Annotated in this window: 93 protein-coding genes and 2 tRNA genes (2 of these 95 running past the window's edge); 40 read left to right on the forward strand and 55 right to left on the reverse strand. The window is 63.5% G+C overall.

Features of this window, described 5'->3' with window-relative positions; genetic code table 11:
• Positions 1-1119, forward strand: the 3' portion of a protein-coding gene (locus BLS51_RS16030; RefSeq protein ID WP_090183772.1) for an MFS transporter. The gene continues 120 nt to the left of window position 1, outside the view; only the last 1119 of its 1239 coding nucleotides appear in the window; the start codon falls outside the window, past its left edge; the stop codon is at positions 1117-1119.
• A gap of 120 nt (positions 1120-1239) precedes the next feature.
• Positions 1240-1449: a hypothetical protein gene (locus BLS51_RS16035; protein ID WP_229207580.1), complete on the forward strand. Its 210-nt coding sequence runs from the start codon at positions 1240-1242 to the stop codon at positions 1447-1449.
• A gap of 68 nt (positions 1450-1517) precedes the next feature.
• On the opposite strand, the gene BLS51_RS16040 is transcribed toward BLS51_RS16035, so the two are convergent.
• Both BLS51_RS16040 and BLS51_RS16045 read right to left on the reverse strand, forming a co-directional pair.
• Positions 1518-1766 carry a DUF3297 family protein gene (locus BLS51_RS16040; RefSeq protein ID WP_090183769.1) on the reverse strand — a complete coding sequence of 83 codons (249 nt, stop codon included), beginning with the start codon at positions 1764-1766 and terminating at the stop codon, positions 1518-1520.
• 12 nt (positions 1767-1778) lie between these two features.
• Positions 1779-2984, reverse strand: a complete 1206-nt coding sequence (locus tag BLS51_RS16045; protein ID WP_090183767.1) for a cation:proton antiporter — start codon at positions 2982-2984, stop codon at positions 1779-1781.
• A gap of 217 nt (positions 2985-3201) precedes the next feature.
• Here BLS51_RS16045 and BLS51_RS16050 point away from each other — a divergent pair, with 217 nt between their 5' ends.
• The 5 genes from BLS51_RS16050 to BLS51_RS16070 all read left to right on the forward strand — a co-directional run bounded on the left by BLS51_RS16050 (position 3202) and on the right by BLS51_RS16070 (position 8888).
• A complete protein-coding gene (locus BLS51_RS16050; protein ID WP_090183765.1) occupies positions 3202-3663 on the forward strand; it encodes a MarR family winged helix-turn-helix transcriptional regulator in 462 nt (153 codons plus the stop codon).
• Positions 3660-5132, forward strand: a complete 1473-nt coding sequence (locus BLS51_RS16055) for an MFS transporter (protein ID WP_090183762.1) — start codon at positions 3660-3662, stop codon at positions 5130-5132. The genes BLS51_RS16050 and BLS51_RS16055 overlap by 4 nt, the downstream gene beginning before the upstream one ends.
• Positions 5133-5142: 10 nt before the next feature.
• Positions 5143-6105 (forward strand): LysR family transcriptional regulator, encoded by a 963-nt coding sequence (locus tag BLS51_RS16060; protein WP_090183759.1) that lies wholly within the window; start codon positions 5143-5145, stop codon positions 6103-6105.
• Between the two features lie 170 nt (positions 6106-6275).
• On the forward strand, positions 6276-7571 hold the full coding sequence (locus tag BLS51_RS16065) for a Glu/Leu/Phe/Val family dehydrogenase (RefSeq protein WP_090183757.1): 1296 nt from the start codon (positions 6276-6278) through the stop codon (positions 7569-7571).
• A gap of 84 nt (positions 7572-7655) precedes the next feature.
• On the forward strand, positions 7656-8888 hold the full coding sequence (locus BLS51_RS16070; RefSeq protein WP_090183755.1) for a malic enzyme-like NAD(P)-binding protein: 1233 nt from the start codon (positions 7656-7658) through the stop codon (positions 8886-8888).
• 3 nt (positions 8889-8891) lie between these two features.
• Here BLS51_RS16070 and BLS51_RS16075 read toward each other — a convergent pair whose 3' ends face one another.
• The 6 genes from BLS51_RS16075 to senA form a co-directional block, all read right to left on the reverse strand.
• Complete coding sequence (locus BLS51_RS16075) at positions 8892-9215, reverse strand: YnfA family protein (RefSeq protein WP_090183753.1); 324 nt, start codon at positions 9213-9215, stop codon at positions 8892-8894.
• A complete protein-coding gene (locus tag BLS51_RS16080; protein ID WP_139168711.1) occupies positions 9208-10473 on the reverse strand; it encodes a glycosyltransferase in 1266 nt (421 codons plus the stop codon). The genes BLS51_RS16075 and BLS51_RS16080 overlap by 8 nt, the downstream gene beginning before the upstream one ends.
• Positions 10470-12284, reverse strand: a complete 1815-nt coding sequence (locus BLS51_RS16085) for a DUF885 domain-containing protein (protein ID WP_090183749.1) — start codon at positions 12282-12284, stop codon at positions 10470-10472. Before BLS51_RS16085 ends, BLS51_RS16080 begins: the two co-directional genes overlap by 4 nt.
• Before the next feature lie 72 nt (positions 12285-12356).
• Positions 12357-13994 (reverse strand): methyl-accepting chemotaxis protein, encoded by a 1638-nt coding sequence (locus tag BLS51_RS16090; protein ID WP_090183747.1) that lies wholly within the window; start codon positions 13992-13994, stop codon positions 12357-12359.
• A gap of 142 nt (positions 13995-14136) precedes the next feature.
• Positions 14137-15429 carry a Xaa-Pro dipeptidase gene (locus BLS51_RS16095; RefSeq protein ID WP_090183745.1) on the reverse strand — a complete coding sequence of 431 codons (1293 nt, stop codon included), beginning with the start codon at positions 15427-15429 and terminating at the stop codon, positions 14137-14139.
• Between the two features lie 59 nt (positions 15430-15488).
• Positions 15489-16682 carry a selenoneine synthase SenA gene (gene senA / locus BLS51_RS16100; RefSeq protein WP_175472593.1) on the reverse strand — a complete coding sequence of 398 codons (1194 nt, stop codon included), beginning with the start codon at positions 16680-16682 and terminating at the stop codon, positions 15489-15491.
• A gap of 47 nt (positions 16683-16729) precedes the next feature.
• Here senA and selD point away from each other — a divergent pair, with 47 nt between their 5' ends.
• The 4 genes from selD (at position 16730) to BLS51_RS16115 (ending at position 21561) form a co-directional block, all read left to right on the forward strand.
• Positions 16730-17776: a selenide, water dikinase SelD gene (selD, locus tag BLS51_RS16105; protein ID WP_090183743.1), complete on the forward strand. Its 1047-nt coding sequence runs from the start codon at positions 16730-16732 to the stop codon at positions 17774-17776.
• Positions 17777-18026: 250 nt separating this feature from the next.
• Positions 18027-18149, forward strand: a complete 123-nt coding sequence (locus BLS51_RS30445) for a hypothetical protein (protein WP_255369065.1) — start codon at positions 18027-18029, stop codon at positions 18147-18149.
• A gap of 96 nt (positions 18150-18245) precedes the next feature.
• Positions 18246-19940, forward strand: a complete 1695-nt coding sequence (gene leuA / locus BLS51_RS16110) for a 2-isopropylmalate synthase (protein WP_090183741.1) — start codon at positions 18246-18248, stop codon at positions 19938-19940.
• A gap of 73 nt (positions 19941-20013) precedes the next feature.
• A complete protein-coding gene (locus BLS51_RS16115) occupies positions 20014-21561 on the forward strand; it encodes a methyl-accepting chemotaxis protein (RefSeq protein ID WP_090183737.1) in 1548 nt (515 codons plus the stop codon).
• A 75-nt stretch (positions 21562-21636) separates the two neighbouring features.
• Here the strand turns inward: BLS51_RS16115 and egtB are convergent, their stop codons facing one another.
• Positions 21637-22848 carry an ergothioneine biosynthesis protein EgtB gene (gene egtB, locus BLS51_RS16120; RefSeq protein ID WP_090183735.1) on the reverse strand — a complete coding sequence of 404 codons (1212 nt, stop codon included), beginning with the start codon at positions 22846-22848 and terminating at the stop codon, positions 21637-21639.
• A gap of 1 nt (position 22849) precedes the next feature.
• Positions 22850-23848, reverse strand: coding sequence for an L-histidine N(alpha)-methyltransferase (gene egtD / locus BLS51_RS16125; protein WP_090184643.1), 999 nt, complete (start codon positions 23846-23848; stop codon positions 22850-22852).
• Positions 23849-23973: 125 nt separating this feature from the next.
• Here egtD and BLS51_RS16130 point away from each other — a divergent pair, with 125 nt between their 5' ends.
• The 8 genes from BLS51_RS16130 (at position 23974) to BLS51_RS16165 (ending at position 31513) form a co-directional block, all read left to right on the forward strand.
• A complete protein-coding gene (locus BLS51_RS16130) occupies positions 23974-24834 on the forward strand; it encodes a putative selenate ABC transporter substrate-binding protein (RefSeq protein WP_090183732.1) in 861 nt (286 codons plus the stop codon).
• Entirely contained in the window at positions 24835-25656 is an 822-nt protein-coding gene (locus tag BLS51_RS16135) for a phosphonate ABC transporter ATP-binding protein (RefSeq protein WP_090183730.1), read from the forward strand. It begins immediately after the preceding gene.
• Complete coding sequence (locus tag BLS51_RS16140) at positions 25656-26537, forward strand: PhnE/PtxC family ABC transporter permease (protein WP_090183728.1); 882 nt, start codon at positions 25656-25658, stop codon at positions 26535-26537. The genes BLS51_RS16135 and BLS51_RS16140 overlap by 1 nt, the downstream gene beginning before the upstream one ends.
• The gene (gene phnE, locus BLS51_RS16145; RefSeq protein ID WP_090183726.1) at positions 26534-27325 is read left to right on the forward strand and encodes a phosphonate ABC transporter, permease protein PhnE; all 792 of its coding nucleotides are present in this window, start codon (positions 26534-26536) and stop codon (positions 27323-27325) included. The genes BLS51_RS16140 and phnE overlap by 4 nt, the downstream gene beginning before the upstream one ends.
• 2 nt (positions 27326-27327) lie before the next feature.
• Positions 27328-28005, forward strand: coding sequence for an ABC transporter ATP-binding protein (locus tag BLS51_RS16150; RefSeq protein WP_090183723.1), 678 nt, complete (start codon positions 27328-27330; stop codon positions 28003-28005).
• A 179-nt stretch (positions 28006-28184) separates the two neighbouring features.
• Positions 28185-28472: a hypothetical protein gene (locus BLS51_RS16155; RefSeq protein ID WP_008447145.1), complete on the forward strand. Its 288-nt coding sequence runs from the start codon at positions 28185-28187 to the stop codon at positions 28470-28472.
• Positions 28473-28806: 334 nt separating this feature from the next.
• Entirely contained in the window at positions 28807-30330 is a 1524-nt protein-coding gene (locus BLS51_RS16160; RefSeq protein ID WP_090183720.1) for a DUF1800 domain-containing protein, read from the forward strand.
• A 10-nt stretch (positions 30331-30340) separates the two neighbouring features.
• Positions 30341-31513, forward strand: coding sequence for a DUF1501 domain-containing protein (locus tag BLS51_RS16165; RefSeq protein ID WP_090183716.1), 1173 nt, complete (start codon positions 30341-30343; stop codon positions 31511-31513).
• 3 nt (positions 31514-31516) lie between these two features.
• Here the strand turns inward: BLS51_RS16165 and BLS51_RS16170 are convergent, their stop codons facing one another.
• The 6 genes from BLS51_RS16170 to BLS51_RS16190 form a co-directional block, all read right to left on the reverse strand.
• Positions 31517-32290, reverse strand: a complete 774-nt coding sequence (locus BLS51_RS16170) for an EAL domain-containing protein (protein WP_090183713.1) — start codon at positions 32288-32290, stop codon at positions 31517-31519.
• Positions 32291-32308: 18 nt separating this feature from the next.
• Positions 32309-33097: a sensor domain-containing diguanylate cyclase gene (locus BLS51_RS16175; protein ID WP_229208066.1), complete on the reverse strand. Its 789-nt coding sequence runs from the start codon at positions 33095-33097 to the stop codon at positions 32309-32311.
• Positions 33076-33222 (reverse strand): hypothetical protein, encoded by a 147-nt coding sequence (locus BLS51_RS30260; protein ID WP_229207611.1) that lies wholly within the window; start codon positions 33220-33222, stop codon positions 33076-33078. The genes BLS51_RS16175 and BLS51_RS30260 overlap by 22 nt, the downstream gene beginning before the upstream one ends.
• 63 nt (positions 33223-33285) lie before the next feature.
• Positions 33286-33840 carry a TetR/AcrR family transcriptional regulator gene (locus BLS51_RS16180; protein WP_090183707.1) on the reverse strand — a complete coding sequence of 185 codons (555 nt, stop codon included), beginning with the start codon at positions 33838-33840 and terminating at the stop codon, positions 33286-33288.
• 3 nt (positions 33841-33843) lie between these two features.
• Positions 33844-34311, reverse strand: coding sequence for a nuclear transport factor 2 family protein (locus BLS51_RS16185; protein ID WP_090183704.1), 468 nt, complete (start codon positions 34309-34311; stop codon positions 33844-33846).
• 79 nt (positions 34312-34390) lie between these two features.
• A complete protein-coding gene (locus BLS51_RS16190) occupies positions 34391-34648 on the reverse strand; it encodes a helix-turn-helix domain-containing protein (RefSeq protein WP_090183702.1) in 258 nt (85 codons plus the stop codon).
• A 39-nt stretch (positions 34649-34687) separates the two neighbouring features.
• Between BLS51_RS16190 and BLS51_RS16195 the strand changes: the two genes are divergently transcribed.
• Together BLS51_RS16195 and chrA are read left to right on the forward strand one after the other, a co-directional pair.
• Positions 34688-37000, forward strand: coding sequence for an FdhF/YdeP family oxidoreductase (locus BLS51_RS16195; RefSeq protein WP_090183700.1), 2313 nt, complete (start codon positions 34688-34690; stop codon positions 36998-37000).
• Complete coding sequence (chrA, locus tag BLS51_RS16200; RefSeq protein WP_090183697.1) at positions 36984-38150, forward strand: chromate efflux transporter; 1167 nt, start codon at positions 36984-36986, stop codon at positions 38148-38150. The genes BLS51_RS16195 and chrA overlap by 17 nt, the downstream gene beginning before the upstream one ends.
• Before the next feature lie 10 nt (positions 38151-38160).
• Here chrA and fdhD read toward each other — a convergent pair whose 3' ends face one another.
• The 9 genes from fdhD to BLS51_RS16245 form a co-directional block, all read right to left on the reverse strand.
• Positions 38161-38970 carry a formate dehydrogenase accessory sulfurtransferase FdhD gene (fdhD, locus tag BLS51_RS16205; RefSeq protein WP_090183694.1) on the reverse strand — a complete coding sequence of 270 codons (810 nt, stop codon included), beginning with the start codon at positions 38968-38970 and terminating at the stop codon, positions 38161-38163.
• Positions 38971-39028: 58 nt separating this feature from the next.
• Positions 39029-39805 carry a GNAT family N-acetyltransferase gene (locus BLS51_RS16210; RefSeq protein WP_090183692.1) on the reverse strand — a complete coding sequence of 259 codons (777 nt, stop codon included), beginning with the start codon at positions 39803-39805 and terminating at the stop codon, positions 39029-39031.
• A gap of 99 nt (positions 39806-39904) precedes the next feature.
• Positions 39905-40465 (reverse strand): hypothetical protein, encoded by a 561-nt coding sequence (locus BLS51_RS16215; RefSeq protein ID WP_175472594.1) that lies wholly within the window; start codon positions 40463-40465, stop codon positions 39905-39907.
• Positions 40466-40504: 39 nt separating this feature from the next.
• Positions 40505-40882, reverse strand: coding sequence for a response regulator (locus tag BLS51_RS16220; protein WP_090183690.1), 378 nt, complete (start codon positions 40880-40882; stop codon positions 40505-40507).
• On the reverse strand, positions 40879-43509 hold the full coding sequence (locus BLS51_RS16225; protein ID WP_229207578.1) for an ATP-binding protein: 2631 nt from the start codon (positions 43507-43509) through the stop codon (positions 40879-40881). Before BLS51_RS16225 ends, BLS51_RS16220 begins: the two co-directional genes overlap by 4 nt.
• Before the next feature lie 13 nt (positions 43510-43522).
• Positions 43523-44290 (reverse strand): substrate-binding periplasmic protein, encoded by a 768-nt coding sequence (locus BLS51_RS16230; RefSeq protein ID WP_090183688.1) that lies wholly within the window; start codon positions 44288-44290, stop codon positions 43523-43525.
• A gap of 13 nt (positions 44291-44303) precedes the next feature.
• A complete protein-coding gene (locus tag BLS51_RS16235; RefSeq protein WP_090183685.1) occupies positions 44304-45755 on the reverse strand; it encodes a Ppx/GppA phosphatase family protein in 1452 nt (483 codons plus the stop codon).
• Between the two features lie 57 nt (positions 45756-45812).
• Positions 45813-46964 (reverse strand): GGDEF domain-containing protein, encoded by a 1152-nt coding sequence (locus tag BLS51_RS16240; RefSeq protein ID WP_090183683.1) that lies wholly within the window; start codon positions 46962-46964, stop codon positions 45813-45815.
• Positions 46965-46986: 22 nt separating this feature from the next.
• Positions 46987-47262, reverse strand: a complete 276-nt coding sequence (locus BLS51_RS16245) for a hypothetical protein (protein ID WP_090183681.1) — start codon at positions 47260-47262, stop codon at positions 46987-46989.
• A 170-nt stretch (positions 47263-47432) separates the two neighbouring features.
• On the opposite strand from BLS51_RS16245, the gene BLS51_RS16250 reads away from it, so the two are divergent.
• Positions 47433-48095 (forward strand): fused MFS/spermidine synthase, encoded by a 663-nt coding sequence (locus BLS51_RS16250; protein ID WP_090184634.1) that lies wholly within the window; start codon positions 47433-47435, stop codon positions 48093-48095.
• A gap of 119 nt (positions 48096-48214) precedes the next feature.
• The gene (locus BLS51_RS16255; protein ID WP_090183678.1) at positions 48215-51064 is read left to right on the forward strand and encodes a bifunctional diguanylate cyclase/phosphodiesterase; all 2850 of its coding nucleotides are present in this window, start codon (positions 48215-48217) and stop codon (positions 51062-51064) included.
• On the opposite strand, the gene BLS51_RS16260 is transcribed toward BLS51_RS16255, so the two are convergent.
• Together BLS51_RS16260 and ptsJ are read right to left on the reverse strand one after the other, a co-directional pair.
• Positions 50982-51557: an SET domain-containing protein gene (locus BLS51_RS16260; protein ID WP_090184630.1), complete on the reverse strand. Its 576-nt coding sequence runs from the start codon at positions 51555-51557 to the stop codon at positions 50982-50984. The genes BLS51_RS16255 and BLS51_RS16260 overlap by 83 nt on opposite strands.
• Before the next feature lie 82 nt (positions 51558-51639).
• A complete protein-coding gene (ptsJ, locus tag BLS51_RS16265; protein WP_090183676.1) occupies positions 51640-52929 on the reverse strand; it encodes a MocR-like B6 salvage transcription factor PtsJ in 1290 nt (429 codons plus the stop codon).
• Between the two features lie 65 nt (positions 52930-52994).
• On the opposite strand from ptsJ, the gene BLS51_RS16270 reads away from it, so the two are divergent.
• Both BLS51_RS16270 and BLS51_RS16275 read left to right on the forward strand, forming a co-directional pair.
• Positions 52995-53888 (forward strand): dihydrodipicolinate synthase family protein, encoded by an 894-nt coding sequence (locus tag BLS51_RS16270; RefSeq protein WP_090183674.1) that lies wholly within the window; start codon positions 52995-52997, stop codon positions 53886-53888.
• Entirely contained in the window at positions 53885-55099 is a 1215-nt protein-coding gene (locus tag BLS51_RS16275; protein WP_090183671.1) for an MFS transporter, read from the forward strand. Before BLS51_RS16270 ends, BLS51_RS16275 begins: the two co-directional genes overlap by 4 nt.
• Here BLS51_RS16275 and BLS51_RS16280 read toward each other — a convergent pair.
• Positions 55080-55349 carry a KTSC domain-containing protein gene (locus BLS51_RS16280; protein ID WP_090183668.1) on the reverse strand — a complete coding sequence of 90 codons (270 nt, stop codon included), beginning with the start codon at positions 55347-55349 and terminating at the stop codon, positions 55080-55082. The two genes, BLS51_RS16275 and BLS51_RS16280, sit on opposite strands and share 20 nt — an antisense overlap.
• A gap of 11 nt (positions 55350-55360) precedes the next feature.
• Positions 55361-56398, reverse strand: coding sequence for a LacI family DNA-binding transcriptional regulator (locus tag BLS51_RS16285; protein ID WP_090183666.1), 1038 nt, complete (start codon positions 56396-56398; stop codon positions 55361-55363).
• A 140-nt stretch (positions 56399-56538) separates the two neighbouring features.
• Between BLS51_RS16285 and gudD the strand changes: the two genes are divergently transcribed.
• Together gudD and BLS51_RS16295 are read left to right on the forward strand one after the other, a co-directional pair.
• Complete coding sequence (gene gudD, locus BLS51_RS16290; protein WP_090183664.1) at positions 56539-57882, forward strand: glucarate dehydratase; 1344 nt, start codon at positions 56539-56541, stop codon at positions 57880-57882.
• A gap of 28 nt (positions 57883-57910) precedes the next feature.
• Positions 57911-59221 carry an MFS transporter gene (locus BLS51_RS16295; protein ID WP_090183661.1) on the forward strand — a complete coding sequence of 437 codons (1311 nt, stop codon included), beginning with the start codon at positions 57911-57913 and terminating at the stop codon, positions 59219-59221.
• On the opposite strand, the gene BLS51_RS16300 is transcribed toward BLS51_RS16295, so the two are convergent.
• Together BLS51_RS16300 and BLS51_RS16305 are read right to left on the reverse strand one after the other, a co-directional pair.
• Complete coding sequence (locus BLS51_RS16300; RefSeq protein WP_090183659.1) at positions 59202-60305, reverse strand: alpha/beta hydrolase; 1104 nt, start codon at positions 60303-60305, stop codon at positions 59202-59204. The two genes, BLS51_RS16295 and BLS51_RS16300, sit on opposite strands and share 20 nt — an antisense overlap.
• Entirely contained in the window at positions 60302-60769 is a 468-nt protein-coding gene (locus BLS51_RS16305) for an acyl-CoA thioesterase (protein WP_090183657.1), read from the reverse strand. Before BLS51_RS16305 ends, BLS51_RS16300 begins: the two co-directional genes overlap by 4 nt.
• 120 nt (positions 60770-60889) lie before the next feature.
• Between BLS51_RS16305 and BLS51_RS16310 the strand changes: the two genes are divergently transcribed.
• Together BLS51_RS16310 and BLS51_RS16315 are read left to right on the forward strand one after the other, a co-directional pair.
• Complete coding sequence (locus tag BLS51_RS16310) at positions 60890-62209, forward strand: M16 family metallopeptidase (protein ID WP_090183654.1); 1320 nt, start codon at positions 60890-60892, stop codon at positions 62207-62209.
• 4 nt (positions 62210-62213) lie between these two features.
• Positions 62214-63632, forward strand: a complete 1419-nt coding sequence (locus BLS51_RS16315; RefSeq protein WP_090183650.1) for a M16 family metallopeptidase — start codon at positions 62214-62216, stop codon at positions 63630-63632.
• Between the two features lie 50 nt (positions 63633-63682).
• On the opposite strand, the gene BLS51_RS16320 is transcribed toward BLS51_RS16315, so the two are convergent.
• The 6 genes from BLS51_RS16320 to BLS51_RS16340 form a co-directional block, all read right to left on the reverse strand.
• Positions 63683-67129, reverse strand: coding sequence for a response regulator (locus BLS51_RS16320; RefSeq protein ID WP_090183647.1), 3447 nt, complete (start codon positions 67127-67129; stop codon positions 63683-63685).
• 78 nt (positions 67130-67207) lie between these two features.
• On the reverse strand, positions 67208-67573 hold the full coding sequence (locus tag BLS51_RS16325; RefSeq protein WP_090183645.1) for a hypothetical protein: 366 nt from the start codon (positions 67571-67573) through the stop codon (positions 67208-67210).
• A 105-nt stretch (positions 67574-67678) separates the two neighbouring features.
• On the reverse strand, positions 67679-67819 hold the full coding sequence (locus tag BLS51_RS29725; RefSeq protein WP_175472595.1) for a hypothetical protein: 141 nt from the start codon (positions 67817-67819) through the stop codon (positions 67679-67681).
• A 200-nt stretch (positions 67820-68019) separates the two neighbouring features.
• Positions 68020-68184 (reverse strand): hypothetical protein, encoded by a 165-nt coding sequence (locus tag BLS51_RS29730; RefSeq protein WP_175472584.1) that lies wholly within the window; start codon positions 68182-68184, stop codon positions 68020-68022.
• A 115-nt stretch (positions 68185-68299) separates the two neighbouring features.
• Positions 68300-81298 (reverse strand): hypothetical protein, encoded by a 12999-nt coding sequence (locus BLS51_RS30525; protein WP_175472596.1) that lies wholly within the window; start codon positions 81296-81298, stop codon positions 68300-68302.
• 122 nt (positions 81299-81420) lie between these two features.
• Positions 81421-82125 (reverse strand): SIMPL domain-containing protein, encoded by a 705-nt coding sequence (locus BLS51_RS16340; protein ID WP_090183639.1) that lies wholly within the window; start codon positions 82123-82125, stop codon positions 81421-81423.
• Between the two features lie 105 nt (positions 82126-82230).
• Between BLS51_RS16340 and BLS51_RS16345 the strand changes: the two genes are divergently transcribed.
• From BLS51_RS16345 to BLS51_RS16370, 6 genes are all read left to right on the forward strand, one after another.
• The gene (locus BLS51_RS16345) at positions 82231-82764 is read left to right on the forward strand and encodes a UPF0149 family protein (protein WP_090183636.1); all 534 of its coding nucleotides are present in this window, start codon (positions 82231-82233) and stop codon (positions 82762-82764) included.
• Positions 82765-82826: 62 nt separating this feature from the next.
• The gene (locus BLS51_RS16350; protein ID WP_090183634.1) at positions 82827-83351 is read left to right on the forward strand and encodes an RNA polymerase sigma factor; all 525 of its coding nucleotides are present in this window, start codon (positions 82827-82829) and stop codon (positions 83349-83351) included.
• A 46-nt stretch (positions 83352-83397) separates the two neighbouring features.
• Positions 83398-84693: a FecR family protein gene (locus BLS51_RS16355; RefSeq protein WP_090183631.1), complete on the forward strand. Its 1296-nt coding sequence runs from the start codon at positions 83398-83400 to the stop codon at positions 84691-84693.
• Positions 84694-84777: 84 nt separating this feature from the next.
• Positions 84778-87240, forward strand: coding sequence for a TonB-dependent siderophore receptor (locus BLS51_RS16360; protein WP_090183629.1), 2463 nt, complete (start codon positions 84778-84780; stop codon positions 87238-87240).
• A 5-nt stretch (positions 87241-87245) separates the two neighbouring features.
• The gene (locus BLS51_RS16365) at positions 87246-88874 is read left to right on the forward strand and encodes a PepSY-associated TM helix domain-containing protein (protein ID WP_090183626.1); all 1629 of its coding nucleotides are present in this window, start codon (positions 87246-87248) and stop codon (positions 88872-88874) included.
• Positions 88871-89164 (forward strand): DUF3649 domain-containing protein, encoded by a 294-nt coding sequence (locus BLS51_RS16370; protein WP_090183623.1) that lies wholly within the window; start codon positions 88871-88873, stop codon positions 89162-89164. The genes BLS51_RS16365 and BLS51_RS16370 overlap by 4 nt, the downstream gene beginning before the upstream one ends.
• On the opposite strand, the gene BLS51_RS16375 is transcribed toward BLS51_RS16370, so the two are convergent.
• The 5 genes from BLS51_RS16375 to BLS51_RS16395 all read right to left on the reverse strand — a co-directional run bounded on the left by BLS51_RS16375 (position 89151) and on the right by BLS51_RS16395 (position 91650).
• Complete coding sequence (locus BLS51_RS16375; RefSeq protein WP_090183621.1) at positions 89151-89654, reverse strand: DUF2059 domain-containing protein; 504 nt, start codon at positions 89652-89654, stop codon at positions 89151-89153. The genes BLS51_RS16370 and BLS51_RS16375 overlap by 14 nt on opposite strands.
• Before the next feature lie 119 nt (positions 89655-89773).
• Positions 89774-89863: transfer RNA gene (locus BLS51_RS16380), tRNA-Ser, on the reverse strand.
• 40 nt (positions 89864-89903) lie between these two features.
• Positions 89904-89993 (reverse strand) — tRNA-Ser (locus BLS51_RS16385).
• Positions 89994-90061: 68 nt separating this feature from the next.
• Entirely contained in the window at positions 90062-91351 is a 1290-nt protein-coding gene (gene serS, locus BLS51_RS16390; protein WP_090183619.1) for a serine--tRNA ligase, read from the reverse strand.
• A 92-nt stretch (positions 91352-91443) separates the two neighbouring features.
• Positions 91444-91650 carry a hypothetical protein gene (locus tag BLS51_RS16395; RefSeq protein WP_090183617.1) on the reverse strand — a complete coding sequence of 69 codons (207 nt, stop codon included), beginning with the start codon at positions 91648-91650 and terminating at the stop codon, positions 91444-91446.
• Between the two features lie 244 nt (positions 91651-91894).
• On the opposite strand from BLS51_RS16395, the gene BLS51_RS16400 reads away from it, so the two are divergent.
• Complete coding sequence (locus BLS51_RS16400) at positions 91895-92311, forward strand: hypothetical protein (RefSeq protein WP_090183614.1); 417 nt, start codon at positions 91895-91897, stop codon at positions 92309-92311.
• On the opposite strand, the gene BLS51_RS16405 is transcribed toward BLS51_RS16400, so the two are convergent.
• The 4 genes from BLS51_RS16405 to BLS51_RS16420 form a co-directional block, all read right to left on the reverse strand.
• Positions 92308-93138, reverse strand: coding sequence for an alpha/beta fold hydrolase (locus BLS51_RS16405; protein ID WP_090183612.1), 831 nt, complete (start codon positions 93136-93138; stop codon positions 92308-92310). The two genes, BLS51_RS16400 and BLS51_RS16405, sit on opposite strands and share 4 nt — an antisense overlap.
• 90 nt (positions 93139-93228) lie before the next feature.
• Positions 93229-94533: a replication-associated recombination protein A gene (locus BLS51_RS16410; protein WP_090183609.1), complete on the reverse strand. Its 1305-nt coding sequence runs from the start codon at positions 94531-94533 to the stop codon at positions 93229-93231.
• Between the two features lie 62 nt (positions 94534-94595).
• Positions 94596-95228 carry an outer membrane lipoprotein chaperone LolA gene (gene lolA / locus BLS51_RS16415; protein WP_090183607.1) on the reverse strand — a complete coding sequence of 211 codons (633 nt, stop codon included), beginning with the start codon at positions 95226-95228 and terminating at the stop codon, positions 94596-94598.
• A gap of 9 nt (positions 95229-95237) precedes the next feature.
• Complete coding sequence (locus BLS51_RS16420) at positions 95238-97646, reverse strand: DNA translocase FtsK (protein ID WP_090183604.1); 2409 nt, start codon at positions 97644-97646, stop codon at positions 95238-95240.
• 217 nt (positions 97647-97863) lie between these two features.
• Here BLS51_RS16420 and trxB point away from each other — a divergent pair, with 217 nt between their 5' ends.
• Positions 97864-98817, forward strand: coding sequence for a thioredoxin-disulfide reductase (gene trxB, locus BLS51_RS16425; RefSeq protein ID WP_090183601.1), 954 nt, complete (start codon positions 97864-97866; stop codon positions 98815-98817).
• A 5-nt stretch (positions 98818-98822) separates the two neighbouring features.
• The gene (locus tag BLS51_RS16430; RefSeq protein ID WP_090183598.1) at positions 98823-99485 is read left to right on the forward strand and encodes a Smr/MutS family protein; all 663 of its coding nucleotides are present in this window, start codon (positions 98823-98825) and stop codon (positions 99483-99485) included.
• Between the two features lie 58 nt (positions 99486-99543).
• Here BLS51_RS16430 and BLS51_RS16435 read toward each other — a convergent pair whose 3' ends face one another.
• Together BLS51_RS16435 and BLS51_RS16440 are read right to left on the reverse strand one after the other, a co-directional pair.
• Entirely contained in the window at positions 99544-100638 is a 1095-nt protein-coding gene (locus BLS51_RS16435; protein ID WP_090183596.1) for an NADH:flavin oxidoreductase/NADH oxidase, read from the reverse strand.
• Between the two features lie 9 nt (positions 100639-100647).
• Positions 100648-101160, reverse strand: coding sequence for an SRPBCC domain-containing protein (locus BLS51_RS16440; RefSeq protein WP_090183593.1), 513 nt, complete (start codon positions 101158-101160; stop codon positions 100648-100650).
• A gap of 80 nt (positions 101161-101240) precedes the next feature.
• Here BLS51_RS16440 and BLS51_RS16445 point away from each other — a divergent pair, with 80 nt between their 5' ends.
• The gene (locus tag BLS51_RS16445; protein ID WP_090183590.1) at positions 101241-102143 is read left to right on the forward strand and encodes a LysR family transcriptional regulator; all 903 of its coding nucleotides are present in this window, start codon (positions 101241-101243) and stop codon (positions 102141-102143) included.
• A 71-nt stretch (positions 102144-102214) separates the two neighbouring features.
• Entirely contained in the window at positions 102215-102850 is a 636-nt protein-coding gene (locus tag BLS51_RS16450) for a trimeric intracellular cation channel family protein (RefSeq protein WP_090183588.1), read from the forward strand.
• 2 nt (positions 102851-102852) lie between these two features.
• Here BLS51_RS16450 and BLS51_RS16455 read toward each other — a convergent pair whose 3' ends face one another.
• The 7 genes from BLS51_RS16455 to BLS51_RS16490 all read right to left on the reverse strand — a co-directional run.
• Entirely contained in the window at positions 102853-105900 is a 3048-nt protein-coding gene (locus BLS51_RS16455; RefSeq protein ID WP_090183585.1) for a TonB-dependent receptor, read from the reverse strand.
• A 60-nt stretch (positions 105901-105960) separates the two neighbouring features.
• Positions 105961-107538 carry a tryptophan halogenase family protein gene (locus BLS51_RS16460; protein WP_229207577.1) on the reverse strand — a complete coding sequence of 526 codons (1578 nt, stop codon included), beginning with the start codon at positions 107536-107538 and terminating at the stop codon, positions 105961-105963.
• 424 nt (positions 107539-107962) lie between these two features.
• A complete protein-coding gene (locus tag BLS51_RS16470) occupies positions 107963-109378 on the reverse strand; it encodes a sulfatase family protein (RefSeq protein WP_090183583.1) in 1416 nt (471 codons plus the stop codon).
• 15 nt (positions 109379-109393) lie between these two features.
• On the reverse strand, positions 109394-111805 hold the full coding sequence (locus BLS51_RS16475) for a TonB-dependent receptor (RefSeq protein WP_090183581.1): 2412 nt from the start codon (positions 111803-111805) through the stop codon (positions 109394-109396).
• 87 nt (positions 111806-111892) lie between these two features.
• Positions 111893-113299: an aryl-sulfate sulfotransferase gene (locus BLS51_RS16480; RefSeq protein ID WP_090183577.1), complete on the reverse strand. Its 1407-nt coding sequence runs from the start codon at positions 113297-113299 to the stop codon at positions 111893-111895.
• A gap of 161 nt (positions 113300-113460) precedes the next feature.
• Entirely contained in the window at positions 113461-113799 is a 339-nt protein-coding gene (locus tag BLS51_RS16485; protein WP_019922031.1) for a P-II family nitrogen regulator, read from the reverse strand.
• Positions 113800-113914: 115 nt separating this feature from the next.
• A protein-coding gene (locus BLS51_RS16490) for an NAD(+) synthase (RefSeq protein ID WP_090183575.1) crosses the window boundary here: on the reverse strand, positions 113915-115343 show its 3' portion. Its footprint extends 626 nt past the window's final position; 1429 of the gene's 2055 nt are visible here — the last part of the coding sequence; its start codon lies beyond the right edge, outside the window; it ends in the stop codon at positions 113915-113917.

A 115343-nucleotide genomic window follows, 5' to 3' on the forward strand; every position in this document is an offset into this window, starting at 1 on the left:
ATCATGCCGGACCTGAAAATCGGCCCGGCCCAGTTCGGCCTGGTGGTATCGGCCTACGCCTTCAGCGCCGGCCTGTCCGGCCTGCTGACCGCCGGCTTTGCCGACCGTTACGACCGCAAGAAACTGCTGCTGTTCTTCTACACCGGCTTCATTCTCGGCACAGTCTGGTGCGGCCTGGCGCAGACGTTTGAATCGCTGCTGGCCGCACGCGTTTTCACCGGCCTGTTCGGCGGCGTGATCGGCTCCATTGTGCTGGCGATTTCCACCGACCTGTTCGCGCCGGCGATGCGCGGCCGCGTCATGGGCCTGATCCAGACCGCATTTGCCGCCAGCCAGGTGCTGGGCATCCCGGTCGGCATCTACCTGTCCAACCAGTGGAACTGGCATGTGCCGTTCATGGCGATGGCGGCCTTCGGCCTGCTTGGCGGCGTATTTGTGGCGTGGAAAATGCAGCCGGTGAATGCACACCTGGGCCAGCCGCAGGAACACAGCCCGTTCATGCACCTGTACCACACGGTGACGGAGAAGCGCTATCTACTGGCCTTCTGCATCACCGCCCTGCTGACCACCGGCGGCTTCATGCTGATGCCGTTCAGCAGCGCCTACATTGTCAACAACATGGGTATCGATCTGCATCACCTGCCGACCGTCTACTTGGTCACCGGCGTCTGCACCATCTTTATCGGCCCGCTGATCGGCCGCGCGGCTGACGCCATCGGCAAGTTCCGCGTGTTCCTGTTTGGCACGGCGCTATCGATCGCCATGGTGCTGATCTACACCCACCTCGGCCGTATTCCGCTGTGGATGCTGGTGGTGATCAATTCGGTGATGTTTGTCGGCATCTTCTCGCGCATGATTCCGTTCCAGGCGATTTCGTCGACGGTGCCGGTGGCGACGCAGCGCGGTTCCTATAACGCCATCAGCGCGTCGATCCAGCAACTGGCAGGTGGCTTAGCGTCGGTGGCCTCCGGCCATATCGTGACGCAGGCTGCCGATGGCCGTCTGCAGCACTTCGACACGGTGGGCTATGTGGTGGTGGCGACGTCCATCGCGGCCACCTTGTTGCTATGGCGCTTGCAGCGCGGTCTGCCGGGCGAGCAGAGGCCGCAAGCCGCCTGATAGAGGTAGCAAATTGTTTTCTAAAGTTAAGAAAAAATAATTAATTGCCATACGGCATTAATGCGAATTATAATGTTAACAGCAGGAAATAACTTACCAACCAATATCTAGGAGAAGTGCATGAATTCGAGAAACATGGATGCCGCCTGTCTGCGCGCGCTGCGCCGGCGCGGTCATTCCGACGCCAGTATCGCTGCCATGACGCCGGAAGAAGCGTTTTGTGAATACTGCGCCTATCACGGGATCATGAACCTCTCCCCGACCACGCTGCAGATGCTGGACAAACTGCGCGGCGACGCCGCCGCCAGTGCGCCGCGCCAGGCTGCCTGATCTTTGCCGCACCATGAAAAAAGCCACGTGAGCATCAGCGCGCGTGGCTTTTTTATTCGCTACCGCGATTAACGGTAGAACGGCTCGACCGTGCCTTTCAGCTTGATCAGCATTGGATTGCCGAAGCGATCCAGCGATTTGCCGGCCGGAACCTTGATCCAGCCTTCGCTGATGCAGTATTCATCCACATCATTGCGTTCTTTGCCGTTGAAATTGATGCCGATGTCGTGCTCAAACACGGCGGCAACGTGGAATTTGCTGCGCGGATCGATCGACAGATGATCCGGCAGTGGTGGGCGTTGAGTAGTATCGTTCATGCCGGCATTATATCAGCTGGTTTTAAAGATCAGTTGCGCCACACGTTGTAATTTGGGCGCGACGATCGGCACCGTCAGCATGGTACTGCCAATGGCCATCAGCAACAGCGCGGTGAAGGTCTCGCTGGTGATGATCTGCTTATCCAGCAGGATGTTGACGAAAATAATCATGATCAGCGCCTTGGTCTGCAACAGCCAGCCGATGATCGACGCCTCGCCCGGTCCCCACTTGAGGATCTTGCCGGCGAGGTGGACGCCGGCCAGCTTGCCCGACACCGACGCCACCAGCATCACCGCCGCCACAATGAACACCGCCGAACCGCCCACCGCCCAATTGGTGCGCAGGCCAGTGCTGAGGAAGAACACCGGCATCACCGCCATCAGCACGTTGGCGCGTAGGAAGTCCATCTTTTCCTGGTTAAACCAATGGGCATCCATCACCGCGCCGGCCAGGAAGGCGCCAACCATGTAGTGCAGGCCGGCCCAGTCGGCCGCAAAAGCGCACACCGCCAGCCAGATGAAGGACACATACCAGCGGTCGCGCTCTTCGATGCGCACCATCATCATGCGGAACAGCTTGGTCACGAGCGCAAACATCAGCAGGAAACCGGCCTGGCGGCCGACACGGTCCCAGTCCAGCAGGATGATGGCCAGCACGCCCCAGATGGCGATGTCGTCCAGGCTGGCGTAGCGCAGGATGCGCTGGCCGATCGGCTGGCGCAGGATGTCCAGCTTTTCCATCAGCAGGATCAGGATCGGCAGTGCTGTCACCGCGCACGCCATGCCGACGCCCAGCACGAACTGCCAGTCATGCGCCTTCGGCCCCATCCAGCCGGTGTAGCCAAGCAGACCCAGGGCGGCGACGCAGCCGAACAGCAACGGCGTGCCCAGCGCCAGGCCGGCGGTGATGGTGCTTTCGCGGCGGTGCTCCCAGGCTTTTTTCAAGTCCAGCTCGATGCCGGCGATCATCACGAAGATCATCACCGCCCACCAGGCGATGCCGTTCAGCGACTGCACCACCTGCGGGTTGAAGACGAAACTGTAATATTCGGGAAAAGCGCGTCCCATGATGCCCGGGCCCAGCAGAATGCCGGCAATGATCTGCACCACCACCAGCGGCGCATAGTAATCGGTGCCGCCCAGCCGCCAGATCAGGTATGGCACGGTGAAAATAATGACCATGGCGATCAGAAAGATCTCGGTCGTTCCCATATGCATTTTTGTCCCCTGTTTTATTTTTGTTTATATTCTAACCATTACGTAACGGTACGGCGAGATTGGAAACGATACCACATTTACCTAAGGATGGAACTGGTAGAACAATTCGTTGTAGCAAACTGACGGTGCAAACGATTTCAGCTGAAATCGCTGTCATTTGATTGATTACTCAAGTATATTTCAAGCATCGATCAATCAATAAATAAATGGAGTCATCATGGATACCAACACTCCCGCCCCCGTCAGTGCCAGCCTGGATTTCGTCCTGCGCCTGGCGCGTGCCCAAGCCACGCTGGTGCGCCGCCTCGACCAAGTGCTCGGCGGCTACCACGGCATCAGCTTCAGCGACTTCATGCTGTTGCACTACCTGAACCGCGCACCGGGCGGCCGCCTGCGCCGCGTCGACCTGGCCGAGCGCCAGGGCCTGACCGCATCCGGCGTCACCCGCACCCTGCTGCCGCTGGAGAAGATCGGCCTGGTCGAGCGCCAGCAAGATCCGCGCGACGCCCGCGTGGCCTATGCCGCCATTACCGACACTGGCCGCGAGCTGCTGACCAACGCCATCACGGTGGCGGACCAGATCAGCAAAGACTTGCTGCGCAGCTGCCCTGCCGCCCAGTTCGATGACTTGAGCAATGCGCTGGCGCAGATCGCCGGCATGAACGCCTCCAACTCATGAATCCATTAAAACAAAACGCCAACTTCAAATGGCTGATGCGTGGCGGGATCATCTCCGCGCTGGGCGACCAGATGACCATGATCGCCCTGCCCTGGCTGGTGCTCAAGCTGACCGGCGATCCGCTGGCTCTGGGTCTGGTGATCGCGCTGATGAGCATTCCGCGCGCGGTCTTCATCCTGGTCGGGGGCGCGCTGGTTGATCGCTATTCGCCACGCAAGGTGCTGATGCTGACCAAATATGTCAACGCCGTGCTGCTTGCCTTGCTGACGCTGCTGGTGCTGAACATCTCAAGCACACCGACCGTACCGCTGGGCGATTCCCTGTCGCTGACCGTGGCGCTGACGCCGCAACTGGCGCTGCATATCATTTACGTGCTGGCGTTTGGCCTCGGCCTGGCACAAGCTTTCGCCATGCCGTCCGGGATGTCGATCCTGCCGCTGGCGATACCGGCCGAACATCTGCAAGCAGCCAACGGCATGATGATGGGCCTGCGTCAGGTGACCATGCTGGCTGGCCCGCTGCTGGCGGCCGGCGTGCTGGCAGTGGCGGGCGACGGCAACGGCGCGGTCAGCAACGCACGCGGTCTGGCCATCGCCTTCGGCTTCGACTGCGTCAGCTATCTGCTGTCAGCGTGGACGCTGTCCAAAGTGACGCTGCTGCGACAGAGCGGCGCCGATGTCGGCGTCGGCGGTGGCGCCATTGCCAGCGGCAGCGGCAGCGCCAGTGGCAGTGCTGGCGGCAGTGTCGGTGGCATCGACAGTGGCAGCGCTGGTGGCAGTGTCGGTGGCATCGACAGTGGCACCGACGGCGCCCGCGCCAACGCCGCGCCAACGCCGCAAGCCGCGCCGGAATCGGTGCTGCGCTCCATCGGCGCTGGCCTGCGTATGGTGTGGGACGACGTGCCGATGCGCCTGTGTTTCATCTACTGGGGCACGGTGTCGCTGTTTATCGGCGGCGCGATGCAGGTCGCCTTGCCGGTGCTGGCCAGCGAGCTGCACGGCGCGTCAACGCTGGGCATCATCATGGGCGCACATGGCGCCGGCACGCTGCTCGGCATGGGCGTGGCGGCCAAGCTGGGAAAGCGCCTGCGCTTCGCCAGCTTCGGCATCACCATCCTGGCCGCTGACGCCATCGCCGGCCTGCTGCTGGCGCCGATGGGCATGGTCCACGCGACGTGGCAGGCCGCCCTGCTGATGGCGACACTCGGCCTGCTGACAGGCTTCATCCAGATCAAGGTGTTCACCTGGATACAGCAACGCGTGCCACCGCACATGATGGGGCGCGCCATGAGCATCTTCATGTTCATCTTCATGGGCCTGGCGCCGTTGTCGGCGGCGGCCACCGGATGGATGCTGACGCAGATCTCGTTGTCGCAATTGTTCCTCGGCGGTGGCATCATACTGGTGCTGTTCGCGGCAAGCGCGTATTTGTTCACGCCGATGCGCAGCATCGCTACGACCACACCGTAAAGGACTTTGCATGGAAACCAAATGGCTGGAAGACTTCATCTCGCTGGTGGAGACCAATAACTTCAGCCGTTCGGCGGCGCTGCGTCACGTGACACAGCCCGCCTTTTCACGCCGCATCCAGTCGCTGGAAAACTGGCTGGGCACGGACCTGATCGACCGCACTTCTTACCCTACCCGCCTGACGCCAGCCGGCGTGGTGTTCTACGAGCAGGCATTGGAGATGCTCTCGAAGATCAACGGCGCACGCGAACTGCTACGCTCCAAGCGCGCAGCAACGCAGACCAGCATCGACCTCGCCGTGCCGCATACGTTGTCGCTGACCTTTGTGCCGAAGTGGCTGACCAGACTGGAAGAAGACTTCGCGCCGCTCCGCAGCCGCCTGATGGCGCTCAACGTCCACGACGCCGTGCTGCAACTGGTCGAAGGCGGTTGTGATCTGCTGCTGTGCTATCACCATCCGCGCCAGCCGGTGCAACTGGACCCGGGCCGCTACGACATGCTGGTGATGGGCCACGAATCGCTGCGCGCCTACGCCCGCTGCGACAAGAACAAGGTGCCCGAGTTCACGCTGCCCGGCACCAAGCGCGCGCCGCTGCCCTTTCTCTCCTACACCAACAACGCCTATCTGGGCCGCATGGTGGAACTGATACTCACCGACGCCAAAACGCCGCTGCACCTGGAGCCGCATTACGAAACCGATATGGCCGAGGGCCTGAAGATGATGGCGCTGGAAGGCCGTGGCATCGCCTTCCTGCCTGAATCCGCCGTCACGCGCGAGCTCAAACAAAAGCAGCTGGCGCGCGCCGATGGCGATACGGCGGACTGGGAAATCGAGATGGAAATCCGCCTGTACCGCGAGCGCCCATCAGCACACCGGCGCGGCAAACCGATCGTCGACAAGCTGTGGGAATTCCTCGAAGCGCAGCAGAACGGCGGGCGCAAAAAACGCATCGCTCCGGTATCGGAACGTTGAGAGCATGCCCTCCCTCTCCGGGGGGATGCAAATTATATAACTATGCGTTTTATGCATAGCCGAATGCGCATACAGCATTGGCCGCCTTAAATGCCCAGGCGTAGGATTCGAGCCACTTGAGCGCTGCCACGAGCAGCGTTCAGCCAACGAATCCAACAGGAGCCTTGAGCATGACCTCTGTACAAGCGCAACACGCACTGCCTTCCTACCTCAATCCCGAAGATCTCGGCCCATGGGGTGTCTACCTGCAGCAAATCGACCGCGTTACCCCGCACCTCGGTAGCCTGTCGCGCTGGGTCGAAACGCTCAAGCGCCCTAAGCGCATCCTGACTGTCGACGTGCCGATCGAGCGCGATGACGGCTCCATCGCCCACTACGAAGGCTACCGCGTGCAGCACAATATGTCGCGCGGCCCGGGCAAAGGCGGTGTGCGCTTCCACCAGGATGTGACCCTGTCAGAAGTGATGGCCCTTTCGGCATGGATGACCGTGAAAAACGCTGCGGTCAACGTGCCATACGGTGGCGCCAAAGGCGGCATCCGCGTTGATCCGAAAACCCTGTCGCGCGGCGAACTGCAACGCCTGACCCGCCGCTACACCAGCGAAATCAGCCTGATTATCGGCCCTAACAAGGACATCCCTGCACCGGACGTCAACACCAACGAACAAGTGATGGCCTGGATGATGGACTCCTACGCCATGATCGAAGGTAACCTGTCGACCGGCGTGGTGACCGGCAAGCCGATCTCGCTGGGTGGCTCGCTGGGCCGCCGCGAAGCGACCGGCCGCGGCGTGTTCGTGGTGGGCCGTGAAGCCGCCGCCAAGCGCGGCGTGGCGATTGCCGGCGCCCGTGTCGCCGTACAGGGCTTCGGCAACGTCGGCGGTGTGGCTGCGACGATGTTCGCGGAAGCTGGCTCGAAAGTGATTGCGGTGCAGGATCACACCGCGACCATCGTGCATCAAGGCGGCCTGGATATCGCCCGCCTGCACAAACACGTAGCGGAAACCGGCGGCGTCGCCGGCTTCCCTGGCGCCGAAGCGATCCTGGAGCGCGACGCTTTCTGGGATGTCGAATCGGACATCCTGATCCCGGCCGCGCTGGAACAGCAGATTACTGCCGCTAACGCGCAGCGTATTCGCACCAAAATCATCCTGGAAGGCGCCAACGGCCCAACCACGCCGGAAGCCGACGATATCCTGACCGACAAGGACGTGCTGATCGTGCCGGATGTCTTAGCCAACGCTGGTGGCGTAACCGTGTCATACTTCGAGTGGGTGCAGGATTTCTCCAGCTTCTTCTGGAGCGAAGATGAAATTAATGCACGCCTTACCCGCATCATGCAGGACGCATTCAATGCCGTATGGGACGTTGCGCAGGACAAGAAAGTCACGCTGCGAACCGCCACCTTCATCCTCGCTTGCACCCGTGTGCTGCAAGCCCGTGAAGTCCGTGGTCTCTACCCGTAATCACTGAATCCCCAGCAGTTTGCGCCTGTACCTGCCTTCTTGGCGCGTACGGGCGTTTTTCGCTTTAAAGGAATATAGAACAACATGACCACGATTGAACAAAAGGCACTGGCCTATCACCGCGCGGGCAGCGCCGGCAAGATCGCCATCGAAATCACCAAGAGTGTCAGCACCCAGGAAGACCTGGCGCTGGCGTATTCGCCAGGCGTTGCCGCCCCGTGCGTCGAGATCAAGCGCGATCCAGCCAAGGCTTACGAATACACCGCCAAGGGCAACCTGGTTGGCGTCATCACCAACGGCAGCGCAGTGCTCGGCCTGGGCAACATCGGCGCACTGGCCGGCAAGCCGGTGATGGAAGGTAAAGTGGTGCTGTTCAAGAAGTTCGCCGGCATCGACGCCTTCGACATCGAGATCGACGAGAGCGATCCGGACAAGCTGGTGGACATCATCGCCGCCCTGCATCCGACCTTCGGCGGCATCAACCTGGAAGACATCAAGGCGCCTGAATGCTTCTACATTGAGCGCAAGCTGCGCGAGCGCCTGTCGATCCCGGTATTCCACGACGACCAGCACGGCACCGCCATCGTGGTCGGTTCGGGCATGCTGAACGCGATCGAGATGACCGGCCGCGATATCGCCACCGTCAAAATCGTCTGCTCCGGCGCCGGTGCGGCAGCCATGGCCTGCCTGGACCTGCTGGTGGACCTGGGCGCGCAACGCAAGAATATCTTCGTCTGCGACAGCAAAGGCGTGCTGTCGACCGCGCGCAATCTGGACGGCGAAAAAGCCGCCTGGGCACAGGACACCACCGCTGTCACCCTGTCGGACGTCATGGACGGCGCCGATGTGTTCCTCGGCGTATCCGGTCCTGGCGTGCTGTCGCAAGCCGACATCCAGCGCATGAAGCCGCAGCCTATCGTCTTCACGCTGGCGAACCCTGAACCGGAACTGCGTCCGGAACTGGTGCGCGAAGTGGCGCCGGATGCGATCATCGCCACCGGCCGTTCGGACTACCCGAACCAGATCAACAACGCGCTGTGCTTCCCTTACCTGTTCCGCGCCGCGCTGGACTCGGGTGCCACCACCATCAACCAGGAAATGAAACGTGCCTGCGTGGTGGCTTTGGCCGACATGGCGCGCAGCGACGCCCGCTTCAGCAAGGACTACATCGTGCCTGGCCTGCTGGACCCGCGCCTGCTGAGCGGCGTCACGCCGAAGATCGCCGCCGCCGCATGGCGCAGCGGTGTCGCCCGCAAGCAGCTGGTGGAAACCGAATACGCCGACGATCTGAAAGATCTGGCGGAATCGCTGCTGTAAAAACTACTGCGTCGGCTGCAGGGCAATGACAGCCATACCGGCCAGCGCCAGCACGGCGCCGGCCGCGTCATAGCGCGTCAGCGCCATGCCGTCGACACAGCGTAGCCACAGCAGCGCGACGCAGATGTAGGCGCCGCCGTAGGCCGCATAAGTGCGGCCTGCCGCTGCCGGATGCAGCGTCAAGAGCCAGGCGAACAGCGCCAGCGCCGCCGCCGCCGGCAACAGCAGCCACGCCGTCTTGCCCTGCTTCAGAACCAGCCATGGCAGATAGCAGCCGACGATTTCAGCCAGCGCGGTGACAGCGAACAACGCTGCAATTTTAAGCATTCCCAGCTCCAAATTTTTCATTGATGATGCGGACTGCTGCAGCCACGCCGTTCTCCTGCGCCATCGCGCGTGCAATCGCGGCGGCTTTGGCCGGCATATCTGGACGCAAGGCGCTGATGCGCGCGGCGATTTTCCTCGCGCTGACATTGCGTCGTCGCAACGGCTTGCCAGCAATCCCAAGCCTTTGTAACTCCTGCCCCCAGTGCTCCTGCTCGGCGATATTGGCCACCACCACCGACGGCCGCCCCGCCAGCGTGGTCGATTGCGTGGTGCCGGCGCCGCCGTGATGCACCACCGCCCCACAGCGCGGGAAAATCAGATGATGCGGCGACGCGCTGACATACAGTATCCGCTCATCCGAATGGAAGCCGCATGCGGCGGCGTCCGGCGTCTGGATGATGGCGCGGCAGCCGGCGAGGCGCGCCGCATCGCTGAGCAGGCGCAGGTTGTCGCTCTGGTGCGGGATATCACGCGGCGTCCAGCTGCCGAAGGTCATGTAGACCGGTGCATCGCCGGCGGCAAGGAAGGCCTCCACCGCCTCGGTCAGCCTGCCCTCCAGCTGCATGTTCGGCATATCGAGGAAACCGGTCACCTGGATCGACGACGGCCAGTCCGGCTGCCGCGCGCAGATCTGCGGACTCACACCCAGCAGCGTCAATTTCGGCGACATCCACACCTCGGTCAGGATATCCTTGATCGGCGCCATGCCGAGGCGCGCGCGCAGCCGGTTCGGATAGCGCGATGCGGTCTTGTGCAAGGCCCATCGTGTGATGCGCCATAACAGCCCTTGCGCAAACGGCAGGCCAACCGGATGGCTATGCGCGCTAGGCACCATCACATGCGACAGCAGCACGCTCACATACGGCTTGCGCGCATGCTCCGCCGCTATCTGCAACGGATACAGGAAGAAATGGCCGATCAACACATCGCACTCCGCCGCCAGCTGTTGCGCAGCTGCGAACATCTCCTCCTCCGCAGGCAGAAAACCGCCTTCGATCAGCATCTTCGTCTGCGCAAACGGATTCACCATCCTGGCCGCCGCCTCACCCAGCCGTTCCACCTCGGCCAGGCTGATGACCGGCGACGCCACCACACGGATCTTCACGCCAGACGGCGACGACAGCGCCGCATAGGCATCGCTGTCCACGCAAGTCAGTACCAGCGTCACCTCATACCCCGCCAGTTGCAGTCCTTCCGCCAACGCCACGAACGGACGTATATCGCCGTGGCTGCCCCATGTCTGCAAACCTATTTTCATTTACGCTTCGCGATCCAGTCGTTAATCACACGTTCCAGCACGGACAGCGGCAAGGCGCCGTGCGACAGCACTTCGTTATGGAACTGCTTCAGATCGAACTTGTCGCCCAGCTGCTGCTTCGCATGTTCGCGCAACGCCAGGATCTTCAGCATGCCAACCTTGTAGGCCAGCGCCTGGCCCGGGGCGACGAAGTAGCGCTCCACTTCCGCCGTCACATCGCCTTCCGCCATGCCGGTGTTATCCATCATGTACGCGATGGCCTGCTCGCGCGTCCAGTGCTTGTAATGGATGCCGGAATCGACCACCAGCCGCGTCGCCCGCATCATCTCATCGCGCAGACGGCCCAGGTTATCCAGCGGCTCCTTCTGGAAACCCATCTCGTAGGCCAACCGCTCCGCATACAGCGCCCAACCTTCCTGGTAGGCGGTGAACGGCAGCACGCGGCGGAAGAACGGCACGCCCTGCATTTCCTGCGCGATCGTCACCTGGAAGTGGTGGCCCGGTATGCCTTCGTGATAAGCCAGCGTGCGCATGGCGAACTTCGGCGTGTCGCCCGGATTGCGCATGTTCGCGTAGAACACCCCTGGCCGCGTGCCGTCAAAGGCGCCCGGCATATAGTACGCGCCCGGCGCGGTGGCCTCAGACGATGGCGGTACCTGCTCTACCTTCACGCCCAGCTTGGGACGGATATCGAAGGCGCTGCCCAAACCTTTGTTCACCTCATCGAGGATGGCCTGGTACTGCGCCAGCATGGCTTGCTTGCCCTCCGGCGTATTGGCATACTGCTGTTCCGGCGACTGCGCCAGCTTCTGCACGCGGACACCGATAGAACCTTCGCTCAAACCCTGCGCCTTGAGAATGGTGTCCATCTCCGCGCTCACCCGCGCAACTTCTGCCAGTCCCAGTTCATGCACCTGCTGCGGCGTCATGTCGGTGGTGGTGTGCATGCGCACGCACCACGCGTAGTAAGCATCGCCATTCGGCAGCGACCACGCACCGTTGTTCTCCTTCGCCTTCGGCAGCAACGCCGCGAAGTAGCTGATCAGGCCACGATAGGCCGGATACACATGGCCCTTGATCGTCGCGTTGGCAGCGGCCATCAGGCGCGTGCGCGTCTCGCTGTCCATCTCTGCAGCGGGAATCTTGTCCAGCTTTTCCTTGAAGGTGATGGACAGCGGATGCTGTTCCGGCGCGCTGGCGATCATGCCGTTCATCTGCTTGAGCACCTTCTCCACCGTAAAGCGCGGCGGTATCACGCCACGCGATTCGCGCAGCCGCAGGCCCTCGGTCAGTTGCGTGAATTTGGCGGGAAACAGCTTGAGGCGGGCGATATAGCTCTCTGCCTCGGCTTTATTGGTCACCTGATGGACCTGCACCATGAAGTCCGGCAGCGCGCTTTGTACGCCGAACATCTGATTCACCGGGAAGTCGTGCCGCAGATAAGGTTCGCCCTCCACCTGGATGCGCAGGTAGAAATCCAGCGTGTCATAGGAAAGCTGGCCTTCACGATCCAGCTGCGCGCGGTCATATTGATTCAGCGTCGCCAGGCTGTCCTTGAACAGCGAGAAAACCTTCTGCTCGTGCGCCGGCGAGGCGTCATCCAGCTTGGCGCTGTAGAAGTCTGCCCACGAAGGCAGGATGCGCAGGCTGGAAAGCATCTCCGGGCTGTCGATGGCAAACGCCGCGAAGACCTTGGTGTAGAACCAGTTCAGCTTCAGCGGTTTGAAGTAGACCGTATGCGCGACCAGCGCCGCTATCACCAGCACCAAAGTGGCCAGCGCAACGGCCAGCCATTTGAATACACGCTTCATGCAGCCCCCTCCCCATCATCATCATTATTTTTTAATTATGTAATGAGCAACGTGCCGCATGCAAGCGATTATTTAGCCATTGGCGATGCGCAGGATTTCGTCGTCCTGCGGCGCGGCGGCCTTGCGTTTGCGGCCGCGCAGGCCGGTAACACTGGCGGTATGCGCCTCCAGCTTGAACACATCGACCACGTGCGCCAGGCTGGTCGCCTGATCCTGCAGTTCTTGCGCTGCGGCGGATGCCTGCTCGACCAGTGCGGTATTCTGCTGCGTCATGCTATCCATTTCACCGATGGCGTTGTTGACCTGCTCGATGCCGGCTGTCTGCTCCATGCTGGCGCCGCTGATCTCGCCCATGATCTCCGTCACGCGCTTCACGCTGTTTACCACTTCATGCATGGTCTCGGCGGCCTTGTGCACCTGCTCGGAACCCGCGCCCACCTTGACCACCGAATCATCGATCAGCGCCTTGATCTCCTTGGCGGCTGCGGCCGAGCGCTGCGCCAGCATACGCACTTCCTGCGCCACCACGGCAAAGCCACGGCCCTGTTCACCGGCGCGCGCTGCTTCCACCGCCGCGTTCAGTGCCAGGATATTGGTCTGGAACGCGATGCCGTCGATGACCGAAATGATGTCCACAATCTTCTTCGACGAATCGTTAATCGACGCCATGGTGACCGTCACCTGCTCCATCACATGGCCGCCCTGCTCCGACACATCGGATGCCGACACGGCCAGCGTGTTCGCCTGCATGGCGTTGTGCGCATTCTGGCGCACGGTGCCGGTCAGTTCCTCCATCGCGGTCGCCACCTTCTCCAGCGACTCCGACTGGTGCTCGGTGCGCAACGACAGGTCGCGGTTGCCGCTGGCGATCTCGGACGATGCGGTGGCGATCAGGTTGGTGCCCTGACGGACCTGGCCGACAATCGACGACAGACTGTCGCGCATGGCCGCAATCGCATGCAGCAGGCTGGTTTGATCGTTGGCCTTCACCTGCACCGCCACCGACAGGTCGCCCTCGGCGATCTTGTTGGCGATTTCAGTGGCGTAGATTGGTTCGCCGCCCAGTTGCTTGAGCAGCAGCCGCGTATTCACCCACGCAATCAGCACGCTGACCACCAGCGACAACAGCGCTTGCAGCACGATGCCGAGAAAGGCGTCGTTGGCATGTTCATCCACACCCGCGCTGGCCAAGCGGGTTTCGTCCAGCGCCACCTTCAGCACAGCCGAGATGTCGGTGACAATCTGCTTGCGCAGCGGGCTGCATTCATTGGTGAGGAAGGCAGCCAGGCCTTCCTTGTCACCGGCTTCGAGCAACTGGCGTGGGCGCTTGAGCGCATCGGCCATCTTCAGCAGGCCATCGCGTACCTTGGCGAATTCCGCATTACCGTTATAAGCAGGCGCCATCTTCTCCAGCGCTGCCAGGTAGATCGTCTTCTGCTCATCGATGATCGCCAGTTCACGCGCGGCTTGCGCGCCGTCGGCAAAGATATAGGCATTGCGCGCCGCCAGCCCGGTCTGGGCCAGCGCTTCGCGCGCCACGTACAGCGGCTCCAGCTTCTCGGTCATCACGCGCTGCTCGTCATGGAAAGCGTTGGCGATGGTTGAGGTTCGCACAATCGCAAAGGTCGCCATGATGAGCATCAGCGCCGTCAGCGTGCCAAAGCTCAGTGCCAGTTGCGTGCCTATTTTTAGTTTTTTAAACGCTTCCATCCAATTCCCGGTTTGTTAAGGACAAAACCGAGCGATTATCCGGTAACGTACAGCTTTGTCCACAACAAACCGAAATTTTTACTGATTTACCACATCTTGTAAGGGTTACGCTTAGCACGATAGCCCTTGCGGGCCTTGCACATTACTGCTGGCGGATTACTGCGCCGCCCTTCATCACGAACGACACCTTGGTCAGCTCGGTCGCGTTATCGGCGGGATTGCCCGGCGCGGCGATGATGTCGGCGTACTTGCCGGCGCTGATCGACCCGACACGGTCCTTCCATCCCAGCAGGTCGGCGGCATTGATGGTGGCGGCCTGAATCGCCTGCATCGAAGTCATGCCGTACTTGATCATGTAATAGAACTGCTTGGCGTTGTCGCCGTGCGGATAGACGCCGGAGTCGGTGCCAAAGGCCATTTTGGCGCCGCCCTGGAAAGCCTTGCGGAAGTTATCGCGTTGCAGCTGGCCGATCACTTTTTCCTTCTCGATCGATTCCGGCAGCATGCCCGCCTTCTCGCCTTCCTGCAGGATGAAGTCATCGTTGTAGATGTCCATCACCAGATAGGTGCCCCTCTCTTTCGCCAGCTTGATATTGGCGTCGTCGATCAGGCTTGCGTGTTCGATCGAATCCACGCCGGCCAGAATGGCGTCATGGATCGCCGTGGTGCCGTGCGCGTGCGCAGCGACCTTGCGGCCCAGCTTGTGCGCTTCCCCGACGATGGCCTGCATCTCTTCCAGCGTGTACTGCTGCGCGCCTGGTTCGTCGCCTTTCGACAGCACACCACCCGAGGCGCAGATCTTGATCACATCGGCGCCATACTTGGCCATCTCGCGCACCTTGGCGCGCGCTTCCCACGGGCCATCGGCCACACCGCGGCCAGTGACATTGACCTCCGGTGGCAACAGGTTCTCGTCGCAATGGCCGCCCTTGATGCCGATGGCGTAACCTGCGGTGCGCATGCGCGGGCCGATGAAATCGCCGGCATTGATGGCGTCGCGCAGCGCCACGTCACCGAAGCCGCCCGCACCGACATTGCGCACGCTCGTGAAGCCAGCTTCCAGCGTCTTGCGGGCAGCGCGCACGCCGTACAGCGCGGCGCGGGTGTCGGACACGCCCAGCGAGTTATAGCCACTCATGAAGGGATCGGCGGTCAGGTGGGTATGCATGTCGATCAGGCCAGGCAGCACCGTTTGCGCCGATAGATCGATGACTTTTGCGCCGGCCGGCACCTTGGCTGTTGCGCTCGGGCCGACCGAGGTAATGCGCTCGCCGGTAATCACGATGGTCTGGTCCTTCAGCACCGTACCGGCCACCACGTCGACCAGTTTACCGGCACGTATCACGGTCACTTCCGCAGTCACTTCGTCAGCGGCAAGGACCTGCGCTGCGGCGCCGAGGATGGTAGCGGAAATCAGGAGGTGCTTCAGTTTCATGGCGGGCGCCCTTGGATAAGAAAACAAAAAGCATAGCAGAGCATCCCTCAAAAGCGAAACTATCCCGGCCAGGCACAGGTGCGGAAACCTGCAAAGAGATCATCGGCCTCCGGCAGCTGGAAATGCCTGAATTTGGCCGAGCCAAAACGCGCCGGCGTGGCGAAGGACGCACCGCGCAATACCTGGTGCGTGTGCAGCCACGGCTCGGAATATTCAAGATAACGATCCGGCTTGAAGTCCGGGTACGGCTCGAACGGCGACGCGGTCCACTCCCACAACTGGCCCCAGCGAAACGCCGGATGGCCAGACAACGCCGCATACTCCCATTCTGCTTCGGTCGGCAAGCGGCGCCCGGCCCAGGCGCAATAAGCCTGGGCCTCATACAGGTTCACGTGCCGGACCGGCTCCGCGCCAGCAAGTGTCGCCAGGCGGCCGAAGCGCATGGTGCGCCACTGCGCGCCGTCGCGCTGCCAGTAGCGCGGCGCCGAACGTTCCTGGCGCATCAGCCACGCAGCGCCGGCATCGCTCCAGAACTGGCGCTTGTCATAGCCACCATCCATGACGAAATCTGCATAGTGGGTGTTGCTAACCAGGGTGCTGTCCATGTGAAACGGCGCCACGTGGAAGCGATGCTGCTGACGTTCGTTGTCGAAGCTGAAGCCGGCGCCTGCCTGGCTGCCCAACTGTATGGTCCCGCCGGGGAAGCCGATCTCGGAGGGTGCGAACATCTGCTGCGCCTCGCTTGCCGGCGGCACTGGCGCCGGCAAGCCCAATGCCTGCAAGGTATGCAGCAGCACTTCAGCGCGCATATCCTCGTGCGCCAGCGCCAACCGATATGGATACAGGGCTGCATCGGTATTCGCTTCACGCGTCAGCTTGTCAAGCACACGGTCCAGCACCTCGTGGCAGTAGGTCTTGACGCCGCCGCTGCTGGGCAGGTCCAGCGTCCAGCGGCTGCGGTGCGGCACGCGGGTGGCGTCGAACCAGTCATCGCCCTTGGTCAGCAGGCAGTGCCCGTTGGCGTCGGCCGGGTGGCTGGAAGCGGCTTCGCGCAGGATGAACCACTCGGCAAACCAGGCGATCTGGCCCAACTCCCACAATGGAGGGTTCACGCTGCGCAGCTGCGGCACACGGTCTGGCGAGTCCATGCCGGCGGCGGCAAAACAATCAAACAGCGAAAGCGTATAATCCCGTGCATGCTGAAGGGCGTGGGCCAATTGCTGCGACGTGGCGTTTCTGAACGAGGAATTCATGTGCCGATTGTACCGCGCCGCATCCCGAACACCACAGGAATCAAACCATGAGCAATGACGCAATCAAACTGACCTCTTTCTCCCACGGCGGCGGCTGCGGCTGCAAAATCGCGCCCGGCGTACTATCCGAAATCCTGAAGAACTCGAACGGCTTCCCGGTGCCGAAGGAACTGCTGGTGGGGATAGAAACGTCGGACGATGCCGCCGTTTATAAGCTTAATGACGAACAGGCGCTGATCGCCACCACCGACTTCTTCATGCCGATTGTCGACGATCCGTATGACTTCGGCCGCATCGCCGCTACTAACGCCATCTCCGACGTGTATGCGATGGGCGGCACGCCGATCATGGCGCTGGCCCTGGTGGGCATGCCGATCAACAAACTGCCGATTGAAACCATCGGCCAGATCATCAAGGGCGGCGAATCGATCTGCGCCGAAGCCGGCATTCCAATCGCCGGCGGCCACACCATCGATTCGGTGGAGCCGATTTACGGCCTGGTGGTCATGGGTCTGATCCATCCATCGAAAGTCAAGCGCAATGCCGACGCCAAGGCCGGCGACGTGCTGGTGCTGGGCAAGCCGCTGGGCGTGGGTGTGCTGTCGGCCGCGCTAAAGAAAGGCAAACTGGATGCCGACGGCTACCAGGCCATGATCGCCAACACCACCAAGCTGAATAAACCTGGCAAGGCCCTGTCCGAACTGGCCGGCGTGCACGCGATGACCGACGTTACCGGCTTTGGCCTGCTCGGCCACCTGCTGGAACTGGCGCGCGGCGCGCAGCTGGAAGCGCAGCTGGAAATGGCGACGATCCCGCTGCTGCCGGGCGTCGAACAACTGGCGAAGGACGGCTACTTCACCGGCGCCTCGGGCCGCAACTGGGAGGCGTATGGCAAGGATGTCAAGCTTGCCGAAACCATCTCGCCGGCCCAGCACTCGCTGCTGACCGATCCGCAGACTTCGGGCGGCCTGCTGGTCTCCTGCGCCGAAGCCAGCGTCGAAGAAGTCCTCGCCCTGTTCCGCCGCGAAGGCTTCGCCGACGCCGCCATCATCGGCCGCATGGCCACCGGCCCGGCGCGCGTCACTGTCGCCTGACGCCAGGCCAGACAGCCGGCCCGCCACACGCGCGGGCCGGTGGTAAATATTCGCTTGACGGCTGCGCCGGTGATCGCTTACATTTAAGGAATGATCTCGCATCTGCACCTATCCGCTTTCCTGCTATCGCCTGCCAGCGCCCTATCGCTAGCAGCGCGTCTACTAGCACGCGTTTAATCCGCGTCCCTGTTGTACCCTCGTGCCGGCCATAAGCCGCACAGTCTTCAAAAATCCAGGAAAGTTTGCACCGATGCTCTCAATGACTACGGCCACCCATGCTCCATCCCGCACCGGCGATCTGATCGCGCTGCCGGCTGGCGCACGCGCGCTGTCGACGCTACTGCTAAAACTACCGATCGGTTGCCGCGCCTAGTAATCCGTGGCCGCGCGGCCGCCTTCCGCCACACTGCAGTTGCAGCGCCAGCACCTCGCCGGCACACCCAAAATTCAAAGATCCAGGAGCATGACCATGATGTTGCAGAACCCAGCGTCCAAATACCGTCCTTTCCCAGCAGTGCAGTTGTCCGACCGCACCTGGCCGAATGCCATCATCAGCAAACCGCCGATCTGGATGAGCACCGATCTGCGCGACGGTAACCAGGCGCTGATCGAGCCGATGAGCATCGATAAAAAACTGCGCTTCTTTGACCTGCTGATCAAGATCGGCCTGAAGGAAATCGAAGTGGGCTTCCCTTCGGCTTCGCAAACCGACTTCGATTTCGTGCGCCGGCTGATCGACGAAAACCGCATTCCGGACGACGTCACCATCATCGTGCTGACCCAGTCGCGCGAAGAACTGATCCGCCGTACCGTGGAATCCTGCGTTGGCGCCAAGCGCGCCATCGTCCATCTGTATAACTCGGTGGCGCCGGTGTTCCGCAAAGTGGTGTTCGGCATGTCGCGCGAAGAGATCACCAACATCGCCACCACCGGCGCCAAGCTGGTGAAAGAGCTGACCAAACAGCATCCGCAAACCGACTGGGGCTACGAGTACACGCCGGAATCCTTCTCCACCACGGAGCTGGACTTCTCCAAGCATATCTGCGACGCCGTCATCGCCATCTTCGAGCCAACGCCAAACAAGAAGCTGATCATCAACCTGCCATCGACCGTCGAATGCAGCACGCCTAACATCTACGCCGACCAGATCGAATGGATGTCGCGCAAGCTGACCCGCCGCGATTCGCTGATCATTTCGGTCCACCCGCACAACGACCGCGGCACCGCTGTCGCCTCGGCAGAACTGGCAGTCATGGCTGGCGCCGACCGCGTCGAAGGCTGCCTGTTCGGCAATGGCGAACGTACCGGCAACGTCGACCTGGTCACGCTGGCGCTCAATCTGTACACGCAAGGCGTCAACCCTGGCCTGGACTTCTCCGACATCGACGAAGTACGCAAGGTGGTCGAGGAATGCAACCAGCTGCCGGTGCACCCGCGCCACCCCTACGTCGGCGACCTGGTATTTACCGCTTTCTCGGGTTCGCACCAGGACGCGATCAAGAAAGGCTTCGCCAAGCAACAGGAAGGCGCGATCTGGGAAATCCCTTACCTGCCGATCGACCCGCAAGACCTGGGCCGCAGCTACGACGCCGTCATCCGCGTCAACAGCCAGTCCGGCAAGGGCGGCATGGCCTACCTGCTGGAACAGGACTACGGCCTGGTACTGCCACGCCGCCTGCAAATCGAATTTAGCCGCGCCGTGCAGCAAGTGGCCGACCAGACCGGCCTGGAAATCACCGCTGAAGGCATCTACAACATCTTCAGCAAAGAGTACTTCGCGCAGCAGGTTCCATACGGCTACCAGTCGCACAAAATGGTGGAAGACACCAGCAGCGACGAGCCGGTGCAGATCGACATCGCCATGATCCACAACGGCGCGCCACTGGCGCTGCAAGGCGGCGGCAACGGCCCGATCGACGCCTTCGTCGATGCACTCGGCCTGGACATCAAGCTGATGGACTACCACGAGCACTCGATCGGCTCCGGCGCCAACGCCAAGGCGGCCTGCTATGTTGAACTGCGCCTGGCCAACGGCCCGACGCTGTTTGGCGCGGCCACCGACAGCAACATTCTGACCGCCTCGTTCAAGGCGGTGCTGAGCGCCGTCAACCGCCAGTTGACGCGCGCCGCAGCGGAACAAGCGCAAGGTACGGCAACCGCATAAAGGGCCCGCCGCGCAACACCATTCGTGCATCGCGACGTTATACTGTCCTCACCGGACATGAACGGAGCGATGCATGAATATCTCGAACCTGAAAATCGGCGCACGCCTCGGCGTCGCCTTCGGCGCTGTGCTGGTCCTGATGACGATCCTGATCGGCACCGGCTTGCAAAGGCTAAGCAGCATCAGCTCGCTCAACGACACCATCATCGACAACGACTGGATCAAGGCCGAAGCAGCGGCCACCGTCAGCACCACCACCCGCGCCAACTCCGCGCTCACGCTCGAACTGTTCACCACCGATGACAGCGCTCGCCTCGCCGCCATCAGGAGCGAGATGGAGGCCAACAAGCAAACCATCACCGTAGCCTTGCAAACGCTGGGCCGCCTGGTCACGCGCGAAGACGGCAAAGCGCTACTGGCGCGCATCGCGGGCGAACGCAAGGCCTACGTGGCTTCATTCACGCAAGTAGGCAAGCTGCTTGCGGATGGCAAGCGTGACGAAGCACTCGCCTTTCTCCGCGCTGACATGCTGCCCAAGCTGGGCAAGCTGCAAGACAGCGTGGGCCAGCTGAACGAGCTGCAAAAAGCGGTGGTCAACGAAAACGGCGCGGCGGTCAAACACGATATCTCGATGGCGCGGCAGATGATGGCCTGGCTGGGCGTGGTGGCGCTGGCGTTAGGCCTGGCGTTCGCCTGGCGCGTCACGCGCTCGATCACCGATCCGATCAGCGATGCGCTGCTGGTGGCGCGTGCCGTTGCCGGCGGCGACCTGACACACAACATCAGCAGCACACAGCGCGACGAAATGGGCCAGCTGCTGCAAGCAATGGCGCAGATGAGCGCCAATCTGTCGCACATCGTTGGCCGCGTGCGCAGCGGCACCGGCGCGATCAACACCGCCTCGGCGGAAATCGCCAGCGGCAATTTGGATCTGTCCTCGCGCACCGAGGAGCAAGCCAGCTCGCTGGAGGAAACCGCCGCCTCGATGGAGGAGCTGACCAGCACCGTCAAGCAGAACGCCGCCAACGCCCATCAGGCCAACCAGCTGGCACAGAACGCCACAGAGATTGCACAGCGCGGCGGTGCCGTGGTGTCGCAAGTGGTAGACACCATGAACGCCATCAACGACTCGTCACGCAAGATCGTCGACATCATCACCGTCATCGACGGCATCGCCTTCCAGACCAATATCCTCGCTCTGAATGCAGCAGTGGAAGCGGCGCGCGCCGGTGAGCAAGGCCGTGGCTTTGCGGTGGTGGCATCGGAAGTACGCACACTGGCGCAGCGCGCGGCCAGCGCCGCCAAGGAAATCAAGCAGTTGATCGACGACTCGGTCGGCAAGGTGACGGCAGGCGCGCAACTGGTCGACCTGGCCGGCAACACCATGAGTGAAGTGCAGGACAGTGTACGTAAAGTGACCGCGATTGTCGAAGAAATGACGCTGGCTAACCGCGAGCAAAGCAGCGGCATCGAGCAAATCAATATCGCCATCAGCCAGATGGACCAGGTCACGCAACAGAACGCCGCCCTGGTCGAACAGGCCGCCGCCGCTGCCGCCGCGATGCAAGACCAGGCAGGCGAACTAAATGCCGTCGTCAGCCAGTTCCGCCTGCACGCCTAAGCAATCCGGGGTCAGTTCTGCCAAACGTACACGAGCTCATGTACATTTGGCAGAACTGACCCCGGATTTACTTACTTAGCGTTGGGCGAGGCGGATGCCGGTGAATTGCCAGCGGGCGCCGGCGGGGAAGAAGTTGCGGTAGCTGGCGCGTGCGTGGCCTTCGGGCGTGGCGCATGATGAGCCGCGCAGCACATACTGGTTCAGCATGAACTTGCCGTTGTATTCGCCCAGCGCGCCCTCCGCTGCGGCAAAGCCGGGATACGCTGCGTAGCTGCTGCTGGTCCATTGCCAGCAGTGGCCGTGCATTTGCCGCAGTCCGTCGCCAGTCGCGCCGGCCGGATGCAGCGAGCCGGTTTCGACGGCTTCTTGCGCGGCGGCGTATTCCCATTCGAACTCGGTCGGCAGACGCGCGCCTGCCCAGTGGGCGTAAGCGTCCGCTTCAAACAATGAGACGTGCGTGACCGGCCTGTTCAGGTCCAGCGGCTGTGAGCCATGCAGCGTGAATTCCTGCCATGCGCCCTTCTCGTCCTGGAACCAGTAGATCGGCGCTTTCAGGTTCTGCGTGCGTACCCAGTCCCAGCCTTCGGCCAGCCATAGCGCGGCATTAAAGTAGCCGCCTGCGTTGATGAAGTCGAGGTATTCGCCGTTCGTCACCAGTCGCGAGGCCAGCGCAAACGGGGCGACGTACTGCTTGTGACGCGGTAGCTCGTTGTCGAAGCTGAAGCCCTGGCCATCGTGGCCAATCTCGGTCAGGCCGCCTTCGAATGGCAGCCATGCCAGCGGTGGCGCCATGCCGGCGGGCGCCAGCGGCAGTTCCATGTAGGCGGGACGCAGCAGGCTTTGCGCCAGCAGGTGCTTGACGTCAGTGAGCATCAACTCCTGATGCTGCTGTTCGTGCTGTATGCCGAGCGTCAGCAGCATGTCCAGTTCTGCACTTGGCGATGTCTCCAGCAAACGCGCGATGCGGGCGTCGACATCGGCGCGGTAGGCGCGCACTTGCGCCATGCCGGGACGCGTCAGCAAGCCGCGCTGCGGACGGGGATGCTTTTCGCCGATGCCGTTGTAATAGGAATTGAACAGGATGCGAAACGCTGGATGAAATGGCGCGAAGTCACGCTCCATGCGCTCCAGGATAAAGGTCTCGAAGAACCAGGTGGTGTGCGCCATATGCCATTTGATCGGGCTTGCATCGGGCATCGATTGCGCACCGCAGTCTTCGTCGGACAGCGGTTCAGCCAGCGCCAGCGTATGCTTGCGCACGGCGGCGTAACGGTTACGCAAATCCATCTCAGTTTGCCCGCGCGTGTATCACCGCGAACCAGTGATCCTTGTCGGTCCACATGCGCGTGGTGTCGAAACCGGCTTGCTCCAGCAGCGCGACGAAGGACTGGCGCGTGTACTTGTAGCTGTCTTCGGTGTGGATGCGCTCTCCGCGCGCGAAGTCACGCTCGCCGCCACGCCAGGTCACGGTCAGCGGACAGCGCGCTTCCAGGTGCATTTCGATGCGGCTCTTTTCCGCATTGAAGAAGGCCACGTGCTTCCATTGGTCGACTTCAAAATCCGCACCGATCAAATGATTCAGGTGGCGCAGCATGTTCAGGTTGAAGGCGCCCGTTACGCCCAGTGCATCGTCGTACGCTGCATTCAACACTGCGTTGTCCTTGATCAGGTCCACGCCGATCAGCAGGCCACCGTCCTCGCCGGCATTGGCGCGCAGGCCACGCAGGAACGTCAACGCCTGCTCCGGCGAGAAATTGCCGATCGAGGAACCGGGATAGAAAAACACGCGGCGCTCGGCGCGCACGCTGTCCGGCAGCGCGAAGCCGCTGGAGAAGTCCAGCCCCAGCGCGGTCATCTCGATCTGCGGGAAGCGCTGCTGCAGTTGCGCCACCGCGCCGAGCAGAAAGTCGCGCGAGATATCGACCGGCACGTATTGCATTGGTTTCAGTAACGGGAACAGCGACGCCGCCTTGGCACAGTTGCCCGCGCCCAGGTCGATCAGCGATGCGCCCTCGCCGATCGCATGCGCCATGTCGGCGCCATACGCGGCGAAAATCGCTGCCTCGGTGCGGGTTGGATAATACTCAGGCAATTCGCAGATGGCTTCGAACAGTTTCGAACCCAGGCTGTCGTACAGGAATTTGGGGGAGGTGTAAGCGGCATCTGCCAGCAGGCCCTCGCTGATTTCCTCGATGACTGCCGCACTGCCATGTGCGGGCCGCTGCGACAAGGTGTTGCTGGCGAGGGGCGACACAACACGAATCGCCGGGGCATGTGACACTTGCATGAATGCTCTGCCTTTATTCTGGGTGGTCATCTGCTTGGATGATTTTTGTTATGATAGCCGAATATCCATTTTGTAGCGCTGTACCAAAAGTTCTGTGCGACTTCTCACATAAAAGGGCAACCACAATGAAAATCTCCCTCAAATCCGTCCTCGTCGCCAGCATGATGCTGGCCGCTTCCTGGTCCCATGCACAGTCGGCCGATCACGTGTTCCGCGTCTCCGCCATTCCAGACGAAGCGCCGACCGAGCTGCAGCGCAAGTTCAAGCCGCTGGGCGAATACCTGGAGAAGAAGATCGGCATGAAGGTCGAGTTCACGCCAGTGACCGATTACGCCGCCTCGGTGGAAGCGCTGATCAACAAGAAAGTCGACATGGTCTGGTTCGGCGGCTTCACCTTCGTGCAAGCGAATGACCGCAGCAAGGGCGCCATCACGCCGCTGGTGCAGCGTACCGAAGACGAGAAATTCCGCTCGGTGTTCGTCACCACCAACAAAAGCATCAACAGTCTGAATGACCTGAAAGGCAAGACGCTGAGCTTTGGCTCCGAGTCGTCGACCTCCGGCCACCTGATGCCGCGCTACTACCTGCTGGCCGCGAAAATCAATCCGGACACAGACCTGAAACGCATCGCCTTCTCCGGCGCGCATGACGCCACCGTAGCTGCTGTTGCTGGCGGCAAGGTCGATGCCGGCGCGTTGAATATCTCGGTCTGGGAGAAACTGATCGAGGCAAAGAAGGTTGATCCTAACGTGGTACGCGTGTTCTACACCACGCCAGGCTACTACGACTACAACTGGTCGGTGCGCACCGACATGAACGCGGACCTGAAGAAAAAGCTGAGCGACGCCTTCCTGGCACTGGACATCAACAAGCCGGAAGACAAGGCCATCATGGACCTGCAGCGCACCGTCAAGTTCATCCCGACCAAAGTCGACAACTACAAGAACATCGAAGCGGCAGCGAAGAACGCCGGCCTGCTGAAGTAAATGCCAACGTATCAACTGCAAGACCTGACCGTCCGCCATCTCGGCGGGCGTTCAACTCCCGCGCTGCAAGCGATCAACCTGACCATCGAACAAGGCGAGCAACTGGCCCTGATCGGTCCTTCCGGCGCCGGCAAGACCACCTTGCTGGCAACGCTGTCCCTGTCGCACAAGCCATCCGAAGGCAGCTTTAACGCCTTCGGTGTGGCGCCATGGTCGCTCAGTGAAGCGGCGCGCCACCGCTTGCGCGCGCAGCTGTTCCTGGCGCCGCAGACGCCGCCACTGCCGCCGCGCCAGCGCGTGGTGACGGCGGCACTGGCCGCACGCCTGCCGCAATGGAGCGTGTGGCGTGCGCTCGTCTCGCTGTTCAAGCCAGAAGATCCGGAAGCCGCGTGGCAGGCGCTGTCGCGCTTCAACCTCGGCGACAAGCTGTATTCGCGCGTTGACCGCCTGTCCGGTGGTGAGCGCCAGCGTTGCGGCCTGGCCCGCCTGCTGCTGTCACCGGCCAAGGCGCTGCTGGTGGACGAGCCACTGTCGGCGCTCGATCCGGCGCTGTCTGAACTAACCCTGACCACCTTGCGCGACGAAGCCAAGGCGCGCAACGCCACACTGATTTGCAGCCTGCACCAGGTGGACCTGGCGCTGGGCCACTTCCCGCGCATCGTCGCCTTGCGCGACGGCCGCATCGCCTTCGATCTGCCGCGCGAGCAAGTGACGCCGCAGATGATCGCCGCGCTGTATCAGGGCGAACAGCCTGCAGACAGCGCGCCACCAGCCGGCGACGATCCGATGGCGGTCAAACTCGGCGTGGGCGCCTGCCTGTAATGGCCGCCACACTGAACCCACGCCACGGCAGCAACGGCCGCGATGGCAAGCCCGCCGTCAGCCATGCCATACACCGCGACCCGGCGCTGCGCGGCCGCGTCATCGCCATCATCCTCGCGCTGGTGGTGCTGTGGCCAACGCTGGTGGTCACTGAATTCAAGCCATGGATACTGTTTGATGAACAGAGCCTGGGCGCCACCGGCCGCTTCCTGGTCGACTTCCTGGTGCCGGCCCACAGCGCCGAGTTCCTGGACATGCTGCTGCGCGAAACCTGGAACACCATCGCCATCGCCACCGCCGGCCTGGCGCTCGCGCTGCTGGGCGCCATTCCGGCCACGCTGATCATCAACGAACAGCTGTCGATTTCCGCACTGGGCACCGGCCGCATGCGCCCGGTCGCCATCGCCGTGCGCCAGGCGGTGCGCTGGCTGCTGGTGATATTGCGCTCGGTGCCGGAGCTGGTGTGGGCGCTGCTGTTCGTGCGCATCATCGGCCTCGGCCCCACCGCTGGCGTGCTGGCCATCGCCCTCACCTACTGCGGCATGCTGGGCAAGGTCTACGCCGAGATTCTCGAATCGTCCGACGCCCATGCCAGCGATACGCTGCTGGCGAATGGCGCCGGGCGTCTCAACGCGCTGCTGTATGGCGCGCTGCCGGAAGCTGCGGCGGAACTGATGTCGTACACCGTCTACCGCTGGGAGTGCGCGATACGCGGCTCGGTGGTGATGGGTTTTGTCGGTGCCGGCGGCCTCGGTCAGCGCATGGATGAATCGATGAAGATGCTGGCCGGCGCTGAAGTCAGTTCGATGCTGCTGGTGTTCGTGCTGCTGGTGGCGCTGGCCGACCAGTTCTCCAAAGTGCTGCGCCGGAGGCTGGGATGAATCCGCATATACCCAAGCCGCCGCCGCGCGACTGGACCGTGCGCATCCTGATGCTGCTGGTGCTGCTGCTGATCGTCGCCAGCTTCGCCACGCTGCCGCTGAAGTGGCGCGAATTCTTCACCATCGAAGCCATCAACAGCACCATGGAACTGCTGGCCGGCTTCACGCCGCCGGAGACCGGCCTGCCCTTCCTCACCCGGACCTTCTGGGCGGCGATTGAAACGCTGGCCATGTCCGGCCTCGGCACACTGCTGGCGGTGATCTTCGGCCTGGCCTTCTCGCTGCCGGCGTCGGGCCGCTTCGGCGCCGCGCCACGCGCCGCCATGCGCGCCGTGCTCAACGTGCTGCGTTCGATACCGGAACTGGTGTGGGCCTCCATCATGCTGATCGCCGCCGGCCTCGGTCCGCTGGGTGGCGCATTGGCGCTGGCCGCGCACACCGCCGGCGTGCTGGGCCGCCTGTTCGCCGACTCGCTGGAGAACGCCACGCCGCTGCCGGAGCAAAGCCTGCGCACCAACGGCGCCAGCGCCACTGCGGCCTTCTTCTACGCCACGCTGCCGCAAACGCTGCCGCAGATGATGTCGTACACGCTGTACCGCTGGGAGAACAACATCCGCGCCGCCGCGATTCTTGGCGTAGTGGGCGCCGGCGGTTTGGGACAGATGCTTAAATACCACCTGTCGCTGTTCCAGATGCCGCTGGCCGCCACCGTCATCATCGCCATGCTGTTGCTGGTGGCGCTGGTCGATGGCGTCAGCTTTGCCATGCGCCGCGCCCTGACAAGATGACTATGCTCGAACTTCGCCAGCTCTCCAAATCCTACAACGGCCGTCCGGTGCTGGACCGTCTGTCATGGGCCTTTCAGGCTGGCGAATTTGTCTCCATCATGGGCGACTCCGGCGTGGGCAAATCAACGCTGCTGAACCTGATCGCCGGCCTCGATACGCCGGACGCCAATGGCGGCTCGCCGATCATCGTTGACGGCATTCCGATGTCCGGCCTGGATGACGATGCCGCGACCCGACTGCGGCGCGCGCGCATGGGCTTTATCTTCCAGGCTTTCCACGTGCTGCCGCACCTGACCTTGCTGCAAAACGTCGCCCTGCCGCTGCTGCTGAACGGCCTGCCGACGCAGCGCGCCGCCGAGATGCTGGAAGCGGTGGGCCTTGGCTGCCGCGAACACGACTTCCCGCATCAAATCTCCGGCGGACAAATGCAGCGTGTGGCGATCGCCCGCGCGCTGGTGCACCGCCCGGCGCTGGTGCTGGCCGACGAACCTACCGGCAATCTCGACCCGGATACCGCCGACGCCATCCTCACCCTCTTGCAACGTGAAATCAAGGCCACCGGTGCGTGCGCGATCATGGTGACACATTCGCAACACGCTGCCAAAAAGACAGACAAAATCCTACATTTGTCCTCAACAGGCTTAAAAGAAACAACAATCGTCAACCCGTTTGCGCAATAACTAACATAATTTATTTGTTAAACCCTGCACTTTTTTTTCATCCGTAGTATTATTGAATTAACTTGCATGGTTATTAAGAATGTTGAGTCGCGCACCACATTCAGACCTGAAAGTCTGTGGGCGCTAGCCTTGCCGGGAACGTACTTCTTTTAACGTTTAGAGCAAAGGAGGAGCAAACCATGAACGTCCGTCAAAAGAAGCTGGAACTGATTGAAGCCATGAATCGCGCTCGGGCACTGGAACCATCCAGTTTTGTCCCGAACAAGCTTCTTGATACTTTGATCGAAAAGATGAACTTGAAAAACGATGCAGAGTTGTGCAGGGTACTGGAAGTTCAGCCCCCGATTATCAGCAAGATCCGACACCGCAAGCTGGCAGTTGGTGCGACGATCCTGTTGCGTATGCACGAAAAATCAGACATCAGCATTCGCGAGCTGAAAGATCTATCCACCGCGTCTATGCATTGAACAGAGTAGTTGTTCTTGCCATGCCAGGCGCCGGCATGCGGTATCCGGCGCCCCTTAAGCGCCAAAGCGATCAGCCCAAACCCCGCTGAAAGCTGCTTTCCCTGTTGAGCATTTCTCGTATTTCCAATTCCTTGATTTTCCCTCTGCGATCCATTCGACGGCCTCCTTACGCCTGCGCGCGCGTGTCTCTCTTCATCCGTCAGCAGTTCCGCCTTCCAGAAGCTTAAGCCTCGCCGCATGGATCAAGGGCAGGCATGATGATCGCCGTAACATTTTGTTGCACGATACACGAAACGCATACGTCCAGCCTCCAGCAGAGGTCTATACTTTCCGCATGAGAACGCCTATCGCCATTGCCGCCCTGCTCCTGCTGCTGGCAGGATGCGCCTCTACCACACCGCCGCAAGCGCCCGCCGATCCGGTGGCGCTGAGCGCCGCGCTGAACCGCATCACCTGGGGCGTCAGCACCAGCAGTTGGCAGCAGGCCGGCAAGACCGGCTACGACGCCTGGCTGGAGCAGCAACTGCATCCCGCCCCTGCGGTGCTGCCCGCCGCCGCACAGGCGCAGATCGACGCCCTGACCATCTCGCAAAAACCGCTGCCGCAGCTGGTGCAGGAGCTGGAAGACCAGCGCCGCGACTACGACAAGGCCATGGTCGACGATGAGGCCAAGAAAGCCGCACAGCGCGCTTACCAGCAGGAGCTGAGCCGCCTGGCGAAAGAAGCCGCCACCCGCTCGCTGCTGCGCGACCTGTACTCGCCCAACCAGCTGCAGGAGCAGATGACCTGGTTCTGGATGAACCACTTCAACGTCCACCAGGGCAAGAGCAACCTGCGCGTGCTGGTGGGCGACTACGAAGAACAGGCGATCCGCCCGCACGCGCTGGGCAAGTTCCGCGAACTGCTGGGGGCCACGCTGCGCCATCCGGCGATGATCCGCTACCTGGACAACGAACAGAACGCCGCCAACCGCATCAACGAAAACTACGCACGCGAGATCATGGAGCTGCACACGCTGGGCGTCGACGGCGGCTACACGCAAAATGATGTGCAGCAGCTGGCGCGGATTCTCACCGGCGTTGGCGTCAACCTGACCGGCAAGATGCCCAATGTGCGCAAGGACAAGCAGGACCAGTATCTGCGCCAGGGCCTGTTCGAATTCAATCCCGGCCGCCACGACTATGGCGACAAGCTGTTTCTCGGCCAGCAGGTCAAGGGACGCGGCCTGGCCGAAGTCGATGAAGCGCTGGACCGCCTGAGCCGCAGTCCCGCCACCGCACGCTACATCAGCCGCAAGCTGGCGATTTACTTCGTTGCCGACGAACCGCCGGCGCAGCTGGTGGAGCGCATGGCACAACGCTTCCAGTCCAGCGACGGCGACATCGCCGCCGTGCTGCGCGTGATGTTCACGGCGCCGGAGTTCACGCAATCGCTGGGCAAGAAGTTCAAGGACCCGGTGCATTACGTGGTGTCGGCCGTGCGCCTCGCGTATGACGACAAGGTCATCCTCAACACCGGCCCGATGCTGAACTGGCTGAGCCGCATGGCCGAACCGCTGTACGGCCGCCAGACGCCGGACGGCTACCCGCTGACACAGTCCGCCTGGGCCAGCCCCGGCCAGATGACCACCCGTTTTGAAATCGCCAAGGCCATTGGCGGTGGCGCGGCCGGCCTGTTCAAGAGCGAAGGCGCGCAGCCGCAGGAAAAGCCAGCCTTCCCGCAACTGGCCAACGCGCTGTACTACCAGTCGCTACAGCAATCGCTGGCGCCGGCCACGCGCCAGGCGCTGGAACAGGCGGCCTCGCCGCAGGAGTGGAATACGCTGCTGCTGTCATCGCCGGAACTGATGCACCGCTAGGAGACGCATGATGAAACGCCGTACCCTGCTCAAAACCCTGGCTGCCGCGTCGGCTGCCTCGATGGCTGGCCAGCTATGGGCCGCACCTTCCAGCAAGACCCGCCTGCTGTTTGTCTTCATGCGCGGCGGCTACGACGCCACCAGCCTGCTGGTGCCGGTCTCCAGCCAGTATTACTACGAGGTGCGGCCGAATATCGCCATCGGCAAGGACGAGGCATTGGCGCTCGATGCCGACTGGGGCCTGCACCCGGTGCTGGCCGACACCATCCATCCGCTGTTCACCGCCGGCCAGGCTGCCTTCGTGCCGTTCGCCGGCACCGAGGACCTGTCGCGCAGCCACTTCGAAACGCAGGACAGCATCGAACTGGGCCAGGCGCTGCAAGGCTCGCGCGATTATCGGTCTGGCTTCCTCAACCGCCTCGCCGCCACGCTGAACGCCGACCGCGCCAACGCCATCTCTTTCACCGACCAGCTGCCGCTGATTATGCAGGGCGGCCTGCAAGTGCCCAACACGGCGCTGCGCAATGTCGCCAAGCCGGCGGTCGACGCCAGGCAGGCCAAGGCCATCGCCGCCATGTACGAAGGCACGGCGCTGGCGCAGCCGGTGCGCGACGGCTTTGCCGTGCGTGAGGACGTGATGAAGGAGATGATCGGCGAGATGAACGCCGCCAACCGCAACGCCATCAGCGCCAAAGGCTTTGAACTGGAAGCACGCCGCATTGCCCGGCTGATGAAGGAGAAGTACAACATCGGCTTTGTCGACGTGGGCGGCTGGGACACCCACGTCGGCCAGGGCAACCGCAGCGGCTACCTGGCCAACCGGCTGGAGGAACTGGGGCGCGGCCTGGCCGGCTTTGCGCAGGAGATGGGGCCGGACTGGAACAACACCGTGGTGGTGGTGCTAAGTGAATTCGGCCGCACCTTCCGCGAGAACGGCAACCGTGGCACCGATCATGGCCACGGCAGCGTCTACTGGGTGCTGGGCGGTGGCGTCAACGGCGGCAAGGTGCGCGGCGAGCAGCAGCGCCTGGAGCAAAGCACGCTGTTCCAGAACCGAGACTATCCGGTGCTGAACGAGTACCGCGCCATGTTTGGCGGCCTGCTGGCGCGCATGTATGGCCTGAACGCCGGCCAGGTGGAGAAAATCTTCGGCACGCGCGGACGCGACCTGGGACTGGTGTAGCGCTCACCCGTGGCCGCGCAGCCAGGCGGCGGCATCTGTCGGCGCCAGCGCCGGCGCATACAGGAAGCCCTGGAAGGAATTGCAGCCGGCAGCGTTGAGGAAGCTGGCTTGCGCCTCGTGCTCCACGCCTTCCGCCACCACTTCCAGCCCCAGCTCATGCGCCAGTTGCACCACCATCCTGACGACGGCGTTGGCGTCTTCATTATCCGGCACGTCGTGCAAAAAACTCTTGTCCAGCTTGATGGCGTTGACCGGCAGCGTACGCAGGTAGCTGAGCGATGAGTAGCCCGTGCCGAAGTCGTCCAGCGACAGGCGGAAGCCGCGTGCGCGCAGCGCCTGCACCACCCTGCTGCCGCTGCGATCCAGCTCGATGACATCGCGCTCGGTCAGCTCGATCTCGACATCGCCTGCCTGCAGGCCGTAATCGGACAGCGTGGCCATCAGCTGGTTCACATAACCGGCATTGCGCAACTCCTTGGCGCAAGTATTGATGCAGACACGCAGACCATCCAGCCCCGCTTGCCGCCACGCGCGCAACCGCGCGCATGCCTGGCGTGCCACCCGCACGCCGAGTTCCGGCAGCATGCCGATCTCGCCGGCCAGCACAATCGCATACTCGACCGGTTGCCGTCCCATATAGCCGGGCAGGCGCAGCAGGGCTTCCATGGCAATGGTCTGGCCATCGGCGCCGAGGATGGGCTGGTAGGCCAGCGAACAGCCCTGCTCGCGCATCAGCCGGCGCATCTCGGTATGGTCGGCGTGCTTGCGGTGGGCCACCTGGTCCAGCTCGGCCGTTTAGTAGTGGTAGCAATTGCGGCCAGCTTCCTTGGCATGGTACAGCGCCAGGTCGGCTTTCTTCAGCAGCAGGTCCGGCGCTTCGGCATCCAGCGGACAAACGGCGATGCCGATGCTGGCGCTGATGGCGATCTCGCGGTCGCCGATCTGGAATGGCCGCGACAACTCGGCCAGCAGCTTTTCCGCCAGCAGGCCGCCGGTGGACGGCGACGGCACGTTCTGCTGGATCAGCGCGAACTCATCGCCGCCCAGCCGCGCCACGAAGTCGCTTTCGCGGCACACCGCGCGCAGCCGTTGCGCCACCAGTTGCAACAGCAGGTCGCCGGCCTGATGGCCGAGCGCGTCGTTGACGTCCTTGAACTGGTCGAGGTCGATCATCAGCAACAGCAGCAACTGGCCGCTGCGCGCGGCAAACGACATCATTTCCGCCCGCCGCGCATCGAAGGCGGCGCGGTTGGCCAGCCCGGTCAGCACGTCGATCGTGGCCAGGCGGCGCACCTCGTCCTCGGCCAGCTTGCTGGCGGTGATGTCGCGCAGGATCTTCAGGTAGCCGGTCAGCGCACCGTCCGCGTCGCGTACCGGCGTCATCACACCGTCCGCCCAGAATAGCGAACCGCCGCGCCGCACATGCCAGCGGTAGTCGGCGGCGCTGCCGGCCAGCCGCGCGGTCAGCATCTCGCGCCGCAACTGATGCTCGGCGCGATCGCCCTGGGTGAACAGGCAATCGCTGTGCTGGCCGAGTATGTCGGCCGCCGCATAGCCGAAAATCAGTTCGGCGCCAAGATCCAGCTGGTGACGACACCCCGCGTATCCGTCGTGAAGATGGCGAAGTCGGCAACGTTCAGGTAAAACTGCTCCAGCAGCAGCCCGTGCGCCAGGCCGGGCGCGATCATGCGGTCGAGTTCGGAAGTCATGGCGTTCAGTCCGGTCGAAACGAAGTTGGACCGTTAGCACGCAGACAAAGTTCCTGGCGCCTGTCAGTCCAGCCGCTGCTGCAATCGTTCCAGCGCACGCATGAACAATGCCGGCTCATCCGCCGCGCGCGCCAGCACCAGCGCACCCTGGATGCCGCCGACCACTTCCTCGGCCAGCGCCAGCGCGCTAGCAGCGTCGCGCCCGCCGCGTTGCAGCGCCGCCGCCAGCGCCTGCACCCATTCGGCAAAATAGGCTTGCACGCGAACGGCGAAACGGTCGCGCTCATGGCCGAGCGCAAACACGCCCACCAGGCACACCTTGCGGCCCGACAGGAAATAGCGGCCGACGGCGGTGAACATGTCAGCCACACCCTGGCGCACGTCGGCGGCTTCGCGCAGTGGCTGGAACACTTGCTGGCGGAACCAGCCGTCAATCTCGTCCAGCACTGCCGCCGCCATCTCGTCCTTGCCGCCGGGGAAGAAGTTATAGATGCTGCCCTTGCCCAGCCCGGTGCCTTTGCTGATGCGCGCCAGGCTGGCCCCTTCAAAGCCGTAGGTGCGGAATACTTCGGCCAGCAGCGGCACGGCGCCGCTGCGATCGCCCATTACTCGTGGCATGTGTCAAAAACCAAAATCGCTTAATCCCGGATGGTCAGCCGGGCGCGGTGCGTTGATATCCCAGTGGAACTTGCGCTCGCTGGCGGCGATCGGGTGTTCGTTGATGCAGGCCAGGCGGCGCTGCATCAGGCCGTCTTCCGCGAACTCCCAGTTTTCGTTGCCGTAGGCGCGATACCACTGGCCGGAGTCGTCATGGTATTCGTAGACGAAGCGAACTGCAATGCGGTTGCCGTCATGTACCCACAATTCCTTGATCAGACGGTATTCCAGTTCGCGCGTCCACTTGCGCTTGAGCAGGCCGATGATCTCCGCGCGGCCCTGGACAAATTCGCCCCGGTTGCGCCAGAGGCAGTCTTCGGTATAGGCCAGCGCGACCTTTTCCGGATTACGGGTATTCCAGCCGTCTTCGGCCAGGCGGACTTTCTGGACGGCGGTTTCGAGAGTGAACGGTGGGAGTGGTGGACGGCTCATTGTAAGCACCTTTAAGTTAAGTTGTACTAATCAGTACAAGAACTTTAAACCTTTGACCGCCGAAATACAAGCAGAATTTTTAAGGGAACATATCGGCTGCCATCTGGCGCCCGGCGGCGCTCAGCGCCACGTTGCCGGCGACGCCGCCATCCTCCAGCGCCAGCGTTACCAGGCCGGCCTCCTCCAGCATGGTCAGCTGGCGACGCAGCACGCTCATCGGCCGCTGCGCCTGCTTGCTCAGCTTGGCCAGCGAACAGGGCTTGCCCGGCCACTCGGCTTCGATGCGCCACAGCGCTTCCAGCACGCCGCCGAGGGCGGCTATTACGTCATCTTCCATCGTGGTATGCTCTACACAAAATATGATTTTGCACCAAATATGAGTAAAAAGCCCGAAGGCCATATCGCACCCTACTCCCATCCAACCGGTGGTTGGGGAGCGCTGAAACAAGTGGTGGTCAATCTCGTGCACGAGAGAGTCGCCGGCAGCCACTACAAAACCCTGCTCAAGCAAAACCAGCCGGATGGATTCGACTGCCCCGGCTGCGCCTGGCCGGACCGCGAGCACGCGTCCACTTTTGAATTCTGCGAGAACGGCGTCAAGGCGGTGGCGGCCGAAGCCACCAGCAAGCGCGTGCGGCCGGAATTCTTTGCCGCCCACACCGTCACCAGCCTGCTCGAACAATCCGATTATGAACTGGAACAGCACGGCCGCCTGACCGATCCGATGGTCTACGACGCCGCCAGCGACACCTACCAGACCATCGCCTGGGACGACGCCTTCGCCTTGATGGCGCGCCACCTGAAGGCGCTGCCGGACCCGGACCAGGCCACCTTTTACACCTCGGGCCGCACCGGCAACGAGGCGGCCTTCCTGTTCCAGCTGTTCGTGCGCATGTATGGCACCAACAACTTCCCGGACTGCTCGAATATGTGCCACGAGCCGACCAGCCGCGGCCTGCCGGGCACGGTCGGCATCGGCAAGGGCACGGTGACGCTGGAAGATTTCGAGCATGCCGACACGCTGCTGATCTTTGGCCAGAACCCGGCCACCAACCATCCGCGCATGATGAACGAGCTGCGTGACTGCGCGCGGCGCGGCGCCACCATTGTCTCCATCAATCCGCTGCGCGAGCGCGGCCTGGAACGTTTCACCAGCCCGGCGCATGCGCTGGAGATGCTGACCGGCGCCACCACCAACATCAGCAATATGTTCGTGCAGCCGAAGCTGGCCGGTGACTTCGCGCTGATCAAGGCCATCGCCAAGCGCCTGGTCGAGCGTGACGACGAAGCGCTGGCCACCGGCCAGCCGGGTGTGCTGGACCGCGAATTCATCGCCCGTCATACCAGCGGCTTTGAAGCCTTCGAGCAGGACCTGCGCGCCGAGAACTGGGACTTGCTGCTGGAGGAATCCGGCGTGCCGCGCCTGCAAATCGATCAGCTGACCGGCATCTTCATTCGCGGCCAGAACGTCATCAGCACCTGGGGCATGGGCCTGACGCAGCACAAGAACGCGCTGAAGACCATCCAGATGCTGTCCAACCTGATGATGATGCGCGGCCAGATCGGCCGCAAGGGCGCCGGCCTGTGCCCGGTGCGCGGCCACTCCAACGTGCAGGGCGACCGCACCATGGGCATCGAGGAAAAGCCGACCAAGGCCTTCCTCGACCGCATGCAGCGCGTGTTCAACTTCGAGCCGCCGCGCGCGCACGGCCTGGACACGGTCGACAGCATTCAGGCGATGCTGGACGGCCGCGTCAAGGTGTTCTTCGCCATGGGCGGCAACTTCGCCATGGCCACGCCGGATACGGCGCTGACTTTCAAGGCGCTGCAAAATTGCGACCTGACCGTGCACGTGGCCACCAAGCTGAATCGCAGCCACCTGATCATGGGCAAGCAGGCACTGATCCTGCCAACGCTGGGCCGCACCGAGATCGACCTGCAAAACGGCGTGCCGCAAGGCGTGACGGTGGAAGATTCGATGAGCATGGTGCACCTGTCCTACGGCATGAACAAGCCGGCCTCGGAGCAGCTGATGTCGGAAACCATGATCGTCGCCAGGCTGGCGCACGCCACGCTGGGCAGCGACAAGGTCGACTGGCTGCACCTGGGCGGCAACTACGCCGAGATCCGCGAGCTGATCGAAAAAGTGTTTGACGATTTCCACGACTTCAATGCGCGCGTCGCGCATCCCGGCGGCTTCCACCTGCGCGTGGCGGCGCGCGAGCGCGAATGGCGCACGCCAAGCGGCCGTGCGCAATTCGTGCCGCACGCGATCGATCTTGACACACCGATCCACCGCGCCCGCGCGAAACACGGCGAACGGCTGATGACGCTGATGACCGCGCGTTCGCACGACCAGTACAACACCACCATCTACGGCCTGGACGACCGCTATCGCGGCGTGTTCGGCCTGCGCCGCGTGGTGTTCATCAACAAGGACGACCTGGCGCTGCTGGGGCTGAAAAACGGCGAGCACGTCGACATCACCAGCGTGTGGGAAGACGACGTCACGCGCCGCGCCGAGCGCTTCCTGCTGGTCGAATACGATATTCCGCGCGGCTGCCTGGGCGCCTACTTCCCGGAGACCAACGGGCTGGTGCCGCTGCACAGCACCGCCGACGGCGCCGGCACGCCAACCTCCAAGTCCATCCCGGTCCTGCTGGAGCGCTCGGCTGAAGCACATCGCTGACATCTTCCTGGTATTCCTGCGACTCGGGCTGACGTCTTTCGGCGGACCGATCGCCCACCTCGGCTATTTTCGCGAAGAGTTTGTCCATCGCCGACGCTGGCTGGATGAACATGCTTACGCCGACCTGGTGGCGCTGTGCCAGTTCCTGCCCGGCCCGGCCAGCAGCCAGGTCGGCATCGCTCTCGGTCTGCTACGCGGCGGCTACGCCGGCGCCGTAGCGGCCTTCCTCGGCTTCACGCTGCCCTCGGTCGTGCTGCTGGTGGTGTTCGCGCTGGGCGTCACGCACATGCCGTCTGGCGGCGACTGGCTGCATGGCTTGAAAGTGGTGGCGGTGGCGGTAGTCGCCCAGGCGTTATGGGGTATGGGCAGGACGCTGACGCCGGACAAGGCGCGCCTCACGCTGGCGATTGCTGCCGCCACGATCGCCACACTGCTGCCATCGACGGCAGGGCAGATCAGCGCCATCGCCATCGGCGGCATCGTTGGCTGGGCCTTGCTGCGCTCCGACGCACCGCTGCCCGACGCCGCGCTGCCAGTGCGCACCAGCCGCCGCACCGGCGCCTGCCTGCTGATGGTGTTCTTCGCCCTGCTATTCGCCCTGCCCGTGGTGGCGGCCGGCAGCGATAGCTACGCCGTCAAGCTGTTCGCCGGTTTTTATCGTGCCGGCGCGCTGGTGTTTGGCGGCGGCCACGTCATCCTGCCGCTATTGCAGGCGCAAGTGGTGCCATCTGGCTGGGTATCCAACGACGCCTTCCTGGCCGGCTACGGGGCCGCCCAGGCGATTCCAGGCCCGCTGACCTCCTTCGCCGCTTACCTGGGCGCCGTGTCGACGCAATCGCCATCGGGCTGGTACGGCGCCGCGCTGGCTGTCACGGCCATCTTCCTGCCCGCCTTCCTGCTGATCCTGGGCGCCCTGCCGTTCTGGGAAAGTCTGCGCCGCCATGCCGGCTTCCGCCAGGCGCTGCTTGGTATCAACGCCGCCGTGGTCGGCCTGCTGCTGGCTGCCTTCTACCACCCGGTCTGGACCAGCGCCATCCTCAGCGGCAGCGACTTCTGCCTCGCAGCCACCGTGTTCGTGCTGCTGGTCTTCTGGAAATGGCCGCCTTGGCTGGTAGTAGCGCTGTGCGCCGCACTGGCTGGAGTGTGGTAGGCGCGCCGGCTCAGGTATATTCGACGCAGCCGTCCTGGCGGCAGAAGCTCACCAGCTTGACACCCGCTTCAGCGGCGATATCGATCGCCAGCGTGCTCGGTGCGGAGATGGTGGCCAGCATCGGGATGTGCATGCGCGCAGCCTTGCGCACCAGCTCATAACTGGCGCGGCTGGACATGAAGACGAAGCCTCGCTGCATGTCCGTGCCTTCCAGCGCCAGATAGCCAATCAGCTTGTCCAGCGCATTGTGGCGGCCGACATCCTCGCAGACGCGCAGCACATTGCCAAACGCATCGCACCACGCCGCCGCGTGCACACCGCCGGTGGCGCGCATCAGTTCCTGGTATTGGCCCAGCTCCGAGGCGGCGATGGTGATGGCTGGTTGCAGCGCGCCTTCGGCGTGCAGCGGCGCCGATTGAATCCGCTCCGGTTGCAGATCCAGCAGCGCCAGGCTTTCGATGCCGCAGACACCACAACCGCTGCGGCCTGCCATCGAACGGCGCTGCTGCTTCAGTTGCACAAACTCCTGGGTGGCGATGGTGATGTCGATCTCGAAACTGCGCGCATGCTCGTGCACTTCGATATCAAAAACATCCGAACGTTTGGCGACCAGTCCTTCGGTCAGCAGAAAGCCCATGGCAAAGGGCTGGAGATCGCGCGGCGTGACCATCATCACCGCATGCGAGATGCCATTGACGACCAGCGCGACCGGGACTTCCTCGATGACGCTGTCCGTCGTGGACGTGGCGCGGGAACCGCGATGCCGTAGCACCGGACGCTCCTGAAACCCCGTTTTATCCGACTCTATATCCAACTTCATGACAGCCCCGCAGAATAAGCACAACGGCGCTTATTCTACACGGGGCAGGAAAACCGCGTCAGGCTGCCAAAGGCTGGGCGTCGCCCACCCCATAGTGGCGGGCATAGCGCGAGTCCAGGTTCGCCAGTGGCATCAGCAGGAACAGATCGGCGCTTTCGAAATCAGGGTCCCAGGCCGGTTCGCCACAGATCCACGCGCCCGAGCGCATATAGCCTTTCAGCAGCGCAGGCACTTGCGGCTTTTGCGAAGCTTCCAGCCTGGAGAACGGGAACGGCAGGTGCGGCGTGACGCGGTATTCGATCGGCGCCAGGTTCTTGCTTGCCAGTTGCTGGAACACGGCGACCGCATTGTGGCCGCCATCGGCCAGCGAGATGCTGGCGCAGCCGACCAGGAATTCGGCGTTCTCGCGGCGCATGTATTCGGCCAGGCCGGACCACAGCAGCATGATGACGCTGCCGCCACGATAGTCAGGGTGGATGCAGGCGCGGCCCGCTTCGACGATGCGGCCACGGATGTTGTTCAGGCGACCGAGGTCGAATTCGCCCTCGGAGTAAAGGCGGCCCAGCGTGCGGGCACGGTTGGCGCTCAGCAGGCGGTAGGTGCCCACCACCATCAGGGTATCGGAATCGCGCACGATCAGGTGATCGCAGTGCTCGTCGAATTCATCGCTGTCCAGGCCATCGGCGCGTTGCAACGCGGTCAGGCCCATAGTTTCGATGAACACCTTGTAGCGCAAGCGCTGCACTTCACGCAGTTCCTCCGGCGTGCTTGCCATGCTGAGTACCAGCTTGCCAGACGCTGCTCGCACGTCCGCGTGTATGATCGAGGTTTGCATGCTTCATCCCTTTTGTGTGGAAGACGAAGCAAGCGTAACCAGCGAATACTTCAAGAAAATGACAATAAAATGTCATTTTCGTGACCTGTTGTTTTTTAATCAGGCTTTCTTTGGACGGCCGGTTTTCAGCTGCGGCAGGCTGGCCAGCACGTTTTTCAGCGTCGCCAGGTCGATCTGCGAGATCAGCGCCACGCCAACGCGCAGCAATTCACTCTTCTTCACTTCAAAGCCCGCCTTCAGCGCGGCTTTCTTCACCTGGCCCAGTACCGCGTATTCGGCTTCCGGCATGGTGAAACTGTCACGCACCAGCTTTTCCTTATGGGCTTTCTTCACTTCCGGCGCCGCGGCGACTGGCTTGGTGGTGGTTTTCGGCTTTGCTGCGGCCTTAGGCGCCGGTTTGGCGACAGCTTTTGGCGCTGGCTTGGCGGCTGCCTTCGGCGCGGCTTTGACGGCTGGCTTGGCGGCGGGACGTGCCGCTGCTTTCGGCGCAGCCGGCTTGGCGGCGGCACGAGGTGCGGCTAGCTTGGCGACCGGCTTCACGGCCGGTTTCACGGCGGCTTTCGGCGCCGGCTTCGCTGCTGCGCGCGGTGCGGCTTTTGCTGCCGGCTTGGCGGCTGCAGGCTTGGTTGCGGTGGTGCGGGTGGCTGGTTTGGTCGCCATTTTCACTCCAGATTTAGTCATCAATATAAACAGTATATATCAATTCAGGTGCGCAGCCACACGCGTAAATAGCAAATCTGGATTCACTGGCTTGCGTAAAAAGTCCGCCGCGCCGACGCTGCGGCCAAGCGATTCATCTTCCTGCTGGCTCTTGGCGGTCAGGAATACCACCGGAATCGCCGCACTGGAAGGATCAGCCTTGAGCTGGCGGCAGGTCTCGATGCCGTCCATCTCCGGCATCATGATATCAAGCAGGATAAGGTCTACTTTCGAGGACGCGACAATTTGCAGCGCCGTCGCGCCGCTGGTGGCGACCTTGGTGTTGTACTTGTCCTTCAATAAATTGGACAGCAAAGTCAGGTTATCCGGCGTGTCATCGACGATCAGTACCGTGCGCCGGCCATTAGAATTATTCATGTTGTCTCCTTGATTGCCTGGGCCAGCAGTCCTGCCGCCGCCTCGAATTCGTACTGCCCCATATGATGATCGAGCCGCACCATCAGCTCCAGTGGCAGCAAGGTTGTCAACGCCGGGCGCGCGCGCTCGAAATACTCCTGGCTTTCGCCGCTGAACTCCCCCACCAGCGCCGCCAGCTCGCGCAGCGCCTTGCGCGCGTCGGCCACATCAACCACCGCCTCCGGCAGCGGCGGCCTGGGCGGGATCACCTTCATCGACATCCCCAGCCAGCGCGACAGCACGCTATACAAACGCTGCGGATCGATAGGCTTGGTAACGAAATCCTGCATGCCCTCCTCCAGGCAGCGCGCCTGCACGCCGGACAGCGCGTGCGAAGTCACGGCGATAATCGGCAACTCGCTGAAGCGATTGTCGGCGCGCAGCAGGCGCGTGGCTTCGTGACCGTCCAGCACCGGCATGCTCAGGTCCATCAGCACCAGGTCATAGGCGCGCGGGCCAGCCCGCATCAGGCGGTCGACTGCTTCGCGGCCATCGGCTACCACCTCCACGTCCAGCCCTTGCAGTTGCAGCAGTTCGCGCGTCACCTCCTGGTTGTCAACGCTGTCCTCGGCCAGCAGCACGCGCGCGGTGCGGCGCACGCCGGCGTCCGCCGTCACCTCATTAGCCGGCCCCTGATGCAGCGCTGCCTGCAGCGACAGCGCGGCGGCGTCCGACAACGCAAACGGCAAGTCGAAATGGAAGGTCGAGCCGCGATCCACCTCGGTCTGCACCTCGATATTTCCGCCCATCAGCCGCACCAGTTGCTGCGAGATCGACAGCCCCAGACCGGTGCCACCATACTGGCGCGTGGTCGAGCCATTGGCCTGGCTGAAGGCGCGGAACAGCCGCGCTTTCTGCGGCGGCGTCATGCCGATGCCGGTGTCGTGCACACTGAAGCGCAGCACCACCTTGCCATCGGCCAGCGCGCCCTGTAGCGCACAGCGCAATTCCAGTTGCCCCTCCAGCGTGAACTTGACCGCGTTGTTGACCAGGTTGATCAGCACCTGCCCCAGACGCAGCGGATCACCGACCAGATAGCGCGGCACGCCGGGCGCCACATCGGTCACATAGGCCAGCCGCTTGTCGGCCGCACGCTGCGCGGTGACGCTGTGCACATGCGCCAGCACATCCTCCAGCGCGAACGGAATCGCCTCCACTTCCAGCCGGCCGGCCTCGATCTTGGAGAAGTCCAGGATGTCGTTGATGATGCCCAGCAGCGTCAGCGCCGCCCGGTGGATCTTGCTGACGTAGTCGTGCTGCCTGGCCGTCAGGTCGGTGCGCAGCGCCAGGTAGGCCATGCCGATGACGGCGCTCATCGGCGTGCGGATCTCATGGCTCATATTCGCCAGGAACTCGGACTTGGCGATGCTGGCCGCTTCCGCCATCACATTCGCCGTCACCAGTTTCTGTTCGCGCTCGCGGCGTTCGCTGATGTCGCGGATGAAGGCGCAGAATTCGAAACTGTCGCGCTCCTCGGTCTTCACCTGCGTGATCGACAGCTCGATCGGGAACTCCTCACCATCGCGGCGCAAGGCGTACACCTCGATGCGCGTATCCAGCACGCCGCTGCCGGCGCCGGTCAGGTAGCGCTGCATGCCGCGCTTGTGCTCATAGCGGAAGCGCGGCGGGATGATGGTCTTGTCCAGCTCCAGCCCCAGCGCCTCGTCGCGCCGCCAGCCGAATATCACTTCCGCCTGGCGGTTCCAGCCGACGATGCGGCCATCCAGGTCCATGCGCACCACCGCATCCAGCGCCGTATCGACGATGGTCTGCAACTTGGCCTGGCTGTCGCGCGCCTGCTGCGTGCTGCGCGTCAGTTCCCCGGTGCGGGCGCTGATGCGCTGTTCCAGCTCGGCGTTGAGATCGCGCAGCTCGCGCTCGGCGTCGCGCAGGCGGGTCAGCGTGTCGCGGAAGCGCAGCACCGCGTCCGACAGCCGCCCGACCTGGTCTTCGCGGCCGATGCCGGACAGCTTGATGTCGGTCTCGCCGCGCGTCAGCTTTTCCAGCGCCACGCGGATGTCGGCAAACGGCCGCGCCGCGCGCCGGCCGACGATGAAGATCGACAGCACGATGCCCATCGCCAGCAGCAGGTTGGCCGCCACCGTGTTGAAAATCTGCCGGTTCAGGTCCGTATCCATCTGCTGCCGTGAATAACTCAGGTCGATGGCGCCAACCGGATAAACACGGCGCGCATCGCTGAACTGGATTTCGCGCCGCACGCGGATCGACGCCACCGGCTCCTTCATCGGCGACACATAGCTGGCCAGCTCGGCGCCATTAGGCGCCAGCACGCGCAGCACCAGCACTTCCGGCGTGGCGCCGGAAGCATCGACGACACTCGACACGGCCGCGCTATTCATATCGAACAGCGGCCGCGCCAGCGCCTGTGACAGCACCGCCGCCAGCCGCTCGGCGCGTTCGCGCAGGTTTTGCTCCGCCTCGCTGCGCAGCGTCTGCATGACATAGGTGGTGTAGATGGCGGTGGAAATCGCCACCGCCAGGAAGATGCCAAAGCCCAGCCGCAGCAGGATGTTGCGGCGCCACGCCAGCCGAACTTGCGTCAGCGGCCCGCCGCCGTCGCTCAGCACCTTGTCGCGCGGGTCAATGGCGGACTCCCTGCGCCTGCTCCAGCTTCCTGTAGGCCGGGCTGTTACGGGACTTCTCGATCTCGTTCCAGATGCGCTCCGCCAGTTGCGGCCGCGAGGCCACCAGCGCGTGCGACAGGATCAGAAAATACGGTTTCTGAATCAGAGGAATCGGCAGCTGTTCCAGCTGCGCACCGAGCGGGCCACGCATCAAGCCGGCAGCGTCACTGCCGCCCATCGCCGCAGCCGCCACGCGACCGGCGATCAGCTTGCGCGCCAGTTCGACGGCGCGCTGGCTGCCCTCGTCCACCTCAACGTTCTGCGCACGCAGCACGTCGCCGACCGAATAGCCCAGCTGAAAGCCGACGGCGCCATCCAGCTGACTGAAATGCTGGCCATCCCATGCCACCTTGCTGCCCTTGCGGCGCAACAGCACATAGGTGTCGGTGTGCATGCGCTTGCCGGCATCGGCGCCGTTGCCGCCGGGGTATTCGCCGATCTCGCGGCGGTCCGCCTTGTAGCTGACCGCGAAGGCGCCATCGACCGCGTTGGCCTTCAGCTGCGCCAGGCAGCGTTTCCACGGTATGCTCTGGAACTGGAAATCGATGTCGAGCCGCTGCCCTACCATCTTCAGCAGCGCGAAATTAAGACCGCCACCCTGCTCGGTGCGCCACGGCAGCACGTCCTGCGCCTCGTAACACAGCGTGACGCTGTCGCGCGCACTGGCCGGCAACGACAGGGCTAGCAACATGCAAGTGCTGTAGCGAACAATCCTGTCGAGCATGGCCCTTCTCCATTCAGCTGGTGCGAATGGTGAAGTCTACACCCACTTCATCCCATTGCTCCTGTTCCTTCTCCAGCCAATAGGACAGGGTAGGATGCTCGGCCACCCAGTCGCGGCTGATCTCCAGTTCGATGCGGTTCTTGAAGCGCAGCTTGAGCTGGGTGAAGTCGATATCAATCCGCGAATGCATGAACAGCACCGACAGCCGGAAGGCAACGATGGCCTTGGCGAAATCCGCGTCCTGCAACACCTCGGCCACCTTGCGCAGATTGCCCTTGTGGGCGACGATCAGGCGGCTCATGCCGCGCTGCTCGTGGGCGGTGAAGCCAGGCAGGTCGGCGTTCTCGATGATGTAGGCGGCGTGCTTGTGGTAGCCGGTGTGCGACACCACCATGCCCATTTCGTGCAGCAGCGCGCTCCAGTACAGCAGGCGCTGATACTGCTCGGACGAGGGCTTGGTCTGGGCATACAGCGCCAGCGCGTCGACCGCCACACGGTTGGCGCGCCGCTCGTCAACGTGGAAACGCTCGACGCAAGCCTGCACCGATTGCTCGCGGCGGTCACGCTTGGTGGAACGCAGGTGCAGGTCCCACATCACGCCCATGCGCAGGCCGGCCTCGATCGGCTGCACCAGCGGGATATCCAGCTCGCGCACCAGGCCAATCAGGATCGCCAGGCCGCCGATGATGGTGGAGGCGCGGTCCGGCTTCAGGCCCGGCATGTCGATCTTGCTGACGTGGCCGAATTCGATGAAGCGCTGCTTCAGCGCCTCCAGCGTCTGCGCGTTGACCTCGCGCCCCAGGCCGTTCTTGACGATGATGTCGGCGATGGTGCGCGCGGTGCCGGAGGAACCGTAGCATTGCTTCCAGAATTGCGGATGGTAGGGCGGCGCGGCGTCCTCGAAATGGCTGCGTGCCGACAGGATGGCGGCTTCAAACGACGGCCCGTCAATGCGGCCGCCGATGAAGAAGGACAGGCTTTGCTTGACCGTGCCGACGCTGAACGACTCCACCCTTTCGATTTCCGGGCCACGGCCCAGTATCAGCTCGGTGGAGCCGCCGCCGATGTCGATCACCAGCCGGCGCTCGCCGGGCAGCGCCACCGCGTGCGCCACGCCCATGTAGATCAGCCGCCCCTCCTCCTCGCCGGAGATGATTTCGATCGGATAGCCGATGGCTTTTTCAGCCTCCGGCAGGAAGGCGGCGGAATTGCGCGCCACCCGCATCGCCGACGTGGCCACCACGCGCACCGCGTCCAGCTTGTAGCCGGCCAGCACGGTGCGGAAGTTTTTCAGGCAGTTGAGGGCAGTCTGCTGCGCGGCAGGGGTCAGGTTGCCGTCCTTGTCAAGGCCGGCGGCCAGGCGGATCGGCTCGCGCACGCTTTTCAGTACGCGGATGGCCTCCCCATCATGCTTGCCGATGTGGAGGCGGAAACTATTGGAACCCAGGTCGACGGCTGCGTACATATAATGAGATTTGAACTAAACGATTTACACCATTATAAGCACGATAAGCCTGATTTGTTACAGCTTGATGACTTCGGCTTCCATTACGCGGTTGCGACCGGCCTGCTTGGCTGCCTGCAAAGCCTCGTCGGCACGCTTGAACAGGCTTACGGTGCTGTCTTCGGCGCGGATGGTGGTCACGCCCAGGCTGGCGGTCATATTGATGATGGCCTTCTCGGCCTTGACCGGCTGCGCGGCGACGGCGTTGCGGATGCGCTCCGCCACCATGCTGGCATCCTCCAGCGAGGTGCGCGGCAGCAGCAGCGCAAATTCGGCGCCGCCAAGGCGGCCCATCTGGTCGGAATCGCGCAGTTGTTTTTTGCACACGTCGACCATGGCTTTCAGCACCACGTCGCCGGCTGTGTGGCCGTAGCTGTCGTTGACCCGCTTGAACTGGTCCAGGTTGAGTATCACCAGCGCGGTGGGCATGCCGGGGCGGCGCGCCAGCGCGATCCATGGCGTCAGCACGTTGTAGAAACCGCGCCGGTTCGGCACGTCGGTCAACGGATCGACCACCTCCAGCCGCGCCAGCTCGGCCTGCTCCTGTTCGCGCGCCAGCAGCAAATAGCCGAAAGCGTTGCCCAGCATCATCAGGTAGACGGCGCCCATGCCCAGCTGCACCACCAGCGGCTGCACGCCGCCCGGCGCCAGCGACAGCAGGCCGCGCCCGACCACCACCACGCTCAGCACCAGCATCAGCATCACCACGTAGCGGCGCAACGCCGTACCCTGGCGCCAGCCGCGTCCCAGCGCGGCGGCGCCAGCGACAAAGAAGAAGCCGGCCGCCAGCGAGGCGATGGCGATGCGGCCACCGGCCGGCACTTGCAACAGCCAGGCGCCGCTGTATATACCGATCGCCGCGCCCAGCGCCGGCAACAGGTAACTGCGCCACACGCGCCGGCCGGCCTGTTCCCACAGCGCGGCGGCGTCCAGCGCGAAGCCGGCAAACAGCACGGCGTTGGCCAGCGGAATGGTGATCATATCGGGCAGGTCGCCGCGCAGATACAGCAGCAGCCAGGCCAGCGCCTGGCATTGCTTGGCGCGCGCCCAAGTGGCGTGCGCATGCGTGGCCTGGCCGGCGCGGCGCGCGCCAGCCTCAAAAAAGAACAGCGCTGCGCACAGGCTCAGATTGCCCAGTGCCAGCGCCAACAGCAAGGTTTTTATGTCCATGACCGCAGCCTGCTGTCAGGCCTCAGACCTCGTGCTCGACATTGGTGCTGCCGTCGCCCATCTTGCTGGACCAGGCCTGGGTGAAGAAAGCTTTTTCATCTTCGGTCGGGGTATCGTGCCAGAACACGATCAGCGTGCCCTTGTGGTCGTGCAATTGGCTGACTTTCTCGATAAAGGTCTGCTTGCCGGCCAGGTCGGCCAGTGCCGCCACATAGCCGTACACGCGGGTCAGGCGCTCCAGGCGGTCCGGCTCAGTGAAACTATTGGTGGCGGTAAGCGTAGGGTGGTCTAAAAACATCGTATCTCTCTCCAAGTCGGCCGCCGAGGGGCTGGCCCGTGCTGACGCCATGCTACTATGATTCCCTACGTAAATCCACATTACTCAGCAACTTGACCACACCCACCGATCGCCAGCCGCCACGGGTACGTACCGTCGGCAACAAGCGCCTGCTGGAATTTCAGCCCGGCATGGTGCAAAGCGAGATGCTGCTGTCGCGCCCGGACGCGCTGGTGCTCAGCTACGTGCGGGCGATGATGTGCTTTGTGCTGTTCCACCCGGCGCCGGAGCACATCGTCATGGTCGGCCTGGGCGGCGGCTCGCTGGCCAAGTTCTGCTACCGCTACCTGCCGCACGCACGCATCACCGTGCTGGAGCTGGACCCGCAAGTGATTGCGCTGCGCGAGCAGTTCGCCATCCCGCGCGACAACGACCGCTTCCGCGTGATCCAGGCCGACGCGGTCGACTATATGCACCAGCTGGAACACAGCGCCGACGTGCTGCTGGTGGACGGCTTCGACGCCGACGGCCTGCCGCCGCCGCTGGGCAGCGCCAGCTTTTACGCCGATTGCCGGCGCGCGCTACGGCCGGGCGGCGTGATGGTGGCGAACATCTTTAGCTACGATCCGCACTATGCGGCCATGCTGCGGCGGCTGCGCAAGGCTTTCGAGGGCCGCATCTGCTGGTTCACCGGCATTGCCGGCAACAACCGCATCCTGTTTGCCGTCAAGAGCGGCGGCCACAGCCCGGCGCTGGCCATGCAGCGCAAGGTGGCGCGCACCGGCGGGCTGGCGCTGCCGCTGCTGAACCGCCTGCTGGCGCACTGGATCGTGCTGCGGCTCAGATGGGCCTGAGCGTGGTGTTTTAACAAATACTCTGTCCGCATGGCACTTTTTGTGACACACTGGCTAGCATTCCTGCGGTCCCCGCCCCCGTCCGCGCCCAGTTAGTCCTCCGTTCTGGAAAGCGCGTCATGTCGTCCTCCCGCAAGTCGTCCCGCATCTCGCTGGCGGCCATCCTCACCCTGCTGACCGGTTGCGCCGTCACCAGCCTGCTGTTTGTCGCCGTCAGCGCGCTGGAATACAGCAAGATGGAACTCAGCTACCAGCAGCGCGGCCACATGCGCGCGGCCGCCATCCGCCGTGGCATGGACGATACGCTGGAACTGGTAACCATCATCAACAGCCTGTTCAAGTCGGTCGGCCCGGTCAGCCGCGAACAGTTCGCCAGCTTCAGCCGGCCGCTGCTGGAACGCTATCCGTTTGTGCAAGCCTTCAATTTCCAGCGCGTCATGAATGGCGAGCAGGCACGCCAGCACCAGGACGCCATGCAGCGCCTGTATGCGGGCTACCGGCTGCACGACGGCGGCGGCCAGCCGCTGGCGGTGCGGCCCCAGCACATCATCGTCGATTACCTGGAGCCGCTGGAAGGCAACGAAGCCGCCTTCGGCCTCGACGTCGCCTCGCTGCCGGTGATGGCGCGCGCCATCGCCGATGCGGTCGATCATGCCCAGCCGCGCACCACGCCGCTGCTGCGGCTGGAACAGGAGCGCGACGGGCAGCAAGGCTTTGTCATGATGATGCCGGTCTACCGCGACGGCGCCGAACCCGGTACGCTGGAGCAGCGGCGCGCAGCCTGGCTGGGCAACACCGGCGCGGTCATCCGTTCGACCGACCTGATCCAGAAGATCCTGCTGGCCGCCGACCTGCTGGACGACCCGGAACTGATGCTGCAGGTCTACATCGGCGATGATATGCGCGCGACCAATCTGGTCTACAGCCGTGGCGAGCCGGCCGCCGAGGCGCCAGCGCCGCATGCGTTGCAGCGCTGGCTGGCGTTCGACTACCGCGAACCGTATGTGCGTACCTTCAGCGCCGCCGGCAAGTCCTGGCATGTGCAGGTGACGCCGCTGCCGCGCCCCTTCCTGCCTCATCACCTGGGCTCGCTATCGACGCTGCTGGGCGGACTGCTGTTCTCGCTGCTGACGGCAGCCTTCGTCAATTCGCTGGCGCGGCGCTCGGTGCGGGTGCAGCGGCTGGTCGACGAGCGCACCGCCGCGCTCAAGCTCAGCAATGAGCAACTGGCCGAGGATGTCGCCGCGCGCAAGCGCACCGAGGAAGCGTTGCAGGAGAGCGAGCACCGCTTCCGCCGCCTGCTGGCGCTGTCATCGGACTGGTACTGGGAGCAGGACGAGCAATTCCGTTTCACCAATATCACCGGCGGCTTCTTCGACAAGGGCAAGCAGGACCCGCAGCTATTCCTCGGCAAGACCCGCTGGGAGTCGCATCCCGAACGATGGGACAACCGCTGGGGCCGCGAACACCAGGCGGCGCTGGAAGCGCATATGCCCTTCACCAACCTCGAATACTCGCTGACCGGGCTGGACGGCCAGACCCACTGGTTCACCAGCAGCGGCGAGCCGGTATTCGACCGTAGCGGGAAGTTCCGTGGCTACCGTGGCACCGGCACCGAGATCACCGAGCGCAAGGAAGCGGAACAGCGCATCCAGCACATCGCCCATCACGACGTGCTGACCGGCCTGCCCAACCGCGTGCTGTTGCAGGACCGGCTGGCGCAGGCAGTGGCGTTTGCCAACCGCAGCGGGCGGCCGCTGTGGGTGATGCTGATCGACCTCGACCGCTTCAAGTTCGTCAACGACAGCATGGGCCACAAGGCCGGCGACCTGCTGCTGAAGACAGTGGCGCAGCGCTTGCAGGATAGCGTGCGCGACAGCGACACTGTGGCGCGGCTGTCGGGCGACGAGTTTGTTGCCATCCTGACCGAATCGCCGCAACAGGCGCTGTCGGCCGAGGTGGCGCAGCGCATCATGCGTGCCGTCACCCAGCCGGTCATGCTGGAGGGTAAGGAATTCTTCGTCACCTGCTCGATCGGCGTGGCGGTGTATGGCGCCGATGGCACGTCGGCGCAGCGCCTGATCGAGCACGCCGACATCGCCATGTACCGCGCCAAGAAGCTGGGCCGCAACAATACCCAGTTCTACGAGCCGGCCATGAATGAGGAAGCGCGCGAGCGGCTACGCATCGAGAGCGCGCTGCGCAACGCCGTCGAACGCCAGGAATTCGTGCTGCACTACCAGCCGCAGGTGGACCTGCAAAGCGGCCGCGTGGTTGGTGTCGAAGCACTGCTGCGCTGGCAGCATCCGGAACTGGGCATGGTGGCGCCGGCCCGCTTCATTGCGCTGGCCGAGGAAACCGGTTTGATTGTCGAGATCGGCGCGTGGGTGTTGCGCACTGCGTGCGCGCAGGCGCGGGCCTGGCAGGACGCCGGCATGGGCGCGCTGCGGGTGGCGGTCAACCTGTCGCCACGCCAGTTCAGCGAGCCGCAGTTGCTGGCCTCGATCGACGAGGTGCTGCGCCAGACCGGTCTGCCGCCGAGCTGCCTCGACATCGAAGTGACCGAGGGCCTGTTCATGCACGATGTGACACAGGCGGTGGAGCTGCTGCACAAGCTGAAAGCGCTGGGACTGGCCTTGTCGATCGACGATTTCGGCACCGGCTATTCCAGTTTTTCCTACCTGCGCCATTTCCCCATCGACGTGCTGAAGATCGACCGTTCCTTCATCAGCGATATCAGCGATGGCGACGAGGCCGCCATTGTGGTGTCCATCATCGCGCTGGCGCACAACCTCAAGCTGCGCGTCATTGCCGAGGGCGTGGAAACCGAAACCCAGCTCGACTACCTGCGCCGTCACGGCTGCGACGAAATCCAGGGCTATTACTTCAGCCCGCCGCTGCCGGCTGCGGCGTTTGAACAACTGCTGCAACAGGGACAAACTCTGCCATCGGTGCCGGCGCTGGCTTAGGCTTGCGCTTGCGCGGCTTGGGCGCCAGCATGGTGCCGCTGCAATTGGCGGCGCCGCAACGGCAGGCGAAGGCGCGCTTGATGGCCGGCGTGTGGCGGCCCTCGTAGATCAGCGGGTAGGAATAGCTGAGCTCTTCGTCGGCGCGGATGTCGTGCAGCGCGTAGATGAAGATGCGGCCGTCTTCTTCCTCCATGGCTTCACAATTCGGCTCACAGGAATGGTTGATGTAGCGCGCTTCGTTGCCGTGGTCGCCGCCGTCGATGACGTTGCCGTTGGCCAGACTGAAGAAGAAGGTGTGGTTGTGCGGCCCACCCTGGATCTCGGCGCGGATCTGCGCCTCTTCCCAGGTGATTTCGCGGCCGGCGTATTCAACGACGCGTTCGCCGGGAGCGATGTCGCGCTGGGCGAACACGCCGTTGCCGTGAACCGCCGAGCGTTCAACGCGGTAGGCGGGCAATGCTTCGGTGGCTGATGGGAGACTGGCTTCGGACATGGCAATCACGATGGTCAAGAACCGTTGGATTAAACCACATTTTGCGGCGTGCATGAACGCCGCACGTTAGAAAACATAAATATTACAAACATGACTTGAGGTCCAGCGCCAGCTGCCGCGCCTGCGTCTCTTCCAGATGAGAAATAGTAATGCGGATCGCCTGCGACTGTGCCTGCACATCGTAGGCGCTGCCGAGCCGCACCAGCCAGCCTTTCTTTGCCATCGCGTAAGCGACGTCGCGGGCATCGCGCGTCACGGGAATCCACACGTTGAGGCCGCCGGATGGACGCGGCAGGACAATGCCTTGTGCGCGCAGCGCCTGATGCAGCGCGTCGCGCCGGGCGGCGTAGGCAATCCGGGCGGCCTCGACCTGCCGGTGCACCGGCTCCGACGCCAGGCAGGCAGCCACCATCGCCTGCAGGATACGGCTGACCCAGGTCATGCCGGGCGCCAGCCGGGTGCGCAGGCGGGCGGCGGTGTCGGCATCACAGGCGACGAAAGCCAGCCGCAGGTCCGGCCCCAGCGCTTTCGACACCGACCGCACCAGCGCCCAGCGCGCGGTGGCGGCGGGAATGACGTTGTGGTACGGCGTATCGGCCAGCAGCGCGAAGTGGTCGTCGACAATGACCAGTACATTCGGGTGGACCGCCAGCACGCGCTTCAGCTCGTCGGCGCGACGCTTGCTGAGGCTGCAACCGGTCGGATTGTTCGAGCGTGGCGTCAGCAGCACGGCACGCGCGCCGTCTTCCAGCGCGCGCGCCAGCGCCTGCGGCTGCATGCCTTCATCATCGATCGGCACACCGACCGCCTGCATGCCACTCAGGCGCAGCGCGTTGATGGTGCCGAGGAAAGCCGGATCTTCCACCGCCACCTTGTCGCCGGGCACCAGCTGCGCCACCGCCAGCCGCTCGATGGCGTCGACCGCGCCGTTGGTCAGTTCCAGTTCCCATTTGGCCGGGCAGTCGGGCGTGAACCAGGCGTGCGCCCAGTCGCGCAGCTCGGGCAGAATGGTGTCTTCGCCGTAGACGTAGCGCTTCAGCGGGCGGCCGGCCAGCAGCGGGGCGATATCGGGCAGCCAGTCGGCATTCGGATTGCCGTGGGCGACGTCGGCCAGCGGGGTGTCGGCGCTGAGCCCTTCCTGCTCGCCGGCGCGCTGCGGCATGCGGATGGTGGTGCCCAGGCGGCCCTGGGAGACGGCGATGCCGGCCTTGGTCAGGCGTTGATAGGCGGCGGCCACGGTATTGCGGTTGACGCCCAGCGTCTCGGCCAGTTCACGCACGGGCGGCAAGGCGTCGCCAGGCTGGTAGTGGCCGTCCTGCACCAGGGCGCGGATGCTGTCGGCGATGTCGATGGCGGTGCTTCCAGAGATCATTTGACTTTGTCCTAGGACATAATTTAGTATGTACCAGACATTTTAACTGATCGTCTGGAGCTTCCATGTTTACTGGCCTTAGCGCGTTTCCCATTACTCCCCTGAACGAAACCAGCGTGCAGGAGGCGGATTACGGCGGGCTGGTGCGGCGGCTGGCAGCGGCCGGGGTGGATTCCATCGGTGCGCTTGGCTCGACCGGGGTGTATGCCTATCTGGGCCGCGAGGAGCGCGCGCGGGTGACGCGGCTGGCGGTCGAGCATGCGGATGGCGTGCCGGTGATGGCCGGCATCGGCGCCTTGCGCACCCGCGATGTGCTGTTGCTGGCGGAGGATGCGCAGCGGGCCGGCGCCAGCGCGCTGCTGTTGGCGCCGATGGCCTATCACGCGCTGAATGCGGACGAGGTGTGCGGCCTGTTTGCAGCGGTGTCGCGGGCGGTGTCGGTGCCGGTGTGCGTGTATGACAATCCAGGCACCACGCGCTTTGATTTCAGCGATGAGCTGCATGGGCGCATTGCCCAGTTGCCGCATATTGCGTCGATCAAGATTCCAGGCGTGCCGGCCGATCCGCTGGCGGCGGCCGAACGGGTGGCGCGTTTGCGGGCGATGGTGCCGGCGTCGGTCAGCATCGGCGTCAGCGGCGACAAGTATGCATCCACCGGATTGAGCGCGGGCTGCGAGGTGTGGTACTCGGTCATTGGCGGCATTTTCCCGCAGACGGCGCTGGCGATCACGCGTGCGGCGCAAGCCGGCGATGCGACCAGGGCGGCAGCACTGTCGGCGCGGCTGCAACCGTTATGGGAACTGTTTGGCAAATATAACGGCAGCCTGCGCGTGATCGCTGCCGCCGCCGGGCTGATGGGCCTGGCGCAGCAACCTTGCCTGCCCCTGCCACTGCAAGCCATCAGCGGTGCCGACCGCGAATACCTCGCCAGCCTGATCGACACGCTGGACCTGGCATGACAAGCACCGCGCCGTGCTCGCCAGCGCCGGCTGCGCCCAGCCAGGCGGCGCGGAGTGGGCTGGCGCGCTATGTGGCGGCGGCGTCATTGGCGCGGATGGCTGATGGCGGTGCGGTGGTTGCGGTGGTGCTGTTGGCAACCACGCGCGGCGATGGCGGTGGCACGGCCGGCTTGCTGGGCGCCTGCCTGACAGCGCCGCATCTGCTCGGCCCCTTCGTCGCGCGCCGCATCGACCTTGCCGACGACGGCGGCAAAGTCATCGCCACCGCCTGCGTGCTGTACGCCGTCGCGCTGGCAGTGGCCATCGCCAGCTACGGCCAAGTGCCGCTGGCGCTCACCGGATTGCTGCTGGCCCTGGCCGGCCTGTGCGGCCCGCTACTGACCGGCGGCATCAGCACCCGCCTGCCTGCCATCGCCGGCACCCATCAGCAAACGCTGCGCCGCGCCCAAGGCTGGGACGTCGCCACCTACGGCATTGGCGGCACCGTCGGCCCTTCCATCGTCGCCGCCGTCTCGGCCTGGGCAACACCAGCGCTGGCCGCGTACTGCCTGGCCATCGCCACCTTCCTGGCCGCATGGCTGGTGATGCGCCTGCCATATGCCGCGCCCGCGCACGGCGGCAACCCGCAGCAAGTGCCAGGAGCGCTGCGCACCATCGCCCTGATTGGCCGCGATGCACAACTGCGCCGCACCTTGTATATGACCGTGCTGGTCGCCTTCAGCATGGCCGCCCTGCCGATCACCGCCGTGCAAATGACCGTCACGCTCGGCATCCCGGTCGCCAGCGCGGCAGCCATGACGGCAGCCTATGGCATCGGCAATCTGAGCGGCTCGATCGGCATCATGCTGCGCCCGCTGCGCGGCAGCCCCGACCGGCTGATGACCGTGCTGGCCGGCTGCGCGATGCTCGGCCTGTGCGGCATCCTGCTGAGTCCCGGCTGGCGCACGATGGTGGCAATGTTCTGGATTGCCGGCACGCTGAACGCATTCTTTTTCGCCGCCACGCTGGCGGCACGCACCGAATACGCACCGCCCCAAGCACGCGGCCAGATTTTCCTGTGGGTGGCGGCGCTGAAAATCACCGCCGGCTCGGCCGGCACCGCAGCCGCCGGTGCGCTGACCGGCTGGGACGCACGCGCCCCGCTGCTCGCTGGCGTCCTGCTGATCGGCATGGCGGTACTGCTAAGCAGCTTTACTCGCCGGGCGACTTGAACAGGTCTTCGAGGTCGGCGCGGGTGGTCGGCTTGCGCACCACGCCACGGCGGCCGGTGTATTCCTCTTCGATATTGTCGCGGTAATAGCTCCATGCCGCGCCCGAGGTCGACAACTTGCGCCACACCTCATTGCCGACGCCGGAATAATCGATGGCGCTGCCGTCGTCGAATTCGACCCGCAGCAGCTTGTCGCGCGGATCGTAACCGATGGCCCGCAGCTTGCCCGCGTTGATGCGTTTCATTTCCATGCTGGCCTCCCTTATGTGCTGCCGCGCTGCACGAACTGGAAACCGGTGTCGGTCAGGCTGGCCACCGCCTTGCCTTCCAGCCGGTCCAATATCGCTTGCGCTGCCATACGTCCGATATTAGCCCCATCCACGCGCACAGTCGATAGCGGCGGATAAGTATGCGCGGCAAAATTCAGGTCGCCGAAGCCGACCACCGCCAGTTGCTGCGGCACTTGCAGGCCACGTTCGATGGCCTCGGTCAGCACGCCATGCGCCAGCGTGTCCGAGCTGCACACCACGGCGTCAATGTCCGGCTGGCCAGCCAGCAACGCCGCCAGGCCCTGACGCCCCAGCGCGAAGGTCGATGGCAGCGGCATCACCTGCAACGCCGCCACTTCAACGCCGTGCTTGGCCAGCCCGGCCTGCAAGCCCTGGTTGCGGCGCGCCGCACGCGGGTCCTGCACCGCCAGGATGGCGATACGCCGGTAGCCGCGCTGCAGCAGGTGCTGGGCGATCGCATGGCCCACGTCCTCATGCGAGAAACCAACCATCATGTCCACCGGTGACGGCGTCAAATCCCAGGTCTCCACCACCGGCACCTGTGCCGCCTGCAAGCGCCGCCGCGTGCTATCGGTATGCAGCGAGCCGGTCAGGATGACGCCGTCTGGACGGCGGCTGAGAATCGTCTCGACCAGCAGTTCCTCGCGCCATGCCTCGTAGCTGGACAGCCCCAGCATCACCTGATACCCGGCCGCCGTCAGCTGGTCGCTGGCCGCCTGCACCATGTCGGCGAAGATCGGCGTCGAAATGGTCGGCAGCACCAGCGACACCAGCTTGCTGCGTGCCGACGCCAGCGCACCCGCCATCATGTTTTTGACGTAGCCGGTCTGCGCCACCGCCGCCTGCACCTTGGCCACGGTATTCGGGCGCACCAGTTGCGGCTGGTTCAGCGCGCGCGACACGGTGATCGGCGACACGCCTGCCACCTTGGCGACATCGGCCAGCGTGGCGCCGCTGACGGGCAACTCGCCATCGGCGGTGCGCAAGCTGCGGATCTGGGTCTTTTCCATGGCAATGATGATAAACGTTGATGTGCAATGATGATATCACACATCATTTTCTATCATTTACAAAACAGGATTTCTCTTGATATTGCTGCTTTTCAGGACTACCATGCAAATGAAAGCGCAATCATTTATCAGGAGACACCATGACCCAAGCCCTTTCCAACACGCCACGCATCGTTGACGTTCGCGTGATCCCCGTCGCCGGCCGCGACAGCATGCTGCTGAACCTCAGCGGCGCCCACGGTCCCTACTTCACCCGCAACCTGGTGATCCTGAAAGACAGCGCAGGCAATACCGGTGTCGGCGAAGTGCCAGGGGGCGAGAAAATCCGCCAGACGCTGGAAGACGCCCGCCCGCTGCTGCTGGACCAGCCGATCGGCAACTACAACGCCCTGCTCAACGCCGCCCGCGCCGCGTTTGCCGACCGTGATTCCGGCGGCCGGGGCCTGCAAACCTTCGACCTGCGCATCGCCATCCACGCCATCACCGCGCTGGAAGCTGCGCTGCTCGACCTGGTCGGCAAATTCCTCGGCGTGCCGGTGGCCGCGCTGCTCGGCGAAGGCCAGCAGCGCAAGGAAGTGGAAATGCTCGGCTATCTGTTCTACATCGGCGACCGCAACGTCACCGACCTGCCGTATGCCGGCGTGCCGGACGATGCCAGCGACAACTGGACCCGCATCCGCACCGAGCAAGCCGTGACGCCGGAAGCCGTGGTGCGCCTGGCCGAAGCCGCCTATGAACGCTATGGCTTCAACGACTTCAAGCTGAAAGGCGGCGTGTTCCGGGGCGAAGAAGAAATCGAAGCGGTCACCGCCATCCACGAGCGCTTCCCGCAAGCGCGCGTCACGCTGGACCCGAACGGCGGCTGGCTGCTGAAAGACGCGATCCGCCTGTGCCGCGACAAGGGCGATGTGCTGGCCTACGCCGAAGACCCGTGCGGCGCCGAGAACGGTTATTCGGGCCGCGAAGTGATGGCCGAATTCCGCCGCGCCACCGGCCTGCTGACCGCCACCAATATGGTCGCCACCGACTGGCGTGAAATGCGTCACGCGATCCAGCTGCAATCGGTCGACATCCCGCTGGCCGATCCGCACTTCTGGACCATGCAAGGCTCGGTGCGCGTGGCGCAGATGTGCCACGAATGGGGCCTGACCTGGGGCTCGCACTCGAACAACCACTTCGACGTCTCGTTGGCCATGTTCACCCACGTGGCCGCCGCGGCGCCGGGCAACATCACCGCCATCGACACCCACTGGATCTGGCAGGACGGCCAGTACCTGACCAGCAACCCGCTGCAGATCAAGGGCGGCATGGTGCAGGTGCCGACCGCGCCGGGTCTGGGCGTGGAGCTGGACATGGACGCCGTCGAAGCAGCCCACCACCTGTACAACAACATGGGACTGGGCGCGCGCGACGACGCGGTGGCCATGCAGTTCCTGATACCCGGCTGGAAGTTCAATAACAAGATGCCTTGCATGGTGCGCTAACAACAACAAGAAATAGCAGGAGACCACGATGAATACCACAGCAAGCACCACAGCGGGCGGCGACGCCGGCGCCGCCCCATCCGTCCTCGACACGGCCGTCAGCAAGGTCAAGTGGCGCATCCTGCCACTGTTCGTGGTGATGTTTATTGCCAATTACATTGACCGCGTCAACATCGGCTTTGTCCGTTCGCATCTGGAAAAAGACCTCGGCATCGGCGCCGCGGCGTTCGGCTTCGGCGCCGGCGTGTTCTTTCTCGCCTACGCGCTGTTCGAGGTGCCGTCCAACATCCTGCAACAGCGCTTCGGCGCCAAGGCCTGGCTGACCCGCATCATGGCCAGCTGGGGCGTGGTCGCCACCGGCATGGCCTTCGTGCAGGGCGAGATGTCGTTCTACGTGATGCGTTTCCTGCTGGGCGTGGCCGAAGCAGGCTTCTTCCCTGGCGTGGTTTACTACTTCACGCAATGGCTGCCGAACCGAGAGCGCGGCAAGGCCATGGCCATCTTCCTCAGCGGCTCGGCGCTGGCGTCGGTGATGTCCGGCCCGCTGTCCGGCGCGCTGCTGTCGATCGACGGCGGCGGCTTCCATGGCTGGCAGTGGATGTTCATGATCGAAGGCCTGGCCTCGGTGGCGCTGTGCTTCGTGGTGTGGTTCTTCCTCGACTCGAAGGTAGAAGATGCCAAGTGGCTGAGCAATGAGGAACGCCAAGCGCTGGCCACCGTGATCGCGGCCGAGAAGAAGGAGCGCGATGCCAAAAAGCCGGCGCACGCCAGCATGTTCACGCTGCTGAAAGACTCGCGCATCGCCTTGTTCTGCTTCATTTACTTCGCGATCCAGCTGACCATCTACGGCGCCACGTTCTGGCTGCCCAGCATCATCAAGAAGATGGGCCAGTTCACGGAATTCCAGGTCGGGCTGTTCAACTCGATTCCGTGGATGATCTCGATTGCAGCCATGTATATGTTTGCCACGCTGGCGCAGAAGTATCGCCATCAGCAGGCATGGGTGGCGGTGGCATTGCTGGTGGCGGCGTGCGGCATGTTCGCCTCCACCACCGGCGGCCCGGTGTTCGCGTTTGTGGCAATCTGCTTTGCCGGTATCGGCTTCAAGGCGGCATCGTCGCTGTTCTGGCCGATCCCGCAAGGCTACCTGGACAGCCGCATCGCGGCGGCCGTGATCGCACTGATTAACTCGCTGGGCAACCTGGGCGGCTTCGTGGCGCCCGCCACCTTCGGCTACCTGGAGCAGAAGACCGGCTCGATCCAGGGCGGCCTGTACGCACTGGCGGCAACGTCGGTGGTGGCGGCGGGCCTGGTGTTCTTCACTCGCCGCAGCAAGTAGCGGTAGCAGGCGGCGCTTCCCTGGACAGGGGGCGCACATATTCAAGCAGGCTCACCAGCATCTTGCCCGGTTCCTCAAACTGCACCAGATGCGCTGAGTGCTCGAACCACACTGCCTTTTTGTAGGGCGCGCTCACCTTTGCCAGCCAGGCATCGGTGGGCTGGGACGGCGTCGTGTAATCGTGCCGTCCCATGAACATCACCACCGGCACCGGGAACTGCGTGACCGGCTTGAAGTCCACTTCCAGCCACTCCTTCAGCACGCGTTCCAGCGTCAGCAGGCTGCCCTGGTCGATCGCCTTGACGGCGGCATCGTCGTACTCCGGCGACAGTAGCGGTGCGTTGAAGTAGTAAGCGAAATCGCCGCGATACGCCGCCAGTCCGCCATAGTGCTGCGCCCAGGTGCGCTCCTTGACGATGCGCTCGCGGGTAATCGGCGTATTGCCCGGATACGGCGCGATCGACTCCAGCTCCTGGATGGCCTTCTGGTTATTTTCCTTGCGCGCCTGCGCCAGGGCAAAGTCGAAGCTGACCTTCTCGTTATCCAGCATGCTGATCACCTGGCCGATGCCGACATACGCATGGAACAATTCCGGATGCGCCAGCACCGCACGCATGCCCACCACCGTGCCCCAGCTATGGCCGACCAGGATCACCTTGCGCTTGCCATAGCGTTTGGACATCGCCTGCGCGATCTCCACCGCATCGTCGACAAACTGGCCGATGCGCAAGGTCGGCCGTACCGCGTCGGCATCGTTCGCCAGATAGCTGCGGCCGGCGCCGCGCTGGTCATAGTTGACCACGGTGAAATATTCTTCCAGCGGACGCTGGTACATCCACATGGTCGGCGCACTGGGTGAAGCCGGCCCGCCGTGAATAAACAGCAGCACGGGATTGCTGCGGTCCTGCCCGCGCGTGTAGATCCACTGGTCGATGCCGCCAACGCGCAGCTTGAACGTCTCCTGCACGCCGTTCGGCGCGACGATGCGGCTGACATCGCCGATAATCTCGCGCCCGCCTGGTGGCGCGGCCACGGCCAGCGCCCCGGCGCTGGCCAGCATGACAGCAAGCGCGAGGTGTTTCATTGCTTGCGGTTCCCGTGCACCATCTGGCGCGCCTGCTTGCGCAGCAGCGCCTGTTCCCAGCGCTGCTTCTGCTCCTCGGTTTCCGCTACCAGCGCAGGCACCTTGACCGGCTTGCGATCCTTGTCCACCGCCACCATGGTGAAATAGCAGCTGTTGGCGTGACGCACCAGGCGCTGCTGGATGTTCTCGGTCACCACGCGGATGCCGACTTCCATCGAGGTGTTGCCGGTGTAGTTGATCGACGCCAGGAACGTCACCAGTTCGCCGACGTGAATCGGCTGCAAGAACATCACCTGGTCGACCGACAGCGTGACCACATAGCTGCCGGAATAACGGCTGGCGCAGGCATAGGCGACGCTATCGAGGTATTTCAGGATGGTGCCGCCGTGGACATTGCCTGAGAAATTCGCCATATCCGGGGTCATCAACACGGTCATGCTCAGTTCATGCTCGACCCAGTTCATTGGTTTTTCCATTGGTATTGCTCCTGGTTGTAGTTGTCACCATGCTAGCCGCTAACCTTGCCATTCGCAAATACTTGTCGAAAAGTTGTATGCTTTGCGCTTATCTTCAAAGGAGCGCTCATGAAATGGAAAGTTCTGGCCGCCAGCGTTGTGCTGGGCCTGGCCGCCGCTACCGCGCAAGCGGCAGTCAGCGCCGATCAGGTGCAGACCTTCACGCTGTCCAACGGCATGAAATTCATCGTGCTGGAATCGCACAGCATCCCCAACGCCAATATGTACACCTTCTGGAAGGTCGGCTCGCGCAATGAGGCGCCCGGCATCACCGGCCTGTCGCACTTCTTTGAACACATGATGTTCAACGGCTCGAAAAACTTCGGTCCGAAAATGTTCGACCGCACCATGGAAGCCAAGGGCGGCTCCAACAATGCCTATACGTCCAACGACCTGACCGTGTATCAGGACTGGTTCCCGGCCTCGTCGCTGGAAACCATCTTCACGCTGGAAAGCGACCGCATCGCCCACCTGAACATCGATCCGAAGATGGTCGCCAGCGAGCGTGGCGTGGTGCTATCGGAGCGCAGCACTGGTCGCGAGAACTCGAATTTCCGCGTGCTGTGGGAAGAAGTCACCAGCGTGGCGTTCACCGCCCACCCGTATCAATGGTCGGTGATCGGCCACGAATCGGACATCAAGGCCTGGACCCAGCAAGACCTGGAAAGCTACTTCCGCACCTACTACGCGCCGAACAACGCAGTGGCGGTGGTGGTCGGCGACGTCAAGGCCGACGAGGTGAAGAAACTGGCCACCAAGTATTTCGGCGCCATTCCGAAACGCGCGCTGCCGCCGGCGGTGCGCACCGTCGAACCGCCGCAGACCGGCGAAAAACGCGTGTTCGTCACCAAGGAATCGGCCACCTCGCCGAATCTGATCATCGCCTACAAGATCCCGCAAGCCAACAATCCCGACTACTACGCGCTGGACGTGCTACAAAGCCTGATGGCCGATGGCAAAACTTCGCGCCTGTACAAGGCGCTGGTGGAAAACCAGCTGGCGACGCAGGTGAATGCCAGCGGCATGCGCGGCTTCGATCCGGGCCTGCTGTCGCTGAGTGCGGTGGCGGCCGCCAAGATTGATCCGGCGCTGCTGGAAAAGGCGCTGCTGGCCGAAGTGGACAAGCTGGTCAAGGATGGTATCAGCAACGAGGAACTGCAAAAGGTCAAGAACCAGAAGCTGGTCAACCTGTACCGCGAGCAGGAAACCATCAACGGCAAGGCGCACCAGCTGGGCTTGTACGAAGTATTCTTCGGCGGCTACCAGAAAATGTTCGACGCCCCTGCCGCCTATGAAAAACTGACGCCGGCCGACATCCAGAACGTCGCCGCCAAATACCTGAAGAAATCGCAGCGCACGGTTGGCGTGCTGGCCGCGAAGGAGGACTGATCACATGACGCTTATCATCCAAACTGCCGGCCGCCCTGCCGTTGCCATCGTTGCTGCCGCGCTGGCCAGCGCGTTGTGCGCTGCCGGTCCGGCGCAGGCCGCCGAATTCCGCCTGCCTGCGTTCGACACCATCACCTTGCAGAACGGCCTGACCGTGTACCTGATGGAACGCCACGAAGTGCCGCTGATCTCGGTGCGTGCCGTGATCAAGGCCGGCGCCGTCAACGACGACCAACAAGCCGGCCTGTCCAACCTGACCGGCGACGCGCTGCTGCTTGGCACCACCGCGCACGACAAGGCCGCCATCGACCAGGCCTTCGACTACCGTGGCGCCCGGCTGGCCGGCGGCGCAGGCACCGAAGCCAGCACCGTGCAAGCCAACTTCGCCAAGGCCGACACGGCCGCATTGCTGCCGCTGTTTGCAGAAATCGTCCAGCAGCCAAGCTTCAACGACGCCGAGCTGGGCAAGCTGCGCGAGCGCAAGATCAGCGGCATCAAGCAAGCCAAGGAAGCGCCGCGCAACGTGGTGCAGACCTACTACCGCGCCATGCTGTTCGGCGACAGCCCGTATGGCATTCCCGCCAGCGGCACCGTCAGCAGCCTCGGCGCGCTGAAACAGGGCGACGTGCGGCGCTACTACCAGCAATACTACCGGCCGGACAACGCCGCCATCATCGTCGTTGGCGACTTCCAGAAAAGCGCGATGCGCCAGCAGATCGAAGCGCTGTTCGGCGCCTGGAAAGCCAGCGGCCCGGCGCTGGCATTGCAGGACAATGGCAAGGTCAGCGCCGACAAGGCGCGCGTCCTGCTGGTCAACAAACCGGACGCGATCGAAACCACCTTCCTGATTGGCGGCGCTGGTATCGCCCGCAACGACCCGGACTACGTGCCGCTGCAAGTGATCAACACAGTGCTGGGCGGCCGCTTCACCTCGTGGCTGAATGACGAGCTGCGGGTGAACTCCGGCCTGACGTACGGCGCCAACAGCAGCTTCAGCACCTTATCGCAGACCGGCACCTTCGCCATCAGCAGCTTCACCGCGCTGCCGAAGACCGAAGCGGCGCTGGCGCTGGCGCACAAGACCTACCAGCGGCTGTGGGACCAGGGCATCGACAAGGCCACTTTGGAATCGGCAAAGGCCTACGTCAAAGGCCAGTTCCCGCCGCGCTACGAAACCAGCGAACAGCTGGCCGGCCTGCTGGGCGAGATGTACGCCAACCAGGTCGGGCGCGAACAGATCGACAACTTCACCAAATCGGTAGACAGCCTGACGCCGGAGAAGGCCAAAGCGCTGGTCGACAAACACTTCCCGCGCCAGCACCTGCAAACCGTGCTGATCGGCAAAGCCGACACCATCCGCGCCATCGCCAAGCAATACGGCGACGTCACCGAAATCGACATCACCGCCGACGGCTTCCGCTAAAACCCGGGGTCAGTTCTGCCAAACGTACACGGGCTCTACCGTAGCGACTGCTACGGTAGAGCCCGTGTACGTTTGGCAGAACTGACCCCGGATAGGAGTCGCTGGATGTCGGCGGCGACGCCGGGGCAGGCTTGCAGCACCGGGTCGAGTGCGGACCAGGCGCCGGTGTCGTCCTTTAACGCGCGCTCGGCTTGCTGGCTGAGGATGGCCAGGCGGTCGGCGCCGACCGTGCCGGCCAGGCCTTTTAGCGTGTGCAGCGCCGGCAAGGCGGCGGCCAGGTTCTGGTCGTTGCGCGCGGCCGCCAGTTGCGCCGCCAGCTTTTCAGCTTCGTCGATGAAGCTGCGCAAGGCGATCAGGTAGACGGATTCGAGCCCTCCCAGCCGCTTCAGCGCAGCGGCGCTGTTCAGGCCAGCCGGTGGTAATGCGATGGCGGCATCCGCTGGTGCGGCGCGGACCGGGGCCGGCGCTTCAGTCGCCGACGTGGCTGCCAGCGAGCCGCCGTCACGGCGCGCATGTCTCAGGATGACTTCGATCAGCTGGTCGAGGTCGAACGGCTTGCCGATATGGTCGACCATGCCCGCTTCCAGCGCGGCAATGCGGTCCGAGGCCATGGCGTTGGCGGTCATCGCGACAATCGGCGGCGTCGCCTTGCCCAGCTTGGCCTGGATGGCGCGCGTGGTCTGGTAGCCGTCCATTTCCGGCATCTGGATGTCCATCAGCAGCAGGTCGGCCAGCGGCCCGGCGCGCGACACCACGGCCAGCGCCATCTGCCCCGAGCTGGCCACTTCCACCTGCGCCCCTTCATTGCTGAGCAGCTCGCTGGCGACCTGCTGGTTGGCCGGATTGTCATCCACCAGCAGCAGCCGCAAGCCGGCCAGCCGGCGCAGCGATGGCGCCAGCGCTGTTTCCAGCGGCTTGCGGTGCTCCAGCCGCGCATCCGCCACCGCGTCGAACAGCATCGAGGCGGTGACCGGCTTGACCACGAAACCATCCAGCACCGGCGTGATTTCCTGCTGCCGCTGCGCCAGCACCTCGCGGTCGTGCGCGGTGACCATGACGATCAGCGGCATCTTGGCCCGCGGCGTCAGCTGGCGGATGCGGCGGCTGGTTTCCCAGCCGTCCAGCGACGGCATGCGCCAGTCGATGAACACCACGTCATACGCCTTGCCGCGGCCGATCTGCGCGGCGATCGCGTCCAGCGCCTCGTAGCCGCCGGCGGCGATGTCGACCCGCCAGCCGAACGAGGCCGCCATTTCGCGCAGCACGGTGCGCGCCACCGGGTTGTCGTCCACCACCAGGCAGGACAGGCCGCGCATCTGTGCATCCTGCAGCGGCAAGGCGGTCACCGGCACCACGTCCGGCTGTTCGCTGGAAACGCCGAAATCGACCGCGAAATCGAAGACGCTGCCCTGCCCCACCTCGCTGACCACGCGCAGCGTGCCGCCCATCATGCGCACCAGCCGCTGGCTAATCGCCAGTCCCAAGCCGGTGCCGCCGAAGCGGCGCGCGGTCGAGGCCTCGGCCTGCGAGAAACCGTCGAAGATATGCTCGCACTGCTCGGGCGCGATGCCGATGCCGGTGTCGCGGATGGCAAACGCCACCGACAGCGTGGTGGCCGTCTGCGCCACCAGCTGCGCCGACACAACCACCTCGCCGCGCTCGGTGAATTTGATGGCGTTGCCGGCCAGATTCAGCAGGATTTGCTGCAAGCGCAGCGCATCGCCAACCACCATCGCCGGCAGCGCCGGGTCAACCCGGAACAGCACTTCGATATTCTTGTTGCCGACATTCGCCGACAGGATCACCGCCAGGTCGCGCCACAGCTTGTCCATGCGGAATGGATGCGGGTCGAGCGCCAGCTTGCCGGCCTCCACCTTCGAGAAGTCCAGCACATCGTTCAGCAGGCCAAGCAAGGCACTGGCCGCCGCGTGCGCCTTGTCGACATAGTCCTGCTGGCGTCCGCTCATGCTGGTCTGACGCAACAGTTGCAGCATGCCCAGCACGGCGTTCATCGGCGAGCGGATTTCGTGGCTCATGTTGGCAACAAAGTCGGACTTGGCGCGGCCTGCATTGTCGGCCGCCTCCTTGGCTTGCAACAGCGCATCGTGCGCGGTGCGCAGCTCAGTGCTGTCGGTGCTGCTGCCGACCCAGCTGATGATGGCGCCGCTGGCGTCTTTCTGCGGCAGCGCGTGATTGTCGAAGATACGCCACACGCCGTCGTGGCGGCGCAGCCGGCAGTCGCAGCGGAACTCGTCGCCGTCGGCCAGCGCACGCTCGCGGGCGGCGGCGATCACCGGCAGGTCGTCCGGATGGATCACCCGCGACCAGTCGCCGTCGGCCATCAGCTGCGCGGACGGCGTGCCGCTGAAGCTTTCCCAGTGATGGCTCATGAAATCGATGCGCAGCGACGGCAAGGCGGTCCACACCATCTGCGGCAAACCCTCGGTCAGCGAGCGCCAGCGCGATTCCGACGCGGTCAGCTGCGCCAGCGACTGCTGCAGCGCCTGGTCGGCCTCGCCCAGCGCGGTCAGCGTCTGGTATTGCTGCCGCAGGTTGAAGCGCACGCCCATCAGCAGCACTACCGACAGGCCGATCAACAGCACCAGGAAGATCGAGGCGTTGCGGATTTCCTTGTACCACGGCGCCAGAAAATCGTCGCTGGCCAGCCCCACCACCACATACACCGGATAGGCGCCCACCTTCTCCACGCTGAGACTGCGCTCGCGCTGGTCGCGCGGGCTGACCACGGTGTAACTGGCGCTGCGCTGCTTGCCGTCGAGGATGGCCTGGGTGGCCGGATTGATCTTGATAGTGCTGCCGAACTTCATGTCAGCGGCTTCCGGGTAACGGTGCAGCACCCGCTTCCTGTCGTCCATCAGCACGATGGCGCCATGCTGGCCGATGTTCAGCCCGGAGAATGCTTCGGTGATCTGCGAGCTGTTCATCAGCACGTAGGCGGCGCCGCCAAACGTGCCGTCCGGCAGCGTCAGCGGATAGGCCAGCGGCAGCACCCATTCATTGGTGATGCGCGACTGCACCGGGATGCCGAAGATCAGCTCATGCTCGTTCTGCGCACGGGTAAAGAATTCGCGGATGGTCAGGTCTTGCGGCCGTTGCAGGTCGATCTGTTCGCCGTAGATCACCATGCCGGCACGGTTGGCGCCGCGCACCGCCTGCGCGTGCGGCATGCGCTCCTTCAGCCCGCGCAGATAGGCGCTGAACTGCTCGTCGGAGAAGCGCCGCTGCGCGTGCATGGCGCGGAATTCCTGGTCGGCGCGGCGCATCGCCAGGTCCACTTCCTGGAAATGCGACTGCATGAAGTTTTCCAGAGAAATGGCGAGGTTGTGCGAGGTTTCCTCGGCCGCCGCATAGTAGCGCAGCCGGCTCTGGTTGAGCACGTGCGCGACGAAGATGCATACGATCAGCAATACCACCACCACAGCCGTCACCAGCACGCGGAATAATTTGCGGATCTTTTGCAGCGTGTTGAATCTCATAGCCAAGGATGGAATCGTCTTGCTGTGTTATTGGCCATACAATACCGCAAAAAAAACGCTCCGTAGGAGCGTTTTCAATCAGAAACCTTGATTAGTGATGTCTTGCAGCGACTCGCGGCCTTTGTCGCTGAGTTCGAAGCCGCCGTCGGCGCGCTGCAATACATGGGATTTTTTGCCGAGGAACAGGGCGACATCGGCATCCAGCGTACTGCCCGGCTGGCCGGCCACCGTGCGCAGACCCAGCACGCAGCGGTGCAGGAAGATGGTTTGCTCGCCCTTGTCGGTCAGCGAGATGCGGCCGTTGTGGGCAATACTGATCAATTTGAGGCCGGACAGGCGCTTGCTGTTGCGGCCCACACAGGCGCTGACGCGATCACCCTTGATGCCGCGCTGGACTTCGTACAGGGCGTTATACTCGTCCTGCGTGAATTTTTCATTCTTCATTGCCATTTTTTCCATAAAAGACTGCTGCGGCCCTCATGGTACGCGCTCGCAGTCCCGGCGGCAAGGCAAGGCCCGGCCGCAGGCTGGCAATCAGGAGAAAAAAACTTATTGGAGAGCGCGGATCACCAGCCACACCAGGCCGATGCTGGCAAAGGCTGCTACGCAAATCACGGCTTGTACACGCTTCGTGCTCAGGGCAACACTGCGGCGACCGAGATAGATTTTGTTGTGTAAGGAATTACCCATGATGCTCTCCGTGAACAGAAACGTGACGACATGACTAAATTATAGGAACTCTTTCATTACCCCTGTGTGACGCTCAGCACAAATATTAAGTTATGTATCCGGCGAGCAACAACTGTCAGTTCGATAGAGAGCGTGGAACAAGAATACCGTCCGTTCCACGCAACGGACGGTGCGTTGGCGCACACAAGCGCAATCAAAAACTAGGTTTTGATAGGTGGTTTGCGCGGCGTCGGCTCCTCGATCGGGGCCTGTTCCGGCAGCGGTGTATTGTCCGGTGGCGGATCCTTTTCAGGCGGCGGTGGCGGCACTTCCGGATCGGGCGTAATGTGCGCGTGGCGCGGGATGTGGGTATCTGACTGGATCATGCGGCGTCCTCCTGTATGAACTTGATGTCAGTGTTGGGCAAACTGCACCATAAACAAGGTCGAAAAAAAGCCCTGCGTGTGTTGCCGCACGCAGGGCACAAGGAGGAAACAACAATCAGCCGATCAGCTGGAAATCGCTGATTGCAGTGGCTGGCACGCCGGTCAATATTGCCAGTTGCGTCAATTCCGCCGCCGATACCAGCGCATCGGTGCCGCTGGACTTGAACAGGTACAGATAGCTGTTGCTGCCATTGTCGACCACGAACAGGCTCTGCTGCCCCAGCGTGAAGGCGCTGCTGGCCGAACCGATCACCGCCGCCGCCGCTGCCGCCGTGGCGCCGCTGGCGTTCTGGGTGAACAGTACCAGCTCGGCGCTGGCGGCAAAGCCGCCGGCCGCGCTGCGCAGTACCGCGCCGTCCAGCACCTGGTCGCCGTTGCCGATCGCCAGCACCGTCTGGCTGATACTGATCTTGTCGGTGCCGCTGACAAAATCGGCGATGGTATCGACGCCGGTGGCGCTGGCCAGCACAAAGGTGTCGGCATCAGCACCGCCGTTGAGCAGATCGTTGCCGGCGCCGCCGGTCAGTACATCGCTGCCGGCCCCGCCCTGCAGGTTGTCGTTGCCGAGGCCGCCCAGCAGGCTGTCATTGCCAAGGCCGCCGACCAGTGTATCGTTGCCGTTGCCGCCACGGATCTGGTTGTCCAGCGCATTGCCTGTGCCATTGAAGGTGCCGCTGCCGGTGTAGACCAGCTGCTCCACATTGGCGGCCAGCGTGTGGCTGGACAGTGACGTTTCCACCCGGTCACTGCCGGCGCCTGTGCCTTCGGTCACCACATCGCCAGCGGCGTCCACCACATACACATCGTCGCCGGCACCCCCCACCAGGGTATCGTTGCCGGCGCCGCCGACCAGCGTGTCGTTGCCGTCGTTGCCGCTCAGCGTGTTGCCGACGCTATTCCCGGTCAGCACATTATCCAGCGCGTTGCCGACCAGGCTGATGGTGGCGGTGCTGGTGACGGTGGCGTTTTCCACATTGGCGCCCAGCGTGTAGACGCTGCCGGCCACCGTGATGGCTACCTGCACCAGGTCGATGCCTTCGTCGGCCAGTTCGCTGACGACGTCGCCTGCCACGTCCACCACATAGGTGTCGTTGCCGTCGCCGCCGGCCATGCTGTCGGCACCGGCGCCGCCGTTCAGCGTATCGTCGCCAGCCGTACCTTCCAGCACATCGTTGCCGCTGCTGGCCAGGTTGCTGTGGACCAGTTCCAGCGTCCTGACGCCGTCGGCAAACAGCACCGACTCGACGTTGCGGATGGTCAGCGATTCGCCGGTGGCGCTGTTGACCAGCCGGGTGTCGGTGGCCGAGACGCGGCTGCGCATATAGCTGGCGAAATTGCCCAGCACTTCCAGCGTATCGTCGCCGTTGCCGCCATCGACGATGTCGGCCGTGCCGGCGCCGGCATTCAGCAGGTCGTTGCCGTCGCCACCCAGCAGGCTGTCGTTGCCGGCGCCGCCGCGCAGCGTGTCGTTGCCCTCGGCGCCGGTCAGCGTATCGTTGCCGGCGCCGCCCAGGATCTCATTGTCCAGTGCGTTGCCGGTGCCCCTGAAGGCAGCGCTGCCGGTGTATTTCAGCTGCTCGACATTGACTCCCAGCGTGTAGGTGGCCAGCGTGGTGTCGACCCGGTCAATGCCGGCGCTGACGCCTTCGGTCACCACATCGCCGGCCGCATCCACCACATACACGTCGTTGCCGGCGCCACCGATCAGCGTATCGTTACCGGCGCCGCCGATCAGCGTGTCATTGCCGGCGTTGCCGGTCAGCGTGTTGGCGGCCGCGTTCCCGGTCAGCACATTGTCCAGCCCATTGCCGACCAGGCTGACGACGGCGGTGCTGGTCACCGTGGCGTTTTCCACGTTGGCGCTCAGCGTGTAGGCGCCGGCTGCGGTAAAGGCCACCTGCACCAGGTCGACGCCCTCGTCGGCCAGTTCGGTGACCACGTCGCCCGCCACTTCCACCACATAGGTGTCGTCGCCATCCAGGCCGGCCATGGTGTCGGCGCCGACGCCGCCGTTGAGCGTGTCCGCGCCACTGGTGCCGGTTAGCGAGTCGTTGCCGGCGCTGGCGAGGTTGTCATTGACCTCCGCCAGCGACTTGGCGCCATCGGTAAACACCACCGTTTCGACGTTGCGGATAATCAGCGACTCGCCGGTGGCGCTGTTGACCAGCCGGGTGTCGGTGGCTGAGACGCGGGTGCGCACATAGCTGGCGAACGCGCCCAGCACTTCCAGCGTATCAGCGCCGTTGCCGCCGTCGACGATATCGGCCGTGCCGACGCCAGCCAGTAGCAGGTCATCGCCATCGCCGCCCAGCAGGCTATCGTTGCCTGCACCGCCGCGCAGCGTATCGTTGCCTGCGCCACCATTCAGCGTGTCGTTGCCGTTGCCGCCCTTGATCTCGTTGGCCAGCAGGTTGCCCGTGCCGTTGAAGGCGGCGCTGCCGGTGTAATACAGTTTTTCCACTTCTGCCGCCAGCGTGAGGCTGGCCAGCGCGGTCTCCACCCGGTCAGCGCCGCCGCCGGCGATTTCGGTGACCACATCGCCAGCCGCATCGACGATATAGACATCGTCGCCGGCGCCACCGATCAGCGTGTCGTTGCCGGCGCCGCCGATCAGCGTATCGTTGCCGGCCTCGCCGCTCAGCTTGTTGGCGGCAGCATTCCCGGTCAGCACGTTGTCGAGCGCATTGCCGACCAGGCTGACGGCGGCGGTGCTGGTCACCGTGGCGTTTTCCACGTTGGCGCTCAGCGTGTAGGCGCCGACTGAGGTGAAGGCCACCTGGACCAGGTCGGTGCCCTGGTTGAGGTCTTCCTGCACCACGTCGCCAGCCACATCCACCACATAGGTATCATTGCCAGCCAGGCCGGCCATGGTGTCGGCGCCGGTTCCGCCATTGATGGTGTCGGCGCCGCTCGTGCCTTCCAGCACATCGTTGCCGACGCTGGTGAGGTTGAAATTGACCTGTTCCAGCGACCTGATGCCGTCTGCAAACTGGAACTCCTCGACTGCGCGCACGGTGATGTTCTCGCCGGTCAGCGTGTTGACCAGCCGCGTATCAGTAGCGTTGATGCGGCTGCGCTGGTAATCGCTAAAATTGCCGGCCAGTTCGATCGAGTCCTGGCCGGCCCCGCCGTCCACCACATCGTTGCTGCCGGTGCCGCTGTTGAAGGTGTCATTGCCATCTTCCCCCAGCAGGCTGTCGTTGCCGGAGTTGCCGACCAGATAGTCGCTGCCGGCGCCGCCGCTCAAGGTGTCATTGCCGCCGCCGCCGATCAGATCATTGTCCAATGCGTTGCCGCTGCCCTTGACGCTGAAGCCGCTTGAGAACACCACGTTTTCGACGTTGGCGCCCAGCGTGTAGGTGGTCAGCGTAGTCCTCACCGTGTCGATACCAGAGCCGACACCTGCCAGCTCGACCACCACGTCGCCGGCAACATCGACCAGGTAGAGATCGTCGCCATCGCCGCCGCTCATATTGTCGCTGCCGGCGCCGCCATTCAGCGTATCGTTGCCGCCGCCGCCCACCAGCTTGTTGGCGCCGCCGTTGCCGATCAGCAGGTTATCCAGTGCGTTACCGGTGATATTCACCGCCACCGTGCCGGCCGTGGTCACCGTGGCGTTTTCCACATAGTCGCCCAACGTGTAGGTGCCGGCGGCGGTGAATGCCACCTGCACCAGGTCGGCGCCCTCGTCGTCCGCTTCGACGATGACGTCGCCTGCCACATCCACCACATAGGTGTCGTCGCCAGCGCCGCCGGACATGGTGTCCTTGCCGGTGCCGCCGTTGATGATATCGTTGCCGCTGGTCCCCTCCAGCACATCGTCGCCGACGCTGGTCAGGTTGAAATGCACGTCGGCCAGCGTCTTGTCGACGCCATTGAAGCGGAACAGCTCGATATTGCGCAGCGTGACCGACTCGCCGGTGGTGGTGTTCACCAGCCTGGTGTCGGTGGCGCTGGTACGGGTGCGCACATAATCGTCGAAGTCGCCCAGCAGCACCAGCGTGTCGCTGCCGGCGCCGCCATCGGCGACGTCGCTGGCGCCCTTGCCGGCTTCCAGCGTGTCGTCGCCATCCCCGCCCAGCAGGCTGTCATTGCCGGACGCACCGGCCAGGTAGTCGGCGCCGGCGCCGCCGTTCAATGTATCGTTGCCGCTGTTGCCGATCAGCTGGTTGTCCTGCGCATTGCCGCTGCCGTTGAAATTGCCGCTGCCGTTGTAGTACAGGGCTTCCACCTGGGCTGCCAGCGTGAAGCTGGTCAGCGCCGTCTGCACCGTGTCGTGGCCGCCGTTGGCCAGCTCGGTGATGACATCGTTGCCGATGTCGACCACGTAGGAGTCGTCGCCATCGCCGCCTGTCAGGCTGTCGATGCCGGCGCCGCCGACCAGCGTGTCGTCGCCGGCACCGCCGCTCAACTTGTTGGCGGCGGCGTTGCCGATCAGCAGGTTATCCAGTGCGTTGCCGGTGATATTCACCGCCAGCGTGCCGGCCGCCGTGACCGTGGCGTTTTCCACGTTGTCGCCCAGCGTGTAAGTACCGGCAGCGGTGAACGCCACCTGCACCAGATCGCTGCCCTCGCCGTCCGCTTCGACAATGACGTCGCCTGCCACGTCCACCACATAAATGTCGTCGCCCTTGCCGCCCAACATGGTATCGGCGCCGCCGCCGCCGTTGAGGCTGTCGTCGTTATCGGTGCCGGTCAGCACGTCGGGGAAGATGCTGACCGAATTGCCGATGGTCTGGCCATAGTTGCGCAGGCCATCGATAAAGCTGAAATACTCGACATTGCGCACCGTCAGGTTTTCTCCGGTAGCAGCATTCACCAGCACCAGGTCGGTCGCATTCGGCCGGGTGATAGTGTAGTCGGCGAAGTTGCCCTGCAAGAGCAGCGTGTCGAGGTCCGCCCCGCCGTCGACCAGATCGAGGCCGGAGCCGGCAAAGAACAGGTCGTCACCAGCGCCGCCGTTCAAGGTGTCGTTGCCCAGATAGCCGATCAGCACATTATCAGCCGCGTTGCCGGTGATGCTGTCGTTGTAGATCGAACCAATCACGTCTTCGATATTCAGCAGCTTGTCGGTGCCGCCATAACCGTCCGACGCGGTGCCGGTGACCAGGTTGACCACCACGCCCGTCTTGGCGCCGAAGTAGTCCACGCGGTCGATGCCACCCTTGCCGTCGATGGTGTCGTTGCCGGCGCGCCCTTCAAAACTCTCATACCCGGCGTCGCTGCCGGTCAGCGTGTCGTTGAAGGCAGAGCCGACCACGCCCTCAATATCGGTCAGCGCGTCCTGGCCGCCCAGGCCGTCCAGCGCCACGCCGCTGACCAGGTTGACATTCACCGCCGCCAGGCTGCTGCTGTACTCGGCAACGTCGAAGCCGCTGCCGCCGTCAATGCTGTCATTGCCGCCGTTGCCGATGAAAATTTCCAGATCGTTGTTGGCGACGTTACCGCCGGTCAGCACGTCATTGAACGCCGAGCCGCGCACGCCCTCGATATGGCTGAATGTATCGTTGCCGGCACCGCCACTGGCCGTGCCATCGGCCAGGCTGACCACCACGGCGCTGCTGGCACGGTCGTAGCGGACGAAGTCGACACCGCCGGCGCCGTCGATGCTGTCGTCACCGTCCAAGCCTTCAAACTGTTCGATCAGCGCGCTGTCGGAGCCGATCAGCACGTCGCCCTGGTTCGAGCCGCGTACCTGGTTGATATTGATCAGCGTGTCGATGCCGGTGTCGGCGCCCTCGGAAGTGCCGTCCGCCAGGCTGACCCAGACGCCCTCTTCGGCCAGGTCATAGCTGACCAGATTGCTGTTTTCCAGGTTCAGCGTGTCGGTAATGGCGCCGCCGTCGATGGTGTCATTGCCGTGCGTGCCCTGAAATTCCTCCAGCAGCAAAGCGCTGCTGCCGGTCAGCTTGTCGTCGAACTGCGAGCCACGCACGATGTTGATGTTGATCAGCTTGTCGGTGCCGCCCATGCCATCCAGCCCCACACCGGTGGCCAGGTTGATGTCAACCGCGCCCGCCGAGCCGAGATAGCTGGCGGTGTTGGCATCGCTGTAGCCGATGCGGTCGGTGATGGCGCCGCCGTCCAGCGTGTCGTTGCCGCGTCCTGGCACAAAGAGGTCGGCACCGGCGCCGCCCACCAGGCTGTCGTTGCCCATATTGCCGTACAGGGCGTCGTTGCCGGCACCGCCGTTCAGGGTATCGTTGCCGTTGCTGCCGACTATTGAGTTGTCCAGCTCGTTGCCTGTGCCGTTAAAGGCGCCACTGCCAATGTATTGCAGCACTTCCACATTGGCGCTCAACGTATGAGTGGCCAGTGTGGTGCTGACGTAATCAGTGCCGCCGTCCTTCAGTTCGGTCACCACATCGCCGGCTTCGGTGACGAGGTACTCGTCATCGCCGCTGCCGCCGAGCATGGTGTCGTTGCCGGCGCCGCCGTCCAGCGTGTCGTTGCCGGCATTCCCGGTCAGCGTGTTGGCTGCGGCATTCCCGGTCAGCGCATTGTCCAGCGCATTCCCGACCAGGCCGACCGCCGCTGTCGACGTCACCGTGGCGTCCTCGACATTGGCCGCCAGCGTATAGCTGGCGCCGGCCGCCAGATTGACCAGCGCCTTGTCACGGCCCTGGTCGGCCGCCTCGTCGATCACGTCGTCCTTGTGGTCGATCAGATAGGTATCGTCGCCGCCAAAACCGCGCAGCAGGTCGGCGCCAGCGCCGCCGTCCAGCGTGTCGTTGCCGGGACCGCCCTCCAGCGTATCGGCGCCAGGGCTGGCTGTGTTGTAGATCAACTCATTCAGCGACACTTCACCACCGGCGAACCCTACCGTTTCGACGTTGCGGATCAGCACACTCTCGCCGCTGCTGGTGTGTACCAGCCGGGTGTCGGTCGCACTGATGCGGGTGACCGTGTAATCGGCGCGCTGGCCCGTCAGCCGCACCACATCGTCGCCGGCGCCGCCGTCCGCCACGTCGGCGCCGCCACCGCTGATCAGCAGCTCATCATTGCCATCGCCGCCCAGCAGCGAGTCATTGCCGCCACGTCCATTCAGCGTATCATTGCCGGCGCCGCCATTCAGCGTATCGTTGCCGACGCCGCCCAGGATGATGTCATTGCCGCCGGCGCCAGTGCCGGTAAAGGCCGCGTTGCCGATGTAGACCAGCTGTTCGACGTTGGCGGCAGTCAGCACATAGGTCGCCAGCGAGGTCTGGATGGTGTCGGCGCCGCCGTTGACGGCTTCCACCACCACGTCGCCGGCGGCGTCGACGATATAGGTGTCGTCGCCGTCGCCACCCAGCATGCTGTCGTTGCCGCCCAGGCCATTCAGCGTATCGTCGCCGCCGTTACCCGTCAGCACATTGGCTGCGGTATTCCCGGTCAGCAGATTGTTGCTGTCGTTACCGGTCAGGCCGATGGCGACCGTGCCGTTGGCCACCGCGTTTTCCACATTGCTGGTCAGCGTGTAAGTGCCGGCGGCGGTGAAGGCCACCACCACCGTGTCGGTGCCGCCGCCATCGAGCTCCTGCACCACATCGCCGGCCGTGTCCACCACATAGCTGTCGTCGCCCTTGCCGCCGGCCAGCGTATCGTTGCCGGCCGCGCCGTTCAGCGTGTCGTTGCCATCGCCGCCGGTCAGCGCGTTGTTGAGCGCGTTACCGGTCAGCGCGGCGCCGCTATCGCTGGTCAGCACGGCGTTTTCCACATTGGCCGCCAGCGTCAGGCTGATTGCAGTGCGCACCGTGTCGTTGCCGGCGTTGAGCGCCTCGACAATGGTGACGCCGGCATTGTTGACGATGTAGCTGTCGTCGCCGCCGCCGCCGGCCAGCGTGTCGTTGCCGCCGCCGCCGTTGAGCGTGTCGTTGCCGTCCAGGCCGGTAAGATTCTGCGCGTTGCCGTTGGCGCCGCGTATGGTCCAGTAATCCTCGCCGTCGGCGCCGGCGGTGCCGGTAATGGCGTTGTTGATCACCAGGTTGAAGGCGCTGCTGGCGACGCTGATCTTGCCGAACAGGTCCGTCACCGTGGCGGTCAGCGCATAGCTGCCGCTGGCCAGCGACGCCACATCCAGCGCCCAGCGGCCGTCGTCGTTCACCGCCACTGTGCCCAATACGGTGGTGCCGGCCTTGATGGTGATGGTCGAACCCAGCGCGGCGGTGCCGCTGATCACCAGATGGCTGTTGCTGACCGTGGCGCCGTTGCTCAACGGCGCGTCCTTCAGGTAGTACATCATGCCCGGGTAGGCCGGGTCCAGCACAGGCTGCATGCCGCCGACCACGGTCTGCACCGTCAGCGCCGGCGCGGCCGGCTTGGTGGTGGAGGAATCGCCGACATAGAACCGCGGCACGCCGTTGTAGTCGATGATTTGCTGATAGATGCCGCCGCTGCCAGACAGTTCGACCGCGCCCTGCGTGCCCCAGCTGACAATCACACTGCCGTCCGCGCCTTCTGCCAGCGTAGGGAACAGCTTGGTGCCGGCACTGGCGGAATTGCTGATCTTGAACTCGGCGGTCAGCGCGCTGTTGTCGGTGCCGCTGTAGCGGCGCCCCATGATGGCCGAGCTGCCATCGGCATTGTCCACATCCCACACCACCATATAGCTGTTGTCGTTCATCAAGTACAGCACCGACGATGAAGACTGGCGGCCGGCGCTGGACACGATAAACGCCTCGCCAACCGGATTGCCGTCGGCGTCGTAATTGCGCGCCATCACCACGTCTTCGCCGGCGCCGACGCCGTCGGCGTCATAGATCCATGTCAGCACATGACTGTCGTCATACAGGCGGCTGCTGTGCGCCGGCGATAGCGTTGCCGCGCCGCCGGCGGTGGCGAACACCAGGTATTCACTGCCCACTTTCTGGCCGTCGTAGTCGAGGCGCTGTTCGATGAGGCCGTACACACCATCCTGGGTGACGCCATTCCAGGTCACCAGGGCGCCTCCGTTACATGCCGTCACCACCGGCGTGGTCTGGTTGAAATCACTGGCTGAGCCCACCAGCACCTCCGGGCCCACCGGCTGACCGGCGTAATCAAACACGCGCGCGACCACCGCCAGATGGCCGTCGGCGCCAGCCTGTGCCGATTGCCATGCGACCACGAAGCCGCCGGTATCGATGCTGCTGACGACCGGCGCGCGCTGCGCCACGCCTTCGGTGGTCGCAACATTGATCGGGCTGCCGACCGGATGGCCGGTATTGTCCAGTACCTGCACCAGCACATCCCAGCCGCTGTGGTTGGAGAACGTACCCTGCACGGAGTTACTGTGGTAGGCCACCGCGTAGCCACCGGAATACAGGCTGGCAACCACCGGCGCGCGCTGGTCGCCAGCGGTGTTACCGGCGTTGATCAGGATGTCGTTGCCGAGTGGATTGCCATTGCCGTCGAAGGCACGCGCATAGACGCCGTCGCCATTGCCGTCGGCGGCGCGGAACACCTGGATGTAACTGCCATCGTACAGCAACGACGACGCCGTGCTCTGGTAGATCTGGTAGTTGCCGGGATTGCTGCTGACCACATGATCGAGTGCTTTCAGCTCGATATTACCGTCCGAGAAAGTCAGCGTGCGGATGCTATACAGCGTGTCGGTGCCGTCGGCCGCGCCGCTGCGCTTGTCCTGCACGATGACGGCGCCATCGGCGGCGGTGCTGATGTTGTAGTCGCTCTTCCTGCCGCTGTAGACAGCCACATTGGCGCCGCCGTCGCCACGCAGCGTATCGTTGCCGGCGCCGCCCTTCAGCGTGTCGTTGCCATCGGAACCGCGCAGCAGGTCGTTGCCGCTGCTGCCGGTCAGGCTGTCGTTGCCCCAGCCGCCGCCCAGCATCTCGATATTGCTGAAGTGGATGGTGCCTTCGGTGCTGGTGCCGATGCCGGTCGCCAGGCTGGCAGTCAGGTTGGCATTGCTGGTGAAGATCAGCGCGTCATAACCGGCGCCACCGTCGACCGTATCATTGCCGCTATACAGGTAGAAGGATTCGTCGGCGCCACTGCCGGTGAAGTTATCGCTGTAACGGCTGTCATAGATGATCTCGACGCCGCTGACGCTGCCGCTTTCACCACGGCCGTTGTCAGCCATCACGCCGGTGGCGAGGTTCAGCGAGACGCCGTTCAGAATGATGCTGGCGTAAGCGTTCAGTGAGTCGGCGTTGCCTTCGCCGCCGATGATGGTGTCCTGCCCGGCCGACAGTGTGAAAGCGTCATTGCCAGCGCCGCCGTCCATCAGGTCGTTGCCGCTGTCGGCCTTGCCGCCGCTGAAGAAATCGTTGCCGTCGCCGCCCAGCAGCACGTCGTTGCCGGCGGTATCGCGGAAGTTATCCTCGCCGCCGTTGCCGTAGACGGTATCGTTACCGGCGCCGCCATCAAGATATTCGCCACTGCTGCCACCGCGCAGCACATTGTCCAGCGCGTTGCCAATCAGTCTGCTGTAGACATTGCCATTGGCGGTCAGGTTTTCAACGTTGTCCGGCAGCGTCAGACTGCCGCTGCTGATGATGGTGTCGACGCCGTGCCCCGCCGCCTCATTGATCGTATCGTCGGCGCTGGCGATATAGGTGTCGTTGCCCTCGCCGCCGTTGAGCGTGTCGGCGCCGCCGCCGCCGTCCAGCGTATCGTTGCCAGCGCCGCCGTTCAGCGTCTGCGCGGTGAGGTTGGCGCCGTTGTTGTACCAGTATTGCGCGGCGTCGTCACCGCTGGTGCCGTTGATCAGCGCGCTGCTCTGCACCGTCAGCGTAAACGCCGCGCTGGCGGCGCTGCTGTTGCCATGGATGTCGGTCACCACCGCGCGCAGCTGGTGGACGCCGTCGCTGACATGGCGCGCTGCGGTCGCCCACAGTCCGGCATCGTCGGTGTAGGTGGTGGCCAGCAGCGTGTCGCCGGAGTACAGCGTCACCTTGCTGCCAACTGCGGCATGGCCGGTGAAGACGAGGTGCTGCAGATTGGTGGTGTCGCCGCTGTTCATGGCGGCATTCAGCACATAGCGCGCGGCCTCGTATTGCGGCATGTCGCCGCCCACTACCGTCTGCACCGTGAAGGTGGTGGCGGCTGGCGCGGCACCGGTGTTGAAGTTGCCAAACTCCGGCTCGCCGTCGCCATTGATCAGTTGCTGGTAGACGCCGCCATGACCGGCCGTGTAAGCGGTCCCTTGCGTATTCCAGGTGACCAGCACATCGCCGTTGCCGCTGCCGGTCAGCGCCGGATAGCTGGGCCGGCTGCCGCCGGTATAGTCGCTGACCACGAACTGCGCGCCGCCCGGCTGGCCAGAGACGGGATCGAATTTGCGGCCGACGATGGCGTAGCCGTCCGCCGTCGCCGTGTCCCAGACCAGCATCAGCTGACCGTCGTAGACGCCGATGGCGTCGACGCCGCCGTAGTAATCGCCGGCGGCCACCGTGAACGCGTCACTGCGCGGTGTGCCATCGCTGTTGAACAGGCGCGCCATGACGGCGCCGCTGCCATTGGTGTGCGTCACTACCCAGGTCAGCGCATATCCCCCATCCAGGTACGCATAATTGGCGGCCGTCATTGACGCAATGGCGGAGCCGCTATACACGATCTGCTCACCGCCCAGCTTGTTGCCGGCGGCGTCCAGAAACTGCTGCGCATAGCCGGTACTGCCATCCGCCAGCGTACCGTACCACACCACGACCATCTGGCCGTCGTCGCCAACCATGCGCACCAGCGGCGACAGCTGGTTGCCGGCAACGGTGGTATTGATCTGCACTTCGCCGCCAACCTTGTCGCCGTTCGCATCGAACATCTGACCGTAGATGCCGGCGTTGGCGCCGCCACTTTCATGGCGCGACTGCCACACCGCCATGTAACCACCGTCGATGGTGTAGGTCAACGACGGGAAACGCTGCTGGAAGTCGGTGGTGGTGTTCACCGCCACTTCGCCGCCAACCTTGGTGCCGTCCGCGTCAAAGCGCTGCAGGCGGATTTCCACCAGCCCCAGGTCGGTATACACCAGTTCCGGTGTGCTGTCCCACATCACCACAAAGCCGCCATCGCCCAGCGGCGTGACAGTCGGCGCGCGCTGGTCGCCGGTAGTGGTGGTATTCACCAGCAGGTCGTTGCTGCGCGGGTTACCGTCGCCATCGAACAGGCGCACATAAATGCCCTCGCCGCTACCGTCATTGGCACGGAACACCGTCACATAGCCGTTGCCGCCAGAGCCGCCGGTACCGAACAGCGCGATACTCTTGGGGAATAGCTGCTGGCCTGCAGGGACGCTGCTGACCACTTGCGGCAGCGGCTTCATCACCATCGCGCTGTCGGCAAACTGCAACGTTTTGACGCCGCGCACGATGTCGCTGCCGTCCGGCGCGCCAGCACGGTTGTCCTGCACTTGCAGGTCGCCATTCGACAAGGTGGTCAGCGTGTAGTCGCTGCGGTTGCCGCTGTAGAGCGCGGTATCGTTGCCGGCGCCGCCGACCAGCGTGTCGTTGCCACCGGCGCCGGTCAGCAGGTCATCGCCGTCCAGGCCCCACAGGATGTTGGCGCCGTTGTCGCCGATCAGCGTGTCATTGAAACGGCTGCCTTCGATATTTTCAAAGTTGCTTAACACGTCCACGTCATCGTCGCCGCTGCTGGTGCCCAGCGCCAGGTTGACCATCACGCCACTGTTCACCGCAAAGCCATAGCCGACGGTATCACTGCCGCCAACGCCGCCATCCAGCGTGTCGTTGCCGCCGACGCCGTACAGGGTTTCATCGGTATCGGCGCGGCCGATGATGACGTCGGCAAATTGCTCGCTGCCGGAGATGCGTTCGATATTGGTCAGCACATCGATGCCACCGCTGCCGTCGTCAACGGTGCCGGTCTCCAGGTTGGCGGTCACCGGCCCGACCGTAGAGTAATAACTGACGCGGTCAATGCCGCCGCCGCCGTCGACAGTATCGGCGCCACGGCCACGGACGTTGATGAAATCATTGCCATCGCCGGCGTTGACCACATCGTTGCCGTTGCCGCCGAACAGGGCGTCGTTGCCGCCAAAGCCATTCAGTGTATCGCCGTCGTTGCCCGCAGCGAGGCTATCAGGACCGTTGGTCCCGTTGATAATGTTTCCCATGTTGTTGATCCCTGGTAATGGTTAAGCGCCACCATCTGCGGGCGGTCGACGAAAATAGCAATTTACCAAGAAATTGTAACAACATGAAACAAAGTTAATCCTAGTGCGAATAAAACAACGGTTTACCTGATCCGGAAGATGACATCCACCATCTGCGACCAGCGCAACGCCTCGATCGCCAGCCAGTCCTTGTCGGCGGGCGGCACGCTGACCGTGCGGTTGCGCGGATACAGGTCGCCCGGCATCAGGCCGACCGCGTGGGTCAGGTTGCGCAACTGGCCGGACGAGATGGCGCTCACCGCCCCCACCTTCTTGCCGATGCCGGCCGCCATGGCGTCGGCGCGGCGCTGCGCGTCCTTGACGGCGGCGGCCGTCAGTTCCTGCTCGGCATGCAGCCTGTCCTTGCGGCCGAAACTGGTCGACAGATGATCGAGATTCGGCATCGCCAGCAGCGCCTGCATGATGTCGCGCCATTTGCCGAGATCGCTGACCACAATGTGCACCGAGCTGCGGAGTTCGTAGGCCGGCGCCGCGTTGGGTTCAGGCTGCTCGGACTTGCGCATCTCCTTGCGCATATTGTGGATGTCGGCGCTGGCGTCGACGCCGTCCAGCAGCGCACGCACCTGCGCCGCCCGTTCGCTGACGGTCGCCACAGCGGCGGCTGGATCAGGGTCGTAGGCGCTGATGTCGAAATCGATCTCGCCGAGGTCCGGCGCGATCATGACGAAGCCCTCGCCGGCGGTGTGGATGAAGGGATAGGTCGGCAGGTCGGCGGCCTGCGCAACAACAGGCAACACGGCGAAGGCCAGCAGCAGTTTCTTGAACATGGGCGTGATTCCAGAGTGAAGGAATCCACAGTATTCCACGAAGTAGACAATTATGTCTACTTATAAAACCCTACAATGACGGTTTCCCCTTTTGCCGCACTCGCCATGAGCACACCACTGAACGACGACGAATATGAACAACTCGATGCGCTGCTGTCCGCGCTCGGCCCGCAGGCGATGGATGTCGCCCGGCTGGAAGGCCTGCTGACCGCGCTGGTGGCCGGCCCGGCCGATGTAGCGCCGGCCAGCTGGCTGCCGCTGGTGTGGGGCGGCGCGGCCGGCAATGCCGAAGCCGAGGCGCTGGTGCTGCGTCACCACGCCTACATGCGCGAGTGGCTGCACAAAGATCCCGCCAGCTTCGAGCCGATCTACGAGTGCGGCGGCAACTGGACGGTGGACGCCTGGTGCGCCGGCTTCCTCGACGGCGTGCAGCTGGACAGCGAGGCCTGGGCGCCGCTGCGCGCCAGCCAGCCGGCCTTGCTGGCGCCGTTCCAGCAGGTCAACGCCGCCAGGGTGACGCCGGCCGTCATTCAGATCAACGCCTTCTTCCACGCGCCGCAGCCGAAAGCGGCCAAGGTCGGCCGCAACGATCCCTGCCCTTGCGGCAGCGGCGAGAAGTTCAAGAAGTGCTGCGGCTAACTTGCAAATCAGCTCATTCTGAATGATAATAAGAACTATTATCATTTGTGACAGGCTAGGTTGTGGATGTCCGGCATTACAATGAGTTGCTAGGTTTCTTTGTCCGCTCGGTGCGCGATGTGCACGAGGCGCAGGATCTGGTGCAACAGACTTTCGAGCGCATGCTGTCGAAGGAAAATGCCGGACACAAAGCTGAACATCCGCGCGCGCTGCTGTACGAGATCGCGCGCAACCTGCTGGTTGACCGTCACCGCCACCTGAGCGTGCGCCTGCACGACAACGACGACGCACTGCACAACTATCCCGCCCTGCCCGCCTGCGAACCGGAGATTGCCTATGCCGGCATGCAGCGCGTGCAACAGCTGATCGCCACCATTGAGGCGCTGCCGCCGCGCTGCCGCGAGGCGTTCGTGCGGCACCGCATCGATGGCTTGTCGCATGCCGAAGTGGCGGCGGAAATGGCGATCAGCCTGAACATGGTCGAGCGCCACATCATGCTGGCGGTGGCCACTTGCCGCAAGGCGCTGGGTGATAGCGGCCAGGCGGCCACCGCGCGGCGCTGCACACAGCTCGCTGGCCTGAGCTGATGACGGCCCGGTGCCTGGCCGGGTATGAAGTCGCTATAATCTCGCCATGACGCCCCGCCCGCCACAGCCACACTCCCACACGCCCGCCGCCGACACGCCGGCGCAGGATGCGTCCTTGCTGGACGAATTGTCGCCAGTGGAATATGAAGCGCTGCGCTGGTCGGTGCGCGTGGCAGATGGCCTGGATGCGCCAGGGCGCCAGCAGTTCGACGCCTGGCTGGCAGCCGACGCCACGCATCGCGCCGCCTATGCCGACATGGCCGGCGTGCTGGATGAAGTCGATGCGCTGCCGCCCGCCGCCGCCGCGCATCTGAGCGCCCGCGTGGTGATCGACTCGGCTGCCGCGTCGGCCGCCAACGCGCTCCACAGCAACCGCGCCGCCAGCCCATCTGCAGCAGACGCGACGCCGCGCGAGCCACAGACCGCCACGCGCACAACGCCAGCTGGGCCATCGCCCCCTGCGAACGCAACGCCAGCCGGGCCTTCGACCGCTGCGAGCACGACGCCAGCCGGACCATCGACCGCTGCGAGCGCGACGCCAGCCGGACCATTGACCGCTACGAACGCAATGCCAGCGGCACCATCGACCGCTGCGAGCGCGACGCCGCGCCGCGCCTGGCTGCAACATGCGCTGGCTGGCGTCGCAGTGCTGGCAACGGTCGGCGCGGGCTGGGCCGGTTACCAGCACTGGCAACAGCAGCCAACGTTCCAGCAACACTACGCCACCGCGCGTGGCCAGCAATTAAACACCGATCTGCCGGACGGCAGCCGCCTGCAACTCGACACCGCCACCGCCGCCGACGTCACGCTGTACCGCGACCACCGCGAAGTGCGCCTGACCGAAGGCCAGGCCGTATTCAAGGTCCATGGCGACAAGGCCCGCCCGTTCGACGTGCTGGCCGGCGACTCGCGCATCACCGTGGTCGGTACGAAATTCTCGGTGCGCTACCTGCCCGCCGGCATGCAGGTTGCCGTCATGGAAGGCAAGGTGCGCGTACAAGGTGGCGGCGAAGTGCGCCACCTGCTGCCTGGCCAGACCATCAGCGCCGGCAAGGATGGCCAGTTGAGCGAGGTTTCCAGCATGCCGGTCGACGCCATGGCCTCCTGGCTGAGTGGCCGCCTCAGCTTCGACAACGCCCCGCTCATCGCTGTGCTGGCCGAACTGGCGCGCTACGGCGACACCGGCCTGCAAGTTCACGATGCCAAGGTCGGCCAACTGACCGTCACCGCCAGCGTCAATCTGCGCGACCCGCAAGGCTTCGCCCGCAGCCTGCCGCGCGTGCTGCCGGTGCGTCTGCGCGCGCTGCCCGGCGGCGGCAGCGACATCGTCGCCGCAAAATAAATCAAACTATTTTTGCCGGCGACATCAGGGTTCGCCATCCTGATACGTCTTCTCCACAACACAAGCCACTTTGGAGAAGAGTCAATGCAGTCATCCCAGTCATCCCGTACCCGGTTGACGCTGGCGCCCCTGGCGCTGGCCATCGCCATGGCGCTCGGCGCCACGCCTTATGCCCACGCCGCCGCCGCCGACACGCCAGTCGAACTGGCCATCGCCGCGCAGCCGCTGTCGCAGGCGCTGAATGAACTGGCGCGCAAGACCGGGACCACTTTCGTCGCCGCACCAGCGCTGCTGGTCAACAAGCAGGCGCCGGCGCTGTCCGGCAAGCTGACGCTGCGCCAGGCGCTGGATCGCCTGCTGGCCGGCAGCGGCCTGCTGGCGCACATCGACGGTGACGCCATCACGCTGACGACAGCCCCAAAGCCGGGCGCCGAAAGCGTGCTGCAGGAGGTGCAGGTCAAGGCCAAGGCGGAGCAGTCGACTGAAGGCACCGGCTCCTACACCGCCCGCGCGCTGACCATCGGCAAAGGCGTGCAAACCCTGCGCGAAACGCCGCAATCGGTCACCGTCATCACCCGCCAGCGGCTGGACGACCAGAACCTGCAAACGGTCGGCGAAGTGCTGCTGCAAACCACCGGCGTCACCGCCCAGGAGCGCAACTTCGGCCACCTGACCTATAACGCGCGCGGCTTCTCCATCAGCAATTACCAGGTGGACGGTGTGCCGCGCGGCGAATATGGCGGCATCGGCATCGCCCCCGATCTGGCCATCTTCGACCGGGTGGAAGTGCTGCGCGGCGCCCCAGGCTTGCTGATTGGCAATGGCGATCCGAGCGGCACCGTCAACTTCGTGCGCAAGCGCCCGACGGCAGAAAAGCAGATCGACATCATCGCCCGCGCCGGCCGCTGGAACACCTGGCGCCTGGACGTGGACGTGGCCGGCCCGCTCAACGCCGACGGCAGCGTACGCGGCCGCGTGGTCGCCTCGCATGGCGAACGCGACTCCTATCTGAAGCACACCAGCATCGACACGCCGCTGTTGTACGGCATCCTCGAAGTCGACCTCAGCAAGGACACCATGCTGACCGTCGGCGCGCGTACCCAGTCGTACAACCAGAATGGCGGCCGGCTGATCGGCGGCATACCGCAATCGACCGACGGCAGCGACCTGCAACTGCCGCGCGACACCACGCTGTCGCCCGCCTGGACCGGCATGGACACGCAGGCGCACGAAGGCTTCGCTGAAGTGCTGCACCGCTTCAACGACGACTGGCAGTTCAAGCTCAGCAGCAGCTACAGCCGCAGCTTCCGCCAGGACGTCGCCGCCCGCCGTTCCGGCTACGTCAACCCGGCCACGCTGACCGGCGCCAGCGTCAACGCGGTGGCGTATGGCGACGACGACTTCCGCTCCGGCGGCGTTGACGGCCAGCTGACCGGCAAGTTCAACGCCTTCGGCCGCCAGCACAGCCTGGTCGTCGGCGCCAACTGGGAACGCGAGGAAAGCAACACCCGCAGCGCGCGCGTCAATTTCGCGCCGGCGCTGCCGATCAACTTCAACAACTACAGCGTCGATGGCCTGGTGGCGCCGGCACGCCCGTCCTTCCCCGACACCTACCGCACGCTGATCGCAACGCACGGCCTGTACGGTAACGTCAAGCTGAATGTCACCGATCCGCTGAGCCTGATGCTGGGCGGCCGCCTGAGCTGGTATGAATCCAGCCAGGTGCTGCAACCGGCCGATGTCAGCAGCTACAACTACAAGCAGAGCCACGAGCTGACGCCATTTGTCGCCGCGATCTACAAGCTGAACCGGGACTGGTCGCTGTACGGCAGCTACACCGACATCTTCCAGTCGCAAAGCACCAGCTACACCGCCAGCGGCAAGCCGCTCGATCCGGCTGTCGGCAAGAACTACGAAGCCGGCATCAAGGGCGAGCTGTTTGACGGCAGGCTGAACGCCTCGCTGGCGGTGTTCCACATCGTGCAGACGGGCCGCGCCGCCACCGATCCGGCCTCGCCGCTCGATTGCCCTGGCACGCCGGCAGCTGGCGGCTGCTCGATCAACAGCGGCAAGGTCAAGAGTGATGGCTTCGAGGCCGAACTGAGCGGCGAAGTCGTGAAGAATCTGCAAATCTCGGCCGGCTACACCTATAACGATGCCAAGTACGTCAACTTACGCGGTGACGACGGCAAGCCGCTGTTGCAGGAAGGCCGTGCCTTCGGTGCGGATTACACGCCGCGTCACCTGGTGCGCGTCTGGAGTTCGTGGAAGCCGTCCGGTGCACTGGCTGGCTACACCTTCGGCGGTGGTGTCTCGCTGCAATCGAAACTGTCCGACCTCGATGAGTATGCACCGGCTGGCCTCTCGCCTCGCATCCAGGGCGGCTACGCACTGTGGAGCGCGATGGCCGGCTACCGCATCTCGCAGAACGTCACCGCCACGCTGAACGTCGCCAACCTGTTCGACAAGCGCTACTTCCAGGGTGCCTGGCAGAGCTTCTACGGCTCGCCGCGTAACGTCACCCTGACGCTGCGCGCGCAATACTAAGCCGCATGAAGGAAGGTTTTCGCCAGTGCATGGCCTGGCTGCACACCTGGGTCGGCCTGGTAACCGGCTGGGTGCTGTTGCTGGTGTTTGTCACCGGCACCGCTGGCTATTTCCAGTTCGAGATCACCCGCTGGATGAAGCCGGAGTTGCCGCTGCGGCCGGCCATGCCGGCGGTGGCCACCGCACAGGGTGTCACCACGGCGCAATCGCTGCTGGCACGTCAGGCCGGTGACGCCGAGCGCTGGATCATCCACGTCGACGGCGGCCGCGACAGCATGGACTGGCGGCTGCACTGGCCCGGCCTGCTCGAAAACCTCGACCATGGTTACGGCAGCATCGTTATCGATCCCGTCACCGGCGCCAGGCTGCCGACCGAAGCTGGTCAGCCGCGCGACACCGGCGGCGGCAATGCGCTGTACCGCATGCACTACGAGCTGCACGCCATGCCACGCGAAACCGCCATCCTGATCGTCGGCTTCAGCACCATGCTGATGCTGCTGGCCATCGTCAGCGGCGTCATCACGCACAAGAAAATCTTCGCCGACTTCTTCACCTTCCGGCCCGGCAAGGGCCAGCGCAGCTGGCTGGACGCACACAACGTGGTCAGCGTCATGGCCCTGCCCTTCTTTGTGATCATCACCTACAGCGGCCTGGTGTTTTTCATGGACCACTACCTGCCGGCCGCCATGCACGCCGAATACGGCTGGAGCAAGCTATGGCCCAACAAGGGCTACAGCACGCCGCTGAATCCGCGCGCCAACTCGCGCTTCGACCCGGACTTCCGCCTCAATCCCGAATGGGACGATGCGCTGCCTGGCTCCGGCCTGCGCGCCCCATTGGCCGATCTGCGCGGCCCGCTGCGCATCGCTGAAACCGCCTGGGGCGCGGGGCAGGTCAGCCGCATCTGGGTCGAACATCCTGGCCAGCAAGGGGCGCGTGTGACCATTTTCCGCAAGTTCCCCGGCCCGATGCGCAGCGAGCAGGCGCTGCTGTTCGACGGCGTCAGCGGCCTGCCGAGCAGCGAGCCGCGCCAGCAGAGTCGCGCTGGCGGCGTGTGGCAAGCGCAAAACCTGCTAACCGACCTGCATGAAGGCGTGTTCGCTGGCTGGACGCTGCGCTGGCTGTACTTCCTCAGCGGCCTGCTGGGCTGCACCATGATCGCCACCGGGCTGGTGCTGTGGACCGTCAAGCGCCGCCGCAAGCAGCAAAACGAATTTGGCTTCCGCCTGGTGGACACCTTGAACATCGCCACCGTGGCCGGGCTGTGGAGCGCGCTGGCGGCCTACTTCTGGGCCAACCGGCTGCTGCCGCTGGACCTGGCCGGCCGCGCCGCGTGGGAACAGCACAGCATGTACATCGTCTGGGGAGTCATGCTGATGCATGCCACGCTACGGCTGCGCTTTACCGACGCGTTGCGCGTGTGGCAGGAACAATTGTGGCTGGCGGCCGCCGCGTTGTGCGCCGTACCGCTGCTGAATGCGCTGACCACCGAACGCCACCTCGGCGTCACTTTGCGCGCCGGCGACTGGGTGCTGGCCGGCGTTGACCTGACACTGCTGGCGCTGGGCCTTTTCCTGGCAATGGCCGCCGTCAAAGTCGGCCGCAAGCGGCGAGCCGCCGGAGTAGCGGCATGAACGCGCACGAACAGCGCCGCTACCGCTGGCACGTGTTCAGCCGGGTGCTGGCCGCCGCGCTGGGCGGCTATGTACTGACATCGCTGATCACCGTCGCGCTGGCGCAACTGCTGTCGCGTACGTTCGGCGTGCTGCCGGCAGCGGCGGTGCTGAGCGCGACGCTGCTCAGCTTTGCGGTCTACACGGTGATTGTGTGCTGGATATTCAGCACGCGCAGCGCCACGCGCGCCTGGCTGGGCGTGGCGCTGCCGAGCCTGGCGCTGGGCGCGCTGCTGCTTATTTGCCGTTGATGACTTCTTTCAGCAACACGAAGGTTTCGTGGTGGATGGCTTGCTCGTTGGCCTTGAACTCCTTGTCGGCTTTCAGGTAGGCCGGCTTCTTCAGCTCCGCCTGTTCGGCTGCGGTTGGCTTGGGCGCGGTCGCATACATCTGCGCGCTGCTGTTGTAGGTATCGTGCAGCACTTTCTTGCCATAGCTGGACTGGTAGAACTTCGTCATTTCCAGCGAGGTTTCGGTGCTCAGCAGCTTGGCCACCGGCGTTGCCAGCCTGGTGTAGACGAATTCCGGCTGCAGCTTGATGACCTTGTCCATCACCTGCTTGCGCTGCTCCGGCGATGCATACTTGCTCATGCCGGCGGTCATGCGCATCATTTTTTCCGCCTGCATGGCGGCCATCAGGTCATGCGCGGCCTTGACCTGCGCGGCGTCCGGATTGGGTGTAGCGGCGTGTGCGGCGCCGGCCAGCAAGGCGGCGCTCAATATGGTGGCGATAAATTTCATAGGCTTCTCCTCTGATTTTTCCTGCATTCTAGCTGGAAAAACAAAATACCTACGCACCAATAAAAAAACCGCAGCGGAAAATAAAAAAGCTCCCCGAAGGGAGCTTTTTTACTGAATATTGGCGGAGAGGGTGGGATTCGAACCCACGGTAGGGTCGCCCCTACGCTTGATTTCGAGTCAAGTACATTCGACCACTCTGCCACCTCTCCTGGTGACGCATTTACTACATTTTTCTCACATCCAAACAAATGGCGGAGAGGGTGGGATTCGAACCCACGGTAGGGTCGCCCCTACGCTTGATTTCGAGTCAAGTACATTCGACCACTCTGCCACCTCTCCGTTTTCCCACCTGCTGCTGCGAGAAGGCAAGATTATAGCAGGTGATTGAGAAAATGGAAGGACAATTTTTACGCTTTTAAATGGGTCAGTCCACCCATGTACGGACGCAGCACGGCCGGGATCTCGACCGAGCCATCCGCCTGCTGGTAATTCTCCAACACGGCGACCAGCGTGCGGCCCACCGCCAGGCCGGAACCGTTCAGCGTGTGCAGCAGTTCCGGCTTGCCCTGGGCGTTGCGGAAGCGCGCCTGCATGCGGCGCGCCTGGAAGGCTTCGCAGTTCGACAGCGACGAGATCTCGCGGTAAGTGTTCTGCGCCGGCAGCCACACTTCCAGGTCATAGGTCTTGGTGGCGCCAAAGCCCATGTCACCGGTGCACAGCGACAGCACGCGGTATGGCAGGCCCAGGCGTTGCAGGATGGTTTCGGCATGGCCGACCATTTCATCCAGCGCGGCGTACGAATGATCGGGATGCACCACCTGCACCATCTCGACCTTGTCGAACTGGTGCTGGCGGATCATGCCGCGGGTGTCGCGGCCATAGCTGCCCGCTTCAGAGCGGAAGCACGGCGTGTGAGCGGTCATCTTCAGCGGCAACGCTTCGGCGGCCAGAATGTCGTCGCGCACGATATTGGTCAGCGATACTTCCGAGGTCGGGATCAGGTAGAAGGTCTCGCCCTCGCCTTCCGCGCCGCCCTTCTTCACCGAGAACAGGTCGGCTTCAAACTTCGGCAGCTGGCCGGTGCCGCGCAGCGAATCGGCGTTGACCATGTACGGGGTGTAGCACTCGGTATAGCCGTGCTCGTCGGTGTGGGTGTTCAGCATGAACTGCGCCAGCGCGCGGTGCAGACGGGCGATGCCGCCTTTCATCACCGAGAAGCGCGAGCCGGTCAGCTTGGTCGCGGTGTCGAAGTCCAGGCCCAGCGGCGCGCCGACATCAACGTGGTCCTTGACTTCAAACTCGAAGCTGCGTGGCGTGCCGACCTTGCGCACTTCCACGTTGCCGCTTTCGTCATTGCCAACCGGGACCGACTCGTGCGGCAGGTTCGGAATGGTTTGCAGGAAGTCCGACAGCTTGGCCTGCAGTTCACCCAGCTTTGTTTCGTTGGCCTTCAGCTCGTCGCCCAGGCCAGCCACTTCCGCCATCAGGGCGCTGGTATCTTCGCCCTTGCCCTTCATCATGCCGATCAGCTTGGACTGCGAGTTACGCTTGCCCTGCAGCTCTTCGGTGCGCGTCTGGATCGCTTTACGTTCCGATTCGAGAGCGTTGAACGCTTCCACATCGAGCTGGAACTTGCGGGTCGCCAGGCGCGCGGCGACGTTGGCTATATCTTTACGGAGAAGTTGGATGTCAATCATGGGAACAAAGCCGTTGTTGTATCGAAAACGTCCATTGTACCAAGACGACGCTACTTCCTAGCGAGTTTTGCGCAGCCCGCCGGCTGCCGCCATTACAGTACGGCTTTTTCGGCGGCGGTCAGGCGTTTGGCCGTCACCGTCACGGTTGGCAGCACGCTGTCAGCCTTGGCAACGACCACCGCTTTGTCGGCTGGCAGGTAGATATCGACGCGGCCGTCGGCGGCGGTGGCGAAGCTGGTGGCGCCGGCAACGACGACAGCAGCAGCGAAGATGACTTCCATGTGTTTGGCGATGTTCATGATGTACTCCTTCAGGTGTTGGTTTCAGTAAGTGCTGCGGTATGGTTGTACTGTACCTAAAGGCGTTCCGGCCCGCGATGGGGATGCGACGAAGCGCAAGAAACGGCGCCTGAAATGCAAAAACACGGTGGAAAGGCGCGCAGGCCGGGTGCTGTAGGATTTCTCCTACGCAACTAATCGTGCGCCATATATTCGTTGAAATTTGTACTATGTATTCAACAGTACAAAGTTCAAAGGAGAAGAAATGAAGACCAATATCCTGAAATTTGCAGCGGCCAGCGCCGTGGCAATGATCGCAGCAGGCTGCGCCTCGACCGGCGGCTCGTCGTGGAATAACGAACCGCCACCGCCGGCCAATCCGGCTTTCGCGGCTGAGATGAACAAGTTCAACGCCCAGTTCCCGAACGACAAGGCGACCAAGTACGAGGAAGTCTCGCTCAACTATAACAATGCGAAAAAGCTGGACGAACGCGGCAACTGCCACGACATCACCAAACATCCGGTGGTTATCATCCTCACGCTGGACGCCAGCGGCAAGGTAACCCGCACCACCACCGACGTCGAAGGCAAGAAAGCCGAGTGCTTCCGCCAGGCTTATGCTGGCGCGCAATTGCCGCCGCCGCCGTTCGCTCCTTACCAGAAGCCGATCCGCCTGCGCTAAGCGGCGTCTTCCTCGGCCGCTTCCTCGGTCTCGGCAGGCTTTTCCAGCCAGTTGATGATGATATCGTTGAAGCGCTCCGGCTGGCGCACCATCGGCCAGTGGTCGGCTTCCATCGCCACCACCTTGCAGCCTGGCTTGGCTGCAAGGTTTTCGGTCCACTGCGGCGAGTGGAACATGAACGGCTTGTTGGTGCCGTAGATGAACAGCATCGGCACCTTGGGCACAAACGGTACCAGCGAATGATAGGAACCGGCCGCGCCTGCGGTCAGGATGTAGTACGGGAAATTCATGCCCGCGCTGATGTATTCGCGTGGCGATGGCGCACCCAGCACCCGTACCATGGTCCTGGTCAGCATATTGCCCAGCGGGCCACCCATGGCCCAGGCCAGCGCCAGCGTGCTCTGGTAACCGCTGACCATCATCTTCTGTCCCACCGAACGTGAACGCGTGGTGGCACGCGACTGCGCATCGCCGATATCGACGCCGATGACGGCCGACACCATCGACTTGTTACGCATATAAAATTCATAGCCGAACACGCAACCCCAGTCGTGTAGCATCAGGATCACTTTCTGCTTCTGGCTGACGCTGTTAACGATGTGCAGCAGGACGCGCATGGTCGCGTCCAGGGAATAGGAGCGGCGCGGCTTGCGGATGTCGAATCCCGGCAGCGTAAAGCGCACGCAACGATAACGATGGCGCAGCTCAGCCACCTGGGCGTCCCACAGGCGGTAGGTATCCGGCCAGCCGTGGATCATGACGATGGTTTCGGTGCCCTCGCCTTCCACATGAATCTCAATACCATCGACCACCAACTCCTTGCTCATTCCTTCTCCTGATGCGTTTTTTGGGCATAACGACATCATGCCAGCTTTGGCAATATTTTTCTTCTGGAAATTTAATCAGCAGCAGGCGACTCAGGACTTGCCGGCGTCCTCGTCCAGCTGGCGCAGGAAGGCCATCTTGTCGGCGATCTTGCTTTCCAGGCCACGCGGTACCGGCTGATACCAGCCGGGCTCGCGCATGTCGTCGGGGAAGTAGGTTTCGCCGGCGGCGTAGGCGTGCGGCTCGTCGTGGGCATAGCGGTATTCGTGGCCGTAGCCCAGCTCTTTCATCAGCTTGGTCGGCGCGTTGCGCAGGTGGACCGGCACCTCGCGCGACTTGTCCTTGCGCACAAAGGCCATGGCCTCATTGAAGGCGTTGTAGCCGGCGTTGCTCTTGGCAGCGATCGCCAGGTAGATCACTGCCTGGCCCAGCGCCAGCTCGCCTTCCGGCGAACCAAGGCGTTCATAGGTGGTGGCGGCGTCGTTGGCGACCTGCATGGCGCGCGGATCGGCCAGGCCGATGTCTTCCCACGCCATGCGCACGATGCGGCGCGACAGGTAGCGGGCGTCGGCGCCGCCGTCCAGCATGCGGCACAGCCAGTACAGCGCCGCGTCCGGATTCGAGCCGCGTACCGATTTGTGCAGCGCCGAAATCTGGTCGTAGAAGTTGTCGCCGCCTTTGTCGAAACGGCGCGCGTTCAGGGTCAGCGCGTTCTGGATGAACTCGGCGGTGATCTTGTTGGTCTTGGCGGCGTTGGCGGCGGTGCCGGTGACTTCCAGCAGATTCAGCAGGCGGCGGCCATCGCCGTCGGCGTAGCCGATCAGCGTATCGATGGCGGCGTCCTCGAATTCCAGCTGGATCAGCACCTTGTCGCGGGCGCGGTCGACCATCTGCCGCAGTTCGCTCTCGTCGAAGGACTTCAGCACATATACCTGGGCGCGCGACAAAAGTGCCGAATTCACCTCAAACGAAGGATTCTCGGTGGTGGCGCCAATCAGCGTCACCAGCCCGGATTCGGCATACGGCAGCAAGGCGTCCTGCTGCGATTTGTTGAAACGGTGGATCTCGTCGACAAACAGGATGGTGTGCTTACCCATGTCGAGGTTGTGCTGCGCCTGCTCCATCGCGGCGCGGATGTCCTTGACGCCCGAGAATACCGCCGACAAGGCAATGAACTCGCAGTCATAGGCTCTGGCGGTCAGGCGCGCCAGCGTGGTCTTGCCGGTGCCCGGCGGCCCCCACAAGATCATCGAATGCGGCTGGCCCGACTCGAACGCCAGGCGCAGCGGCTTGCCCGGCCCGAGCAGGTGGCGCTGGCCGACGACTTCGTCCAGCGTCTTGGGCCGCAGGGCCTCCGCCAGCGGCTGGCGCGGTTCGGTGGAAAATAAATCTGCCATGGTCTGAAATGGAAAAACGCCGCAGCGTCGCAGCTGCGGCGTTGGAATGCTATCGCTAACGCTTAATTATTGAACACGTCAGCGCCCTTCGGCATGACGAATTTAAAACTTGTGGCACTCAGCGCAGGATTTTTTTCGATCTTGCTGAACTTCAGCACCGAGGTCTGGCCGAAGGAATCCTTCAGTTCCATCGCCGCCGGCAAGCCGTCCTTCAGGCCGATGGTGATTTGCTCGAAGCTGGTGTCCTTGGCTTTGGGCACGGCTTTCAGCCATTCCAGGCCGTCGCGCGTGCCGCCTTCGGACAGCGTGAAATTCTTTTCCAGGTCATTGCTGCCGAACAGGATGGCGGCCGGCGACGAGCCCAGCGCATCGCCCAGCTTCTTGACCGTGACCTGGTTCAGGTCCTTGTCATAGATGAACAGCTGGTCGCCATCGGCTTGCAGCACCTGGTCGTAGGGCTTGGCATAGGTCCAGATAAACTTGCCCGGACGGGCGAAGACAAAGGTGCCGCTGGAACTCTTGCCAGCCTTCGGCACTTCGCCATTGGTGTTTTTCACCTGCGTCTGCACAAATTCGCCCTTGGCCGCCTTGGTCGACGAGACGAAGGACTTGAACTGCTCCAGCGCGCTGGCGTGGGCAAAGCCCGCCAGCAGCAGACCGGCGGTCAGCGCCGCCAACGATTTGAACCGAGTCATACATTTCCTTTATTCTGCACTGGCAGCCGGCACGAGAATGTCGCGGTTGCCGTTTGATTGCATGGCCGATACCACGCCACTATTTTCCATTTGTTCCAGCAGGCGCGCTGCGCGGTTGTAGCCGATGCGCAGATGGCGCTGCACCAGCGAGATCGACGCGCGGCGGTTCTTCAGCACCACCTGCACCGCCTGATCGTACATCGGATCGGCCTCGCCGCCGCCTTCGCCTGGGGCCGCGCCCTCGGCGCCACCACCCTCGCCTTCCAGCGTGCCGCCTTCCAGGATACCTTCGACGTAATTCGGCTCGCCGGTGGTCTTCAGGTGCTTGACCACCCGGTGCACCTCGTCATCCGAGACAAACGCGCCGTGCACGCGCACCGGCAGGCCGGTGCCCGGCGGCATGTAGAGCATGTCGCCCATGCCCAGCAGCGTTTCCGCGCCCATCTGGTCCAGAATCGTGCGCGAGTCGATCTTCGACGATACCTGGAAGGCGATACGGGTCGGAATATTGGCCTTGATCAGGCCGGTAATCACGTCCACAGATGGGCGCTGCGTCGCCAGAATCAAGTGCAGGCCGGCCGCACGGGCCTTTTGGGCGATACGCGCGATCAGTTCCTCGACCTTCTTGCCGACCACCATCATCAGGTCGGCCAGCTCGTCGATGATGATGACGATGGTTGGCAGTTTTTCCAGCGGCTCCGGCGAATCCGGCGTCAGGCTGAACGGATTCGGGATGTGTTCCTCTTTCTTCTTGGCCTCGGCGATCTTGGCGTTGTAGCCGGCCAGGTTACGCACGCCCAGCTTGGACATCAGCTTGTAGCGGCGCTCCATCTCGTTGACCGCCCAGTTCAGCGCGTGGCCGGCCTGGCGCATATCGGTCACCACCGGCGCCAGCAAGTGCGGAATGCCTTCGTAGACCGACATCTCCAGCATCTTCGGATCGATCAGGATCATGCGCACATCGCGCGGATCGGACTTGTACAGCAGCGACAGGATGGTGGCGTTGATACCCACCGACTTGCCGGAACCGGTGGTACCCGCCACCAGCAAGTGCGGCATCTTGGCCAGATCGGCCACCACCGGCTTGCCGGCGATGTCCTTGCCCAGCGCCACCGTCAGCGGCGACGGATTGTCGTTGTAGACCTTGGAGCCGACGATCTCGGTCAGGCGCACGATCTGGCGCTTCGGATTCGGCAGCTCCAGCGCCATGTAGTTCTTGCCCGGTATGGTCTCGACCACGCGGATCGAGGTCAGCGACAGCGAACGCGCCAGGTCGCGCGCCAGATTCACAATCTGGCTGCCCTTGACGCCGGTGGCCGGCTCGATCTCGTAGCGTGTCACCACCGGACCTGGGTAAGCCGCCACCACCTTGGCGTCAACACCAAAGTCCGACAGCTTCTTCTCGATCAGGCGGCTGGTGAACTCCAGCGTCTCGATGGAAATGGTTTCCTGGGTTTCCGGCGCATCGTCCAGCAGCGACAAGGCCGGCAGCGCGCCATCGACGCCGGCACGTGGCAGATCCTGGAACAGGTTGGCCTGGCGCTCTTTCTCGACCCGCTCGGACTTGACCACGGTGGTGACCTGCGGCTCGACCTTGATGGTCGGCACCGCCACCGGATGCTTCTCGACGTGCTTGGCGCGCTCGTGCACTACCACTTCCTCGCGCTTGACTGCGGCAACTTCGCCCTGACGGCGGTCTTCGCGGTACTGGTAGCGCTGGATGAACCAGTCGATGGCGTTTTCCACCGCGCCGCCCAGGCGCTCGGCCACCGCCATCCACGACACATGGAAGAACAGGCTGAAACCCAGGCCGAACATCAGCAGCAACAGCAAGGTGGCGCCGGTAAAGCCAAAGGCAACGTGGGCCGAATGGCCGATCAGCTCGCCCAGCACGCCGCCCGAACTGCGTGGCAGTTCAGCGTGGCTGGTCAGCGTGCGTAAGCGCAGGAACTCCAGCCCGACGCTGCCGATGAACAACAGCACGAAGCCGATGCCGCGTATCAGCGGCTCCTGCGCGTGCTCCTGCTCCGGCTCGGTGGACAGCACATATTTATGCGTCAGGCCGCGATAGCCCTTCCACACCACGCGCAGCAGGCAGAACGCCCACCACCAGGCGGACACGCCAAAGATATATAACAGCAGGTCGGACAACCAGGCGCCGGCGCGGCCGCCGAGGTTATGCACCTCCGGCACCAGCGTGCCGTGCGACCAGCCCGGGTCCATCTTGTGATAACTGGCCAGGATCAGCACAAAATACAGGCCCAGGACGGCCAGCGCCAGCCAGCGCGCTTCCGACAGCAGCCGCACCAGCCGGTTCGGCAGGGGCTGGCGCTCGGTCGGCGTACGGGTGTAGCCGGACGTGCCGGCGTTGCTGGCGGCGGCACGCGGCGTGCGTTCCTGGACTTTTTTACTGCTCATAGATGATCTTGGTGTTGCAATGTTGGCGGTCAGGAAATATTCCTATAGCGGTATTCTACGGCATAAGGGCAACAACCGGCCCCACGATTCGTCCTGTTTCCCTGCTTGCTCTATAATCTTGTATTGCTTGCGCAATTGCAATAGCGGCATCCCCTTGCCGCCCCTGCTAGCGCCCCCACATTCGGATTAATCCAACATTATTTAGAAGAAGCCCGCCATGACCACTCCAAAACATGCTCGCGTACTGATACTTGGCTCCGGCCCTGCCGGTTACAGCGCTGCCATCTACGCGGCCCGCGCCAACCTGAAGCCGATGCTGGTGACCGGCGTTGAGCAAGGCGGTCAGCTGATGACCACCACCGACGTGGAAAACTGGCCAGCCGATCCGCTGGGCGTGCAAGGCCCGGACCTGATGCAGCGTTTCCTGCAGCACGCCGAGCGTTTCAACACCGACATCGTGTTTGACCATATCCACACCGTCAAGCTGCAAGAAAAGCCGATCCGCCTGATCGGCGACAGCCATGAGTACACCTGCGATACGCTGATCATCGCCACCGGCGCCTCGGCGCAGTACCTGGGTCTGCCGTCGGAACAGGCGTTCATGGGCAAAGGCGTGTCGGCCTGCGCCACCTGCGACGGCTTCTTCTACCGTGGCCAGCAGGTGGCTGTGGTTGGCGGCGGCAATACCGCAGTCGAGGAAGCGCTGTACCTGTCGAACATCGCCACCAAAGTGACGCTGATCCACCGCCGCGACAAATTCCGTGCCGAAGCGATCCTGATCGACCGCCTGAACGCCAAGGTTGCCGAAGGCAAGATCGAGATCAAGTACAACCACACGCTGCATGAAGTGGTGGGCGACGATGGCGGCGTTACCGGCGTCAAGATTCAGTCGACCGAGACCGGCGCCATCACCGATGTCACCGTGCACGGCCTGTTCGTGGCGATCGGCCACAAGCCGAACACCGGCATCTTCGAAGGCCAGCTGGACATGCACAACGGCTACATCAAGACCAAAACCGGCACCGAAGGCATGGCCACCGCCACCAGCGTACCGGGCGTGTTTGCCGCCGGCGACGTGCAGGACCACATCTACCGCCAGGCGATCACCAGCGCCGGCACCGGCTGCATGGCCGCGCTGGATGCACAGCGCTACCTGGAAGGTCAGGAGTAATTGCGATGAAAGACTTCGCAGACCTGAAATCGTTGAGCAAGCAGCTCAAGGAGCAGGCTGATGCGCGCGCGACCGCCGAGGCGGAGCGCGCCAAACAGGTGAAAAAGCAGGTGGTGGAAGCCAATCTGTTCCAGTCGTCGCTGGGTGGCGTCAAGCGCATGCCGGCGTCCGACCGCTATGTGCCGCCAAGCGTGCCCAAGGGCGTTGCGGCTTCGGCCGCGCCGGCCCGCAAGCTGACCCAGGCCGAGGATGACGCGGCGGTGCTGCGCGAATCGCTGTCGGACCTGTTTGAAGTCGATCACTACCTCGAAGACGATCCGGCGCTGAATTATTCGGCGCCGGGCGTCGGTCCGGATGTGATGAAGAAACTGCGCAAAAGCCACTGGCCGGTGCAGGATGAGCTGGACCTGCATGGCATGAACCGCGACCAGGCGCGCGATGCGCTGGGCGCGTTTCTGACCAGGGCGCAGCAGCGCAATCATCGCTGCGTGTGCGTGATCCATGGCCGTGGTTTTGGCTCGCGTGGCCAGGAGCCGGTGCTGAAGTCGATGGTGCACAGCTGGCTGGTGCAAAAAGGCGTGGTCGCCTTCTGCCAGGCGCGCAACAACGAAGGGGGCGAAGGCGCACTGATCGTGCTGCTGCGCGCCGCCCTGCAACCGACGCGCTAAACGCGCACGGCGCTCCGCTGCCGGGGCTGCCCCCGCTTACAGCTTACCGTAGTGCGGGTTAGCGCTGGTAGCGCTCCAGCCAGTGCGCGTATGGCGCTGGCAGCACCCACGATGGCCGCTCTTTCTTCAACGCCAGCGCCGTGTGATAGGCGTAATGCGGATTCGACAGGAAGGCGCGGCCGATCATCACCAGATCCATCTGTCCGTCAGCCACCACGCGATCAGCCACCTCGGGATCATCGATCCCCCAAGACGACGCCACCGGCAAGCCGGCCTCCTTGCGCACGCGCTCGGCAATCGGCGCCAAAAACGCCGATCCCCACGGCACATTCGCATCCGGCGCCGAGAAACCGACGCTGACGTTCAGCAGATCCAGCCCGCCGTCGCGCATCGCCTTGGTCACAGCAATGGCTTCAGCCAGCGTTTCCTCATCGCGCCCATCGAACTCGATGACGCCAAAGCGCGCCGTCAGCGGCAGATGCTCCGGCCACACCGCGCGCACTGCCGCCAGCGTCTCCAGCAGGAAGCGGCTGCGGCCGTCGAAGCTGCCGCCATACGCGTCATCCCGCTGATTGGCGGCAACCGAGAAAAAGCTCTGCGCCAGATAGCCATGCGCAAAGTGCAGCTCCAGCCACTCAAAGCCGGCATCCAGCGCGCGTTGCGCGGCGGCAGCAAAGTCCGCCTTCACACGGGCGATATCATCCAGCGTCATCGCCTTCGGCACTTTCGGCAAATGCTGGCCGAACGCCAGCGCCGACGGCGCGATGGTGTCCCAGCCATCCGCCTGGCTGGACGGAATATGGTTATCGCCCTCCCACGGCTTGTTGGCGCTGGCCTTGCGGCCCGCATGGGCGATCTGGATGCCAGGCACGGCGCCGCCGGCCTTGATGGCGGCGGCAACACGCTTCAGGCCGGCAGCCTGCTGATCGTTCCACAAGCCGAGGCAGCCGGGCGTGATGCGGCCTTCCGGCGCCACGGCGGTGGCCTCGACAATCACCAGGCCCGGGCCGCCACGGGCGATGCTGGCGTAGTGTGCCTCGTGCCAGTCGTTGGTCAGGCCGTCGACGGCGCTGTACTGGCACATCGGCGGCACGGCGATGCGGTTGCGCAGGGTCACGCCTTTCAGCGTGTAGGGTGCGAATAATGCAGTCATGCGATTCCTTTACTGTTGAGCGCGCTTGGCGGCAGCAGCCAGGCCGTCGATCCATTCCTGGTGCGCATTCAGCATCGGATTCGGTTGGATGACGGCCAGCTCGCGGGCCGGCTGGCCGTTCTGCGTTTCCTGGGTCAGGATGCGCACGCGACCGCCCGGCAGGTCTTCAAACAACCAGGCGTGATGCACGTCCAGGCGCGATGTGGCGTCGCCCTCCACCCAGCCGTGCCACGCTATGCGCGCAGCTTGGCCGGTGACTGGCGGCACATACTCTACCACTTCCGCCTCGACCGCGAAGCCGAAGGTAGTAAAACGGAAGCGCGCGCCGGCGCTCAGCATCGGGCCGGTGCCGTCGTGGAAGCGGATCTCCGAGGCATTGCTGTAATACGCCGGCCAGGCGCGCGTGTCGTCCAGCTGCTGCCAGACCTCGGCGGTGCTGAGGCCAGCCACGGTGATTTCATTGGATACATAGTTGTCGGTGGTGCCTGGCAGATAGGCCTGCGGCCAGATGATGTCGCTCATGGTGAACTCCTTTTTTTCAAGCCACCATGATCCGATCCGGACTAAAATAAATCCAATCGATATTTTTTATCCCTAACATCATGCCAGCTGATATCAGAACTTTCGACTTCAACCTGCTCAAGGCGCTGGACGCCTTGCTGGACGAACGCAGCGTCACCGGTGCCGCCGAGCGCTTGTCGCTGACGCAGCCGGCGGTCAGCGGCATCCTGACCCGGCTGCGCGAACATTTCGACGATCCCTTGTTCGTGCGTGCCCAGCGCGGCATGGTGCCGACCAGCCGCGCGCTGGAGCTGGCCGGCCCGGTCAAGCAACTGCTGGCGGAAGTGGAAAGCATGCTGCGCCCGCAAGGCTTCGAGCCTTCCAGCGCCAGCCTGACGCTGACCATCGCCGCCACCGACTATGCGCTGCGCGCGGTCATGGTGCCTTTCCTGTCGGCGCTGCGCAAACAGGCGCCGGGCATCCGCGTCGCCGTGGTACCGGTCGCCGACAGCCTGCACACCCAGCTGGAACGCGGCGATGTCGACCTGGCGTTGATCACGCCTGAAACCTCGGCGCCGGATCTGCATACCCAGTTGCTGTTCGACGAGCGCTACGTCTGCGTGCTGCGCGCCGGTCATCCGGACGCCGCCGCCCCGCTGTCGCTGGACCGCTTCTGCGCGCTCGATCATGCGCTGGTGTCGTATAGCGGCAGTCCATTCGCCGGCGCCACCGACAAGGCGCTGGCGGCGATGGGCCGCCAGCGGCGCGTGACGCTATCGGTCACCAGCTTCCTGGTGCTGCAGGATTTCCTGCGCGTCAGCGACATGGTCGCCGTGGTGCCGCACAAGCTGGCCATGGTCACTGACGGCCTGGCGCTGCTGGAACCGCCGCTGGCCATCCCCGGCTTCACCAAAATCGCCGCCTGGCATGAGCGCACCCACCGCGATCCGGGCTGCGCCTGGGCACGCGCACTGTTGTTTGCAACGTGTGAAAGCTTAATATGATGCAACAACTCTACCGGACATGCGACGGCCATGTTAACCTACGAGCATTGCAACCTTGTCCATTCGCCTAGATGAAGCACGTCCCGGTTCACGTCTCACTGATTACCATCATCGAAATCATGGCAATCCTGGTCGGGGCGTTATCGGGCTTCGTTGAAGCGCGGCGCAAGCGCATGGACATTGTCGGCGTGTTCACGGTGGCCTTCATTGCCGCATTCGGCGGCGGCACGCTGCGCGACATCCTGCTCGACAAGCGGCCGCTGTTCTGGGTCATGCACCAGGAATACGTGATCCTGATCTTCGTGCTGACGCTGGTGGCCACGCCACTGATGAAGACCGTGCGGCAGATCATTTCCGAACGCGTCATCGTGGTAGCCGACGCCGTCGGCCTCGGGCTGTTTGCGGTGGCCGGCGTGGCGCAGGCGCAGGCAGCGCATATGCCGCTGTTCATCGCCTCGATGATGGGCGTTATTACCGGCATCTTCGGCGGCGTGCTGCGCGACATCGTCTGTAACGAAGTGCCGATGGTGCTGCGCGACGGCAAGCCCTACGCCATCTGCGCCTTCTTCGGCACCTGGCTATTCATCGGCCTGCAATACATCGATACGGTTTCCGATGACGCGGCGCTGTGGATCAGCGCCGCGTTCATCGCCATCCTGCGGCTGGTGACCTGGAAGTTTGACCTGCACATCCGCAGTCACCATTAACCTCAGAACGAGTACTGCGCCAGCACGGTGTAGCGTGGGCCGCTCATGAAGACCTGACGGGTGAAGTCGCCCGCATGCTGCTGCATGATCTGCCGCGTGTACGAGTTGGTCAGATTGGTCCCTTCCAGGCCGACACGGAACTTGTCCGTGAAGTCATAGAAGATCGACGCATCCACCTGACCGTACGAAGCCTGGTACAGCGGCAGGCCAAAGGCCTGGTCGTTGTTGGTCGTCGGGATCAGGAAGCGGCCGGCGCCGGAGTCCGGATTGGTGTTCAGGCCATTGTTGCCACGGCTGCCCCACTGATTCACGCCCAGCAGGTAACGCGAACGCCAGTTGTAGGCCAGGCGCATCGACAAGCCATCGCGCTCGTACATCACCGCGAAGTTGACCGTGTTACGCGACAGACCTTGCAGCGGCGTCTTGCCGAACGCGCGCGCATCGGTGTCGCAACCGTTGATGCTGAGGTTGAAGTTGGACGAGGCGTCACTACCCGAGCACCATACGTCAAACACCGGGTCTTTCAGCGTGCGTTCGCTCTTCACGTAGGTCCAGCTGGCCTGCGTACCGATGCCGCGCAACCAGTCCGGCACAAAATCGTAATACTGCTGGTGGGCGATCTCGAAACCACGGGCAAAGCCCTTGGCGCCGTTGACCGGGCCGGTGACCACGAAGGTCTGCTCCTTGCCAGTGATATCTTTAGCCTTGTAGCCGTAGTTTTTGGTGATGATGATGTCCTTGAGGTCCTTGTTGAACAACGAGAACGTCAGCGAACCGGCCTTGGCAAAGTACCACTCGGCGGTCAGGTCGACGTTGGTCGACGTGGTCGGCTTCAGCAGCGGATTGCCGTCGCTGGTGCCGGTCAGGCTGGTGCCGTCGAGCCGCACACCGGTGGTGGCGCCGGAGGCATCCTTGGTGGTGGTTTGCAGGTGCTGGGCGCTCAGCGTGGTCTGCACCTGCAACTGGTTGAAGTCCGGCCGCGCCATCGCCTTGGCCACCGCGAAGCGGAACTGGAGCTCGCTGCTGGCCTTCATGCGCAGGTTCAGGCTAGGCAGCCAGTTGTCGTAGGAATTCTTGAACGACTGGGCATCGGCGAACTTGGCGATCTCGATCAGCTTGTCGCGGCCGGTCACCGGCGCGCCGGCTGGAATTTCCGGCACCGACGGCGGCGTGAACGAGACGTAACCACTGCCGGCGCTGCGGGTCCGCACGTAGCGGATACCGACGTTGCCGTCGATCGGATACTTCAGGTCATCCCAGCCGAAGCGCAGCTGCGTATAGGCGGCGCGGGTCTTCTCGGTCTGCGTGTTGGTGGCGGCCGGATCGTTGAAGGTGGCAGCCTTCCACGGATCGCAGGTCGAGCCTTGCTCCTTGCACAGGACATCGTGATAGGCGTGGATCTTGCTCCATTGCTCCGGGAAGCCGCGCACGGTCGCCTCGTCGGCAAACAGCATCGGCGGCAGACTGTATTTGCCGCCAAAGAAGTTGTCGATGGTCTGCAGCGAAGCACCGCCGGCGAAGCGCGGATCGCTCAGGCGCGCCACGCCCGGGATCTGCCAGCCTTCCATCCACGGGAAGGTAATTGCCTGCCAGTTGTAGAATTTCTGCGCCTTGTGGTTTTCGCCTTCGCGGTCGGCCATGCGCACGCCAAAGCGGATGTCGCGCAGCACCGGATCATCGAACGAATACTTGACGTCGGATTTCCAGGCTTTCTGGGTTGCCTTGGCGTTGTCCAGCGCTTCCTGGGTGTAGGCCCAGTAGTAGTTCTTCGCATCGGCCATATACGCTGCCGACCCGAGGCCGATCTGCGGCACTTTGCCGGTCATGTCCATGGTCTGGTTCGGCAGGATGAAGCCGGTCGAGACGTCGGCGTCGAAGCCCTCGGTGGTCGAACGCACATGCTGGAAGTCATTGGTCCAGGTCAGATCCGGCGCGATACGCCATTGGACGTTGAGGGAAATGTCGCGGGTGGCGGATTCACGCGTGTTGATACGCTGCGAGCTGTTGAATGGCGAACCCTTGTAGGTCGGATTCGAAATGGTGCCGCTCTGGAACGCGCCATTGCTGTCGAATACCGCATCGGCGCTGGCCACCTGCTGATACCACTTGTCCTCGGACGAGGCGACCACGTGCTCGTCCAGGTCCTCCTTGTACTTGGTCTTGAAGTAGGTCAGCGCGGCGGTCAGGTCCTTGTTCGGGCGCCATTGCAGCGCGGCGTAGTCGCCACGGCGGGTGCGGTCGAAGTCCTGCGAGCGGTAGCCGACGCCCAGCGGTATCCATTGGGTCTTGCTGCGGTCGTACAGCGCCGGGTCGGTCGAGTTCACGTGCGGGAAGTAAGGATCGACACCGACGCCGTCCGAGCGGCTCGGGCTCTTCGCATGGGCGAAGTCGATCAGCGCGCCGATTTCACCAATGTCGGTATTCCAGCGGTTCGACAGCAGGATGGTGGCGGTCGGCGACGGCTTGCCCTTGCGCAGCGTGGAATACGATTCCGACGCGCCCATCGTGCCCTTGAAGCCCTTGTAATCGAATGGCATGGCGGTGCGCAGATTGACCAGGCCGGCAACCGCACCCTCCACCTGTTCGGCGGACGGATTCTTGTAGACATCGACGCCGGACATCAGTTCCGGCGCCACGTCGGCGAAGCCGAGCGAACGGCCACCGCCGGCCGAGAAGGCGTCGCGGCCGTTGATCTCGGAACGCACATACGTCAGGCCGCGCACCGATACGCCGGAGCCCTCGACCGACTGGCGGTTCGGATCGCCCGCCATATTGCGGTCGATGGTGACGCCGGCGATACGCTGCAGCACCTCGGTGACCGAGCGGTCCGGCAGCTTGCCGATGTCTTCGGCAACGATCGAGTCGACCACCTCGTCCGACTCCTGCTTGAGTTTCTGCGCCGATTGCAGCGCGGCGCGCTGGCCACTGACCACCACCACCGGTCCTTCGCTGGCGGTCTGCGCTGTTGTTTGCGCCCAAGCCGGGCTGGCGTGCAACACGACAATCTGTGCGACCGCAGCGGCGATCGCGGTTTTCTGTAACTTACTCACTGTCTCTCCCCCTCATATAGGTGTTTTTTTGTATTGCTGACTGCTGCTGGCTAGGTTCTTTTACGCGTGCGCCTCCATAAGTTTTTTGTTTTCGGTATGTGATGAAACAGCGGCGGCAGCCTGGCTGGCGACATAGGCGCCGTGATCCGGCATCAGCGCCACCGCCTGCGTGATCATGTCGCGCAGGCCGGCAAAGTGACCGTGCACCGTGCGGATGTCGACCCGCCCGGCCAACGGGTCGTAACGCTTCGGCAGCGCGCCCAGGCCCATCATCATCGCCACGAAAGACGGCTCGGCGAAGCCGCCGCGATCGACGATCGCCACGCGTCCGGTTTCGCGGAACAATGCGATCTGGTGGCGCAGCGAATCAGGGATCGGCATGGCGGCGCAGTAGCGCCAGAAGTCCGAATCGTCACGCCTGGTCAGCTTGTAGTGCAGCACGATGAAGTCGCGCACCGATTCGTAACGCAGGCTCATCACGCGGTTGAACTCATCGGCCAGCGCCGGGTTGCAATCGCGCTCCGGGAACAGTTCCAGCAGCTTGCCGACCGCCGTTTCGATCAGGTTGATGCTGGTCGATTCCAGCGGCTCGACGAAGCCCGCCGACAGGCCGATCGCCACCACGTTCTTGTCCCAGGATTTGCGCCGGCGCCCGGTGACGAAGCGGATCTGGCGCGGCTCGTCCAGCGCTTCGCCGTCGAGGCCGTCAAGCAGCACGCGGCGCGCCTGCTCGTCAGTGGTGAAACCGTTGCTGTACACATGGCCGTTGCCGATGCGGTGCTGCAACGGGATGCGCCATAGCCAGCCAGCCTCCTTCGCGGTGGAGCGCGTGTACGGCGTCAACTGCGGCGCCGAGGCGCAAGGCACGGCCAGTGCGCTATTGCATGGCAGGTAGTTGCTCCAGTCCTCGTAGCCCGCCTTCAAGGCGCCTTCGATCAGCAAGCCACGGAAGCCCGAGCAGTCGATGAACAGGTCGCCTTCGATACGGCGGCCATCGCGCAGCTTGATGGCGGTAACGAAACCGCTCTCCGCATGCTGTTCAACGTCGACGATCATGCCTTCGATGCGCTGCACACCGCGCGCCACGGCGTAGTCGCGCAGATACCTGGCGTACAGGCTGGCATCGAAATGGAAACCGTAGGAATAGGCATCGGTCACGCCCGGCTTTTCCTCGTTCGGCGGAACGAACTTGCCGTGGCGTGCCATGACGGATGGCATCGACCAGTTTTCCAGATCCGGCATGTTGTTGAAGGCGCTGGCCAGCCGCAGCCAGTGCTGGTGCGCGGACAAGCCGGCCAGCGGCGGGCCGAAATCGCCGAAGGCGTGGAAGAAGCGATTGCCGACGTGGCCCCAGTCCTTGAACTCGATGCCCAGCTTGTAGCTCGCCTTGGTCTTGGCGACAAAGTCGTCGGCATCCAGACCCAAGGCGGCGTTGTAGGCACGGATCGTCGGCAAGGTCGCTTCGCCGACGCCGATGGTGCCGATCTCGGGCGATTCCACCAAAGTTACTTCGCACGGCTCGGTAGGGTGGCGCAACAGGCGCTGTGCCAGCGGAGCCGCAGTCATCCAGCCGGCCGTGCCGCCACCGACGATGACGATCCTGCGGATGGCTCCGCCATGCATCTCATTGCTGTTCATGGTGTCTCCTGCCAGGTTCAGAAGGAAACTGCTATGACAACGTTTTCATTTGTCTTGAAATAAAAAGCCGTGAAGGCATGGGTGTCACCGGATGACAGGGCGAGTTGCTCCACAGCCATAGCGATGGCCGTTTGTGATAACGTTTTCAATTGTGTCTCCCGTATTTTTATGTCCAGCATCAGGTGCCGGTAAGGCACGCTAACATTAATGCGGCCGCCGAACAAATAGTTGCGGCAAAAGGACGCTGTTTAACTGGATTCACTAAATAACGGTCAACAGAATAAAACCATGGTGGAACCGCGATTTAAATAAAGTTTGCTGAGCTGGCTGCGCTTCCGACGAAATCCGGTAGCGCTTCCACCATCAAATCACAGCAAAAAAAATGCCGGCAAGGCCGGCATGGTGCATGTATCGAAACAGCAACTCAGTCGGCGACGCTACCGCCGGCCGGCACGCCATAGCGGTCCGCCTGCACCGCGCCGCTGACGCCGTGGGTGCGGACATCGGCTGTGATCGGCAGCATCTGCTTGTTCCAATCTTCCCATTGTGCTTTCAGCTTGCCAAACACTTCCGGGTGGCGCTTGGCCAGGTTGGCACGCTCGCGCTGATCCTTGACCACGTCGAACAGAAACTCATTCTTGCCGATTTTCAGATACTTCCAGTTACCCGCGCGAATCGCCCGCTGGGCGTTGGCCTTGTAGCGCCACAGCAGCGTGCGCTCAGTATTGGACGACCGGCCCAGCACGATGGGCAACAGGTTGGCGCCATCCGCCGGATAGGATGGATCGGGCGTGCCGCCGGCAGCCGCCAGCAGGGTCGGCAGCCAGTCCATCGAGATCGCCACCTGTTCGCTCACCTGCCCTGCCTTCACCTTGGCCGGCCAGCGCAGGATGGCCGGCACACGGATGCCGCCTTCCAGCAATTCGGTCTTCTGGCCGGTCAGCGGCCAGGTCTTCGAGAAGCGCTCGCCGCCGTTGTCGCTGGTGAAGATGACGATGGTGTTGTCGGCCAGCCCCTTCTTCTCCAGCGCCGCCAGCACACGGCCGATCGACGCATCCAGCGATTCAACCATGCGGCCGTAGGTGGCCAGGTCGCCGCCATCGTAATGGAAGATGTTGTCGATGTTGCGCGAAATCTCCTCGTCGCCCGGCCCCTCCCACGGCCAGTGCGGCGCGGTGTAGTGCAAGGACAGCAGGAAGGGCTTGCCGGGCTGCTGCCTGTTGACGAATTCGACCGCGCGTGCACCCAGCAGGTCGGTGTAATAGCCGATCTGCTGCACCGGCACTTCGCCTTCATACAGGTCTTCCTTCACATTCGGGCCGACGCCCGGCTTGTGGGTGAAGTAGTCGATGGCGCCGCCGTAGTTGCCGAAGAAGCTGTCATAACCGCTTTTCAGCGGGCCGAACGTTGGCAGATAACCCAGGTGCCACTTGCCGATCAGCGCCGTGCCGTAGCCCTGCTTCTTCAGCAGCGACGGCAGCGTCGGGTGCGATGGCGGCAGGCCCAGCGTGTCGGAGGCACCGGCAATCGGTTCCTCCAGCCCGCCGCGCAGGCGATACTGGTAGCGGCCGGTAATCAGCGCGAAGCGCGTTGCCGAGCATACCGCCGAGTTGGCGTAGGCCTGGTTGAAGCGGATGCCTTGCGCCGCCAGCCGGTCCAGATGCGGCGTCTTGAAATCGGTCTGGCCGTAGACGCCAAGGTCGGCGTGGCCAAGGTCGTCGGCCAGAATGAAGATGATGTTGGGCTGATCATTGCCGGCCGCCGTCGCGGATGGCAGATAGTTGGCCAGCGCCAGCGCAGGCAGCGATTGAAGGATGCGGCGGCGGGTGTTATTCGTCATGCTGTATGTCTCCTTTTAGAAATCTGCGCGGGCGGTCAGGCCCACGGTACGCGGCGTGCCGATGATGGCGTTGTACGCGCCAAAGCTGGTGTTCCACAGGCTGGTGTAGTACAGCTTGTCGAAGGCGTTCTTGGCCCACAGCGACACATCCCACTTGGCGCCGCCGGCCTTGAAGCGCGCGCCGGCCGACAGGTTGGTCAGCGCGTAAGCGGGAATCCTGGAATACTTCGACGCGTCCAGGGTGCCGTACACCTCGGTGCGGTAGGAAGTGTTGGCGTTGAAGTAGGCTTCCACGCCTTCGGCCACAGCATGCGCGTACTGTGCGTTCAGGCTGCCGGTCCAGCGCGGCGCGTTGACCAGCGCGTTGCGACCGGACAGGTTGCACGAGGTGGCGCTGATTTCAGGCGGGCATGGCGCGTTGGTGTATTTCAGGTACTTCACATCGTTGAAGGCGCCGTTCGCGCCCAGCGTGAAGCCGCGCGCCACCAGGAAAGTCGTCTCCAGTTCGACGCCACGGCTGCGCACATTGCCGGCGTTGGTCAGGTATTGCGACTGCGTGGTCGGGTCATAGGCGTTGTTCTGGTAACCGTGCACCACGTTGGCAAACACGCTGGCGTTGATCTGCGCGCGGCGTTCCCACAGATTGCTCTTGATGCCCAGCTCGAAGTTGTTGGCCTTCTCGTTATTCACCTTCAGCGAGGCGATGCCTGCCGCACCCGGCACGGTCAGGTTGATGCCACCGGATTTCTCGCCGTGCGACAGGCTGGCGAAGCCCAGCACATCGGTGTCGATCTTGTAGGCCAGCGTCAGCAGGCCGGACGGGCTGAGGTTGTTCAGATTGATTTCGCCGGAGTTGAAAGCACCATAGCGGGCGTTGCGCGAAGCCAGCGCGGCGCCGGTGACGCTGGCGCCGCCGGTCGGCGCGTAGCGGATCTCGTAGGCGCGCTTGTCTTCATAGGTCGCGCGCAGGCCGGCGGTCAGGTCCCATTGCGGATCGATGTGCCAGATCGACTGGCCGAACAGCGCGTAGCTGTTGACGCGCAGGTGGCCATCGGCCAGGCTGCTGACGTTGTTCCAGGCGTTGTTCGGCGTGCCGTTGAACTGGTCGGCCAGCGGGCCGTTGACGCTGAAATTGGTGTTGTCCAGATTCTGATAGTAGTAATACGCGCCCACCACCGACTCCAGCTCGCGTCCCTGCGGCGTGGCCAGGCGCAGCTCCTGCGTGAACTGACGGTGGCGCGTCAGCGCACCGACATTGAGTGTCACCGGCTTATCCAGGCCATCGTCATTGCGCGGCGTGAAGTTCCAGAAGCGGAAGGCGCTGATCGAGGTGAACTTGTAGTCGTTGTCCAGCTTGTAGTTGGCCTCGGCCGACAGGCCGCCCTGATGCACGCTGACATGCGAGCCGCTGTCCAGGTTGACCTGGTACTTGCCCGGATCGGTCGTCACCCGCGCGCCGATGGCGGCGGCCTGCGTCAGCCAGCGGCCGCTCGGGCCGGCGCTGTAGAACACCATGGTGCCGTTGTTCGAGTCTTCCTCGTTGTAGTCGGCGATGATGCGGGCGCTCAGCTTGGCGTCCGGCTCGAACAACAATTGCGCGCGCACGCCCTGGCGGTCGCCGCCCTGCACCTTCTTGCCGTTGTAGAGGTTGGTGATGTAGCCGCCTTCATGCGTCTTGTAGACCGACAGGCGGCCGGCCAGCGTATCCGAAAACGCCCCCGAGACGCTGGCCTTGCCCTGCGCGTACTTGTCCTGGCCGAGCGACAGCGATGCCGTGTTCTCGCTGCGGAAAGTCGGCTGCCTGGTGGTGATGTTCAGCACGCCGGCGGTGGTGTTCTTGCCGAACAGCGTGCCTTGCGGGCCGCGCAGCAACTCCAGCTGCTGTACATCCAGCGCGTCGAACGCGGCCATGCCAGGCCGCGCCAGATAGACGTTATCCAGGTACAGGCCGACGCTGCCCTCCAGGCCATCGCTGGCGGTGTTGTTGCCCAGGCCGCGCACGGCAAAGCTCAGCTGGCGCGCATGGACAAAGTTGACCGTGGTGCTGGGCAGCAGTTGCTGCAAGTCCTGCACGCGGTACACGCGGTTGTTCTCCAGCGATTTGTCGTCCAGCACACTCATGGTGGTTGGCACGCTTTGCGAGGTTTCATTGCGGCGACGGGTGGAGACGGTCACGCTGGCAATCACTTGCGCAACATCGGCAGCGGCGGCGGCGGCGGCATTGGCGGCGCCTTCCTGCGCGGCCTCACCGCTGGCTGCGGCGGCGGCCACAACGGCGGTCGGCGCGGCGGCACTGGCTTCCACGGCGGTATCGGAGATGCCGGCCACCGCCAGCAGGGCCGCATTCTGCGCCTGTGCCGACGGCACGCAGGCAAAGGCGAGTCCATAAGCCGTGGCGACGGCGACGGCGAGTTTTTTCTGTTGCATGATCAGGGCTTTCGTTCTGAGAAAGGTGTAAGGAGTCCCGCACGCCGGCATGCGGGCCGGCGCGTTGTTGTGTGAGTGAGGACGCGGTTATTGAGTGGCTATGCGAAACTTGCCTGGCTCGGGCGGGATCACCGCTTTTTCAGAGCGTGGCGTGCCTTCCGGCACCCAGCTGTAAGGCACCGGCTGGGCGCGATACAACCAATTGCTCAGCACCGGCTTGCCCGCGCCAGCCACTGGCGTCGGCGCGAAGTAAGGGCTGATGTATTCCCAGGCGATGTCGCCTTTCGCAGTCACCTGGAAGATGCGGCCGTTCATGCCCTCATCGATCAAGGTATTCCCGTTCGGCAGACGGCGGGCGCTGCTGATGAAGGAGCTGTAAAAGCCCCAGTCCGGCCCGTTGGAATCGCTGCCCGTGTATTCCCATACAACCTGCTTGTTGATCGGATCGATTTCCAGCACCCGCGAGCGCGGCTGCACGCCAACGCTGACACGCGGATAGCCAGCCTCGCCCTGGTTATCGAACACCAGGATATTGCCGGCGCCCGGCAAGCCCTGCTCGATCAGGTGCGCATCATGCTGGCCGACGATCTGGTCGACCGGGCGCGGCAGCACACGCGGGCCGCGTGCCTGCTCCGGATAATCCGGCCCCAGGTTCCACACCACCTTGCCAGTCTGCTTATCGATGATGACGATGAAGTTGGCTTCGCGCGAATCGATCAGGATGTTATCCGGATGGAAGCGCTGATCGCCGCCGTCATGCCATTTGTTTGGTCCCAGCACCGACATATTGTTGATGTGCAGATAGTCAAACGGCACGCCCTTGCCGCGTGGCGACGCCCCCTCCCTCACCAGCTTCAGCGAGGCCGCCGAAAAACCGAATTCGTTCAGATGCTCGGACGCCACCCACTGCCACACGATGTCGCCCTGCTTGTTGACTTCGTAGATCACGTCGTCCAGCACCTGCGGCGCGCTGAAACCCTTGACCGGATGCACCAGGTTGGCCAGCACCAGCGTGTTGCCGTTCTTCAGGCGGCGCCAGTCATGGTGCTGCTTGGCGCTGCCGCCAGGCACTTGCGCATTAGCCTTGCCTTCGACCGGCGCGGCGTAGGCATCCTGCGCGCTGCTGGCCGCGCCCCACTGCCAGACCACGTTGCTGTTCCAGTCCAGCTCACCGATCGCCTGGTTGTTCAGGCCATTGCCCTGGTTGAAAGTGCCGGGCGCGCTGGCCAGTTGCAGCAGCACGTTGCCGCGCTTCCCGCCGGTCAACGCCGGATCGAGCAACACCGGCGGGAAGCCTTCGGCGTTCCAGCTGTGGACCTCGTTGCCATTCATGTCGATCAGATGGGTTTTCTTGTCCTGGCCGCTGAAGATCACGTAGCTGTTGTACGCGGTGGCGGTGTCGTAGCGGGTAACACCGGTGGGATAAACGCTGGGCGCAGCGCCCAGGTTGGCGGCGATGGACAACAGGCACAGGGCGGCGATCTTCTTGGTCATGAGGCGATCTCTTGAAATGTAGACAGTGTGTCTATATTACGGATTCACCTAGAAATCTCGAACTAATATAACCAATAAAGAATATGCAAAAACTGCCTTAATCGGTGCAGGACAAAAAAAATGCCGGCAAGGCCGGCATTCCGAATAAAGCTGAAACAGGTTTACACTGCGTCCGGGCCAGTCTCGCCGGTGCGGATGCGGATCACCTGCTCGACGTTCTGCACGAAGATTTTGCCGTCGCCGATCTTGCCGGTGCGCGCAGCCTTGATGATGGCGTCCACCACTTGCTCGGCCACGCCGTCATCCACCACCACTTCCACTTTGACTTTCGGCAGGAAGTCGACCACGTATTCAGCACCGCGATACAGCTCGGTATGGCCCTTCTGGCGACCGAAGCCCTTGACCTCGGTGACGGTCAGGCCGGTGACGTTGACCTCGGCCAGCGCTTCACGTACCTCGTCCAGCTTGAACGGCTTGATCACTGCGGTAATCTGTTTCATGACTTCTCCTTATATCCAAATCGAAAATCCGGGCGCAGCTGACTGCATGCTTTGGTTCTATTGTAATCGACCGTAGCGTGCTGTCCATGCACATAAGCTTATTCTTGAGGATTCTTTATTCTTGCACCGGAATGGAGCGCAGTTCTTCCATCCAAACAACGCTTTGGGCGTCACTTGGCGCGCGCCAGTCGCCGCGCGGCGACAGCGAACCGCCGCTACCCACCTTCGGTGCATTCGGCACGCAGCTGCGCTTGAACTGGCTGGTACGGAAAAAGCGGTCGAGGAAGATGCCGAGATTCTTCTTGATCGCTGCCAGGTCGTACTGGTTGCGCGTGACGTGATCGCCATCCGGCCAGCGGCCCTGTTCCTTGTCCTTCCACGCGGTGTGCGACAGGAACGCCACCTTGGAGGGATTGAAGCCGAAGCGCAGCACGTAGTACAGATTGAAGTCCTGCAGTTCATAAGGGCCGATGGTGCTTTCGGTGCGCTGCTCCGGCTGGCCGCCGGCGGTGCCGGGCACCAGTTCGGGACTGATTTCGGTGCCGAGGATATCCAGCAGCACCTGCGCATCGTTGCGGCCAATGACGCCGGATTCAGCCACCCAGCGCACCAGGTGCGAAATCAGCGTCTTCGGCACGCTGGCGTTGACGTTGTAGTGCGACATGTGATCGCCGACGCCGTAGGTGCACCAGCCCAGCGCCAGCTCGCTCAGGTCGCCGGTACCGATCACCAGGCCACCGTGGTGATTCGCCAGGCGGAACAGGTGATTGGTGCGTTCGCCGGCCTGCACGTTTTCAAACGTGATGTCGTACTGCGCCTGGCCTTCCGCATACGGATGGTTCAGGTCTTTCAGCATCTGGATGCAGCTTGGGCGGATGTCGATTTCCTGTGCCGAACAGCCCACCAGTTTCATCAGCGCGTGCGCCTGCTTCAAGGTGCGCTCGCTGGTGGCAAAGCCGGGCATGGTGTAGGCCAGGATGTTGGTGCGCGGCAGATTCAGCTTGTCCATCACACGCGCGCAGACCAGCAAGGCATGCGTCGAATCGAGTCCGCCGGACACGCCGATCACCACCTTCTTCAAGCCGCTGGTGACCAGGCGCTGCGCCAGCGCCTGCACCTGGATGTTGTAGACCTCGTTGCAGCGCTCGTCGCGACGGCGCGCGTCGGCCGGCACATACGGGAAGCGTTCGACGCAGCGTTTCAGCGCCAGCGGCTGATCGCGCTCCATCTCCAGGTGGAAGAACACGGTGCGGAACTTGCCCACTTCGGCCGCATGGCGCTGCACCGATTGCGCGAACGTGTTCATGCGCATGCGCTCGCGCGACAGGCGTTCCAGGTCGATGTCGGCGAAGGTCAGCGTCGGCTCGTCGATGAAGCGTTTCGGTTCCGCCAGCAACTCGCCGTTTTCGTAGATCACGCCCTGGCCATCCCAGGCCATGTCGGTGCTGGACTCGCCGCCGCCGGCCGAGGTGTACAGATAAGCGGCGATGCAGCGTGCCGATTGCTGGCCCACCAGCTGGTTGCGGTAATTGGACTTTCCGACC

This window comes from Duganella sp. OV510 (assembly GCF_900100205.1).
Taxonomy (GTDB): Bacteria; Pseudomonadota; Gammaproteobacteria; order Burkholderiales; family Burkholderiaceae_D; genus Rugamonas.

Excerpts from the sequence above, each read along its gene's own strand:
- BLS51_RS16035 (WP_229207580.1), top strand. The coding sequence starts at position 1,240 with ATGAATTCGAGAAACATGGATGCCGCCTGTCTGCGCGCGCTGCGCCGG.
- BLS51_RS16040 (WP_090183769.1), bottom strand. The coding sequence starts at position 1,766 with ATGAACGATACTACTCAACGCCCACCACTGCCGGATCATCTGTCGATC.
- BLS51_RS16045 (WP_090183767.1), bottom strand. The coding sequence starts at position 2,984 with ATGCATATGGGAACGACCGAGATCTTTCTGATCGCCATGGTCATTATT.
- BLS51_RS16050 (WP_090183765.1), top strand. The coding sequence starts at position 3,202 with ATGGATACCAACACTCCCGCCCCCGTCAGTGCCAGCCTGGATTTCGTC.
- BLS51_RS16055 (WP_090183762.1), top strand. The coding sequence starts at position 3,660 with ATGAATCCATTAAAACAAAACGCCAACTTCAAATGGCTGATGCGTGGC.
- BLS51_RS16060 (WP_090183759.1), top strand. The coding sequence starts at position 5,143 with ATGGAAACCAAATGGCTGGAAGACTTCATCTCGCTGGTGGAGACCAAT.
- BLS51_RS16065 (WP_090183757.1), top strand. The coding sequence starts at position 6,276 with ATGACCTCTGTACAAGCGCAACACGCACTGCCTTCCTACCTCAATCCC.
- BLS51_RS16070 (WP_090183755.1), top strand. The coding sequence starts at position 7,656 with ATGACCACGATTGAACAAAAGGCACTGGCCTATCACCGCGCGGGCAGC.
- BLS51_RS16075 (WP_090183753.1), bottom strand. The coding sequence starts at position 9,215 with ATGCTTAAAATTGCAGCGTTGTTCGCTGTCACCGCGCTGGCTGAAATC.
- BLS51_RS16080 (WP_139168711.1), bottom strand. The coding sequence starts at position 10,473 with ATGAAAATAGGTTTGCAGACATGGGGCAGCCACGGCGATATACGTCCG.
- BLS51_RS16085 (WP_090183749.1), bottom strand. The coding sequence starts at position 12,284 with ATGAAGCGTGTATTCAAATGGCTGGCCGTTGCGCTGGCCACTTTGGTG.
- BLS51_RS16090 (WP_090183747.1), bottom strand. The coding sequence starts at position 13,994 with ATGGAAGCGTTTAAAAAACTAAAAATAGGCACGCAACTGGCACTGAGC.
- BLS51_RS16095 (WP_090183745.1), bottom strand. The coding sequence starts at position 15,429 with ATGAAACTGAAGCACCTCCTGATTTCCGCTACCATCCTCGGCGCCGCA.
- senA (WP_175472593.1), bottom strand. The coding sequence starts at position 16,682 with ATGAATTCCTCGTTCAGAAACGCCACGTCGCAGCAATTGGCCCACGCC.
- selD (WP_090183743.1), top strand. The coding sequence starts at position 16,730 with ATGAGCAATGACGCAATCAAACTGACCTCTTTCTCCCACGGCGGCGGC.
- BLS51_RS30445 (WP_255369065.1), top strand. The coding sequence starts at position 18,027 with ATGCTCTCAATGACTACGGCCACCCATGCTCCATCCCGCACCGGCGAT.
- leuA (WP_090183741.1), top strand. The coding sequence starts at position 18,246 with ATGATGTTGCAGAACCCAGCGTCCAAATACCGTCCTTTCCCAGCAGTG.
- BLS51_RS16115 (WP_090183737.1), top strand. The coding sequence starts at position 20,014 with ATGAATATCTCGAACCTGAAAATCGGCGCACGCCTCGGCGTCGCCTTC.
- egtB (WP_090183735.1), bottom strand. The coding sequence starts at position 22,848 with ATGGATTTGCGTAACCGTTACGCCGCCGTGCGCAAGCATACGCTGGCG.
- egtD (WP_090184643.1), bottom strand. The coding sequence starts at position 23,848 with ATGCAAGTGTCACATGCCCCGGCGATTCGTGTTGTGTCGCCCCTCGCC.
- BLS51_RS16130 (WP_090183732.1), top strand. The coding sequence starts at position 23,974 with ATGAAAATCTCCCTCAAATCCGTCCTCGTCGCCAGCATGATGCTGGCC.
- BLS51_RS16135 (WP_090183730.1), top strand. The coding sequence starts at position 24,835 with ATGCCAACGTATCAACTGCAAGACCTGACCGTCCGCCATCTCGGCGGG.
- BLS51_RS16140 (WP_090183728.1), top strand. The coding sequence starts at position 25,656 with ATGGCCGCCACACTGAACCCACGCCACGGCAGCAACGGCCGCGATGGC.
- phnE (WP_090183726.1), top strand. The coding sequence starts at position 26,534 with ATGAATCCGCATATACCCAAGCCGCCGCCGCGCGACTGGACCGTGCGC.
- BLS51_RS16150 (WP_090183723.1), top strand. The coding sequence starts at position 27,328 with ATGCTCGAACTTCGCCAGCTCTCCAAATCCTACAACGGCCGTCCGGTG.
- BLS51_RS16155 (WP_008447145.1), top strand. The coding sequence starts at position 28,185 with ATGAACGTCCGTCAAAAGAAGCTGGAACTGATTGAAGCCATGAATCGC.
- BLS51_RS16160 (WP_090183720.1), top strand. The coding sequence starts at position 28,807 with ATGAGAACGCCTATCGCCATTGCCGCCCTGCTCCTGCTGCTGGCAGGA.
- BLS51_RS16165 (WP_090183716.1), top strand. The coding sequence starts at position 30,341 with ATGAAACGCCGTACCCTGCTCAAAACCCTGGCTGCCGCGTCGGCTGCC.
- BLS51_RS30260 (WP_229207611.1), bottom strand. The coding sequence starts at position 33,222 with ATGACTTCCGAACTCGACCGCATGATCGCGCCCGGCCTGGCGCACGGG.
- BLS51_RS16180 (WP_090183707.1), bottom strand. The coding sequence starts at position 33,840 with ATGCCACGAGTAATGGGCGATCGCAGCGGCGCCGTGCCGCTGCTGGCC.
- BLS51_RS16185 (WP_090183704.1), bottom strand. The coding sequence starts at position 34,311 with ATGAGCCGTCCACCACTCCCACCGTTCACTCTCGAAACCGCCGTCCAG.
- BLS51_RS16190 (WP_090183702.1), bottom strand. The coding sequence starts at position 34,648 with ATGGAAGATGACGTAATAGCCGCCCTCGGCGGCGTGCTGGAAGCGCTG.
- BLS51_RS16195 (WP_090183700.1), top strand. The coding sequence starts at position 34,688 with ATGAGTAAAAAGCCCGAAGGCCATATCGCACCCTACTCCCATCCAACC.
- fdhD (WP_090183694.1), bottom strand. The coding sequence starts at position 38,970 with ATGAAGTTGGATATAGAGTCGGATAAAACGGGGTTTCAGGAGCGTCCG.
- BLS51_RS16210 (WP_090183692.1), bottom strand. The coding sequence starts at position 39,805 with ATGCAAACCTCGATCATACACGCGGACGTGCGAGCAGCGTCTGGCAAG.
- BLS51_RS16215 (WP_175472594.1), bottom strand. The coding sequence starts at position 40,465 with ATGGCGACCAAACCAGCCACCCGCACCACCGCAACCAAGCCTGCAGCC.
- BLS51_RS16220 (WP_090183690.1), bottom strand. The coding sequence starts at position 40,882 with ATGAATAATTCTAATGGCCGGCGCACGGTACTGATCGTCGATGACACG.
- BLS51_RS16230 (WP_090183688.1), bottom strand. The coding sequence starts at position 44,290 with ATGCTCGACAGGATTGTTCGCTACAGCACTTGCATGTTGCTAGCCCTG.
- BLS51_RS16235 (WP_090183685.1), bottom strand. The coding sequence starts at position 45,755 with ATGTACGCAGCCGTCGACCTGGGTTCCAATAGTTTCCGCCTCCACATC.
- BLS51_RS16240 (WP_090183683.1), bottom strand. The coding sequence starts at position 46,964 with ATGGACATAAAAACCTTGCTGTTGGCGCTGGCACTGGGCAATCTGAGC.
- BLS51_RS16245 (WP_090183681.1), bottom strand. The coding sequence starts at position 47,262 with ATGTTTTTAGACCACCCTACGCTTACCGCCACCAATAGTTTCACTGAG.
- BLS51_RS16250 (WP_090184634.1), top strand. The coding sequence starts at position 47,433 with ATGGTGCAAAGCGAGATGCTGCTGTCGCGCCCGGACGCGCTGGTGCTC.
- BLS51_RS16255 (WP_090183678.1), top strand. The coding sequence starts at position 48,215 with ATGTCGTCCTCCCGCAAGTCGTCCCGCATCTCGCTGGCGGCCATCCTC.
- BLS51_RS16260 (WP_090184630.1), bottom strand. The coding sequence starts at position 51,557 with ATGTCCGAAGCCAGTCTCCCATCAGCCACCGAAGCATTGCCCGCCTAC.
- ptsJ (WP_090183676.1), bottom strand. The coding sequence starts at position 52,929 with ATGATCTCTGGAAGCACCGCCATCGACATCGCCGACAGCATCCGCGCC.
- BLS51_RS16270 (WP_090183674.1), top strand. The coding sequence starts at position 52,995 with ATGTTTACTGGCCTTAGCGCGTTTCCCATTACTCCCCTGAACGAAACC.
- BLS51_RS16275 (WP_090183671.1), top strand. The coding sequence starts at position 53,885 with ATGACAAGCACCGCGCCGTGCTCGCCAGCGCCGGCTGCGCCCAGCCAG.
- BLS51_RS16280 (WP_090183668.1), bottom strand. The coding sequence starts at position 55,349 with ATGGAAATGAAACGCATCAACGCGGGCAAGCTGCGGGCCATCGGTTAC.
- BLS51_RS16285 (WP_090183666.1), bottom strand. The coding sequence starts at position 56,398 with ATGGAAAAGACCCAGATCCGCAGCTTGCGCACCGCCGATGGCGAGTTG.
- gudD (WP_090183664.1), top strand. The coding sequence starts at position 56,539 with ATGACCCAAGCCCTTTCCAACACGCCACGCATCGTTGACGTTCGCGTG.
- BLS51_RS16295 (WP_090183661.1), top strand. The coding sequence starts at position 57,911 with ATGAATACCACAGCAAGCACCACAGCGGGCGGCGACGCCGGCGCCGCC.
- BLS51_RS16300 (WP_090183659.1), bottom strand. The coding sequence starts at position 60,305 with ATGAAACACCTCGCGCTTGCTGTCATGCTGGCCAGCGCCGGGGCGCTG.
- BLS51_RS16305 (WP_090183657.1), bottom strand. The coding sequence starts at position 60,769 with ATGAACTGGGTCGAGCATGAACTGAGCATGACCGTGTTGATGACCCCG.
- BLS51_RS16310 (WP_090183654.1), top strand. The coding sequence starts at position 60,890 with ATGAAATGGAAAGTTCTGGCCGCCAGCGTTGTGCTGGGCCTGGCCGCC.
- BLS51_RS16315 (WP_090183650.1), top strand. The coding sequence starts at position 62,214 with ATGACGCTTATCATCCAAACTGCCGGCCGCCCTGCCGTTGCCATCGTT.
- BLS51_RS16320 (WP_090183647.1), bottom strand. The coding sequence starts at position 67,129 with ATGAGATTCAACACGCTGCAAAAGATCCGCAAATTATTCCGCGTGCTG.
- BLS51_RS16325 (WP_090183645.1), bottom strand. The coding sequence starts at position 67,573 with ATGAAGAATGAAAAATTCACGCAGGACGAGTATAACGCCCTGTACGAA.
- BLS51_RS29725 (WP_175472595.1), bottom strand. The coding sequence starts at position 67,819 with ATGGGTAATTCCTTACACAACAAAATCTATCTCGGTCGCCGCAGTGTT.
- BLS51_RS29730 (WP_175472584.1), bottom strand. The coding sequence starts at position 68,184 with ATGATCCAGTCAGATACCCACATCCCGCGCCACGCGCACATTACGCCC.
- BLS51_RS30525 (WP_175472596.1), bottom strand. The coding sequence starts at position 81,298 with ATGGGAAACATTATCAACGGGACCAACGGTCCTGATAGCCTCGCTGCG.
- BLS51_RS16340 (WP_090183639.1), bottom strand. The coding sequence starts at position 82,125 with ATGTTCAAGAAACTGCTGCTGGCCTTCGCCGTGTTGCCTGTTGTTGCG.
- BLS51_RS16345 (WP_090183636.1), top strand. The coding sequence starts at position 82,231 with ATGAGCACACCACTGAACGACGACGAATATGAACAACTCGATGCGCTG.
- BLS51_RS16355 (WP_090183631.1), top strand. The coding sequence starts at position 83,398 with ATGACGCCCCGCCCGCCACAGCCACACTCCCACACGCCCGCCGCCGAC.
- BLS51_RS16360 (WP_090183629.1), top strand. The coding sequence starts at position 84,778 with ATGCAGTCATCCCAGTCATCCCGTACCCGGTTGACGCTGGCGCCCCTG.
- BLS51_RS16365 (WP_090183626.1), top strand. The coding sequence starts at position 87,246 with ATGAAGGAAGGTTTTCGCCAGTGCATGGCCTGGCTGCACACCTGGGTC.
- BLS51_RS16370 (WP_090183623.1), top strand. The coding sequence starts at position 88,871 with ATGAACGCGCACGAACAGCGCCGCTACCGCTGGCACGTGTTCAGCCGG.
- BLS51_RS16375 (WP_090183621.1), bottom strand. The coding sequence starts at position 89,654 with ATGAAATTTATCGCCACCATATTGAGCGCCGCCTTGCTGGCCGGCGCC.
- serS (WP_090183619.1), bottom strand. The coding sequence starts at position 91,351 with ATGATTGACATCCAACTTCTCCGTAAAGATATAGCCAACGTCGCCGCG.
- BLS51_RS16395 (WP_090183617.1), bottom strand. The coding sequence starts at position 91,650 with ATGAACATCGCCAAACACATGGAAGTCATCTTCGCTGCTGCTGTCGTC.
- BLS51_RS16400 (WP_090183614.1), top strand. The coding sequence starts at position 91,895 with ATGAAGACCAATATCCTGAAATTTGCAGCGGCCAGCGCCGTGGCAATG.
- BLS51_RS16405 (WP_090183612.1), bottom strand. The coding sequence starts at position 93,138 with ATGAGCAAGGAGTTGGTGGTCGATGGTATTGAGATTCATGTGGAAGGC.
- BLS51_RS16410 (WP_090183609.1), bottom strand. The coding sequence starts at position 94,533 with ATGGCAGATTTATTTTCCACCGAACCGCGCCAGCCGCTGGCGGAGGCC.
- lolA (WP_090183607.1), bottom strand. The coding sequence starts at position 95,228 with ATGACTCGGTTCAAATCGTTGGCGGCGCTGACCGCCGGTCTGCTGCTG.
- BLS51_RS16420 (WP_090183604.1), bottom strand. The coding sequence starts at position 97,646 with ATGAGCAGTAAAAAAGTCCAGGAACGCACGCCGCGTGCCGCCGCCAGC.
- trxB (WP_090183601.1), top strand. The coding sequence starts at position 97,864 with ATGACCACTCCAAAACATGCTCGCGTACTGATACTTGGCTCCGGCCCT.
- BLS51_RS16430 (WP_090183598.1), top strand. The coding sequence starts at position 98,823 with ATGAAAGACTTCGCAGACCTGAAATCGTTGAGCAAGCAGCTCAAGGAG.
- BLS51_RS16435 (WP_090183596.1), bottom strand. The coding sequence starts at position 100,638 with ATGACTGCATTATTCGCACCCTACACGCTGAAAGGCGTGACCCTGCGC.
- BLS51_RS16440 (WP_090183593.1), bottom strand. The coding sequence starts at position 101,160 with ATGAGCGACATCATCTGGCCGCAGGCCTATCTGCCAGGCACCACCGAC.
- BLS51_RS16445 (WP_090183590.1), top strand. The coding sequence starts at position 101,241 with ATGCCAGCTGATATCAGAACTTTCGACTTCAACCTGCTCAAGGCGCTG.
- BLS51_RS16450 (WP_090183588.1), top strand. The coding sequence starts at position 102,215 with ATGAAGCACGTCCCGGTTCACGTCTCACTGATTACCATCATCGAAATC.
- BLS51_RS16460 (WP_229207577.1), bottom strand. The coding sequence starts at position 107,538 with ATGAACAGCAATGAGATGCATGGCGGAGCCATCCGCAGGATCGTCATC.
- BLS51_RS16470 (WP_090183583.1), bottom strand. The coding sequence starts at position 109,378 with ATGACGAATAACACCCGCCGCCGCATCCTTCAATCGCTGCCTGCGCTG.
- BLS51_RS16475 (WP_090183581.1), bottom strand. The coding sequence starts at position 111,805 with ATGCAACAGAAAAAACTCGCCGTCGCCGTCGCCACGGCTTATGGACTC.
- BLS51_RS16480 (WP_090183577.1), bottom strand. The coding sequence starts at position 113,299 with ATGACCAAGAAGATCGCCGCCCTGTGCCTGTTGTCCATCGCCGCCAAC.
- BLS51_RS16485 (WP_019922031.1), bottom strand. The coding sequence starts at position 113,799 with ATGAAACAGATTACCGCAGTGATCAAGCCGTTCAAGCTGGACGAGGTA.